The sequence below is a fragment of the Aurantiacibacter aquimixticola genome (genome assembly GCF_003605475.1).
GTDB classification, from domain to species: domain Bacteria; phylum Pseudomonadota; class Alphaproteobacteria; order Sphingomonadales; family Sphingomonadaceae; genus Alteraurantiacibacter; species Alteraurantiacibacter aquimixticola_B.
Genome location: NZ_RAHX01000001.1, coordinates 445135 through 559367 on the forward strand (window position 1 = coordinate 445135; position 114233 = coordinate 559367).

112 protein-coding genes and 4 tRNA genes (2 of these 116 only partly in view) are annotated in these 114233 nt (G+C 62.4%); 43 read left to right on the plus strand and 73 right to left on the minus strand.

Annotation, left to right across the window (positions count from 1 at the left end):
• The 3 genes from D6201_RS02310 to rpmE form a co-directional block, all read left to right on the plus strand.
• Positions 1-15 carry the 3' portion of an OmpH/Skp family outer membrane protein gene (locus tag D6201_RS02310; protein ID WP_120047233.1) on the plus strand. 660 nt of this gene lie to the left of the window's left edge, so 15 of the gene's 675 nt are visible here — the last part of the coding sequence; its start codon lies off the left edge, out of view; it ends in the stop codon at positions 13-15.
• A 23-nt stretch (positions 16-38) separates the two neighbouring features.
• Positions 39-482, plus strand: a complete 444-nt coding sequence (gene fabZ, locus D6201_RS02315; RefSeq protein ID WP_120047234.1) for a 3-hydroxyacyl-ACP dehydratase FabZ — start codon at positions 39-41, stop codon at positions 480-482.
• A gap of 131 nt (positions 483-613) precedes the next feature.
• Positions 614-844, plus strand: a complete 231-nt coding sequence (gene rpmE, locus D6201_RS02320; protein ID WP_120047235.1) for a 50S ribosomal protein L31 — start codon at positions 614-616, stop codon at positions 842-844.
• A gap of 59 nt (positions 845-903) precedes the next feature.
• Here rpmE and D6201_RS02325 read toward each other — a convergent pair whose 3' ends face one another.
• Positions 904-1548, minus strand: coding sequence for a prolyl hydroxylase family protein (locus D6201_RS02325; protein WP_120047236.1), 645 nt, complete (start codon positions 1546-1548; stop codon positions 904-906).
• 195 nt (positions 1549-1743) lie between these two features.
• Between D6201_RS02325 and D6201_RS02330 the strand changes: the two genes are divergently transcribed.
• Together D6201_RS02330 and D6201_RS02335 are read left to right on the plus strand one after the other, a co-directional pair.
• Positions 1744-1820, plus strand: a tRNA-His gene (locus D6201_RS02330).
• Positions 1821-1869: 49 nt separating this feature from the next.
• Positions 1870-2934, plus strand: coding sequence for a Leu/Phe/Val dehydrogenase (locus tag D6201_RS02335; RefSeq protein WP_120047237.1), 1065 nt, complete (start codon positions 1870-1872; stop codon positions 2932-2934).
• A 42-nt stretch (positions 2935-2976) separates the two neighbouring features.
• Here D6201_RS02335 and D6201_RS02340 read toward each other — a convergent pair whose 3' ends face one another.
• From D6201_RS02340 to D6201_RS02400, 13 genes are all read right to left on the minus strand, one after another.
• Positions 2977-4869 carry a potassium transporter Kup gene (locus D6201_RS02340; RefSeq protein WP_120047238.1) on the minus strand — a complete coding sequence of 631 codons (1893 nt, stop codon included), beginning with the start codon at positions 4867-4869 and terminating at the stop codon, positions 2977-2979.
• A gap of 97 nt (positions 4870-4966) precedes the next feature.
• The gene (locus tag D6201_RS02345) at positions 4967-5617 is read right to left on the minus strand and encodes a tetratricopeptide repeat protein (RefSeq protein ID WP_133303923.1); all 651 of its coding nucleotides are present in this window, start codon (positions 5615-5617) and stop codon (positions 4967-4969) included.
• Positions 5614-6030 (minus strand): cytochrome c-type biogenesis protein, encoded by a 417-nt coding sequence (locus D6201_RS02350; RefSeq protein WP_120047240.1) that lies wholly within the window; start codon positions 6028-6030, stop codon positions 5614-5616. The genes D6201_RS02345 and D6201_RS02350 overlap by 4 nt, the downstream gene beginning before the upstream one ends.
• The gene (locus tag D6201_RS02355; RefSeq protein ID WP_120047241.1) at positions 6027-6563 is read right to left on the minus strand and encodes a DsbE family thiol:disulfide interchange protein; all 537 of its coding nucleotides are present in this window, start codon (positions 6561-6563) and stop codon (positions 6027-6029) included. The genes D6201_RS02350 and D6201_RS02355 overlap by 4 nt, the downstream gene beginning before the upstream one ends.
• Positions 6560-8515 carry a heme lyase CcmF/NrfE family subunit gene (locus D6201_RS02360; protein WP_120047242.1) on the minus strand — a complete coding sequence of 652 codons (1956 nt, stop codon included), beginning with the start codon at positions 8513-8515 and terminating at the stop codon, positions 6560-6562. The genes D6201_RS02355 and D6201_RS02360 overlap by 4 nt, the downstream gene beginning before the upstream one ends.
• Positions 8512-8973, minus strand: a complete 462-nt coding sequence (ccmE, locus tag D6201_RS02365; RefSeq protein WP_120047243.1) for a cytochrome c maturation protein CcmE — start codon at positions 8971-8973, stop codon at positions 8512-8514. The genes D6201_RS02360 and ccmE overlap by 4 nt, the downstream gene beginning before the upstream one ends.
• Complete coding sequence (locus tag D6201_RS02370; RefSeq protein WP_340137521.1) at positions 8970-9113, minus strand: hypothetical protein; 144 nt, start codon at positions 9111-9113, stop codon at positions 8970-8972. The genes ccmE and D6201_RS02370 overlap by 4 nt, the downstream gene beginning before the upstream one ends.
• Positions 9110-9853, minus strand: a complete 744-nt coding sequence (gene ccmC / locus D6201_RS02375) for a heme ABC transporter permease CcmC (protein ID WP_120047244.1) — start codon at positions 9851-9853, stop codon at positions 9110-9112. Before ccmC ends, D6201_RS02370 begins: the two co-directional genes overlap by 4 nt.
• 85 nt (positions 9854-9938) lie before the next feature.
• Entirely contained in the window at positions 9939-10586 is a 648-nt protein-coding gene (locus D6201_RS02380; protein ID WP_120047245.1) for an inner membrane-spanning protein YciB, read from the minus strand.
• The gene (gene ftsY / locus D6201_RS02385; RefSeq protein ID WP_120047246.1) at positions 10586-11509 is read right to left on the minus strand and encodes a signal recognition particle-docking protein FtsY; all 924 of its coding nucleotides are present in this window, start codon (positions 11507-11509) and stop codon (positions 10586-10588) included. Before ftsY ends, D6201_RS02380 begins: the two co-directional genes overlap by 1 nt.
• Complete coding sequence (locus tag D6201_RS02390; RefSeq protein ID WP_120047247.1) at positions 11506-12675, minus strand: MiaB/RimO family radical SAM methylthiotransferase; 1170 nt, start codon at positions 12673-12675, stop codon at positions 11506-11508. Before D6201_RS02390 ends, ftsY begins: the two co-directional genes overlap by 4 nt.
• Entirely contained in the window at positions 12672-13484 is an 813-nt protein-coding gene (dapF, locus tag D6201_RS02395) for a diaminopimelate epimerase (protein ID WP_120047248.1), read from the minus strand. The genes D6201_RS02390 and dapF overlap by 4 nt, the downstream gene beginning before the upstream one ends.
• Before the next feature lie 49 nt (positions 13485-13533).
• A complete protein-coding gene (locus D6201_RS02400) occupies positions 13534-15192 on the minus strand; it encodes a putative bifunctional diguanylate cyclase/phosphodiesterase (protein ID WP_242447392.1) in 1659 nt (552 codons plus the stop codon).
• A 119-nt stretch (positions 15193-15311) separates the two neighbouring features.
• Between D6201_RS02400 and D6201_RS02405 the strand changes: the two genes are divergently transcribed.
• From D6201_RS02405 to D6201_RS02415, 3 genes are all read left to right on the plus strand, one after another.
• The gene (locus D6201_RS02405; RefSeq protein WP_120047249.1) at positions 15312-15722 is read left to right on the plus strand and encodes an EVE domain-containing protein; all 411 of its coding nucleotides are present in this window, start codon (positions 15312-15314) and stop codon (positions 15720-15722) included.
• An 81-nt stretch (positions 15723-15803) separates the two neighbouring features.
• Entirely contained in the window at positions 15804-15974 is a 171-nt protein-coding gene (locus D6201_RS02410) for a CsbD family protein (RefSeq protein ID WP_120047250.1), read from the plus strand.
• Between the two features lie 120 nt (positions 15975-16094).
• Complete coding sequence (locus D6201_RS02415) at positions 16095-16844, plus strand: SDR family oxidoreductase (RefSeq protein ID WP_120049147.1); 750 nt, start codon at positions 16095-16097, stop codon at positions 16842-16844.
• Between the two features lie 3 nt (positions 16845-16847).
• Here the strand turns inward: D6201_RS02415 and D6201_RS02420 are convergent, their stop codons facing one another.
• Complete coding sequence (locus tag D6201_RS02420; protein ID WP_120049148.1) at positions 16848-18506, minus strand: thiamine pyrophosphate-binding protein; 1659 nt, start codon at positions 18504-18506, stop codon at positions 16848-16850.
• Positions 18507-18705: 199 nt separating this feature from the next.
• On the opposite strand from D6201_RS02420, the gene D6201_RS13140 reads away from it, so the two are divergent.
• Entirely contained in the window at positions 18706-18837 is a 132-nt protein-coding gene (locus D6201_RS13140) for a hypothetical protein (protein ID WP_277949473.1), read from the plus strand.
• Here D6201_RS13140 and D6201_RS02430 read toward each other — a convergent pair.
• Positions 18834-20162: an MFS transporter gene (locus D6201_RS02430; protein WP_242447393.1), complete on the minus strand. Its 1329-nt coding sequence runs from the start codon at positions 20160-20162 to the stop codon at positions 18834-18836. The genes D6201_RS13140 and D6201_RS02430 overlap by 4 nt on opposite strands.
• 118 nt (positions 20163-20280) lie before the next feature.
• Here D6201_RS02430 and pgsA point away from each other — a divergent pair, with 118 nt between their 5' ends.
• Positions 20281-20895, plus strand: coding sequence for a CDP-diacylglycerol--glycerol-3-phosphate 3-phosphatidyltransferase (gene pgsA, locus D6201_RS02435; protein WP_120047253.1), 615 nt, complete (start codon positions 20281-20283; stop codon positions 20893-20895).
• Positions 20896-20899: 4 nt separating this feature from the next.
• Here the strand turns inward: pgsA and D6201_RS02440 are convergent, their stop codons facing one another.
• From D6201_RS02440 to rnd, 4 genes are all read right to left on the minus strand, one after another.
• Positions 20900-21958 carry an NAD(P)-dependent alcohol dehydrogenase gene (locus tag D6201_RS02440; protein WP_120047254.1) on the minus strand — a complete coding sequence of 353 codons (1059 nt, stop codon included), beginning with the start codon at positions 21956-21958 and terminating at the stop codon, positions 20900-20902.
• Between the two features lie 81 nt (positions 21959-22039).
• On the minus strand, positions 22040-23176 hold the full coding sequence (bla, locus tag D6201_RS02445) for a class A beta-lactamase (RefSeq protein ID WP_120047255.1): 1137 nt from the start codon (positions 23174-23176) through the stop codon (positions 22040-22042).
• 45 nt (positions 23177-23221) lie between these two features.
• The gene (locus D6201_RS02450) at positions 23222-24118 is read right to left on the minus strand and encodes a hydrogen peroxide-inducible genes activator (protein ID WP_120047256.1); all 897 of its coding nucleotides are present in this window, start codon (positions 24116-24118) and stop codon (positions 23222-23224) included.
• Between the two features lie 4 nt (positions 24119-24122).
• Positions 24123-25322 (minus strand): ribonuclease D, encoded by a 1200-nt coding sequence (gene rnd, locus D6201_RS02455; protein ID WP_120047257.1) that lies wholly within the window; start codon positions 25320-25322, stop codon positions 24123-24125.
• A 185-nt stretch (positions 25323-25507) separates the two neighbouring features.
• Between rnd and aspS the strand changes: the two genes are divergently transcribed.
• Entirely contained in the window at positions 25508-27367 is a 1860-nt protein-coding gene (gene aspS / locus D6201_RS02460; protein WP_120047258.1) for an aspartate--tRNA ligase, read from the plus strand.
• A 65-nt stretch (positions 27368-27432) separates the two neighbouring features.
• Here aspS and D6201_RS02465 read toward each other — a convergent pair whose 3' ends face one another.
• The gene (locus D6201_RS02465) at positions 27433-27867 is read right to left on the minus strand and encodes a ferritin-like domain-containing protein (protein WP_120047259.1); all 435 of its coding nucleotides are present in this window, start codon (positions 27865-27867) and stop codon (positions 27433-27435) included.
• A gap of 174 nt (positions 27868-28041) precedes the next feature.
• Here D6201_RS02465 and D6201_RS02470 point away from each other — a divergent pair, with 174 nt between their 5' ends.
• From D6201_RS02470 to D6201_RS02490, 5 genes are all read left to right on the plus strand, one after another.
• Positions 28042-28278: an acyl carrier protein gene (locus tag D6201_RS02470; protein WP_120047260.1), complete on the plus strand. Its 237-nt coding sequence runs from the start codon at positions 28042-28044 to the stop codon at positions 28276-28278.
• Between the two features lie 100 nt (positions 28279-28378).
• Positions 28379-29641: a beta-ketoacyl-ACP synthase II gene (fabF, locus tag D6201_RS02475; RefSeq protein WP_120047261.1), complete on the plus strand. Its 1263-nt coding sequence runs from the start codon at positions 28379-28381 to the stop codon at positions 29639-29641.
• Between the two features lies 1 nt (position 29642).
• Positions 29643-30614: an endolytic transglycosylase MltG gene (gene mltG, locus D6201_RS02480; RefSeq protein WP_120047262.1), complete on the plus strand. Its 972-nt coding sequence runs from the start codon at positions 29643-29645 to the stop codon at positions 30612-30614.
• Between the two features lie 66 nt (positions 30615-30680).
• Positions 30681-32123: a UdgX family uracil-DNA binding protein gene (locus D6201_RS02485; protein ID WP_120047263.1), complete on the plus strand. Its 1443-nt coding sequence runs from the start codon at positions 30681-30683 to the stop codon at positions 32121-32123.
• Positions 32120-32839 (plus strand): extensin-like domain-containing protein, encoded by a 720-nt coding sequence (locus tag D6201_RS02490; RefSeq protein WP_120047264.1) that lies wholly within the window; start codon positions 32120-32122, stop codon positions 32837-32839. Before D6201_RS02485 ends, D6201_RS02490 begins: the two co-directional genes overlap by 4 nt.
• Here the strand turns inward: D6201_RS02490 and phoB are convergent.
• The 11 genes from phoB to recJ form a co-directional block, all read right to left on the minus strand.
• Positions 32836-33525 carry a phosphate regulon transcriptional regulator PhoB gene (phoB, locus tag D6201_RS02495; RefSeq protein WP_120047265.1) on the minus strand — a complete coding sequence of 230 codons (690 nt, stop codon included), beginning with the start codon at positions 33523-33525 and terminating at the stop codon, positions 32836-32838. The two genes, D6201_RS02490 and phoB, sit on opposite strands and share 4 nt — an antisense overlap.
• An 83-nt stretch (positions 33526-33608) precedes the next feature.
• Positions 33609-34280, minus strand: a complete 672-nt coding sequence (gene phoU, locus D6201_RS02500) for a phosphate signaling complex protein PhoU (protein WP_120047266.1) — start codon at positions 34278-34280, stop codon at positions 33609-33611.
• The gene (gene pstB, locus D6201_RS02505) at positions 34277-35023 is read right to left on the minus strand and encodes a phosphate ABC transporter ATP-binding protein PstB (protein WP_242447553.1); all 747 of its coding nucleotides are present in this window, start codon (positions 35021-35023) and stop codon (positions 34277-34279) included. The genes phoU and pstB overlap by 4 nt, the downstream gene beginning before the upstream one ends.
• Before the next feature lie 89 nt (positions 35024-35112).
• A complete protein-coding gene (gene pstA / locus D6201_RS02510; RefSeq protein WP_120047267.1) occupies positions 35113-36390 on the minus strand; it encodes a phosphate ABC transporter permease PstA in 1278 nt (425 codons plus the stop codon).
• Positions 36383-37768: a phosphate ABC transporter permease subunit PstC gene (pstC, locus tag D6201_RS02515; RefSeq protein ID WP_120047268.1), complete on the minus strand. Its 1386-nt coding sequence runs from the start codon at positions 37766-37768 to the stop codon at positions 36383-36385. Before pstC ends, pstA begins: the two co-directional genes overlap by 8 nt.
• Positions 37769-37786: 18 nt before the next feature.
• On the minus strand, positions 37787-38836 hold the full coding sequence (locus tag D6201_RS02520) for a substrate-binding domain-containing protein (protein ID WP_120047269.1): 1050 nt from the start codon (positions 38834-38836) through the stop codon (positions 37787-37789).
• A gap of 109 nt (positions 38837-38945) precedes the next feature.
• Positions 38946-40301, minus strand: coding sequence for an OprO/OprP family phosphate-selective porin (locus D6201_RS02525; RefSeq protein WP_120047270.1), 1356 nt, complete (start codon positions 40299-40301; stop codon positions 38946-38948).
• Positions 40302-40395: 94 nt separating this feature from the next.
• Positions 40396-41580, minus strand: a complete 1185-nt coding sequence (locus D6201_RS02530) for a sensor histidine kinase (RefSeq protein ID WP_120047271.1) — start codon at positions 41578-41580, stop codon at positions 40396-40398.
• 66 nt (positions 41581-41646) lie between these two features.
• A tRNA-Glu gene (locus D6201_RS02535) sits at positions 41647-41721 on the minus strand.
• 46 nt (positions 41722-41767) lie between these two features.
• A tRNA-Glu gene (locus D6201_RS02540) sits at positions 41768-41842 on the minus strand.
• A gap of 83 nt (positions 41843-41925) precedes the next feature.
• Positions 41926-43707, minus strand: a complete 1782-nt coding sequence (gene recJ, locus D6201_RS02545; protein ID WP_120047272.1) for a single-stranded-DNA-specific exonuclease RecJ — start codon at positions 43705-43707, stop codon at positions 41926-41928.
• A gap of 207 nt (positions 43708-43914) precedes the next feature.
• On the opposite strand from recJ, the gene D6201_RS02550 reads away from it, so the two are divergent.
• Both D6201_RS02550 and D6201_RS13050 read left to right on the plus strand, forming a co-directional pair.
• Entirely contained in the window at positions 43915-44649 is a 735-nt protein-coding gene (locus D6201_RS02550) for a hypothetical protein (RefSeq protein WP_120047273.1), read from the plus strand.
• Between the two features lie 92 nt (positions 44650-44741).
• A complete protein-coding gene (locus D6201_RS13050) occupies positions 44742-45017 on the plus strand; it encodes an AHH domain-containing protein (protein WP_242447554.1) in 276 nt (91 codons plus the stop codon).
• Between the two features lie 165 nt (positions 45018-45182).
• Here the strand turns inward: D6201_RS13050 and D6201_RS02560 are convergent, their stop codons facing one another.
• The 7 genes from D6201_RS02560 to miaA form a co-directional block, all read right to left on the minus strand.
• Complete coding sequence (locus D6201_RS02560) at positions 45183-47150, minus strand: PAS domain-containing hybrid sensor histidine kinase/response regulator (protein ID WP_165853474.1); 1968 nt, start codon at positions 47148-47150, stop codon at positions 45183-45185.
• A gap of 82 nt (positions 47151-47232) precedes the next feature.
• The gene (leuA, locus tag D6201_RS02565) at positions 47233-48930 is read right to left on the minus strand and encodes a 2-isopropylmalate synthase (protein WP_120047275.1); all 1698 of its coding nucleotides are present in this window, start codon (positions 48928-48930) and stop codon (positions 47233-47235) included.
• Between the two features lie 368 nt (positions 48931-49298).
• Positions 49299-49946 (minus strand): YceI family protein, encoded by a 648-nt coding sequence (locus D6201_RS02570; protein ID WP_120047276.1) that lies wholly within the window; start codon positions 49944-49946, stop codon positions 49299-49301.
• Positions 49947-50007: 61 nt separating this feature from the next.
• A complete protein-coding gene (gene ilvC, locus D6201_RS02575; RefSeq protein WP_120047277.1) occupies positions 50008-51042 on the minus strand; it encodes a ketol-acid reductoisomerase in 1035 nt (344 codons plus the stop codon).
• A 37-nt stretch (positions 51043-51079) separates the two neighbouring features.
• Entirely contained in the window at positions 51080-51595 is a 516-nt protein-coding gene (gene ilvN / locus D6201_RS02580) for an acetolactate synthase small subunit (protein ID WP_120047278.1), read from the minus strand.
• Positions 51596-51599: 4 nt separating this feature from the next.
• The gene (gene ilvB, locus D6201_RS02585; RefSeq protein WP_120049150.1) at positions 51600-53342 is read right to left on the minus strand and encodes a biosynthetic-type acetolactate synthase large subunit; all 1743 of its coding nucleotides are present in this window, start codon (positions 53340-53342) and stop codon (positions 51600-51602) included.
• A 93-nt stretch (positions 53343-53435) separates the two neighbouring features.
• Complete coding sequence (gene miaA, locus D6201_RS02590) at positions 53436-54389, minus strand: tRNA (adenosine(37)-N6)-dimethylallyltransferase MiaA (protein ID WP_120047279.1); 954 nt, start codon at positions 54387-54389, stop codon at positions 53436-53438.
• Here miaA and serB point away from each other — a divergent pair.
• A complete protein-coding gene (gene serB / locus D6201_RS02595) occupies positions 54346-55266 on the plus strand; it encodes a phosphoserine phosphatase SerB (RefSeq protein ID WP_422664691.1) in 921 nt (306 codons plus the stop codon). The two genes, miaA and serB, sit on opposite strands and share 44 nt — an antisense overlap.
• Positions 55267-55294: 28 nt before the next feature.
• On the opposite strand, the gene D6201_RS02600 is transcribed toward serB, so the two are convergent.
• From D6201_RS02600 to D6201_RS02610, 3 genes are all read right to left on the minus strand, one after another.
• Complete coding sequence (locus D6201_RS02600; RefSeq protein WP_120047281.1) at positions 55295-55981, minus strand: nitroreductase family protein; 687 nt, start codon at positions 55979-55981, stop codon at positions 55295-55297.
• Positions 55982-55990: 9 nt separating this feature from the next.
• On the minus strand, positions 55991-58228 hold the full coding sequence (gene purL, locus D6201_RS02605) for a phosphoribosylformylglycinamidine synthase subunit PurL (RefSeq protein ID WP_120047282.1): 2238 nt from the start codon (positions 58226-58228) through the stop codon (positions 55991-55993).
• A 62-nt stretch (positions 58229-58290) separates the two neighbouring features.
• Entirely contained in the window at positions 58291-58692 is a 402-nt protein-coding gene (locus D6201_RS02610) for a DUF2177 family protein (RefSeq protein ID WP_120049151.1), read from the minus strand.
• A 58-nt stretch (positions 58693-58750) separates the two neighbouring features.
• Here D6201_RS02610 and D6201_RS02615 point away from each other — a divergent pair, with 58 nt between their 5' ends.
• From D6201_RS02615 to D6201_RS02665, 11 genes are all read left to right on the plus strand, one after another.
• The gene (locus D6201_RS02615; RefSeq protein ID WP_120047283.1) at positions 58751-58999 is read left to right on the plus strand and encodes an exodeoxyribonuclease VII small subunit; all 249 of its coding nucleotides are present in this window, start codon (positions 58751-58753) and stop codon (positions 58997-58999) included.
• Positions 59000-59011: 12 nt separating this feature from the next.
• Positions 59012-59923 carry a polyprenyl synthetase family protein gene (locus D6201_RS02620; protein WP_120047284.1) on the plus strand — a complete coding sequence of 304 codons (912 nt, stop codon included), beginning with the start codon at positions 59012-59014 and terminating at the stop codon, positions 59921-59923.
• Positions 59920-60447, plus strand: a complete 528-nt coding sequence (gene coaD / locus D6201_RS02625) for a pantetheine-phosphate adenylyltransferase (RefSeq protein ID WP_120047285.1) — start codon at positions 59920-59922, stop codon at positions 60445-60447. Before D6201_RS02620 ends, coaD begins: the two co-directional genes overlap by 4 nt.
• Positions 60448-60541: 94 nt before the next feature.
• A complete protein-coding gene (locus D6201_RS02630; RefSeq protein ID WP_120047286.1) occupies positions 60542-61240 on the plus strand; it encodes a peptidylprolyl isomerase in 699 nt (232 codons plus the stop codon).
• A 39-nt stretch (positions 61241-61279) separates the two neighbouring features.
• Positions 61280-62308, plus strand: a complete 1029-nt coding sequence (gene queA / locus D6201_RS02635; RefSeq protein WP_120049152.1) for a tRNA preQ1(34) S-adenosylmethionine ribosyltransferase-isomerase QueA — start codon at positions 61280-61282, stop codon at positions 62306-62308.
• A 40-nt stretch (positions 62309-62348) separates the two neighbouring features.
• Positions 62349-63296: an ABC transporter ATP-binding protein gene (locus tag D6201_RS02640; protein ID WP_120047287.1), complete on the plus strand. Its 948-nt coding sequence runs from the start codon at positions 62349-62351 to the stop codon at positions 63294-63296.
• Complete coding sequence (locus D6201_RS02645; RefSeq protein ID WP_120047288.1) at positions 63293-64060, plus strand: ABC transporter permease; 768 nt, start codon at positions 63293-63295, stop codon at positions 64058-64060. The genes D6201_RS02640 and D6201_RS02645 overlap by 4 nt, the downstream gene beginning before the upstream one ends.
• Positions 64061-64204: 144 nt before the next feature.
• The gene (locus D6201_RS02650) at positions 64205-64765 is read left to right on the plus strand and encodes an outer membrane beta-barrel protein (RefSeq protein WP_133303924.1); all 561 of its coding nucleotides are present in this window, start codon (positions 64205-64207) and stop codon (positions 64763-64765) included.
• Between the two features lie 101 nt (positions 64766-64866).
• A complete protein-coding gene (locus D6201_RS02655; RefSeq protein WP_120049153.1) occupies positions 64867-65817 on the plus strand; it encodes a DUF481 domain-containing protein in 951 nt (316 codons plus the stop codon).
• Positions 65807-66943: a tRNA guanosine(34) transglycosylase Tgt gene (gene tgt / locus D6201_RS02660; RefSeq protein WP_120047290.1), complete on the plus strand. Its 1137-nt coding sequence runs from the start codon at positions 65807-65809 to the stop codon at positions 66941-66943. Before D6201_RS02655 ends, tgt begins: the two co-directional genes overlap by 11 nt.
• Before the next feature lie 4 nt (positions 66944-66947).
• Entirely contained in the window at positions 66948-67250 is a 303-nt protein-coding gene (locus D6201_RS02665) for a chorismate mutase (RefSeq protein ID WP_120047291.1), read from the plus strand.
• On the opposite strand, the gene D6201_RS12900 is transcribed toward D6201_RS02665, so the two are convergent.
• The 13 genes from D6201_RS12900 to D6201_RS02725 all read right to left on the minus strand — a co-directional run bounded on the left by D6201_RS12900 (position 67247) and on the right by D6201_RS02725 (position 78324).
• A complete protein-coding gene (locus D6201_RS12900; protein ID WP_165853475.1) occupies positions 67247-67420 on the minus strand; it encodes a hypothetical protein in 174 nt (57 codons plus the stop codon). The two genes, D6201_RS02665 and D6201_RS12900, sit on opposite strands and share 4 nt — an antisense overlap.
• Positions 67421-67531: 111 nt before the next feature.
• Positions 67532-68146 carry a 30S ribosomal protein S4 gene (rpsD, locus tag D6201_RS02670; RefSeq protein WP_120047292.1) on the minus strand — a complete coding sequence of 205 codons (615 nt, stop codon included), beginning with the start codon at positions 68144-68146 and terminating at the stop codon, positions 67532-67534.
• A 238-nt stretch (positions 68147-68384) separates the two neighbouring features.
• Positions 68385-68675: a hypothetical protein gene (locus tag D6201_RS02675; protein WP_120047293.1), complete on the minus strand. Its 291-nt coding sequence runs from the start codon at positions 68673-68675 to the stop codon at positions 68385-68387.
• Between the two features lie 93 nt (positions 68676-68768).
• Positions 68769-69497 (minus strand): RNA methyltransferase, encoded by a 729-nt coding sequence (locus D6201_RS02680; RefSeq protein ID WP_120047294.1) that lies wholly within the window; start codon positions 69495-69497, stop codon positions 68769-68771.
• Positions 69490-69960, minus strand: coding sequence for a transcriptional regulator NrdR (gene nrdR, locus D6201_RS02685; protein WP_120047295.1), 471 nt, complete (start codon positions 69958-69960; stop codon positions 69490-69492). The genes D6201_RS02680 and nrdR overlap by 8 nt, the downstream gene beginning before the upstream one ends.
• A 3-nt stretch (positions 69961-69963) precedes the next feature.
• Positions 69964-70206: a hypothetical protein gene (locus D6201_RS02690; RefSeq protein WP_193725685.1), complete on the minus strand. Its 243-nt coding sequence runs from the start codon at positions 70204-70206 to the stop codon at positions 69964-69966.
• A gap of 3 nt (positions 70207-70209) precedes the next feature.
• Positions 70210-71517, minus strand: coding sequence for a serine hydroxymethyltransferase (gene glyA, locus D6201_RS02695; protein WP_120047296.1), 1308 nt, complete (start codon positions 71515-71517; stop codon positions 70210-70212).
• Position 71518: 1 nt separating this feature from the next.
• Positions 71519-71956 carry a ribose 5-phosphate isomerase B gene (rpiB, locus tag D6201_RS02700; RefSeq protein ID WP_120047297.1) on the minus strand — a complete coding sequence of 146 codons (438 nt, stop codon included), beginning with the start codon at positions 71954-71956 and terminating at the stop codon, positions 71519-71521.
• An 80-nt stretch (positions 71957-72036) separates the two neighbouring features.
• Positions 72037-73131, minus strand: coding sequence for a PAS domain-containing protein (locus tag D6201_RS02705; protein WP_165853476.1), 1095 nt, complete (start codon positions 73129-73131; stop codon positions 72037-72039).
• Between the two features lie 85 nt (positions 73132-73216).
• Positions 73217-75232, minus strand: coding sequence for an RNA polymerase sigma factor RpoD (gene rpoD / locus D6201_RS02710; RefSeq protein ID WP_120047299.1), 2016 nt, complete (start codon positions 75230-75232; stop codon positions 73217-73219).
• Positions 75233-75242: 10 nt separating this feature from the next.
• The gene (gene dnaG / locus D6201_RS02715) at positions 75243-77120 is read right to left on the minus strand and encodes a DNA primase (protein ID WP_120047300.1); all 1878 of its coding nucleotides are present in this window, start codon (positions 77118-77120) and stop codon (positions 75243-75245) included.
• Positions 77121-77152: 32 nt separating this feature from the next.
• Complete coding sequence (locus D6201_RS02720) at positions 77153-77875, minus strand: hypothetical protein (RefSeq protein WP_242447394.1); 723 nt, start codon at positions 77873-77875, stop codon at positions 77153-77155.
• Entirely contained in the window at positions 77872-78324 is a 453-nt protein-coding gene (locus tag D6201_RS02725; RefSeq protein WP_120047301.1) for a GatB/YqeY domain-containing protein, read from the minus strand. Before D6201_RS02725 ends, D6201_RS02720 begins: the two co-directional genes overlap by 4 nt.
• Positions 78325-78473: 149 nt before the next feature.
• Between D6201_RS02725 and carA the strand changes: the two genes are divergently transcribed.
• From carA to greA, 3 genes are all read left to right on the plus strand, one after another.
• Complete coding sequence (gene carA / locus D6201_RS02730) at positions 78474-79742, plus strand: glutamine-hydrolyzing carbamoyl-phosphate synthase small subunit (RefSeq protein WP_120047302.1); 1269 nt, start codon at positions 78474-78476, stop codon at positions 79740-79742.
• 631 nt (positions 79743-80373) lie between these two features.
• Positions 80374-83703 (plus strand): carbamoyl-phosphate synthase large subunit, encoded by a 3330-nt coding sequence (gene carB / locus D6201_RS02740; RefSeq protein WP_120047304.1) that lies wholly within the window; start codon positions 80374-80376, stop codon positions 83701-83703.
• Positions 83704-83800: 97 nt separating this feature from the next.
• Complete coding sequence (gene greA / locus D6201_RS02745) at positions 83801-84268, plus strand: transcription elongation factor GreA (protein ID WP_120047305.1); 468 nt, start codon at positions 83801-83803, stop codon at positions 84266-84268.
• Positions 84269-84332: 64 nt separating this feature from the next.
• Here greA and D6201_RS02750 read toward each other — a convergent pair whose 3' ends face one another.
• The 5 genes from D6201_RS02750 to D6201_RS02770 all read right to left on the minus strand — a co-directional run bounded on the left by D6201_RS02750 (position 84333) and on the right by D6201_RS02770 (position 86596).
• Entirely contained in the window at positions 84333-84566 is a 234-nt protein-coding gene (locus D6201_RS02750) for a DUF4170 domain-containing protein (protein WP_120047306.1), read from the minus strand.
• 94 nt (positions 84567-84660) lie between these two features.
• On the minus strand, positions 84661-85206 hold the full coding sequence (locus D6201_RS02755; protein WP_120047307.1) for a hypothetical protein: 546 nt from the start codon (positions 85204-85206) through the stop codon (positions 84661-84663).
• Positions 85203-85580 carry a hypothetical protein gene (locus tag D6201_RS02760; RefSeq protein ID WP_120047308.1) on the minus strand — a complete coding sequence of 126 codons (378 nt, stop codon included), beginning with the start codon at positions 85578-85580 and terminating at the stop codon, positions 85203-85205. Before D6201_RS02760 ends, D6201_RS02755 begins: the two co-directional genes overlap by 4 nt.
• On the minus strand, positions 85577-86005 hold the full coding sequence (locus D6201_RS02765; RefSeq protein ID WP_165853477.1) for a phage holin family protein: 429 nt from the start codon (positions 86003-86005) through the stop codon (positions 85577-85579). The genes D6201_RS02760 and D6201_RS02765 overlap by 4 nt, the downstream gene beginning before the upstream one ends.
• Before the next feature lie 33 nt (positions 86006-86038).
• Positions 86039-86596, minus strand: coding sequence for a hypothetical protein (locus D6201_RS02770; protein WP_120047311.1), 558 nt, complete (start codon positions 86594-86596; stop codon positions 86039-86041).
• 175 nt (positions 86597-86771) lie between these two features.
• Here D6201_RS02770 and eno point away from each other — a divergent pair, with 175 nt between their 5' ends.
• The gene (gene eno, locus D6201_RS02775) at positions 86772-88055 is read left to right on the plus strand and encodes a phosphopyruvate hydratase (protein WP_120047313.1); all 1284 of its coding nucleotides are present in this window, start codon (positions 86772-86774) and stop codon (positions 88053-88055) included.
• Positions 88056-88066: 11 nt separating this feature from the next.
• Here eno and D6201_RS02780 read toward each other — a convergent pair whose 3' ends face one another.
• The 3 genes from D6201_RS02780 to ribB form a co-directional block, all read right to left on the minus strand.
• Entirely contained in the window at positions 88067-88558 is a 492-nt protein-coding gene (locus D6201_RS02780; protein ID WP_120047315.1) for a thiol-disulfide oxidoreductase DCC family protein, read from the minus strand.
• A gap of 70 nt (positions 88559-88628) precedes the next feature.
• Positions 88629-89048: a 6,7-dimethyl-8-ribityllumazine synthase gene (gene ribH, locus D6201_RS02785; RefSeq protein WP_120047317.1), complete on the minus strand. Its 420-nt coding sequence runs from the start codon at positions 89046-89048 to the stop codon at positions 88629-88631.
• 4 nt (positions 89049-89052) lie between these two features.
• Positions 89053-90303: a 3,4-dihydroxy-2-butanone-4-phosphate synthase gene (gene ribB, locus D6201_RS02790; protein WP_120047318.1), complete on the minus strand. Its 1251-nt coding sequence runs from the start codon at positions 90301-90303 to the stop codon at positions 89053-89055.
• Positions 90304-90474: 171 nt separating this feature from the next.
• Between ribB and D6201_RS02795 the strand changes: the two genes are divergently transcribed.
• Positions 90475-90993 carry a flavin reductase family protein gene (locus D6201_RS02795; protein ID WP_120047319.1) on the plus strand — a complete coding sequence of 173 codons (519 nt, stop codon included), beginning with the start codon at positions 90475-90477 and terminating at the stop codon, positions 90991-90993.
• Here the strand turns inward: D6201_RS02795 and D6201_RS02800 are convergent.
• Complete coding sequence (locus tag D6201_RS02800; protein ID WP_120047321.1) at positions 90990-91919, minus strand: M48 family metallopeptidase; 930 nt, start codon at positions 91917-91919, stop codon at positions 90990-90992. The two genes, D6201_RS02795 and D6201_RS02800, sit on opposite strands and share 4 nt — an antisense overlap.
• A 353-nt stretch (positions 91920-92272) precedes the next feature.
• Between D6201_RS02800 and D6201_RS02805 the strand changes: the two genes are divergently transcribed.
• The 5 genes from D6201_RS02805 to D6201_RS02825 all read left to right on the plus strand — a co-directional run bounded on the left by D6201_RS02805 (position 92273) and on the right by D6201_RS02825 (position 102059).
• A complete protein-coding gene (locus tag D6201_RS02805) occupies positions 92273-93199 on the plus strand; it encodes a hypothetical protein (RefSeq protein WP_242447395.1) in 927 nt (308 codons plus the stop codon).
• A gap of 130 nt (positions 93200-93329) precedes the next feature.
• Positions 93330-93707: a hypothetical protein gene (locus D6201_RS02810; protein ID WP_242447396.1), complete on the plus strand. Its 378-nt coding sequence runs from the start codon at positions 93330-93332 to the stop codon at positions 93705-93707.
• A 140-nt stretch (positions 93708-93847) separates the two neighbouring features.
• Positions 93848-94825: a DUF11 domain-containing protein gene (locus D6201_RS02815; RefSeq protein WP_165853478.1), complete on the plus strand. Its 978-nt coding sequence runs from the start codon at positions 93848-93850 to the stop codon at positions 94823-94825.
• Between the two features lie 32 nt (positions 94826-94857).
• Positions 94858-99978 (plus strand): hypothetical protein, encoded by a 5121-nt coding sequence (locus D6201_RS02820; protein ID WP_242447397.1) that lies wholly within the window; start codon positions 94858-94860, stop codon positions 99976-99978.
• A 38-nt stretch (positions 99979-100016) separates the two neighbouring features.
• Positions 100017-102059: a DUF11 domain-containing protein gene (locus D6201_RS02825; protein WP_165853479.1), complete on the plus strand. Its 2043-nt coding sequence runs from the start codon at positions 100017-100019 to the stop codon at positions 102057-102059.
• Positions 102060-102271: 212 nt separating this feature from the next.
• Here D6201_RS02825 and D6201_RS02830 read toward each other — a convergent pair.
• The 6 genes from D6201_RS02830 to D6201_RS02855 form a co-directional block, all read right to left on the minus strand.
• Positions 102272-102347 (minus strand) — tRNA-Lys (locus tag D6201_RS02830).
• A 74-nt stretch (positions 102348-102421) separates the two neighbouring features.
• Positions 102422-103528 carry a rod shape-determining protein RodA gene (gene rodA / locus D6201_RS02835; RefSeq protein ID WP_242447556.1) on the minus strand — a complete coding sequence of 369 codons (1107 nt, stop codon included), beginning with the start codon at positions 103526-103528 and terminating at the stop codon, positions 102422-102424.
• A gap of 8 nt (positions 103529-103536) precedes the next feature.
• Positions 103537-105564, minus strand: coding sequence for a penicillin-binding protein 2 (gene mrdA / locus D6201_RS02840; RefSeq protein ID WP_120047331.1), 2028 nt, complete (start codon positions 105562-105564; stop codon positions 103537-103539).
• 3 nt (positions 105565-105567) lie between these two features.
• Positions 105568-106122 (minus strand): rod shape-determining protein MreD, encoded by a 555-nt coding sequence (locus tag D6201_RS02845; RefSeq protein WP_120047332.1) that lies wholly within the window; start codon positions 106120-106122, stop codon positions 105568-105570.
• A complete protein-coding gene (locus tag D6201_RS02850) occupies positions 106122-107045 on the minus strand; it encodes a rod shape-determining protein MreC (protein ID WP_120047334.1) in 924 nt (307 codons plus the stop codon). The genes D6201_RS02845 and D6201_RS02850 overlap by 1 nt, the downstream gene beginning before the upstream one ends.
• A 32-nt stretch (positions 107046-107077) precedes the next feature.
• Positions 107078-108121, minus strand: a complete 1044-nt coding sequence (locus D6201_RS02855) for a rod shape-determining protein (RefSeq protein WP_120047336.1) — start codon at positions 108119-108121, stop codon at positions 107078-107080.
• A gap of 185 nt (positions 108122-108306) precedes the next feature.
• Between D6201_RS02855 and mutL the strand changes: the two genes are divergently transcribed.
• Positions 108307-110124, plus strand: a complete 1818-nt coding sequence (gene mutL, locus D6201_RS02860) for a DNA mismatch repair endonuclease MutL (RefSeq protein ID WP_120047337.1) — start codon at positions 108307-108309, stop codon at positions 110122-110124.
• A complete protein-coding gene (locus D6201_RS02865; RefSeq protein WP_120047338.1) occupies positions 110124-110615 on the plus strand; it encodes a hypothetical protein in 492 nt (163 codons plus the stop codon). The genes mutL and D6201_RS02865 overlap by 1 nt, the downstream gene beginning before the upstream one ends.
• On the opposite strand, the gene D6201_RS02870 is transcribed toward D6201_RS02865, so the two are convergent.
• The 3 genes from D6201_RS02870 to D6201_RS02880 all read right to left on the minus strand — a co-directional run bounded on the left by D6201_RS02870 (position 110616) and on the right by D6201_RS02880 (position 113198).
• The gene (locus D6201_RS02870) at positions 110616-111395 is read right to left on the minus strand and encodes a glutaredoxin family protein (RefSeq protein ID WP_242447398.1); all 780 of its coding nucleotides are present in this window, start codon (positions 111393-111395) and stop codon (positions 110616-110618) included.
• The gene (locus D6201_RS02875) at positions 111392-112222 is read right to left on the minus strand and encodes a DUF1206 domain-containing protein (protein WP_120047340.1); all 831 of its coding nucleotides are present in this window, start codon (positions 112220-112222) and stop codon (positions 111392-111394) included. The genes D6201_RS02870 and D6201_RS02875 overlap by 4 nt, the downstream gene beginning before the upstream one ends.
• A gap of 235 nt (positions 112223-112457) precedes the next feature.
• The gene (locus D6201_RS02880; protein WP_120047342.1) at positions 112458-113198 is read right to left on the minus strand and encodes an NYN domain-containing protein; all 741 of its coding nucleotides are present in this window, start codon (positions 113196-113198) and stop codon (positions 112458-112460) included.
• Positions 113199-113307: 109 nt separating this feature from the next.
• Between D6201_RS02880 and D6201_RS02885 the strand changes: the two genes are divergently transcribed.
• On the plus strand, positions 113308-114233 hold the 5' portion of the coding sequence (locus D6201_RS02885) for an FAD-dependent monooxygenase (protein ID WP_120047344.1). 280 nt of this gene lie beyond the right edge of the window; 926 of the gene's 1206 nt are visible here — the first part of the coding sequence; it begins with the start codon at positions 113308-113310; the stop codon falls past the right edge of the window.

Consider the following 114233-nt stretch of genomic DNA (forward strand, 5'->3'; position numbering starts at 1 on the left):
ACCGGCGGTCGCTAAGCACGAGACGTGGGGGCAGGGCCATGAGCGAAACGTACGATATTCCGCGCATCCTCAAGGCCCTGCCGCATCGCTATCCCATGCTGCTGGTCGACCGTGTTACGGATCTGGCCAAGGGCGAAAGCATCAGCGCGATCAAGGCGGTGTCTTTCAACGAGGATTATTTCCAGGGCCATTTTCCAGGCCGACCGATCATGCCCGGCGTGCTTCAGATCGAAGCGCTGGCGCAGGCCGCCGGCATTCTCGGCATCGAGACGCTGGACCTCTCCGATAGCGGCCAGCTCGTCTATTTCATGGCGATCGAGAACGCCAAGTTCCGCGCCATGGTGGAGCCCGGGTGCCTGCTCAAGCTGGATGTGACGTTCACCCAGCAGCGCAAGCGTATCTGCAAGTTCCACGGCGAAGCGAGCGTAGACGGCAAGGTGACCTGCGACGTCGATTTTACCGCGATGGTGGCGGACAGTTAGTCCTGCGAAGTCGCATCCGCGGCTCCGCAAATCAGATATTGCAAAAACCCCGCGACGCCTCTATCCGCGCGCTTTCTTCCGAACATTGCAAGACCGGTCGGAACCGGTTCTACGCAGCAAAGGACTTTGCCATGAAGGCCGATACGCATCCCGAATATCACATGATCACGGTCAAGATGACCGATGGCACCGAATTCCAGACCCGCAGTACATGGGGCAAGGAAGGCGATACCATGAACCTGGAAATCGATCCGACCAGCCACCCGGCTTGGACTGGCGGCCCGCAGCGCCTGCAGGATGGCGGCCGCGTGGCCCAGTTCAACAAGCGTTTCGGCGGTCTGAGCCTCAAGAAGAAGGGCTGACACGCTCCTTCACGAAGACAGTAAAGGGCGGTCCTGCGGGGTCGCCCTTTTTCTTTTGGCTATCCCCAAACCCCTTCGCGATACCATTTCGTGATCACGTATTTCACGCCCTTGCGCACCTTCATGCCGTGATGGAGCGTGGCGGGGTTGAGTGAGCCGTCGTCCCGGCGATTGTCCCAGCACACCAGCTTGCCCGCCTCCGGCTGGAACGTCTTTTTCACCACCTTGAACCGCGTTGCGCCGCCCGCGTCGACTTCGTTGAGATAGATCATGAAGGTCCAGGTGCGGTTGCCCGCTGTCCCGCAATAGCGTTCGAAATCGGCGCCATTCGGCTCGAAGAAGTCGGTATGCGCCTTGAACTCCTGCCCTTCGGCATAGCGCTGGCCCTGCACCGGTTCGCCGTGTGCGGGATCGATAGCGTTCAATGCAATCAGAAGCCGCTCCAGCTCCTGAACGGCAGGCTCGTTCCCGTCGAGATCGCAGGTTTCGCTGGTGCGGAAATAGCTGTCGCCATTGGCGTCGGCGATGGTCGAGGGTCTGCGATCCTTGTCGATCAGCGCGATCAGTTCGGCGCACAGCTCCGCCGAGAGAAAATTCGCGCACGAAAGTAGCGTGACGCGCGGGCTGGGCACTTGCCGCATTCCGGCATGGCGCAGCAGGTATTCGGCGCTGGTGTCTCCGGATGGCGCAGGGAGATTCGACATGACGTCGGGGTAGCGCCCACGCTGCTCTGAGAAAAGAGGCGCGCAACAATCTTGCAAGGGGACCGCCGCTCGCCACTTTTTACTTTGCCTGCCGCGCCGATTGTGCAACAGGCCAGCGCCCGCGCCGCAAGCCGCTTGACCGGTGGGCGCAGGTCCGTAAATGCCGCGCATCTCATGATGCGTTGCGCATGTGTGGCGATCGTAGCTCAGTTGGTTAGAGCGCCGGTTTGTGGTACCGGAGGTCGGGGGTTCGAGACCCCTCGATCGCCCCATTTCTCCCGCATCGCAGTGAATTAGACCCGAACTGTACAGGGATCCGCGATGCCCGCTTTCTGGACCGAAGCCGATTGGGACGATCATGAAATGGTCGAGGTCGTGCACGATCGCGACTCCGGCCTGACGGCGATCATCGCGCTGCATTCCACCCATCTCGGCCCCGGCGCTGGCGGCACGCGGTTCTGGCACTATGCCACGCCCGAAAACGCCATGCGCGATGCGCTGCGCCTCTCGCGCGGGATGAGCTTCAAGAACGCGATGGCCGGCCTGCCCATGGGCGGTGGCAAGGCGGTTGTCCTGCTCGACGAAAACCGCCGCAAGACGCCGGACATGCTTGCGGCTTTCGGTGATGCGGTAGAGGCTCTTGGTGGCCAATATGTCACCGCAGAGGATGTCGGCGCGAGCGAGGCCGACATGGTCGCCATATCCAAGCGCACAACGCATGTGTGCGGCCTTCCCGCGGATGAGGGCGATGCTGGCGGCGATCCCGGCCCGTTCACGGCAATGGGCATCTTTCACGGCATCAAGGCGGCCGTCGCGCACAAGCTGGAGAAGGACAGCGTCGAGGGCGTCCGCGTCGCCCTGCAGGGTTGCGGCTCGGTCGGCGGCGGTGTTGCGCGCTTGCTTGCCAAGGAAGGCGCGCAGTTGGTCGTCTCCGATATCCATCACGACCGCGCAGAAGAGCTCGCCCGCGAAATCGGCGGCGAGGCCGTCTCCGCCGAGGCGATCATGGGCGTCGAGTGCGAAGTCTTCAGCCCCAACGCGCTGGGCGCGATTCTGGACGACGAGGGCATCGCCCGGCTCGATTGCCGGATCGTGGCGGGCGGGGCGAACAACCAGCTCGCACGTCCGGAACATGGGCGTCAGCTGCACGAGCGCGGCATTCTCTACGCGCCCGATTACGTCATCAATGCGGGCGGCATCATCAATGTCAGCATGGAATATCTGTGCCGCCAGCATGGCGAGCCCTGCGACATAAACGAAGTCCGCAAGCGCATCGCGCAGATCCCCGGACGGCTCGAGGCCGTGTGGCAGGAAAGCGATGCGGGCGGGCGCCCCTCGAACGAAGTCGCGGACGCAATGGCGATGGAACTGATCGGCCGCGGCTAAGCCCCTCGAGCACAGCGGCGCGATCTGGCACCGATTTGTGCCCTAGATCTCTACCTGGCTGCCCAGCTCGACCACGCGATTGGTCGGCAGCTGGAAGAATTCCATCGGCGTTGCCGCGTTGCGCATCATCCAGGCGAACAGTTTTTCCCGCCACACCGCCATGCCCGGCTTTTCCGCCGTGAGCAGGGTCTGCCGGCTTAGGAAGAAGCTGGTCTTCATCATGTCGAACGGGCCGCCGCACATTTCCTTGCGCTGCAGCGCTGCGGGGACGTCGGTTTCCTGCATGAAGCCATAATGCAGGATGACTCGGAAGAATCCGTCACCCAATTCCATGATCTCGCAGCGATTTTCCTCTTCGACATAGGGCACTTCGGCAATCTGCACCGTCAGAACGACGATCCGCTCGTGCAGCACTTTATTGTGCTTGATATTGTGGAGCAGCGCCGATGGCGTGCCGCTGCTTCCGGAATTCATGAAGATCGCGGTGCCGGGCACGCGGGCCGTGCTGGTGCGCGCCGACTTGGCAAAGATGTCGAGTGGAAGCCCCATCTCCGTCATACGGGCGCGCATGAGTTTGCGGCCCTTTGACCATGTGGTGAGGATGGTGAAAGCGACCGCCCCGACGAGCAGCGGGAACCAGCCGCCGTCGGGCACTTTGGTCAGGTTCGCCGCGAAATATGCCCCGTCGACGATCAGGAACACGAGTACCACCGGAATGGCGATCCATTTCGGCCATTTCCACACGCCGATGAACAGCACCGCCATTAGCAGCGTATCGATGGTGACGGCGCCCGTCACGGCGATGCCGTAGGCGCTGGCGAGGTTGGAGGAATTTTGGAAGGTCAGCACCAGCAGGATGACCGCCACCATAAGTGCCCAGTTCACCACCGGAATATAGATCTGGCCGGAATGCTCGTCCGACGTATGGCGGATGGAAAGACGCGGAACGAAGCCCAGCTGGATTGCCTGGTGCGTGATGCTGAACGCGCCGCTGATGACCGCCTGGCTGGCGATGAACGTGGCGCATGTGGCGAGGATCACGAGCGGCAGGCGATAAGTTTCGTCCGCCATGAAGAAGAACGGATTGAGGATTGCCTCTTCCGCCGCCGCATCGGGCAGGCCGAGGATCATCGCGCCCTGTCCGAAATAGTTGAGCAGCAGGCAGGGCATGACGAAGCCGAACCAGGAGAGTTTCATCGGACCGCGCCCGAAATGGCCCATGTCCGAATAGAGCGCCTCGGCCCCCGTCACCGCCAGCACGACCGAGCCAAGCGCGAGGAAGGCGAACCACTTGTCCGTGATGAAGAACTGCACCGCGTACCACGGGTTCAGCGCCCACAGGATTTCCGGCGTGCCGAAGATCTGAATGGCCCCCAGCACCGCGATTACCGAGAAATAGATCATCATGACCGGCGCGAACAGTGCGCCGACTTTCTCCGTACCGCGCTGCTGCAGCACGAAGAGGCACACCAGCAGGACGAGCGCGATCGGGATGACGTAGCCGTCCAGCGCCGGATCGACCACGGCCAAGCCTTCCACCGCGGACAGCACCGAGATGGCAGGCGTGATCATGCTGTCGCCGTAGAAAAGCGCCGTCGCGGCCACGCCCAGCAACACGACGAGCCAGCCGTAACTGGTCTTGCCGATATTGCGCGAAAGCAGCGCGACTAGGGCGAGGCTGCCGCCTTGCCCGTTATTGTCCGCCCGCATCAGGATGGTGACATACTGGATCGCCACCACCAGCGTCATCGACCAGAAGATCAGGCTGACAACGCCGAGAATGTGCAGATTGTCGATCGGCAGGCTGTGCGCACCGCGGAAGGTCTCGCGAAAAGCGTAGAGCGGGCTGGTGCCGATATCGCCGAAGACGATGCCGATGGCACCTGCCGCCAGCTTCAGCTTGGCAGAGTCCCGGTCCTTTTCGGCTGCGTTCATGCGGGTTTACGACTCATGTTTCCGCGCCACGAGGGCGAGCCGCGCGCGATAGCAGCGCGGCGAGGGCGGAGCAACATTGTGCGGCGCACAAGCAGATTCACTGAGATGCGGCTTCGGCTGGCGCTTGCGAGGCGGCGTCGAGCAGCGCGTCGAGCCGCCGGAGTCGAAATTCGAGCCCGTCGCGACCCACGGCATCCTCGGGCGCATTGCGGAGCGCTTCCGCCCACACGGCCTGCGCTTCCCGGAAACGTCCCTGTCGGATCATCGATGCGCCGATGAAATAGGCGGGCGCCGGATTTCCGGGCGCGATGGCGGCGGCCTGGCGATAGGCATAGAGCGCGGGCGGCGTGATCGCGCCATCGGCATGATCGACCAGCGCATTGCCGAGCGCGACCCACGCTTCGAAATCCCAAGGGTTCTGCTTGGTGATGCCGGTAAGCAAGGCGGCGGCTTCGGCGCTTCGCCCCCGGCGGGCCATTGCATCGGCGGGAAACATCAGGTCCGCGCGGCTCTGCAAGGGCTCGCCGATAAATTCGCGGCGCTGCGCCGCCACGTCGAGATCGCCCGCCGACACATCGCGCTGCGCGGATTTCGGCGCGGCGGGGATGTTCGGGCTGGCCTGCCAGGCATAGCCCGCAAGACCGAGCGCCAGCACCATCGCCATGCTGGTCCACATCCGCTTGTCGAGCCGCCATGCGGCAAGGGCAAATGCTGCGAGGGCGAGCGCGATCGCGGCGACCCAGGTCACGCGCGGCGCGCTCCGATACGTCGCCACAGCAGGGCGGCGGCCAGCAGAGCCAGCAACGCCGGAATGGCGAAAAGCGGCCATGTCGATGCGCTGACCTGCGGTTCGTAGCTGATATAGTCGCCATAACGGCTGACCAGCCACGCGCGCACTTCGTCCGGCGATTGCCCTGCGGCGATGCGCGTGCGGACCTGATGGCGCATGTCCCCCGCCATCGCCGCATCGCTATCGGCGATGGACTGGCTCTGGCAGGTGAGGCAGCGCAGCTCGTGCATCAATTCCCGCGCGGCCTGCTCCTGCGCTGGATCGTCGAGCTGCTGATAGGCGTAGGGCGCCGGCGGCAACGTGCCTTGCGCGGCCAGGGGCGTGCCGCTTAGGGCGAGAACGGCCGCCAATAATGGGGCGCAAAGCCTCATTCCCCGGCCTTTCGCAATTCTTCCAGCAGCATCGGAACATCGTCGGCGCGAATGTCGCCGATGTGCTGGTAGGTAATCGTCCCGTCGCCTGCGACCACGAAGGTTTCGGGCACGCCCGAGGATCCCAGCGCAAGCTGCACTTCGGAAATCTCGTCACTGCCGATGCGGGTGAAGGGGTTGCCATGCTGTTGGAGAAAGCGGTTCACATCCTCGGGCCGGTCGCGGATCGCCACCGCCACGATCTGCGCGCCCTGTTGCTCGAGCTGGTCGAGATAGGGCGCTTCGGCGGCGCAGGGGACGCACCAGCTGGCGAAGATATTGAGCAGCTTGGGCGTTCCGTCCGCGAGATTGGCGCTGGAGAGGCCGGGCCGCGCCTCGACGATGGGTGGAAGCGCGAATGTTGGCATTTGCTGGCCCACGAGCGCACTTTTCACGAAGTCGTTCTTCGGCTGCTGCAACTGATAGGCGAGCAGACCGAACAGTAGCCCGGCAAGAGCCACGGCGATCCACAGGATGATGCGAACCCGTTTCACAGCGCGTAGGCCCCCGCACCGTCCGTCATCCGGGTATGGGAGATCTTGCGACGGCGCTGGCGTGTGTCGCCGATCATGCGACCAAGGAGTGATATCGCGCCGCCCAGCGCTATCAGCAATCCGCCATACCAGATGAAGGTGACGAAGGGTTTCCACCACAGTCTGAGCTGCCAGCGCCCATCCTGCACCTCGTTCCCGATGGCGGCGTATAGCTGTCCGTTCCACCGTGTGACGAGCGCGACCTCCGACGTTTCCATCTGGGGGGTCCAGAAATTGCGCTGCTGGGGCTGTGCCGTTTCGGCAGGCCCGCCGCGATAAGCGAGTGTCAGATCGGCCTCCATCGCCGTCCAGTTCGGCCCGGCAATCGGGCGAATGGTGTCGAGCGTTCCGCTCCACGGGCCGACGCTCACCGCATCTCCGGGCGCGGCGGCGACGAGCCGTTCTTCCTGGAAAGCGCTGTCAGCCGCCATACCGAAAAGGGACACGGCGATGCCGAAATGGGCGATGCACATACCCCAGACGGTAAGCGGCACGCGGCGCACCTTTCTCCCGAAAAGCGGCAGGAAACTGGCGATGGCGACACCCGCAGCAAGCGCCATGCCGAGCAGCGGCAAAATGCCCGTGTCGCCTAGAATGGCAACGCGGATCAGGACGGTGATCACGATGGCCGCGATCAGCGCGACCGGTTTGATAAGGCGCGAGGGGTCATCGCCGCGCCATCGCAGCAGCGGGCCGACCATCAGCACGAGCAGCATCGGCAGGAAGAACACCGCGCTCACCGGGTCGAAATAGGGCGGACCGACCGACACGCGCACGCCGAAAGCCTCTGTGAAAAGCGGGTAGAGCGTGCCGAGCAGCACGATGCCGAGTATGGCGGAAAGGCCGATATTGTTGATAACCAGCGCGCCTTCGCGGCTCAGCGCCTTGAACCGCTTGCCCTCCGCAATCGTCCCGGCGCGCAGGGCGAACAGCATCAGCGCGCCGCCGATATAAAGGACGAGAAGCGCCAAAATGAAGCTGCCACGCTCCGGATCGACGGCAAATGCGTGAACGCTGGTGAGGATGCCCGAGCGCACGAGGAAGGTGCCGAGCATGCTCATCGAGAAGGCGACGACGCCGAGCATCACAGTCCAAGTCCGCAAGGCGTCGCGGGCGGCGAGCACGCTCACCGAGTGCAACAGCGCCGTCGCGGCAAGCCACGGCATGAGCGAGGCGTTCTCGACCGGATCCCAGAACCACCAGCCGCCCCAGCCAAGCTCGTAATAGGCCCAGTATGAACCAGCGACGATGCCGACGGTGAGAAATATCCACGCCGCCAGCACCCAGGGACGCATGACGCGCGCAAAGGCGGGCGTGACCTGCCGCGTCAGCAACGCTGCAACGACGAAGCTGAAAGCGACCGACAGGCCGACATAGCCGACGTAAAGCGTGGGCGGATGGAAGGCGAGGCCGATATCCTGCAGCAGCGGATTAAGACCATTGCCCTCCGCCGGGATTTGCAGCAGCCGCTCGAACGGATTGGAGCTGAGCAACAGGAAGGCATAGAAGCCGAGCGCGACGAAGGCCTGTGCGCCGAGTGTCGCCATCAATGTGCGTTCCGGCAGGCGTCGCTCGACCAGCGCGATCAGGCCACCTGCCAGCGCCATTACAGTGACCCAGAGCAGCATCGAGCCTTCGTGATTGCCCCATGCGCCCGACAGTTTGAAAATGAAGGGTTTTTCCGAATGCGAATTGGTCGCGACCAGTTTTACGGACAGATCCGTCACTGCGAAGAGGTATAGCAGCGCAATGAACGAGACGCAGGCCAAGAGCGCTTGCAGCCACGCTGCCGGGCGCGCGAGTTCGGCAAGCGGCGAACCGTCCGCTCTTGCAGCGCTGAAGCCGGCAACGAGTTGCAGCACGGCGAGCGCCGTCGCCAGCCAGAGGGCGGCCAGGCCGAGCTCGGCCATCATTCGACCGTTTCCTGCACTTCCTCACGCATTTCCGCGGTGCTCATGCCTTCTAACTCGCGCGGCATGTAGTTCTCGTCATGCTTGGCGAGTAGTGTGTCGGCGACGAACACGCCCTGCGCGCCCATGCGCCCTTCCGCCACCACGCCCGATCCTTCGACGAAGAGATCGGGCAGGATGCCGGTATAAGTGACGGGTACGCGCGCCTCCCCATCATGGACGACGAAGGAAACGGTTATTCCATCCTCCTGTGGCGCGAGGGAGCCTTGCTCCACCATGCCGCCGAGGCGGATCGCCTGGCCGGGCGCGGGCGGATCTGCGGCGATGTCGGCGGGCACGTAAAAATAGCTCGCCGTGCCGCGCAGGGCATAGATGGCGAGCAGGGTCGCCCCGATAAGCGCAACCAGCGCGAGGCTGAGCAGCACGAGCCGCTGATGCTTTGGTTTGAGCGATGTGCTCACCGGCGCTTGGCCTCGTCCCGCCGCTTTTCGGCGCGGCGCATGGCGAGCCAGCTTTGCGCCATCAGCGCCAGCGTGCCGAGCACGGTCACGCCGTAAGCCGCGTAAACGAAGACCATCTGGTCCAGCGCTTCCCTCATCATGCCACCTCCGCCGTGCGCAATTCGGCCTGTTGCGCCTTGCGGCGCAAACGGGCCTCCGCCTGCGTTTCGGCGAGGATGGCGCGCATCCGGGCGAGCACCACGCCACCAAAAAGCAGCGAGAAACCGAGTGTCGCAGCCAGCAGGGGATAGAGATAGACCGCGTCAATCGCGCTCTCGCCAACGGTGATGCTGGGCGGCTGGTGGAGCGAATTCCACCACACGACCGAGCGATTGATGATCGGGATATTGATCGCGCCCACCAATCCGAAGATCGCGGCGATGCGGCTCGACTGCCCTTCTCGGGCGAGCGCGCCACTGAGCGCGATATAGCCGAGATAGAGGAAGAGCAGCACCAGCATGGACGTCAGCCGCCCGTCCCATACCCACCAGGTACCCCAGGTCGGTCGGCCCCAGATCGAGCCCGTGGCGAGGCAGATGGCCGTGAACACGGCACCCGGCACGGCGGCCGCGCGCGCGGCGATGGCTGCAAGCGGATGACGCCAGACAAGTTCGACAAGGCTCGCAATGGCGATCGCCGCCCAGCCGCCCATTCCCAGCCATGCGGTGGGCACGTGCACGAAGAGGATGCGCACCGTATCGCCCATCAGCCTGTCGGGCGGAACCTGGGAATAGCCCCACGCCAATGCGGCCCCCGTCACGGCTATACCGGCGACGAGAAGCAGCGGCGTCATCCATGACGCGATCCGCAGGAATCGGGCGGGATTGGCGTAAATGTGCATGTGAGAAAGCCTACCGGGGACATAGGCGCGAGAGGCCGCGCTAGCAAGCCGGTCTGAAAGTCCTAATGCTCTCGCTTTCCCGCTGTCAGCCCGGCGGTGGCATATCCTCCGCAGCTTCCTCCGCCTTGCTGTCGTCCACGGCGAGCCCATGCCGCATAAGCATCGGCACCTGCGTGAAGGTGAAGAGGAAGGTAAGCGGCAGGAACAGCCAGAGCTTCATGCCGAGCCACGTCTCGAAACTGACGGCGTAGATCAGCACCGTGTTGAGCGCGCCGAGAATGATGAAGAATACGCCCCAATTGCGGGACAGCTTCAGCCAGCCGGTATCGTCCAGCCCTTCGAACGCGGTTTCGAGCAGCACTTTCAGCAGCGATTTGCCGCGTGCGTAGCCGATAAGCAATGCGACCGCGAAGATCGCGTAAACGATGGTTGGCTTCCACTGGATGAAGCGTTCGTCTCGGAAGTAGATCGTCAGCGCGCCGAAGCCGACGATGAGCGCGGTCGACAGCATCAGCATCGGGCTGATCTTGCCCAACCGCAATTTGCTCACGATCAGTGCCGCAATAGCCGCGACGATGAATGCGCCCGTGCCGCGGATCACCGCCATGATCTCGCCCGCGGTGTCCCCTGCTTCGTCCGGCGAGTAATATTTGTAGACGAGAAAAAAGACGAGCAGCGGCCCGTAATCCACGGCGACATTCAGCCAGCCGGATTTGGGTTTGTCCTGCGCCATCAGGCCACCCCTGCAATCACACGCGCGACCAGATCGGGATCGAAGGGGCGCAGATCGTCCAGTTTCTCGCCGACGCCGATGGCGTGGATCGGCAGGCCGTACTGCTCCGCCGCAGCCACCAGCACGCCGCCACGCGCGGTTCCGTCTAGCTTGGTCATGATGAGGCCGGTCACGCCCGCCACCTCCTTGAAAATCTCGATCTGGGAGAGCGCATTCTGACCATTCGTCGCATCGAGCACCAGCACCACGTCATGCGGCGCTTCGGGATTGAGACGGCCGAGAACTTTTCGGATCTTCGCCAGCTCGTCCATCAGCTCGCGCTTGTTCTGCAGCCGCCCGGCGGTGTCCACCACCAGCGCGTCCGTGCCGATACCTGTCGCCTGTTTTACTGCGTCGAACACGATGCTGGCGGGATCGCCGCCTTCCGGGCCGGTGACGATCGGCGCGCCGATCCGTTCGGCCCAGATCTTCAGCTGGCCGATGGCGGCTGCGCGAAAGGTGTCTCCGGCCGCCAGCATCACCTCGTAATCGTCTTCCATCAGCCAGTGGCCGAGCTTGGCAATGGTCGTCGTCTTGCCGCTGCCGTTCACGCCGATGACCAGGATCACCTGCGGGCGCGGGAATGCAGTGACTTCGAGCGGCACGGCGACCGGGCGCAGGATCGCGGCGATCTCCTCCGCCACGGCTTCCTTCAATTCCCGCTCCGTTATGGTCAGGCCGAAGCGCATTTCCGCCAATTTTTCGCGGATGCGGGATGCGGCTGCCGGGCCGAGGTCGGACATGATCAGCGCGTCTTCGACGTCGTCGAGCGTCGCCGCGTCGAGCTTCGCCGTCCCGACGACGCCTGTCAGATTGTCGGACAAGCGATCCGACGTCTTGCGAAAGCCGCCGAGCAGTTTTTCGGACCAGCCGGTTTCGCTCACGTGAGAAGACCTTCCTTGAGTGTCGCGGGGGTGATGGACAGCACCGTGCCGGGCGCGGTGTCGGCGGGCAAGGCGACCCTTGCGAAGTTTTCCGCATAACCTTCGCCGCCGCGCTCGGCGAGGACGGTTTGCGGTGTGCCTATCAACTCGGTGAGCCAAGCCTCTCTTTGGTCTGCAACCTTCGCGCGAAGCTCGGCTGCGCGTTGAAGGATGACAGGCTTTTCGACCTGCGGCATCCGTGCGGCTGGCGTGCCGGGGCGCGGCGAATAGGGGAAGATGTGGCCGTGAACGACGGGAAGCTCGGCAATGATTGAGAGGTTATCCGCGTGGTGCGCGTCTGTCTCGGTGGGGAAACCGGCAATGATATCCGCACCCACCGTCAGGTCCGGGCGGCGAGCTTTCAGATCGTGGACCAGGCGGGTGGCGTCGGCGCGCGAATGGCGGCGCTTCATGCGTTTCAGGATCAGATCGTTGCCATGCTGCAGGCTGAGATGGAGATGCGGCATGACCCGGGGCGCTTCGGCGAAAAGCTCGAACAGCAGCGGGTCCAGTTCGGCACCGTCGATGGAAGACATGCGCAGGCGTTGCAGCTGCGGAAAGGCGTCCAGAATTGCTCTTACAAGGTGCCCGAGAGGGACGGTAGGGGACAGGTCTTGCCCCCATGACGTCACATCGACGCCGGTCAGCACCACTTCGGGTGCGCCCGCTTCCAGATGGCGCTCGACCTCCGCCAGCACTTGCGGGATCGTGAGTGAACGGCTTGCCCCGCGTCCCTGGGGGATGACACAGAAGGTGCAGGCGTGATCGCAGCCATTTTGCACGGCGATGAAAGCGCGGGTGTGCGTTTTCGGCGCGGGTGCGACGGCTTCGGGCACGTTCCAGCTGCGCGCGTCGAGTTTGGCCTGGTTAGGGACGAGGCCATCGACCTCTGGCATGGCGGTGAGCTGGGCGCGCTCGATATCGGCGGCGCATCCGGTGACGAGCAGCCGCGCATCGGGCCGGGCGCGGCGTGCGCGGCGGATGGCCTGGCGCGTCTGGCGCACCGCTTCCATCGTCACCGCGCAGCTATTGACGACCACGATGTCCTCCTGCGCCACGAGCGCGGCGATGCGTTCGCTTTCGGCGATGTTGAGGCGGCAGCCCAGCGATATGACTTCGGCGCTCACGCGTAGTCGCTCCATTCAAAGGAGCCGCGAAAGCTTTCCGTCGCCGGGCCGGACATGGTGATGCGCTCGTCCTCATCCCAGAGGATGGTTAGCGGGCCGCCCGGCAAGTGAACGGTGACTTCGCGCTCCGTCAGTCCGCGCCGCATGGCTGCGACCGCGGTGGCGCAGGCGCCCGTGCCACAGGCGCGGGTGAGGCCGGCGCCGCGTTCCCAGACACGAAGCCGAATGGTGGAGCGATTTTCGACCGTGGCGACATTGACGTTCACCCGCTCCGGGAAAAGCTCATCCTGCTCGATGATCGGGCCGAGCGTATCGAGCCGGGTCGCGTCGTTATCCTCGACAAAGAAGACCACATGCGGATTGCCGACATTCACCGCAGCGGGCTGCTCCAGCTCTTCCCAGCCGAGCGGCATGGTGAGCGTATCCATCGCGTAGGCGAGGGGGATCGCATCCCAGCCGAAGCGAGGCACGCCCATGTCGACAGAGCAGGCATCGCCATCGGGCCGCGTTTCGATGATCCCACCGGCGGTGGCGATGCGGGCGGGTTTGCCCAGCAACAAGCCGACGGCGCGCGAGGCGTTGCCGCAGGCCTCCACCTCGCCGCCATCCTGGTTGAATATACGCATGCGGCAGTCTGCCGCTTCGTCCGATTCGAGCAGGATCAACTGATCGCAGCCGATCCCCTCGCGCCGGTCCGCCAGTGCGCGCACCGCCGCATTGTCGAGCACGCCGGGAAGGGCGGTCTCCCGCGCATCGAGCACGATGAAATCGTTGCCGAGCCCATGCATCTTGACGAAGGAAACGCGCATGCGCGCCACCTAGGGGCGCGGGGCGACAAGGGCAATGGCCGGAACGCCGCTAGCCGGCGCGGCGGAGTTCTTCGAGAGCGTCCTTCCCGTCGGCGATATCGACGACGGAATTGGCCAGCAGATCCAGCTTCTCGAGGCGCGCGCGGGTGGCATAGGCATCCTCGGGCTGTCCGTAGAGATAGCCTTGGCCCTTGATATCGCCGAGACCGCGCAGCTTTTCCAGCACCGTGCCGTTCTCGATACCCTCTGCCGTGACCGGCAGCGAGAGGCCCTTGCCGAGCGAGACGATGGCGCGAACCAACTCTCCGCTCGCATCCTCGCTGGCGATCTCGCTCACGAAGCTGCGATCGATCTTCAGGCGATCGAAGGGGAGGGAACGAAGCTGCGAGAGGCTGGAATAGCCGGTGCCGAAATCGTCGAGGCTGATGCTGATGCCCTGGTTCTTCAAGCTGGCGATGATCGAGCGAACGGCGGCGATATTCTGGTGCAGGCAGCTTTCGGTGATTTCGATCTCCAGGCGGCGCGCCGGGAAGCCGGTTTCGACGAGCATGTGCAGGATCTTCTGCGCGAACCACGGATCGCGAAGCTGCACGGGTGAAATGTTCACGGAGAGCGTGATCGATTCGTGCCATTCGAGCGCATCGAGAAGCGCACGGCGGATCAGCGTTTCGGAGAGTGTGCCGATGACATCGATCTCTTCGGCGATCGGGATGAAGATGTCCGGGCTGACGAGACCGTATTTGGCCGAGCGCCAGCGCGCGAGCATTTCGAAGCCGACGATCTTGCCCGTCTCGAGATCGATCTGCTGTTCGTAATACGGCACGAACTCGTCCGCGCTCAGGCCTTCGCGGATGGCGGTTTCGAGTTCGTTGCGGAAACGCAGCTCGTCCTCCATTTGCGATTCGAACCAGAAATAGCGGTTACGTCCGCGCTTTTTCGCGTGATACATGGCGATATCGGCGCGGTGGATCAGGCGATCCGCGGTCATCAGCTTTTCGCCATCGCTGCCCGGTTCGGTATGCGACAGGCCGACCGACATGGTCGTCTCGACGCGGGTCTCGGCAATCTCGATTGGCGCGGAGACGGCGGAAATGAGAGTTTCCGTCAGCGTGTCGACCCGATTTCGCTCGTGATAATCGAAGGCGACCGCGCAGGCGAATTCGTCCCCGCCGATGCGCACCAGCAGGCCTTCGCTCGGCAGGCGCTTCACGATGCGCTCCGCAAGGATGGTAAGCACGCCGTCCCCGACGAGATGGCCGTTGAGATCGTTGATCTGCTTGAAATTGTCGAGATCGATGACGAGCACCGCCACTTCCTGCGCACGGGAGCGGGCATCGGCGATCAGCTCATTGATTGCATTCGGGCCGCTGCGGCGATTGAGGCAGCCTGTCAGCGGATCACGCTCGGCCAGCTCGCGCGCACGTTTCTCGGCACGTCGGCGCTCGATCACTTCGGCGTGGAGATCGTTATAGCGTCGCCAGCCGAATATCAGCAGCGCGATGTTGAGGAGGACGGCATTGGTCAACAACAGGTCCGGCGCATCGCCGATACCCATCCACAAGCGCACGACTTTCGGGATCAGTGCGCCGCCCGTGCCCATGAACAGGATGATCGCCGCAATGGCGATGCCAAGTGCGATCAGGTCATGGTCTGCCGAGCTCAATCGCTTGAGCGCCGTATCCTCATCCTGGGAAGCCGTCTCAGCCAATCTTCGAAATCCCCCGTGCCGTATGACAGACCGGCTATCGCTCCAGATAGTCAACTTTCGGTTAATTTGCCCGGACGGTCACCTGCCGCTAGGCGACCAGCGCAATCACAGGAGACCTCATGGCAAATCACTGGCTGATGAAATCGGAGCCATTCAAATATTCGTGGGACGATCTCGTCCGCGATGGAGAGACGATCTGGGACGGCGTTCGCAATCACCGGGCGGCGAACAATCTGCGCGCGATGGAGAAGGGCGATCAGTGCTTCTTCTACCACTCGAACAAGGGGTTGGAGGTCGTCGGTATCGCCGAGGTGAGCGAAGCGGGGCTGATCGATCCCACCGATCCTGAAGGCAAATGGCCGACGGTGAAGATCAAGCCTGTCAGGCCGCTCGAGAGCTTCGTGACGCTGAAGGCGATCAAGGCGAACGAAACGCTCGACGGGATAGAACTGGTGCGACTTTCGCGGCTGTCCGTGGCCGAAATACGCCCGGACGAATGGACGGAAATTCTTCGAATGTCAGAGGGTTGATCCGGAACATCCACGTGACTGCTCCGTTGTTATGGCAAGAGGCGCGAACCTCGCGCTGCACGAGACTAGGAGCATGTTCCGATGGGTGAACTCACCGACAAGATCAAAGGCAATGTCAACGAAGCCGTTGGCGAAATGAAGCAGAAGTCCGACGATCCCGAAACGCGGGCCAAGGGCGACAAGCAGGAAGCCAAGGGCAAGGCCCAGCAATTCAAGGGCGAAGTCGAAGGCAAGCTCGGCAACGATATCTGATCCGCGCCAGCTACGGATCGAAAAAGGGGTCACCATCGGTGGCCCCTTTTTTGTGTGCGGAAGGAACGCGCCATCGCGGCGAGCCGTTGTTTCGGCAACCCCACAAATCAGGAGCACGACATGAACAGGTTCGACGGAAAGCGCATTCTCATCACCGGCGGCACGAGCGGTTTCGGGCTTGAGGCGGCGAAGATTATCGTCGAGGAAGGCGGCGAAGTCGCCGTGACCGGTATGAGCCAGGATCATCTCGACGAGGCCGGCAGGTCGCTACCGTCGGGTTCGCTCGTGCTGCGAAACGACGCGAGCGATCCCGAAGCGGCAAAGGAACTGGCCGAGAAGGTCAAGGACCAGATGGACGGCCTCGACGGGCTATGGCTGAACGCAGGCTACGGCAAATTTGTCGAACCGCAGAAAAACGATGCCGAAACCTTCGATGCCATGATGAACACCAATGTTCGCGGCCCCGTTTTGCAGATGGCGGCGCTGATGGACGAGGTGAAGGACGGCGGCGCCGTTCTCTTCACCAGCTCGGTCGCCCCGTATCTCGGCCAGGCGATGGGTGCGATCTATGCGGCGACCAAGGCTGCCGATCTCAGCCTGGCGCGCTCCTACGCGAATGCGCTTGCCGAGCGGAAGGTGCGCGTGAATTCCGTCGCTCCCGGCCCGATCGACACCAACTTCTTCGAAGGCATGGGACTGGAAGACGATCAGAAGGAAGACATGATCGAACAGATCAAAAGCCAGGTCCCGCTGGGCCGCATGGGCGATGCAAAGGAAGTCGCGCAGGTTGCGCTGTTCCTTCTCAGCGACCACGCCAGCTACGTCACCGGCTCCGAATACATGGTCGATGGCGGCATGACTATGCGGTGATGTCTATGCCTTCGCGCGCAATCCGCTGACGGTTGCGCCGGAGGCAGCAAGCTGTTCGATATCGGTGATGCAGTGGAGGAGGCGGATGCCTTTCCGCTGCATCGCTTCTTCAAGCGCGGCGTCGAATTCGGCATTGGTGGCAACGCGTTTGCCCCAGCCGCCGTAGCTTTCGGCCATCATCGCGAAGTCGGGATTGGCGAGGCCCGTGGCAGCTTCGCGGCCGGGATACTCGCGCTCCTGATGCATGCGGATCGTGCCGTAGCTCGAATTGTCGAACAGGATGACGAGCAGGTCGAGCCCGTATTGCGCGGCAGTCGCCAATTCCTGCCCGTTCATCAAGAAATCGCCGTCGCCCGCTGCTGCAATGGCAAGCCGGTCCGGATGACGCAGGGCAGCGGCAACGGCGGCTGGCACACCATAGCCCATCGCTCCGGCAGTCGGCGCAAGTTGCGATGGATATCCCTCATAGCGCCAGTAGCGATGCCACCAGCCCGAGAAATTGCCCGCGCCGTTGCAGACGATGGCGTCGTCCGGCAGCAGACGGCGCACGGTGCCCATAGCGACCGCCAGATCGAGATCGTATTCGGCTTCGTCGCGGGGAGTGTTCCACGCCTCCCACTCGGCATGCGCCTCTGCCCCGGCATCGAAATCGATCACCTCGCCATCGTCCCATAGCGCGGCGCTCTCGGCAAATTCGGGCATGTCGGCGCAGAGGGCGAGGTCGGTGCGGTAAACGCGCCCCAGTTCGTCAGGGTCGGGATGCACGTGGATCAGCGCTTGGTCCGGGTGGTCGGGCGTGACGAGGGCGTAACCGTCCGTAGTCGCCTCTCCCATGCGCGCGCCGACCACCAGCAGCAGATCGGCGGCCTTTACGCGCTCGACCAGCTTCGGGTTCGGGCCGTAGCCGAGATTGCCTGCATATACGCTGGACGAAGGCGGGATAGCATCCTGCCGCCGGAAGGCAGTGGCAACCGGCAGGCCAATACGCTCGGCAAACTGGGTGAAATAATGTCGCGCCCGCGCATTCCAGCCTGCACCGCCGACGATTGCCAGCGGTGACGCGGCGTCGCCGATCATCTGCATGATCGTCATCATCGTATCGGGGCAGGGCGCCTGCGCGGGCCGTGTGACGGCAGGGCGCACGATCGCTTCGATCCCATCCTCGTGCAGCATATCCTCCGGCAGGGCGAGCACGACGGGGCCGGGCCTCCCGGAGATCGCAACAGACCATGCGCGCGCGATATATTCCGGAATGCGCGATGCGTCGTCGATCTTCGCTGCCCATTTCGCGATGGGGCCGAAGAACGCGGGAAAGTCGACTTCCTGGAAACCTTCGCGATCTTTCATGCCGCGATCGACATCGCCGACGAACAGGATCATCGGCTGCGAATCCTGGTGCGCGACATGCGCGCCGATGCTGGCATTGGTCGCACCTGGGCCGCGGGTGACGAACGCCACGCCGGGCTTGCCCGTCATCGCCCCGTCCGCGCACGCCATGAAGGCCGCGCCGCCTTCCTGCCGGCAAGTCACGGTCTGTATTCCCTCCGCATCCGACAGGGCATCGAGCACGGGCAGGAAGCTCTCCCCCGGCACGGTGAAAACGCGGTCGCAGCCCTGCTCGGCAAGGCAATCGACAAGGAGGCGGGCAGCGGTTTTGCTCATGAAAGCCGCGTTAGCGAGGCCGAAACGCGGCGGCAACTCTTCCACAAATCAAAGCGATGCGTCCCGGATGTGGACAGGAACAACAGTGCGATACCCTGATTGGTTACCAAATAGTTAAGGTGGCATCATGAGACGCGCACTAGTCCTTACCGATGAATCGGCTCGCCACCCCTTCCGGGCTTCCCTCCCCCCACATGTGGTGCATCGCGCCAACGAGATCGAACGCACCGTGCCATGGCGCCAGCGCCTTTCGATCACGCGCAAGGAAGTTGAAACCGTGATGGCGACCTATACCGCCGCCTTCGTCGCGACGCTCGCCTTCATCGCCTAGACCGGCTGCTCCATGGGGGCGGCCGCTTCCGCCTTGCAGAGCATGCGCGCAAGCCATGCGGAGACGAGGCACATCGCAGCGCTGAGGAGCAACTGCTCCGCAAGTGGTACTCCGATATAGCCGAGGCCGAGTGCCACGAGCGCGCCCAGAACCATCGCGCCTGAATTGACGATGTTGTTGGCTGCCACCGCGCGGCTCGTCTGCGATGGCGGTACCTTCGTGGTCAGGAAGGCGTAGAGGGGCACCACGAACATGCCGCCGAAGATCGCTATCAGCAGCAGGCTGCCGAGAACGACATAGGCGAGCGGGTAGGACAGGAAGGTGGTCACATCCATCAGCGTGTCGTCTTGCAACCCCGCATTCCAGGCGCGGCAGACGAAGTAGAACACCGCCACCATCGCGCCCATCGCTAGCACGGATGCCGGGGCATAGCGGGCGGACACGCGGCCCTTCAACAGCATGTTGACGGCGACCGAGCCGATGGCGACGCCGATGGAGAAGAACACCAGAAACAGGCTCGCGACCTTGGGGTCGGCCAGCAGCACGTTCTTTGCGAGCGGCGGGAACTGGATGAAAAGCACCGACCCGACTGTCCAGAAAAAGCTGATGGCGATTATCGCAAACAGAACTTCGCGGTGATGAGAGACCCCCTTGATCAGCCGCCAGGACGACGTGAAGGGATTGAAATCGATCTTCTCCTTCTCGCCCATCGGCGGGGCGGGCGGCACTTGCCGGGCAACGGCGTAGCCGATTAGCGAGAAGAGGATGATGCCAGCTGCGGCAACCTCCACCATTTCCGACAGGACGCCAGCCAGGATCGTCCCGCCCATGATGGCAATGTAGGTTCCGGCTTCGACCAGGCCTGTTCCCGCAAGCACCTCGTCCTTTTCCAGATGCTGCGGCAGGATCGCGTATTTGATGGGCCCGAAGAAGGCCGACTGCGTTCCCGTCCCGAACAGCGTCAGCATCAGCAGCGGGATCGCGACCTCGTCGACCGCAATGCCGTTCCACGCCATGAAAAGCCCGGTCGCGCCCACGCACATCAGGCCGATTTCGGCGGCTTTGATCCGCCGGATCAGCTTCGCCTTGTCACGCATATCCGCCAGTTGCCCGGCGATGGCCGACAGCAGGAAGAAGGGCAGGATGAAAAGGGCGGACGCCGCGCTGGAAAAGAACAGCTCCGTATCGGCTGAATTGTAGACGGCATAGACGACGAACAGCACCATCGTCGTCTTGTAGAGATTGTCGTTGAAGGCGTTCAGCAGCTGGGTGACGAAAAGCGGCAGGAACCTGCGCACCTTCAGCAGATGTCGTGAATCGTACAAGTGGTTGCCTTTTCCCCGCCCGGGCACGCAGCCCGCTCTCCTGCACGGCGCTTTATAACCAATCGCGTGGGGTGGCCACGCTTTTTCCTGAAGCAATATCCGGCTAGGGAAAGGCGCCATGTGGACGCTTCCCAATATCCTTACGCTGTCGCGCATCCTCATGCTGCCGCTGCTCGGCTTCCTGCTTTGGTGGCCGGACTGGGCGCTCGGCTACTACGCGGCCTTCGTGCTCTATTCGATAATCGCCATCACCGACTATTTCGACGGCATGCTGGCGAGATCGAGCGGAGCGGTGAGCAAGCTCGGCACCTTTCTCGATCCCATTGCGGACAAGATCATGGTGGCGACCGTGATCCTGATCCTGACGGCACAGGGAATGTTGCGCGGACCCTACGTGGGCGATTTGCACGTGGTGGCCGGACTTATCATCCTGCTCCGCGAAATTGCCGTGTCGGGCCTCCGCGAATTTCTTGGTGGGCTGCAGGTGAGCGTGCCGGTCTCGAAACTCGCCAAATGGAAGACCACTTTCCAGCTTCTGGCTCTCGGCGCACTGATCCTCGGTGGCGCGGTCCACGGCCCGCCATGCGCCTCGCTCACCGATCCTGCCGGGTGCGGCACTTGGCAGGAACAGTGGATCAGAACAGTCGGCCTGATCAGTCTGTGGAGCGCTGCCGCCCTGACCGTCGTGACGGGCTGGGATTACCTGCGCGTTGGCCTCAAGCACATGGATTGATGCACTAGCCGGCTGGCATCTCCAGCGAGGACATGTCGATCACGAAGCGATACCGCACATCGGCCTTTTCGAGCCGTTCGAACGCTTCATTGATCTCTTCCATTCGGATCATTTCGATTTCGGGCACCACGCCCTTTTCGGCGCAGAATTCGAGCATTTCCTGCGTTTCGGGAATCCCACCGATGAAGGATCCGGAGACCTTTCGCCTGCCGAACATCAGCAGCGCCGCATTCGGGTCGTTCAGCGGCCCGACCTGGCCGACGATGGCAATCTCACCGCCGATGTCCAGCAGCGGGATATAGGGATCGATATCGTGGGCGACGGGAACGGTGTCGACGATGAGATCGAACCCGAATGCCTTGGCCTCCATCGCTTCTTCGTTCGATGACAGCAGGAATTCGTCCGCGCCGAGCGCGGCTGCGTCTTTTTCCTTGTCAGGAGTGCGCGAGAGCACCGTGACATGCGCGCCCATCGCGGATGCGATCTTCACGGCCATATGGCCCAGTCCGCCAAGGCCGATGACGGCCACGCGGCTTCCTTTATCGATACCGAAACGCTTCATCGGCGAGTAGGTGGTAATGCCCGCACACAATAGTGGCGCGGCTTTAGCCGGATCGATGGAACCCGGAACCTGAAGGACGAATTCCTCCCGCACGACGATGTGCTTGGAAAATCCGCCATGGGTCATGCCGTCCGAATGCTTGTCCTCCGAACCGTAGGTCATCACCATGCCCTCGCGGCAGAATTGCTCTTCCCCGGCGCGGCACTGGTCGCATCGTTGGCAGCTATCGACCATGCATCCGACAGCGACGGTATCGCCCGCGGCATGCCTTTCAACGTCGGAGCCGACAGCCATAACCTTCCCGACAATTTCATGTCCCGGCACGACGGGATAGGTCGTCATGCCCCAGTCATTGCGGGCGAAATGCAGGTCGGAATGGCAGATGCCGCAATGGGTGATTTCGATCACCACGTCGTTTGCATTCAGATTGTCCCGCCGCTCGAAATCGAAAGGCGTCATGTGGCCGCTGGTGTCGTGTGAAGCGTAGCCGATTGTTTGCATGGCATTTCCCCCAAGATACCGCGCCTGAAAGAGCGGTATTGGAAACTGGTTTACAGGAATTTGCAGGCTGTGGACAGCAAACTAGGTGCCGGATGACGCGTCCGCGTCGCTTTGCGCGTTCGAGATTGCATCGTGATATTCGGCGACGGCGCGTGTCGCTGCCTGCATCAGCGCCATCCGCTCCGGCGTTGGTTTGCGGGTCTCGCCGATCATCACTGCAATCGCGTAGCTGCTGCCATCGGGCGCGGTGATCAGTCCGACATCGTTGTACCCCGATTGGCGTCCTTCGAAGAACTGGCCGGTCCCTGTCTTGTGCGCCACGCGCCAGCCATCGGGGGCACCGGCCTTGATCCGGCGCGGGCCGCTTTTCGTGCGCTCCAGGGTCGTCAGGAAATAGGCGGTCGCGGTTTCAGACAGCAATTCGCCGCGCGTCAGTTTGGCGAGAGCGCGCGCAATGGCGAGTGGCGTCGCGCCATCGACGGGGTTGGACAGATATCGCTCGAAAGCCGCCCGGCGCACGGAATCGGGCACCTGGTCGCGGGCATCGAAGAAGCCCTTCTGCGTGTAGGCGTAGCTCTGGCGCCATTCGACGCCGGCAATCTGGCTTTGCATCGCGCGCTCACCGGGGCCGAACCGAATCTGACCGAGGCCCTTGTCGACTATCGTCTGGCGGACAGCGTCGGGACCGCCCACAATGTTGAGCAGCGCATCGTTGGCGGTGTTGTCGCTCTGCGTAATGGCGCGTTCGATCAGGTCGGCGACGTCGGTGGTCAATGATCCCGATCGCAGGATTTCCTTGCGGATCGGTTGGTAGAACACGGCAAGGTCGTCTCGGGTCAGTGTGACCTTGCGCGCAAGGTCGAGTTCGCCCTTGTCGATCTGGTCGAGCGCGGTCAGCGTCACCCAGGTCTTGCTGACGCTTTGCTGCGGGAAAAGCTGATCGGCTTCGTATCCGGTATGCCAGCCCGTCTGGACGTCGACGACGGCGAGCCCGACGGATCCACCGAAATCGAGCGCGAGCCGGTCGATCTCGGCTGCCAACGCATCGCGGGCTTCGGAGACGGCGGGGTCGGCCTGCGCTTCGGCCTCGGCTTCGACGACTTCGTCAGGGACGTCGTCAGCCTGTTCCGTCGTCTCCGGCGGAGGAGGGACTTCCCCGGTGTCGCAAGCTGCGAGGGTGAGGGCGGTGAAAGGGATGAATGCGCGGATCACATGCATTCAATGAGAGAGGGGCTGATATTATCCGAGAAATCGCGAGAAAATTCAGCCCGCTCGCAATTCCTCGGCCAGCAAGCGAAATTCTTCGCCTCGCGGAGAATTGGGTCGCCATACGAGCGCAATCTCGCGGCTCGTGTTGCGACCCTTGAGCGGGCGAGCGACCACGTCGGTGTCGTGCAGAATACCCGCATCGATGGCCATTTGCGGCAGCATGGTGAGGCCGAGGCCGTTATCGACCATTTGCACCAGCGTGTGCAGGCTGGTGCCGATCATCGTCGCGCTCGCACGCAATTCGGGCCTGTTGCAGGCAGCAAGAGCGTGATCCTTCAGACAGTGACCGTCCTCCAGCATCAACAGTCGGCCCTCGTCGATCGAGGCCGGTGCGATTTCGGCAGGCGGATCGCGCGGATCGTCCTTCGGGAAGGCCACGCACAGATCGTCCTTGGCGATCGTCTCCTTCTCCACATCGCCGGTAGCGAAGGGCAAAGCGAGCAGCACGCAATCTGCACGACCGTGATGAAGCGACTCTATCGCGTGGTCGGACGTCTCTTCCCGCAGGAAGAGTTTGAGTTGCGGCCGTTCCTTGCGCAGGCGCGGCAGGATGCGCGGTAGCATGAACGGCGCGATGGTGGGGATCACGCTCATGCGCAGCTCGCCCGACAGCGGCTTGCCAGCGGCCTGCACCAGTTCGGAAAGCTCCTCCGCCTCGCGCAGCAGACGATGCGCCTTGTCGACCACGCTGTTGCCGAGCGGGGTGAAGCGGACCACCCGGCGGCTGCGCTCCACCAGCGTGACGCCCAGCAGCGATTCCAGCTCCCGGATCCCGGCAGACAAAGTGCTCTGCGAGACGTAGCTCGCCTCCGCCGCCCGGCCGAAATGGCCATGCTCATGCAGCGCAACGAGATATTGCAACTGCTTAATGGTGGGGAGGTAGGTGGACATTGCGCTACTTGCCGTGCGCCTCCGCCATGTCGGCGCGCACTTCGTCGATATGCGCCATTTTCAGTCTGCCCTTCTCGACCGCAAAGGCGAGGCGGCCTTCGACCAGTTCGAGCGCGTCCTTGCCGAAGACTTCGTAGCGCCATCCTTCGAGCACGGGCAGCTTGCGCATGCCCGCCGCCAGCGCCTCCAACTCGTCGGAGCGCGTAAGCAGGCGGCTCGCCACGTCGATTTCGCGGGCGCGTATCTTGAGCAGCAGCTTGAGCAGGTCGGCGACCAGTGCGCCCTCCTTGCCGAGTGGCGCCCCGCGCTTCATCTTCTTCGGCATTTCGTCGTCGGGCAGAGGCTCTGCGTTCTTGAGGACACGCATCAGGCGCTTGCCGATATCGTTTTCCGCCCACGCCTTGGAAAGGCCTCGGACCTTGGCGAGATCGCCCTGCTTCTTGGGAGGACTGCTGGCGAGATCGGCGAGAGTCTCGTCCCGCATGATCCGGCCACGCGGAATGTCCTTGCCTTGCGCTTCCTGTTCACGCCACGCAGCCAGAGCCTTCAGCCGCCCCAGCACCGTGGGATTGCGGCCCGGCGCGCGGATGCGTTTCCAGGCCTCTTCCAGCGCATTCTCGTAATTCGATGGATCGGCCAGCTTGTCCATTTCGGCATTCAACCACGATCCACGCTCGGTCTTGATGAGCTTCTTCAGGATCTTCGGGAAGATCTTCGCCAGATATGTCACGTCGCCGATGGCATATTCGATCTGCCGGTCGGTCAACGGGCGGCGGCTCCAGTCGGTAAAGCGCGCGCCCTTGTCGATCGTCTTGTTGAGCCAGCTTTCGACCAGATTGGCGTAGCCGATCTGCTCCGACTGGCTGATGGCCATCATCGCGATCTGCGTGTCGAAGATGGGGTAGGGCGTCTTGCCGGTGAAATTGTACACGATCTCCACGTCCTGCCCACCGGCATGGAAGATCTTCAGGATCTCGTCATTCTCTGTCAGCAAGTCCCAGAGCGGGGTGAGGTCGATACCGTCCGCCAGCGGATCGATGGCGGCAGCCTCTTCCTCATTGCCCACCTGCACCAGGCAGAGCAGCGGATAGTAGGTGTTCTCACGCATGAACTCGGTGTCGACGCACACGAAATCGTGCTGGGCGAGCCGTTTGCACAATGCGGCGAGCTCTTCGGTATCTGTAATGAGGGGATGAATTTCCATCGTCTCTTCTTCATGTCCGTTTGGCCGGTTCACCGACCTGCGCACCTGCCTGCCAATCCTGACCCCGCCAATCTTGACAAAGCGCCATGCATACCCTGTTAGCGCGCGCGTAAGCGAAGTGACCTTGCGGACCGCACCGATGCGCGCCCCTAGAGCCTTAGCCCCCGAATTGGAAAGAGTCCCCCATGCATGCCTATCGTACCCACAATTGTGCTCAACTGACGAAAGAAGCCGTCGGTGAAAGCGTCCGCCTGTCCGGCTGGGTTCATCGCAAGCGCGACCATGGCGGGGTGCTGTTCGTCGATTTGCGGGACCATTACGGCATTACGCAGGTCGTCGCGGACGAGGATTCGCCCGCCTTGCAGACCCTCGATGCGCTGAAGCTGGAAAGCGTCATCACCATCGATGGCGAAGTGAAGGCGCGCGATGCCGAAGCGGTGAACCCGAACCTGCCGACCGGTGAGATCGAGGTGTTCGCCCGCGGCGTTACCGTCCAGAGCCATGCCGACGAGCTTCCGCTCATCGTCAACTCGGCCGAGGACTACCCTGAGGAAACGCGCCTGAAATACCGCTTCGTCGATCTGCGGCGCGAGCGTGTGCATGCCAACATCATGCTGCGCAACCGGGTCATCACCAGCCTGCGCCGCCGGATGACCGACCAGGGATTCTCCGAATTCCAGACGCCGATTCTTGGCGCGTCCAGCCCGGAGGGTGCGCGCGACTATCTCGTGCCCAGCCGCCTGCATCCCGGCACGTTCTACGCGCTTCCGCAGGCACCGCAGATGTTCAAGCAGCTGCTGATGGTCGCCGGTTTCGACCGCTATTTCCAGATCGCACCGTGCTTCCGCGACGAAGACTTGCGCGCCGATCGCAGCCCGGAATTCTACCAGCTCGATTTCGAGATGAGTTTCGTCACGCAAGAAGACGTGTTCAATGCCATCGAGCCGGTGCTGGCGGGCGTGTTCGAGGAGTTTGCCGACGGCAAGAGCGTCACCCCGGCGGGTGAATTCCCGCGCATCCCCTATGCCGAAACCATGCTGAAATACGGCACCGACAAGCCGGACCTGCGCAACCCGATCGTAATCGGGGACGTAACCGCGCATTTCGAAAAGTCCGGCTTCGGCATTTTCGAGAAGATCGTGGGCGGCGGCGGCGTGGTGCGCGCGATTCCCGCACCGAACACGAATGAGAAGAGCCGCAAGTTCTTTGACGAGATGAACGACTGGGCGCGCAAGGAAGGTTTCTCGGGCCTCGGCTACGTGACCCGCAAGCAGGGCGAGTTCGGCGGCCCGATCGCCAAGAACCACGGCCCGGAGAACATGCAGAAAATCTACGACGAGCTCGGCCTCGGCGAGAATGACGGCCTGTTCTTCGCAGCGGGCAAGGAAAAGGACGCGCTAAAGCTGGCGGGCGCCGCGCGCACCCGCGTCGGCGAGACCCTGCAGCTGATCGAGCAAGATTGCTTCAAGTTCTGCTGGATCGTCGATTTTCCGATGTTCGAATATGACGAGGAGCTGAAAAAGGTCGATTTCAGCCACAACCCCTTCTCCATGCCGCAGGGCGAGATGGAAGCGCTGGAGAGCCAGGATCCGCTGGAGATCAAGGCGTGGCAATACGACATCGTCTGCAACGGGTACGAGCTCAGCTCCGGCGCTATCCGAAATCACCGGCCGGATATCATGTACAAGGCGTTCGAGATCGCGGGCTATTCCAAGGAAGAGGTCGACGCGAATTTCTCGGGCATGATCGAGGCATTCAAGCTGGGCGCGCCGCCGCATGGCGGTTCCGCACCGGGCATCGATCGCATCGTGATGCTGCTCGCCGACGAGCCGAACATCCGCGAAGTCATCGCCTTTCCGCTAAACCAGCGCGCGCAGGACCTGATGATGGGGGCGCCGTCGCCTGTCTCCAACGCGCAGCTGCGCGACGTGAACATTCGCCTTTCCGGTGAGGCGCTGGAAGCGCACAAGGCGGCAAGCGATGCGGAAAAGGCGAACGTCAACACGAATGCCGCGAAGCGGGACGCGCCGCCTCAGGAAGGCTGACCGCAAGAAAAAGGGCGCGGCTCCCGAAAGAACCGCGCCCTCTATGCGACGATTGCGCTGGGCAATCAGTCGTATTGCTTGGAAATCATGTCGCCGAACTGTTCACCTTCGCTGATTTCGGCATAGCACTGCTGCACGACCGAGCGCGACTGCGGATCGAGATCGTCGTCTTCGAGCGCGCTTTCGAACTTGCCCTTGAGATAGTCTTCACCTTCCTCGACGCGCTCTGCGGCGGCTTCGTCGCCATTCTCGAACGCATCGGTAATGCTCATCCACATCTGATGCGCTTCGCCGGTCATCGTGCCTTTAGTGACGAGTTCGCCACCCTGGCGCGCGATTTCAGCGTTCATCTGCTGAACGGTTTGCTCACGCTGCTGCGCGCGTTGCTGGAGCGCCTGCTTGAGCTGCGGGCTTTCGGCTTTCTCGGCGGCCTTGCGATAGCCTTCGACAGAGTCGAACGCCGTGTCGGTGAGCGTCTTGAGAACGGTGTTGGCGGACATATGAAATCTCCTGTTTTCAGCATGTTACTCCACCAACGGCTGTGAACATGGTTATATCCCCAACCCGGCTCTCGCACGGCACGCATCGTCGATCCGGTGTCGCCACTTGCGCTGTGGCTCTGCGTTCATTAGGGCGAAAGGGAATTTGCAACACCCCAAGGAAAGAGGGATTACATGAGCGATACTGCCGCACGCGTGAAGAAGATCGTTGTCGAGCACCTCGGCGTCGAGGAAGACAAGGTCACGCCGGACGCCAGCTTCATCGACGATCTGGGCGCGGACAGCCTTGACATCGTTGAACTCGTCATGGCCTTCGAAGAAGAATTCGGCGTCGAAATCCCCGACGATGCGGCGGAAAAGATCAATACGGTCGGCGACGCCAATAAGTATATCGAAGAGCACACCTCTTAAAATCAGACCTGCCTCGTTCGCGAAGGTATCCCCCGACGCGGACGGGGTCACAAGGGCTCGGCCGGCAAGGCTGGGCCTTTTGTAATTGTGGAGAGAAGATATGCGGCGCGTTGTCGTAACCGGTCTCGGCCTCGTGACTCCCTTAGGCGGCGATGTCGAAACGAGCTGGAAGAATCTGATCGCGGGCGAAAGCGGTATCGGGTCCATCACCAGGTTCGATGCCTCGGACCAGAAATGCACGATCGCGGGCGAAGTGAAGCCTGCCGATCACGAATGGGGCTTCGATGCCGACAAACGCGTGGATCACAAGATCCAGCGGCAGGTGGACCCATTCATCGTCTACGGAATCGATGCAGCCGGGCAGGCGCTCGAGGATGCGGGCCTTACCGAAATGACCGAAGAGCAGAAGCTGCGCGCCGGTTGCTCCATCGGTTCCGGCATCGGCGGACTGCCGGGTATCGAGGAGGAGTCGCTCAATCTCGCCAATCGCGGGCCGGGCCGCGTGTCTCCGCATTTCGTCCACGGCCGCCTCATCAATCTGATCAGCGGGCAGGTCAGCATCAAATATGGTCTGATGGGCCCCAACCACGCGGTCGTCACCGCATGCTCTACAGGCGCGCATTCGATCGGCGACGCGGCGCGCATGATCAAGGACGACGATGCCGATATCATGCTGGCGGGTGGCGCGGAAGCGACCATCTGTCCGATCGGCATTGCCGGCTTCGCCCAGGCCCGCGCGCTCAACACCGGCTTCAACGACCGCCCGGCCGAGGCCAGCCGTCCCTACGACAAGGACCGCGAAGGCTTCGTCATGGGCGAAGGCGCGGGCGTCGTCGTGCTGGAAGAATACGAACACGCAAAGGCACGCGGCGCGACGATCTACGCAGAGGTGGTCGGCTATGGCCTTTCCGGCGATGCCTATCACGTCACAGCGCCGCATCCGGAGGGGAAGGGCGCGGAAAACGCGATGCGCATGGCGATCCGCAAAGCCGGGCTGGAACCGTCGGACATCGACTATGTCAACGCCCACGGCACCAGCACCATGGCCGACACCATCGAACTCGCCGCGGTGAAGCGCGTGCTCGGCGACGATCTGGGCGGCGCGAGCATGAGCAGCACCAAGTCCGCCATTGGCCATTTGCTCGGCGGGGCGGGCGCGGTGGAAAGTATCTTCTGCATCCTCGCCATGCGCGATCAGATCGTGCCGCCCACGCTCAACCTGCACAATCCGGACGAGGGCACCGAAGGCGTCGATCTCGTTCCGCTCACCGCGAAAGAGCGGAAAGTGAACGCAGTTCTCAACAACAGCTTCGGTTTCGGTGGCACCAATGCCTCGCTGGTGATGAAGCGGGTCGAGGACTGATATGAAAAGATTGCTCGCGGCTTTTGTCGCGCTGGGTGTCCTGGCCGTGGTGGCGGTCGGCGGCTGGTTCGCTGCGGGCTGGTATGGCAGTTCCGAAGTGGAGGAAGAAACCGCCTTCATCGTGCCGAGCGGCTCCTCACTGACTTCCGTTGCGAAGAAGCTGCAGGAAGAGGGCCATATCGTCTCCTCCGACGGTTTCCTGCTGCGGGCAAAGGTGCTTGGCGGCAGCGACCCGATCAAGGCGGGCGAATTTCTGCTGCCCAAGGGCGCGAGCCCGTCGAAAATCCTCGACACTTTCCAGCATGGCGACGTCATTCGCCGCTTCGTGACGATTCCGGAAGGCACGCCCTCGGTGATCGTGCACGATATCTTGATGGCGGAAGACCTGCTGGTCGGCGAAATTCCGGTGCCGGAGGAAGGCTCCGTCCTTCCCGAAAGCTACGATTTCGAACGCGGGGAGGAGCGCATTGCCGTGCTCGCCCGGATGCGCCGGGCAATGGATGAGACGCTGGCCGAACTCTGGCCGCAGCGAAGCCAGAATACCGTTGTCAGCAGCCCGGAAGAAGCCGTCGTGCTCGCCAGCATTGTCGAGAAGGAAACCGGCGTCCCCGAAGAGCGACGCATGGTCGCCGGCCTGTATTCCAATCGCGTGCGGCAAGGCATCATGCTGCAGGCCGATCCGACGATCATTTATCCGATCACTCGCGGTCGTCCGCTCGGCCGCCGCATTCGCCAGTCGGAGATCCAAGCCATCAACGACTACAACACCTACTCCATGGTCGGCCTGCCGCGCGGCCCGATAACCAATCCCGGTCGCGCGAGTATCGAGGCGGTGCTCAACCCGGCGGATACGGATGCGATCTACATGGTGGCGGACGGCAGTGGCGGCCATGAGTTCAACACCACGCTACAAGGCCACAACGAGGCGGTCGAGCGATGGTTCGCGCTGCGCCGAGAGCGCGGAGAGATGTGAAGCTTTTCGCTCCGCCAGAGCGCAATGGATTGAGAAATCACGGCGGCGGTCCTATTTTGTTCCGCTATGCCGCAACAACAAACTGACCGCACGGCGCGCTATGTCGTCGAAATGCCCGAGCCGGACGATTTCGCCTTTTGGCGCAATCGGGCGCGGGCGTTGGTGCAGTGCGGCGTCCCGCCGGAGCGGGTGAGCTGGAATGAGCCGGGCGGTAATGCTTCCCTCCTGAGCACGGGCGGGGCGGACCCGCCGAGACCTGTAAAGGATGCGCCGCAGGTCCGGGTCAGCAAACGCTTTTTCTCGCTCGCCAAGACCGCCATCCATCACAGCGATCCGCAGCGCTTCGCCTTGCTCTACGATCTGCTCTGGCGCCTGCAGGATAATCCGCGGTTGATGGAGGACAAGGCCGACACACAAGTCCGCAGGCTGGAGGAGCTCGACAAGAACGTCCGCCGCGATGCGCACAAGATGCACGCCTTCGTGCGCTTTCGCGTGGTGGAGGAAGACGGGCCCGATGGCGAAAAGGCCGAGCACTATGTCGCCTGGTTCGAGCCCGACCATCACATCGTGCGGCGCGAAGCCGGATTTTTCGTACGCCGTTTCGCCAATATGAACTGGTCCATCCTGACGCCGCGCGGGTCGATCCACTGGGACGGCGATACGCTGCGCGAAGGGCCGCCCGCGCAGAAATCCGATGCGCCCAGCGGCGATCCGGCCGAAGATCTCTGGCGCAAATATTATGCATCCATCTTCAATCCCGCGCGTTTGAAGATCGGGGCGATGCTGAGCGAAATGCCCCGCAAATACTGGAAGAATATGCCCGAGGCGGAGCTCATCCCCGAGCTGATTGCGGGCGCGCAGAAGCGGGAGTCGGAAATGGTTGCGGCAGGAGAACTGGAATTCGAGGAACGGCCTGAGACGCTCGCCGCCATCGAGACGGCTATTCATGGCTGCCGCAAATGCCCGATCGGCGATCTCGACAACCAGGCGGTGATGGGCGAGGGGCCGCGCGATGCCGACCTGATGATCGTGGGCGAACAGCCGGGCGATCAGGAGGATCAGGCCGGTCGTCCCTTCGTCGGTCCGGCCGGACAGGTGCTCGATGCCGGGCTGGAAGCGGCGGGGATTGCGCGCGACGGCGCCTATGTCACCAACACCGTCAAGCATTTCAAATATGTGCAGCGCGGAAAGCGGCGCATCCACCAGTCGCCCACCGCGAAAGAGATCGACACCTGTCGCTGGTGGCAGGAGGCCGAGCGCGAGATCGTTAAGCCGAAACTGGTGCTGGCGCTGGGCGCGAGCGCGGCGCGCGGTCTGCTCGGCAAGACAGTGAGCATTTCGAAGGCGCGCGGCGAGCCGATTCCGCTCGACGACGGAAGCGAGCTGTGGGTCACGGCTCACCCGTCTTATCTGCTACGCCTCGATGGCGAGGCCAAGGCCGAGCAGGAGCGATTGTTCGCAGCCGATTTGGCTGCGGTCAGGGAGCGACTGGCGGAACTGGCCGCGTGAAGCGCAAATGGCCGAAGGCCCGGCCCTTCGATACGCGCCTGGCCTGGTTGCTCGCGCTATTCGCGCTGGCGGTGGCAGGGCGCGCATGGCTTGCCGAGAATCCGCAGCACAATCCATGGGCTCCGCTCGACCTGCGCGAACCGCGTGGCTGGGCGACGGGCGCGAAGCTGGCGAGCCTGCGTGGCGATCCGCAGGAATGCCAGGCCGTGCTGGAGCGCAGCGAAGTGGGTTTCACCGCGCTACCCGCCACGGGAGAGGGTGAATGCCGCCGCGAGGATCGGCTGATCCCCGCGGACCTCTCGCTCGCTCCCGCCGATCCGCAAATGACGTGCAGCGTGGCAGCCGGGCTCGCCATCTGGCTCGATCAGGATGTGCAGCCTTTGGCGCGTGAATTGCTCGGTTCTCCAGTCGCGCGCATCGACCAGATCGGCACCTATAGCTGCAGGCGCATGTATGGCTCCGATAGTGGCAGGTGGAGCGAACATGCCACGGGCAATGCAATCGATATCGCGGGGTTCGTGCTGGAGGACGGCAGCCGGATCAGCCTGCTCGGCGACTGGGGCGGAGACGATGCCAAGGCGCAATTCCTGCGCGGTGTGCGCGATGCGGCGTGCGATAGCTTCGGCACTGTCCTTTCACCAGACTACAACGCCGCCCATGCCGATCATTTCCATTTCGACCAAGGCCGCGGCGTCATCGGCGGAGCCTGCCGTTAGACCGGCTCCAGCGCGTAACCTGCGGATCGCACGGTGCGGATCGGGTCGCGCACATTCTCTAACGCTATGGCCTTTCGCAGGCGGCGGATATGCACGTCGACCGTCCGCTCCTCGATCTCGCTACCCGTGCCCCAGACCGCATCGAGCAATTGTCCACGCGAAAATACGCGCCGGGGATGTTCCATGAAGAATTTGACGAGGCGATACTCGGTAGGGCCGACCTGCATTTCCTTGCCGCGCCGCTCCAGGCGGTGCGCCACGGGATCAAGCTTCATATCGCCGACTTCGATGGTCTCGCCGGCAAGGGCAGGGCGCACGCGGCGCAGAACGGCGGAAACGCGGGCAAGCAGTTCGCGCGGCGAGAAGGGCTTGGTGACATAGTCGTCCGCGCCGGTTTCAAGCCCGCGTACCCGGTCGTCCTCGGCCTCGCGCGCGGTGAGCATGATGATCGGCACATGCGCGGTCGATTTTTCGCGGCGAAGGCGGCGGCACACCTCGATGCCGCTCACGCCTTCGATCATCCAGTCGAGAATGACGAGATCGGGCGCGTCTTCCTGCGCCATCACCATCGCCTCTTCCCCGTCAGCGGTGATCCTCACATCGTATCCTTCGCTCTCGAAACGATATTCGAGAAGCTCGGCAAGTGCGGAATCGTCCTCGACGAGGAGCAGCTTGGGTGCGGACATGCCTATCGATCCTGTCTGGTTTCGCAGGCAGGATATGACATTTTCATGGCAGTTTTGTTGCAAGCCCCGCCACCCCGATCACCTCAGCGTTCGATATCGTCAGGATAGCTTCCGGTCGCGGAATAGTGAACCATCTCCGCAACATTGGTCGCATGATCGCCGATCCGCTCGATATTTCGAGCAACGAAGAGCAGCTGCGCCGCGCTCGAAATCGTCTTAGGGTTCTCGACCATGTGACTGACGACATTACGGAAAATGCTGTCGTAGAACGCGTCGACCTTTTCGTCCCGCTCGATGACTTCGCGCGCCAGCACGGGGTCGCGTGCGGCATAGGCCGTGAGCACGTCATGCACCATTTCGGCGGCCACTTCGCCCATTGCGGGAAGCAGCGTCAGCGGCTCGAATGTCGAGCGGCCCTCGATCTTGCCGATGCGCTTGGCGATGTTCTTCGCGTAATCGCCAATCCGCTCGACCACGCCCGAAATTTTCAGCGCGGCGACGATTTCACGAAGATCGTCCGCCATCGGTGCACGCAAGGCGAGGATGCGGACGGCCATCGCGTCCACTTCCGCCTCGAGCGCATCGAGACGACCGTCGCGCTCCACCACGGCCTTGCCAAGTTCCTCGTCGCCCGAGACGAGGGCGGACAGGGCCTCACTGATGGCAAGTTCCGCCAGACCGCCCATCTCCGCGATCAGGCCGCGAAGCCGGGTGATGTCCTCGTCAAAGGCTTTGACCGTGTGTTCCAAGCTTATCCATACCTTCCGGTGATATAGTCCTGCGTGCGCTGCTGCTGCGGATTAGTGAATATGTCCGACGTATGTCCATACTCGACCAGGTGGCCGAGGTGGAAAAACGCGGTCCGCTGGCTCACGCGCGCGGCCTGCTGCATCGAGTGCGTCACGATGACTATAGCATATCGTCCCCGCAGATCGTCGATCAGTTCCTCGATCTTGGCGGTGGCGATGGGGTCCAGTGCGGAGCAGGGCTCGTCCATCAGGATAACTTCGGGATCCACCGCAATCGCGCGCGCGATGCACAGGCGCTGCTGCTGGCCGCCCGACAGTGCTGTGCCCGAATCCTGCAGCCGGTCCTTCACCTCGTCCCAGAGGCCCGCTCGGCGCAAACTCTTCTCGACGATGGTGTCGAGTTCCGCCTTGCCTTCGGCCAGGCCATGGATCTTCGGGCCGTAGGCGATATTCTCGTAAATCGATTTGGGGAATGGATTGGGCTTCTGGAAAACCATCCCGACGCGGGCGCGCAATTGCACCACGTCCATGCCGCTGGCGTAAATGTCTTCGCCATCCAATTCGATCGTGCCGGTCACGCTGGCCGAGGGGATCGTGTCGTTCATGCGGTTGAGCGCGCGCAGGAAGGTCGATTTGCCGCAGCCCGACGGGCCGATGAACGCAGTGACGTGTTCTGTGAACACATCGACGGAAACCTCGTCGATTGCCTTCTTCTTGCCGTAGAAGACGGAGACGTCGCGCGCCTGCATCTTCACCTCGGACGTGGACTCGTCGACCACGTCTTCCGGCCGATCCTGAATCGCTTCGGCGAGCGAGGGGGGCTGGACAGTTTCGTTCATCACCATTTCTTCTCGAAGCGGTTGCGAAGATAAATGGCGAGGCCATTCATCAGCAGGAGGAATACCAATAGCACGATAATCGCCGCACTGGTGCGCTCAACGAAGCCACGGTCGATTTCATCGGACCACAGGAAGATCTGCATCGGCAGTACCGTGGCGTTGTCGGTGAACCCGCTAGGCGGTGAGGAGACGAAAGCCCGCATGCCGATCAGCAGCAGCGGGGCTGTTTCGCCCAGCGCGCGCGCCATGCCGATGATGGTGCCGGTCAGGATGCCGGGCAGGGCGAGTGGCAGGACGTGGTGGAACACCACCTGCACCGGCGAAGCGCCTACGGCGAGCGCGCCGTCCCGAATGCTCGGCGGCACCGCCTTGATCGCGTTGCGTCCGGAGATCACGATTACCGGCATGGTCATCAGCGCCAGCGTCATGCCGCCGATTAGCGGAGCGGAGCGATAGCTCGGGAAAATGGCCAGGAACACGGCGAGGCCGAGCAGGCCGAAAATGATCGAAGGGACGGCCGCCAGATTGTTGATCGATACCTCGATAAGGTCGGTCCACCGATTCTTCGGTGCATATTCCTCGAGATAAAGTGCAGCCAGTACGCCGATCGGAAAGGCGAGCAGCAGCGTGACGATCATCGTCAGGATCGACCCCTTGAGCGCCCCCCAGATGCCGACCAGCTGCGGATCGGTGGCGTCGGCCCGGCTCAGGAATCCGAAGTCGAATTTTTCTTCCAGAACGCCGCGCTCGGACAGTTCCTGCGCTAGCGGCTGCAACGCCGTCTGGCCATCTCCAGAATAGGCGCTAGCAAGATCTTCGTCGGTCGGCAGCCAGAACGTCGTTTCCTGACGCAGCAGCCCGGGGTTGGCTGCGACTTCCTGCGCGACGATGCGCCAGGCTTCCGCGTTGAGATGCTCGGCTGCGTCCGCGCCCAGCGCTTCGTCGGCAGAGAACTGCACCACTTCGACCAATCCCTGTCCCTGAAGGGCGCGCGCGATTTCGGTCTCTTCCTCCAGCGTCGGGCTGACGCTGAGGCCCATTTGCGGGAAATCGATCGGCACCTGCATTTCCGCCCGCTGAAAACCGCCGAGGCCGTTCAGCGTCATGGTGGCGAGCAGGAAGATCAGAACGCTGATGGAGAAGATAATGGCCGACAGGCCCAGCGCCTTGAACCGGCGCTCCGCGGCGTAGCGCTTCTTCAACCGCGCTTCGAACGCTGCGGTGCGCGTCGGCGCACTGGCGGGCGGCGTGGCATCGATGGTGGCTGCGTCACTCATAAGCTTCGCGGAACCTCTTCACGACGCGCAGGGCGATGAAATTCAGGGCAAGCGTGACCAGAAACAGGACGAAGCCGAGCGCGAAGGCGGCGAGCGTCGCCGGGTGATCGAAACTGCCTTCGCCCGTAAGCAAGGCAACGATCTGCACCGTCACCGTCGTCATGGATTCGAGCGGATTTGCGCTGAGATTGGCGGCCGTCGAGGCCGCCATCACCACGATCATGGTTTCCCCGATCGCTCGGCTGATCGCCAGCATCACACCGCCGACGATGCCGGGCAGGGCGGCGGGCACCAGCACGCGCCTGATCGTTTCGTTGGTGGTCGCGCCCATCGCCAGCGAGCCGTCACGCATGGCTTGCGGCACGGCGGCGATGGAATCGTCAGCCATGGAGGATACGAAGGGGATGATCATAACGCCCATGACGAGGCCTGCCGCCAGCGCGCTTTCCGAAGACGGATTGGTCGCGCCCAATGTGATGGCGAAGTCTCGGATGGCAGGAGCGATGGTGAGCGCGGCGAAGTAACCGTAAACCACGGTCGGCACACCCGCGAGAATCTCCAGCGCGGGTTTCACCCACTGCCGGACCTTCGGGTTGGCATATTGCGTGAGGTAGATCGCGCTCATCATGCCAAGCGGGATGGCGACGATCATGGCGATGATGGCGCCGATGAAGAGCGTTCCCCAGAAGAGCGGTATCGCGCCGTAGCGGTCTCCGTCCGGATTGGCGGCATTGCTCATCGGGTCCGGATTCCACTGTAGCCCGAACAGGAAATCAAGCGGGGAGACCATGCCGAAAAAGCGGATCGTCTCGAATACCAGCGTGACGAAGATGCCGAGCGTCGTCAGGATGGCCACCAGCGATGCCAGCAGCAGCGCGATGAGCACCAGCCGCTCGACCCGCGTGCGGGCGGTGAAATCCGGTTTCAGGCGGAGAAATGCATAGGCCGCGCCGGCCCCGGCAATGACCAGACCGATTACGATCCCGATAAGGTTGTAGCGCGAGATCGCTTCGCGGAAAGGCTCCGCCAGTGCGCGCGATTCCTCGTTCAGAACCCGCTGTGCGTCACCGGTGGCAAGCGCGTAAGCCTCGTTGAGAATGGTGCCGCGCCGCAGGCCGAATTCGGGAAGCGATTGCGCCTCCGGACTGGCCAGGACGTGGGCTACGATCAGCTGGCTGCAGACATAGTCCCACGCCAGAAAGAATAGCAGCATCGGCACCGCGATCCACAGCGCGGCATACCAGGCGTGGTAAGTGGGAAGCGAAGCGAGCCGCCCTTGCGGAGCGGCTCGCTTGAAGGTCCAGGCCCGTGCGCGTGCCACCAGCCAACCGGCAAGCCCGAGCCCAAGGGCCAGGAGGAGCGGTATGACTGGTGACATTGCGCGGAAACGAAGTCCCTACTGGAGTTGTTCGGCCGTGAGATTCGGCAGTTCGGTCGTGGCCGAAGTCATGGCCTCCATAACCTCGCCGCGATTTGTCACAAGGCCGATCTGCGACAGCGAGCCGCCTTCTCCCCAGTTCGCGACCCATGTGGCCAGGAATTCCTCGAGCCCGGGGATGATGCCGATATGCGCCTTCTTCACGTAGACATAGAGCGGACGCGCACCGGGATATTCGAAGCTGGCGATGTTGTCGTAGGTCGGCTCGACACCGTTGATGGTAAGACCCTGCACCTGGTCGGAATTCTCGTCCAGGTACGAGTAGCCGAACACGCCGACCGTATTCGGATTGCCGGCGATCTTCTGGACGATGAGATTGTCCTGCTCGCCCTGATCGACGAACTTTCCGTCGCTGCGGATTTCGGTGCAGGTGCGCTCGAACGCGTCCTCATCGGCCTCTTCGGTCGCAGCGAATTCTTCGTTGGATTCGCAACCGGCGAGCATGATCAGCTCGTTGAACGCATCACGCGTGCCCGACGTGGTCGGCGGTCCGTAAACGAGGATCGGCTCGTTCGGCAGCGAAGGATCGACATCGCTCCAGTTCTGCGCCGTCTGCTCTTCGCCATAGGGATTGGCGGCGAGCGCGCGGTAGATGATCTCCGGCGTCAGATCCATGTCGATGCCGCCCTGTGCGGAGGCGATGGCGATACCGTCCATGCCGACCTGAATTTCGGCAATCTCTTCCACGCCGTTTTCCTGACAGGTGGCGAATTCGCTGGCCTTCATGCGGCGCGAGGCATTGACGAAGTCGGGCGTGCTCGGGCCGACGCCGGCGCAGAACAGCGCGATGCCGCCGCCGCTGCCGGTCGATTCGATGCTGGGCGCGGGCAGGTCCGGATTCTCGCGCGAGAAGATTTCCGAAACGCGGCGCGCGAACGGAAACACGGTGGAGGAGCCGACGGCGTGGATCGAATCGCGGCTGTCGCCGCCACCGACCTTGTTATCACCGCAACCGGAGGTGAGAGCGGTCGCGGCCAGCGCGACGGCGGCAAGGGTAATCTTCTTCATTTCACATAGCCCCTTAGGTCCAAGAGTTGAGCTAGCGGCCCCCTATTACCGTCATGCGACAGATTTGCGTCACATGGCGGTCTTATTTATCAACAAGGGGCCGGTCTTATCAGAAATCGAATTCGGCGCGCAGGCCTACGACATCGGCGCTGTAATCGGTCTCGCCGGAAGGCAGGGCGTCCGGCGCGTCGTCATATTCCAGGCGGCCGTAATTGATCTGGAAACGCGTGTAGTCCGTGCTCGTCCAGATGAGCGATGCGAGATAGCCATTCTGCGTGCCGCCGACGATCGGACCATCGATAAGATCAAGATAATCGTAGCGGACATTGAGCTGGATCGCGCCGATGCCGCCTTCGCCCACCGGATTGGCGGGGCGTGTGCGATTGAAGCGACCGCCGCTGTAACCGCGACTGTCGCCCGGAGTGAGGAACACGCCTGCCTCGACGTATCCGCCGAAGAAGGTCGCGTCATCGAAGCCGTCACCGCGGCCGACCTCCTGGCGGTAGCCTTCGGCGGCGAAGTGCAGGGGCCCGCGAATGGCGGCAAGTTCGATGCCGGCACCGAGTTCGCTTTCGGCGTCGAAGCTGCCGGTGTTGACCAGCCGTTCCGATGTGAAGTGGACCAGCGGACGCTGGCGATAACGGACGCTCTCGTCCTCTCCTATATCGGCGAAGTGGAGGGAGCCGCCGAAGTGCAATTGGGTATCGCCGACTTCAGGGTAATAGACCGCACGGCCGTCGACGCTCACGCGGTCGCTGCCGGGAAGATCGCCGAGATTGTCGTGGAAAACGCCGCCCTGCAGTAGCACGGCGTCTCCGCCATATTCGACGGCAACACCGAGGCGACGGCTGAAGCCGAAGGCATCGGTGAACGCGGCGCGCTCGATGAAGGAGGTGAAGCGGCTGCTGGTCAATTCTTCCATCGACTGGAAATTGTTGAACTGGCCGACGGTGATGTCGATGTCGCCCGCGCCATATTCGATCAGCGCGTCGGTGATGTCGACTTCATTCCCAGCGAAATCCACCTCCATTTTGTAGGAGAAGCCGCCAGGAATATCGCCCTGCACGCCGAGCCGGGCGCGGCGGGCCTCGGCGCCGAAGCCATCATCCAAGCCCAAGCCATCGGGCAGGGCGGTCAAGCCGGCATCGAGCATCAGGCGACCGAACGGCTTGAAGCTGAAGCCGTCTTCGCTTTCGACTTCGGGCGCGGCGCCCATGCTGACCTGTGTCGGCGCTTCGGCCGTCACGGCAGGGAAACTCTGGGCGGTCTGCGAGGCGGGAACGGCGCCGACCGTTTCGCTCTCCATTTCGTCCAGCCTGTCCGTGACCTCGGCAAGCTGCGCGGTGAGCTGAGCCACGTGCGCGCGTAGGGCGGCGACTTCCGTATCCTGCGAATCGCTCTGCGCGTGAGCGGGAGCTGCGGCAAAAGCGAGCGCCGCAAGCGGCAATCCATAGATATTACGCATGAAAGACCCCGGTCTGTCCGATTTGTGACCGCGGCCTCTAGATTTGTGACATTACACTTATGTGACAGGCCGGAAGAAGGCTGTGGACAAGCGATCAGCCGCGGCGTGCCAGCGGAAGGCGCACGGTGACGGTCGTCCCTTCGCCGCGCTGGCTGGCGATGTCGAGACGACCGCGGTGCCGTTCGACGATGTGCTTCACGATGGCGAGGCCCAGTCCCGTTCCGCCAGCTGCGCGGCTACGCCCGGGGTCGGTGCGATAAAAGCGCCGGGTAAGGTGCGGCAGATGTTCAGCATCGATGCCATCGCCGTGATCGCGGATCTTGAGAACTGCCATGTCGCGCTCACCAGCGGCCAGAGTCACTTTCACCGGCTCATCAGCCGAACCGTATTTCATGGCATTGTCGACCAGATTGCGGACCAGCTGTTCCAGCTGCTTTTCGTCGCCGCGCACTTCGATGGCCTTGTCGGTTACGTCGAATTTCAGGCGCGCGGTCCGCTCCGGCCCCGCACCATCTCGTGCGGCCTGTTTCACGAGCAATGGTAGCGAGACGATGGAGCGGGGCTGATCGTGCTTTTCGGCCTCGACCCGGCTTAGCGACATGAGGTCGTCGATCAGCGATTTCAGCCGGCGCGCCTCTCGAAGAACCGTACCGTAAAACTTCTGTCGCTGCTCGGATGGGACCTGGTCGCCCTCGTCTTCGAGCGTTTCCACGAATCCGATGATCGATGCGAGCGGAGTGCGCAGCTCATGGCTGGCATTGGCGACGAAATCCGTATGCGCGCGGCTGATATCGGCCTCCGCGGTGCGGTTGACCAATTCAACGAGGCTGTAGCGCTCGTCGATGCGCTGATAGGTCATCTGCCAATTGCTTTTCGGGCCGGTCAGTCCCTGCACCGTGGCGCTGCCACCCTCCGATCGCGCCAGCAGATCGATTGCCGCAGGATGACGCAGTGCCACGCGGGCGTCTTGCCCGACGACATGCCTGCCGATCTCCTCGCGCGCCTGTGCATTGGCGACGATGATACGGTCGGAATCGAGCAGCAGCATCGGGAGACCGGAATGCTCGATCAGATCGCGCATGCCAGCCCGTGTGATTGTCAGACCTTCGACCTGAGCGGTCGCCTGCGGCACGGGCGGCGGCACGGCGATCCAGAAACTCGCAATCCAAAGCGTCAGGACGGCTGCCACGAGTATGCCGTCAACGCCCGCAAGCAGCATGCCACCGCCAGCAAAGACGGCGATGACCACGCCTGCGACCGGGATGAAGCGCCCCTCCATGGGAAGAACGCATAGACATAGATTTGTGACAGTTGCCAGCACGGATCGAGCGATTTTCGTGCCGCCTGGTGACCCCTACGGGAATCGAACCCGTGTTTCAGCCGTGAGAGGGCCGCGTCCTGACCGCTAGACGAAGGGGCCCTGTGGGGCAGTATGCCGGAGAGCGCTTCGCAAAGCGCGCCATCGCTGGTGACCCCTACGGGAATCGAACCCGTGTTTCAGCCGTGAAAGGGCCGCGTCCTAACCGCTAGACGAAGGGGCCACACGCGATGGAGCGGCGCACTTAGGGGCGCTGCGCTTTGCGGTCAAGTGCGCTTTCGCCGCTTTTGTCCGGGCAGGCGCAAATCAGTCCGCCCATGCCGCATCCTCGAGGTGCAATTCCGCGGCGGGTCGCGATCCCCAGTCGTCGATCTTGGCCCGACCGGCAAGCCAGAGCTTCCGGCCCTTTGCACCGTGCAACAGCGCCTGGCCCATCGGGCTTTCGGCGGCGCGGAAGGCGATCGCCTTGAATCGTCCGCCATCCTGCCCGGCAGCGATGACGCGCAGATGATCATTCCCGACGACATCAGCTTTCACCAGCGTCACTGGGCCGATCGCCACCCGTGGGCCGGGCCAGCCGACGCCGTAAGGCCCCGCCGTGTCGAGCGTCTGCACGAGTTCCGGTGTGAGACCGCTGGGTGCCAGTGCCAGATCGAGCAGCATCTGCTGTTCGGCCGATGCGCGTGAGACAGGCCCTTCCAGGCGCTCGACCAGCCAGTCGCCAAAGCCGGCGAGTTTGTCCGCCGCCACGGTCAGGCCTGCGGCCATCGCGTGCCCGCCGCCCTTGACGAGGTGTCCGGCATCGGTCGCCCCGATGATGGCCGCGCCAAGGTCCACGCCCGGGATCGATCGCCCCGATCCCTTGCCTTCGCCGTTTTCCACGTCGAGCGCGATGACGAGGGCGGGCTTGCCGGTCTTTTCCTTGATGCGCCCTGCGACGATGCCGATGACGCCGGGGTGCCATCCTTCGCCCGCGCAAATGATGACCGGGCGATTGTGCTGCGCATCCAGTTGCTGCTCGGCCGCTTCCTGCACGGCGGCTTCGATGGCCCGGCGCTCGTCGTTCAGAGTGGAAAGTTGTTCCGCGATCGCGCGGGCCTCGTCCGGATCTTCGGTGGTGAGCAATCGCACGCCGAGTGTCGCCTCTCCGATACGTCCCGCTGCGTTGATGCGCGGGCCGAGTGCGAAGCCGCAATCGCTGGCGGCGGGCGCGGCCTTCAATCGGCTAGCATCGATCAAAGCGGCCATGCCGACATTCGCCCGGCGCGCCATAACCTTGAGCCCCTGCGCGACAAAGGCGCGATTGAGTCCGCGAATGGCAGCGACATCCGCCACCGTGCCGAGCGCCACGAGATCGAGGAGCGAGAGCAGGTCCGGCTCGGCGCGGTCCTTGAAAAAGCCACGCTCCCGAAGCGTGCGCGTTACCGCGACGGCCAGGATGAAGGCGACGCCGACAGCGGCGAGATGGCCATGGGACGAGGCGAGATCGCCTTCGTCGAGCCGATTGGGGTTCACCAGAGCATAAGTGCGCGGCAAGTCCGGCGCGCATTTATGATGGTCCACCACGATAACGTCGATCCCCGCATCATGCGCCATGCCCAGCGCCTCATGCGCCATTGCACCGCAATCCACGGTCACGATCAGGCTTGATCCATCCTGCCCGATCTTGAGCAGCGCTTCGCCGCTCGGCCCATAACCTTCGAGCAGGCGATCGGGGATGTAATGGCGCGCATCGTGGCCGAGCATGCGGATCAGACGGATGAGAAGCGCCGAACTCGTCGCCCCATCGACATCGTAATCGCCATACACGGTCACCGTTTCGCGAGAGATAATCGCTTCGGCGATACGCTCTGCCGCGCGGTCCATATCGGCAAAGGCGGATGGATCCGGCAGGAAGGCGCGTAGCGAGGGCGCGCGGTGCATATCGAGCTCCTCACGTCTCACCCCGCGCGACAGCAGGAGCTGCGTCGCGATATCCTGTTCGAGCCCGCCAATACCGGACGCTATTTCCATGTTGCCACCGCGCCAGCGCCAGCTTTTGCCGCTGATTGAGGAGTCGATGCCGAAAACCGATACGCGCGTCGTCATGCCTGCACGAGTATCCCCGGCAGGCCGCCAAAGGAAGATTGCGCGGCCCGCTCTCGACAGTTTCGGGCAATCGCAGTCCCGTTTCAGGACGAAAACGGACCTTTCTGGGACTCGACGCAGCAAAGCTTTCGCGTCATCACTTTTCCGACCGGAACGGAAGGGTGATGTTCGATCGCGCTCGCGCAAGACCTTGAATCGAATAGACTGATGCCGGGTGTCTCGCTGCTCTTCGCGGCAGGAAGCCGGCCGACCGTCGCCGATCTGCAGCGTCTGGCGGATACGACGGGGCATTTCTCCATCAGTCTCGACCCCTCGGCAGGCAATACCGAAGGGCAGGGTTGGCTCGAACTTCTTATCACTGGCCTCACATTCGACCTCAAGGGTCTGCTGCCGTCCGAAGGTGCCCGGATTCCGAAGTTCGAGCACGCATATGGAGTGCCGCCGTCCGTCGATAGAAACGCCGCGGAAGCCGTAGAACTCGTGCCCGGCCCGCATCTTGCTGGCGGCGCGACGATGTTTCCGGTCGTGCGCAGTCTCGCCTTGTTGGCGGCCCGATTGTCCGGGCTCGACGGTGTGTCGGGTGTCGTGTGGCACGCGGCAGGGGCATGCAGCGCGCCCGATATATTCCAGCGCGGCGTGGTTGCATGGGTGGAGGGCGGTCCCTTTCCCGGGCTCGGCCTGACTTCACTGGAGACGGACGCGAATGGCGGGTTGCGAAGCAGGGGTCTTGCGCTGCTTACGGGCCAGGAACTTGCCCTGTCGGCAGACATGTGCGCGGACCGCGCGCGGGCGGCCAAGATCGCGCTGCGTTTGATCAACTGGGTTGTCGAGCACGGTCGCATCGACGCGCAGCTTGCTTTCAGTGGCCCTGGTGGAGAAGCACTGGTGCTGGAAGCTGTGGAAAACTCCACCATTGTACGGGTGGTGCAGGGGTCGCGATAGGGGAATACATGACGGGCCGTTCAGCGCAGCCGCGTCCGTACCTGTCGTTCCGCTCCGTCAATCGACGAGGAGCCCCTGAATTCCAGCCCAACATGCAACGGCATCACCTCCTGCCTTTGCAACTGCTTCGCACACCTTGCTTCGCATCTTTCTTTGAAAAACTTGGCGTTGGATCAGTCGGCTTCGATGACTTCCGCCGCAACGGCCTGTTGCTGCCGAGTACGGGAAAAGAGGCGCGGCGAACTCGGCTACCTCTCCATCGCGGACCGCATCGTAGATACAACGATCTCGTTGCTCAAAGGATCGGGCGGATCGATTGCAGCTGGCGGTCGGCTCACGCGAGAATGCCCAAAAAGCGCACGTTGTGATGCATTGATGCGCTTGCGATGGTTGCAGGGTGCCCTTCGCAAGCAGCTCATCAGTCTGAGACGCAGCACGTTCTTTCTCAATCGCAAGGATCCGTTTCGCCTGGATCTCGACTTCGCTGACCTCGATGCGATGGCCGACCAGCTGTGGGCCTCTACGGAGACGCGCTAAGCGGCTTTTTCGAAATGAGGCCATTCCCGCCGCAAGGCCAGCATGCGTTCCTCAGGGCCGGGCGTCATCTTGAGCCAGTTTTCAAGCCGCCGCGAAGCTTCTCCCAGCTCCGGCTCGCCGAAATTGGCAGCGACACCGGCGAGCTTGTGCAACTGCGAGGCAAGTTCCGCCCAATCCGTCTGCCCGGGTGATCGCTCCAACGATTGCTTCAGCTGGGCGAGAAGCTGGACCTTGCGATCGCGATAACGATCCACCAAGCCTCCGGTCATCGGGGCAAGATCGGCGCGCTCCGAAACGATTTCATCCTGCGCATCGTCATCGTCTCCATCGCCCAGCCACCGGGCCAGCTCGCGAGCCAGCGCGACGGTCGTCACCGGCTTGCCCAGGTGCGACTGCATTCCTGCTTCGCGGCACGCGGCCACGTCGTCTGGATAGCAATTGGCGGTAAGGGCGATGATAGGCAGGCTCTCTGCCGTAAATCCCATGGCCCGCAATTGCCGCGTCGCTTCGAGACCGTCGACATCGGGCATCTGCATGTCCATGAGAACGGCGGCAAATGGCCGCCCGGCATCGCGTGCGGCAATGACGGCCTCGACCGCCTGCTCGCCATTTTCGACCAGCTCGGCGTCTATTCCAAGAGCTTCCGCCATGGACATGATCAGTTCCTGATTGATGCCGTGATCCTCGGCGATCAGGACGTGGGTGTTCGAAAGCGAGGACACAGCGGCGTCTTCGGTCGATACGATCTCCACCGCGGGGATGGAAGGCAGCGACTCGGCCTTTCGCAGAGGCAGACGGATGGTGAACTGCGTTCCGACACCCTGCTTGGAATGCACGGTGATGCGTCCGTCCATCATTGTCACGAGCTGGCTTGAGATCGACAGGCCAAGCCCCGTCCCGCCATAGCGGCGTGCCGTAGTGCCGTCTTCCTGCCGGAAGGGCGAGAAGATAGCTTCCAGTTTCGCTTCCTCGATACCGATCCCGGTATCGATGACCGAGATCAGCAGATATTTGCCGTCATTGGATGTTTCGACGCGCGCTTCCACGTCGATTCCGCCGTTTTCCGTGAACTTCACAGCATTGCCGATCAGGTTCAGCAGGATCTGACGCAGCCGTAGAGGATCCAGCTCAACCAGCTCGGGCACGTCATCCTCGATCCAGACGCTCATCGAAAGGCCGCGCGCGCGTGCCATCGGCTCCATCAGCTTGACGGCATGATTGAGTTTATGACGCACATCGGTCGGCTCGGCCACGATCCGCAACTGGCCCGACTCGATTTTTGAGTGATCGAGAACATCGTTGAGTAGCTGCATCATCGCGCGGCCCGACTCCGCGATCAGTCGCACTTGGTCTCGCTGCGTCTCGTCCAGATCGCTTTCCATGAGGAGCTCGGTGAACCCCACGACACCGTTCATCGGCGTCCGGATTTCATGGCTCATATTGGCGAGGAAGGTGGATTTGGCTTGGGCCTCATCCAACGCCTTCTCCCGTGCGGTCATCAGTTCCGCTTCCAGATCCTTGGATCGCTGGATGTCGAAATTGATGCCGACATAGCCGACGACCTCGCCATCTTCGTCATATTCAGGCGCGCCGATGCCCTTGACCCACACCGTCGATCCATCGGGGCGAAGCCAGCGCCATTCGGTATCGATTCGCTCTTCGCGCGCGACCGCCGTCATCAGCGCGCTCATCACATCGTCGTAATCGTCCGGGTGAAGAGCGCGCGCCCATCTATCGCCTTCCCAGTCGGTCAGGCCGGCCGATTCCTCCCACGCCCGATTGACGTAGATGCACTGGCCGCGCGCGTCCGTGCGCCAGATCCCGGCAGGCGCCACATCGGCGAGAGTCGTGAAGCTTAGCGCGGCTTGCTCATCTTCTTCCCGCTCCGCCCGTTGACGGAAGTACAGCGTGGCAAAGGCAAACGCCGCAACGCTGCTTGCGACAAGAGCCAGAAGTTCGATCATCCCACCCACCATCGTTTCCCTCGATGGTGCGGCGGATAGACCGCGCTTGCCTACGCCGGCGCAATCGCAGCCCTATGGAATGTCACTTAGCCTTCGTGCCCGCTTTGCCCGCCTTGCTTGCACTGTTGGCAGCGCTGAGCAGCGCGCGCACGCCTGCGGTCGCGACGTCCTCGTCAAGCCCTACTCCCCAACCGGTGCGGCCATCGGGGGCTTCCCATTCGATATAGGCGGCCGCATTGGCATCGACGCCAGAGCCGATGGCGTGTTCGGAATAGTCTATAACTTCCATCGCAACGCCGAAACTGTCCCTCAGGGTCGCGAGCACGCTGGAGATCAGCCCCTTGCCGCGCCCGGACACGCTTTGCTCTTCGCCATCGACTTCGACCGTCCCTGCAAACATGCGTGTTCCATCGGAGGCGCGGCTCTCGGCGTAGTCGACCAGGCGGAAACGGCGCTTCTCGACGCCGAGGAAGTAAGCCTTGCGAAAGGCCTCCCAGATATCGTCGCCGTTGAGTTCGCGCCCCAGCTGGTCGGCCAGCTGCTGCACATGGCGAGAGAAGTCGATCTGCAATCGCTTGGGCAGTTTCAGCCCGTGGCGCTGTTCCAGCACCCAGGCGAAACCGCCTTTGCCGCTTTGCGAATTCACGCGGATGACCGCTTCGTAATTGCGACCCAGATCGGCGGGATCGATAGGCAGGTAAGGCACGCGCCAAAGATCGTCGTTTTGTTGGCCCTGCGCCTCGAACCCCTTCTTGATCGCGTCCTGGTGGCTGCCGGAGAAGGCGGTAAAGACCAGCTCGCCGCCATAAGGATGACGTTCGTGAACGGGCAAGGCGTTGCAATATTCGACCGTCTCGATCACGCGATCGATGTCTGAAAAGTCGAGGCCCGGGTCGATACCCTGCGTATACATATTGAGCGCCACGGTGACGATGCAGCAATTGCCGGTCCGCTCGCCATTGCCGAACAGGCAGCCCTCGATCCGATCGGCACCCGCCATCAGGCCGAGTTCGGCCGCCGCAACGCCCGTCCCGCGATCGTTATGTGTGTGGAGGGAGATCACCGCTGCTTCCCGGTTCGGCAGGTTGCGGCAGAAATACTCGATCTGGTCGGCATAGACATTCGGTGTCGCCGCTTCGACTGTGGCAGGCAGGTTGAGGATGATCGGCCAGTCCTCAGTAGGGCCGACGACCTTCATCACCGCCTCGCAGACCTCCAGGCTGAAATCGAGCTCGGCGGTCGAGAACGTCTCCGGCGAATACTGGAAATGCCACTTGGTGTCAGGCCGTTTTGCCGCCTCGTCGACCAGCAGCTGCGCGCCTTTCACGGCAATCTGGCGCACCTCCTGGCGGCTCATGCGGAACACGATATCGCGCCAGGCGGGGCTGAGCGCATTGTAGAGATGGACGGTGGCGGAACGCGCGCCTTCAAGGCTTTCGAAACTACGGCGGATCAGGTCTTCGCGCGCTTGGGTGAGCACCTGGACGGTCACGTCGTCCGGCACCTTGCCGGAGTTGACCAGCCAGTTGATGAAGTCGAATTCGGTCTGCCCGGCGGCGGGGAAGCCGACTTCGATTTCCTTCACGCCGATGTCCAGCAGCAGCTCGAAGAAGCGCGTTTTCTTCGCCCTGTCCATCGGGTCGATGATCGACTGGTTGCCATCGCGCAGGTCGGTCGACAGCCATCGCGGCGGTGTGGTGATGGTGCGCGTCGGCCACTGCCTGTCTGGCAGGTCGACTTGCGGGAAGGGGCGGTATTTGGCGCTCGGATCGCGGAGCATGGACTTGGCTTTCTTCGACTGGCCTGCTGGTCTGACGGGATGGCCCTTAGGCGGTTCGCCCGCGCGTGGCAGGGCGGATGGCGCGCCTAAGGGCGCGTAAGTCGAAGCAGCAGATCGAGATCGAAAGCCGTGCTCATCGCAAGCGAAGCTACCCAGCGGCGCGGGCCACGTCCAGTGCGAATGCGGTTTCAGGTGATACAGAGAACGGCAAATTTGTGAACTGCGCGACTTCACCGCCAAACCGCAGAAATGCGTGATATTGGGCACGATTTGCCGGTGCAGGGTGTAACCTTCGGGATCAGGGCCGGGCGGTGCGATCATGGCAGATCGCTAGCCGCCCGGCTCCTGTGTAGGACAGTCCGGTAAGGTCAGTTCTTTTCGAAGGCGACCGTGATATCGAGTTCCACCTCGTCACCGATTGCCGGCACGGCAAAATCCATGCCCCATTCGGAACGCTTGATGGTGGTTGTCCCATGAAAGCCCACGGTCTGTGCCTGGCTGCGCGGGTTTTCGCCCATGCCGGATAGCTCTGCCGCAATCGTCACAGGGCCGGTCTGACCGTTGAGCGTCAGTGCGCCAGTGATATTCGCCGTGGTCGGCCCCGTCTGCTCGACGCTGGAGGACACGAAGCGCGCATCGTCGGCATCGGGTCCGAAGAAATCGGGCGCGGCGCCGTCCTCCCCGGGACGCAGCATGTGCTCTCGCAAGCCTTCGCTGACGACGGCAAGCGAGCTGATCGGCAGCCGCACGTCGACGGAAGAATTGGCCATATCGGCAGTGTCGAGCACAAGCGTGCCCTCCGCATCGCCAAACAGGCCGAAATAGTCATTAAAGCCGAAATGGCTGACCCGCCACTCCACCAGTGTGTGCGCCGGATCGGTGCTGTAGGTGCCGGATTCGATGGCGCTCGTATCCATCGCATGTTGCCCGTGCTCATGCGTATCGGCGATGGCACCGGTGGCGGATAGCGCGGCGACGGAGCCGGCGGCAGTTAGGGCAATGATGGTTTTGCGCATGGTCAGTCTCCCGGATTGCGAACGTCGGATGTGGTGACGCAGCGGCGCAAGTCCAGCACCTTTAGTTCTTCGCCTTGTCCACCAGCTTGTTGTCGCCGATCCACGGCATCATGGCGCGCAGGCGTGTGCCGACCTCCTCGATCGGATGCGCCTCCTGCCGCTTGCGCGCTGCCTTCATCTCAGGATTGCCAACCGCGTTGTCCGTCATGAAGCGCTGCACGAATTTGCCGCGCTGGATGTCGTCGAGAACGCGCTTCATTTCGGCCTTCGTTTCATCCGTGATGACGCGTGGACCGGTGTGATAATCGCCATATTCGGCCGTGTTGCTGATCGAATAGCGCATATTCGCAATGCCGCCTTCGTACATCAGGTCGACGATCAGCTTGGTTTCGTGCAGGCATTCGAAATAGGCCATTTCCGGCTCGTATCCCGCCTCGACCAACGTCTCGAACCCGGCGAGGACGAGGTGGCTGATGCCGCCGCAAAGCACGGCCTGCTCGCCGAACAGATCGGTTTCGCATTCATCCTTGAAAGTCGTTTCGATAATCGCGGAGCGGCCCGCGCCCATTGCGCCCGCATAGGCGAGGGCGAGCTGCTGAGCGAAGCCGTTGCCTCCACTGCCGGAGCCTTCCTGGTGCACGGCGATCAGGGCAGGCACGCCGCGACCTTGCTCATACTCATTGCGGACGGTGTGACCCGGCCCCTTCGGCGCGATCATGATGACGTCGAGATCCTCGCGCGGCTCGATCAGCCCGAAATGCACATTCAGGCCATGCGCGAAGGCGAGGGCGGCTCCTTCCTTCATGTTGTCGCGCAGATCGTTGCGCCAGATTTCGGACTGATATTCGTCCGGGGCGAGCATCATGACGATATCAGCCCACTTCGCCGCGTCCGCATTGGACATGACAGTGAAGCCCGCGGCCTCCGCCTTCTTTGCCGTTACCGATCCTTCACGCAGTGCGACGCGCACTTCGCCTGCACCGCTATCGCGCAGATTCTGTGCGTGCGCGTGGCCCTGACTGCCATAGCCGATGATGGCGATGTTGCGGCTCTCGATCAGATTGCGATCGGTATCGGCGTCGTAATAGACTTTCACTGCGTGAATTCCCCGTATTCGTGGTTCGTATGTGTTTTCAGGCGCCTTCGCTGCCGCGCATCATGCCGACTATGCCGGAGCGGCCGACTTCGACAAGGCCCAACTGGCGCATCAGGACGATGAAGCTGTCCACTTTGCTGCTGGAGCCGGTGAGTTCGAAGACGAAGCTTTCGGGCGTGGTATCGACCACGCTGGCGCGGAAGACTTCGGCGGTGCGCAACGCCTCGACCCGCGTTTCACCCGTACCGCGCACCTTCACCAGCGCCAGCTCGCGTTCGACATGCGGACCTTCCTCGGTGAGATCGATGACCCGGTGCACCGGCACCAGCCGCTCCAGCTGCGCCATGATCTGGTCGATCACCTGCGGCGGACCGCCGGTGACGATGGTGATACGGCTGATCGCATGGTCCTCACTGATGTCGGCCACGGTCAGGCTGTCGATATTGTAGCCGCGCGCTGTGAACAGACCGGTGATCTTGGCAAGAATGCCCGGTTCGTTATCGACGGTGACGGTAAGGACGTGGCGTTCGGCCTCGCGGTGCTGGATTTTCATGAGCCTATACCAGCGCCTTGGCTTCGTCCGCCATGATGCCGCTGGTGCGATCGCCGTGGAGCAGCATGTCGGTATGCGCCGCGCCCGAGGGGATCATCGGGTAGCAATTCGCCTCTTTCGACACGTGGCAATCCACCATCACCGGGCCGTCATGGGCGAGCATCGCCTCGATCCCGCTGTCGAGCTGGCCGTCATCCTCTATCCGAATGCCCTTCCAGCCATAGGCTTCGGCGAGCTGCACGAAATCGGGCAGGCTGTCCGAGTAGCTGTTCGAGTAGCGGCTTTCATAGGTCAGTTCCTGCCATTGGCGGACCATGCCCATATACTCGTTGTTCAGGATGAAGACCTTGACCGGCAGGCGAAACTGGCTGGCCGTGCCAAGCTCCTGGATATTCATCTGGATGCTCGCTTCGCCCGCAATGTCGATGACGAGGCTGTCCGGATTGCCGAGCTGCGCGCCGATGGCGGCGGGGAGGCCATAGCCCATCGTGCCGAGACCGCCGCTCGTCAGCCATTTGTTCGGGCCCATGAACCCGAAATATTGCGCCGCCCACATCTGGTGCTGGCCAACTTCGGTGGTAATGATCGGATCGCGGTCCCTCGTCGCTTCGAACAGACTCTGTACCGCGCGCTGGGGCATGATCTCTCCGGAGCGGTCGGGATAGGCAAGGCTGTCGCGCGCGCGCCAACCGGCGATGCGCGCCTTCCATTCGCCGAGATCGCGGCCCCGGCGATCTCCCCAGCATTCGACAAGCTGATCGAGCACATGCGCACAATCGCCCACGATGCCGAGATCGACCGGCACGATCTTGTTGATGCTGGAGCGGTCGATGTCGATATGTATCTTCTTGGAATTCGGGGCAAAGGCGTCGAGTCGACCGGTCACCCGGTCATCGAAACGCGCGCCCACGCAGACCATGACGTCGCACTGGTTCATGGCCATGTTGGCTTCGAACGTGCCGTGCATGCCGAGCATGCCGAGCCAGTCGGGGTGATGCGCTGGAAATGCGCCTAGGCCCATCAGCGTCGAGGTTACGGGCGCGCCTGTCAGCTGCTGGAAGCGGCGCAGCAATTCGCTGGCGCGTGGGCCTGCATTGATGACGCCGCCGCCAGTATAGAGGATCGGGCGCTCGGCATTCGCGATCATCTCCACCGCTTCGGCGATTTCCTCCGGCGCACCGACCATTCTCGGCTCGTAACGCTTGCGCCGCTTCGCCTTGCCATCGGGCAGCATGGCGGTGGCGATCTGAACGTTCTTCGGAATGTCGACCACTACCGGGCCGGGCCTGCCGGTCGTGGCGATTTCGAAGGCTTCCTCGATAGTTGCGGCGAGGTTTTCGGGATCCTTCACAAGATAATTATGCTTCGAACAGTGGCGCGTCAGCCCCACCGTGTCGGCTTCCTGGAAAGCATCCGTGCCAATCAGATTGGTCGGCACCTGCCCGGTGATGACCACGAGCGGGATGGAATCGAGGAAGGCGTCGGCGATTCCCGTGATCGCGTTCGTCGCGCCCGGACCGCTGGTGACGAGCACCACGCCCGGCTTGCCGGTGGAGCGGGCATAGCCTTCCGCTGCGTGGGCAGCGCCGGCTTCGTGGCGTACGAGGATATGGCGCAGGCGTTCATCGCCGAACAACTCATCATAGATCGGCAGGACTGCACCGCCGGGATAGCCGAACACGAATTCGACACCTTGCCGCACCAGGCTCTCCACCAATATCGCTGCGCCGCTGCGCTCTTGAGACACGAATTCCTCCATCCCCCTAGAAAAACGACCCGGCGCAATCGCTTGCACCGGGTCAGATTGGGGGTTCTGCGACGTCCGGAATATAGAAATAAACTATCTTGTCAAGGGCAGATCACGAAATATAGTTGCAAACTGCGCCTGCTTGACAATATCTTTCGGGTCGCGTCGAGGCCACTCCAATGGAGGCTGGTGGCGCAGCCAGGTGTATTGCCGCTTCGCATAATTGCGCGTCGCCTGCTGCCCTTTCGCGATTGCCTCCTCCCGCGACCATTTACCGCGCAGATGGCCTGCGATTTCCGGAACACCGATGGCGCGCATCACGGGCAGGTCCGGTGAGAGACCTCGCGCGAGGAGCGCCTCGACTTCCTCTACCGCGTCGTTCTGCATCATCTGTTCGAACCGCGCATCGCAGCGCGCGTAGAGCGTTTCGCGGTCCGGCAGCAGGACAAGCGGAGCCAGCGCCACGCTGTCCGCGATCCCGCCTTCCTTGCGCGCCTGCCAATCGCCGAGCGTCCGGCCCGTTGAGCGCACGACTTCGAGCGCGCGTGCAATGCGCTGACGGTCCCCCGGGGCCAGGCGCTCGGCGCGATCCGGATCCTCGACCTTCAATGCGGCAAAGGCGTCGGCCACGGGCAGCGCGCGCACCGCATCGCGCACAGCCGCGTCGATTTCGGGAATCGGCGCAATGCCATCCAGCAGTGTGCGAATGTAAAGACCGGTTCCGCCGACCAGGATCGGCAGCACACTCGCCAGATGAGCATTCGCGATCTCTCGCTTCGCTGCCGCCGCCCATTCCGCCGCAGAGCATGCCTCCGCCGCGTCCCAAGTGCCGAACAGGCGATGCGGCACACCCTGCATTTCATCCTCGGTCGGCCGGGCAGAGAGCACTTGCAGATCGCTATAGACCTGCGCGCTGTCGGCATTGATGACGACGGCCTTGCCATCAACCGCCAGCGCCAGTTGCACGGCGAGATCGCTCTTGCCGCTTGCGGTCGGCCCTGCAATGAGCGCAAGCCTCTTGTCCGAAAGGTTCTCCCCCGTGGTCATCGCCCGCCTGATAGCAGACCCGGCCACACTGGAAAGCGCGCTCGACGCGATGACCGCGCAGCTGCGCGACACTCCAGTGCCGGTGGCGCGTGCGGCGATGCTCGATTTCTGCGGCGACGTGCTTCAAGTGGAAATCGCTGGCGACGACATGGCCACCCTGCGCGCTGCGATGGACGCCCACTTCCCGCACAGTGACGCGATCATCGCGCGGGACGCGATCCGAGTGCCCGATGTGTTCGTTTCTGACATGGATTCGACCATGATCGGGCAGGAATGCATCGACGAACTCGCCGACTTCGCTGGGCTGAAACCGCAGATCGCCGCCATCACCGAACGCGCCATGCAGGGCGAACTCGATTTCGAAAGCGCCTTGCGGGAGCGGGTGGGGCTGCTCGAGGGGCTGGAAGAGGACGCGATAGAACGCTGCCTCGCCGAGCGCATCCGACCGACCGAAGGCGCGCGGGCGCTGGTCGAGACGCTGAAATCGCGCGGTTGTCGCACCGTGCTGGTGACGGGCGGTTTCCACCATTTCGCCGATCCTGTGGCAGACCAGCTCGGTTTCGAACGCGTGGTCGGCAACCGGCTCGAAGTGTCCGGCGGCAAGCTGACCGGCGGTCTCGTCGGCGGCATCACGGACAGCGGGACCAAGCGCGCTGTTCTCGAAGAAGAAATGGGGAAACGCGCCGACACCGCCGTCAGCATGGCGGCGGGCGACGGCGCGAATGACATTCCGATGCTGGAGGCCTCGACTTACGGCATTGCCTACCGCGCAAAGCTCAAGGCGCGCGCAGCGGCCAATGGATGGGTCGAGCGGGGCGATCTGACGAGCCTGCTCAAGTTGCTCGAGATACCGGAAAAGGATTGGGTTACCGGGTAATTCTCCCCCTCCCCGTTCCGGGGAGGAACTATAGCCAGCTGGAAATCTGCTCCAGTGGCTTTTTCCTTATGGCATGTTCGGGCACCGTCGCGCCTTCTCCGGGCAGCCCGGCCACCACTATCATCAGCGGTTTTTCGTTCTTCGGCCTGCCACACAGAGCGCGCAAAAAGCCCATGGGTGAGGGCGTATGCGTCAGCGTAGCCAGCCCCGCCTCGTGCAGCGTAGAAATGAGCATGCCGCAGGCGATGCCGACGCTTTCATTGACGTAGTAATTCTGCGTTTCGCCATCCTCCGCAATCCCGCCGGTGCGCTGGGCGAAGCAGGCGATCAGCCACGGCGCGGTTTCGAGATAGGGCTTGCTGGCGTCGGTTCCGATCGGGGCGAGGGCATCGAGCCATTCCTCGCTCGCCTTGGGCTTGTCGCCCTCCTCGCCGTAGAAACGCCGCTCCTCGGCCTCTGCTGCCTCGCGCACGGCCCGCTTCTTTTCCGGCGACCCGATGACGGCAAAATGCCAGGGCTGGTGGTTCGCGCCATTGGGCGCGGTTCCGGCGGCGCGAATGGCGTATTCGATCACTTCGCGTGGCACCGGCGTATCGGCGAAATCGCGGCAGGAGTGGCGTGTCCTGAGCTGTTCGAACGCGGCGTGGGCGCGGGCCACGCGCTCCTCGTCTGTGAAGTCGGGCAAAGCGGGGAAGGGGTGGTGCTTCTCGCTCATCTGGGGAGACTAGCGCTCCATCCACTCTACGAAGAAGCTGCGATGCGCGTCCCGCATCTCGGCAACGCTTTTGCCGAACAGAATATCGCCGCCGGTCTTGCCGATGCGGGTGAAGCCCACCGCGGCCGTCTCGTCATTCTCGGTGCCCTTGGACAGCGCTTCGTTCAACGCTTCGGTATCGGGCACGGTGACGACATAGCGGCCCTGGTCCTCGCCGAACCACCACTGCGCGTCGGTGTAATTGGAATGGCCTTCTTCCAATTCCGCGCCAATTCCGCCCGCCATCGCCATTTCGGCCAGGGCGACGGCCATGCCGCCGTCGGAAATGTCGTGCACCGCGCTCACCAGCCCGTCTGCGATTAGTTCGCGGATGATGCCGCCGGCGGCTTTTTCGAGGATGAGATCGGTCGGCGGGGTGCGCCCCTCGTCGCGGCCATGCACGACTTGCAGCCAGAGCGATTTGCCCAGATGCGAGCGTTCGGGATCGGCGGTCGCCCAGGCCTCGGGGGCGATCAGGTAGATCGTCTCGCCCGCCGCCTTGAACGGCATGGTCATCATGCGATCGTAGTCGTCGATCAGGCCGACCCCGCCGATGGCGGGCGTGGGCAGGATGGCGGAGCCGCCGCCTGTCGCTTTACTCTCATTGTAGAGGCTGACATTGCCCGACACGATCGGGAAATCGAGCACTTTGCACGCGCGGCCCATGCCCTCGAGCGCGTGGACGAATTGCGCCATGATCTCGGGCCGCTGCGGGTTCGCGAAGTTGAGGCAATTGGTGACGGCGAGTGGCCGCGCGCCGACGGCGCAGAGGTTGCGATACGCCTCGGCAATTGCCTGCTTGCCGCCTTCATAGGGGTTCGCATGGACGTAGCGCGGCGTGCAGTCCGTGCTGATGGCGAGAGCCTTTTTCGTGCCATGTACGCGCACGACGCCCGCATCGCCGCCGGTCTGCAGCGTATCCGCACCGACCTGGCTGTCATATTGCTCGCTGATCCAGTTGCGGGAGGCGAGATTGGGGCTGGCGAGCAGCTTCAGAAGGTCGCCGCCGATATCGTCGGTATCGGGTCGCTCGGTCATGGGGGCGATGCCCGCCCAGTCGAGATAGTCGTCCATCGAAAGGTAAGGGCGATCATATTCCGGCGCGTCGGCGGCGAGCGGACCGAGCGGGATATCGCACACCACCTCGCCGTGGAATTCGAGCACCATGTGCCGCGTATCGGTGACTTCACCGATGACCGCGAAATCGAGCTCCCATTTCTCGAAGATGGCCTGCGCCATGGCTTCCTTGCCGGGCTTCAACACCATGAGCATGCGCTCCTGGCTTTCGCTCAGCATCATTTCGTATGGCGTCATGCCGTCTTCGCGGCAGGGCACCTTGTTCATGTCGAGCCGGATGCCCGCCTTGCCATTGGTCGCCATCTCGACGCTGGAGGAGGTCAGGCCCGCCGCGCCCATGTCTTGTATGGCGACGATGGCATCGGTCGCCATCAGTTCGAGACAGGCTTCGATCAGCAGCTTCTCGGTGAACGGATCGCCAACCTGCACCGTGGGGCGCTTCGCGTCGGCGTCTTCCTCGAAATCGGCACTGGCCATGGTCGCGCCGTGGATACCGTCGCGTCCGGTCTTGGAGCCGACATAGACGATGGGGTTTCCGACACCGGTCGCTGCGCTGTAGAAGATCTTGTCCGCATCGGCCACGCCCACCGTCATCGCGTTGACGAGGATGTTACCGTCATAGGCCGGGTGGAAATTGGTCTCGCCGCACACTGTCGGCACGCCCACGCAATTGCCGTATCCTCCAATGCCCGCAACCACGCCCTGCACGAGGTGTTTCATCTTCGGATGATCGGGCCGCCCGAAGCGCAGCGCATTGGCATTCGCCACCGGCCGCGCGCCCATGGTGAACACGTCGCGCAATATGCCGCCAACGCCCGTCGCCGCGCCCTGATAGGGTTCGATATAGGAGGGGTGGTTGTGGCTCTCCATCTTGAAAATGGCCGCCTGGCCGTCGCCGATATCGATGACGCCAGCATTTTCGCCCGGGCCGCAGATCACCCATGGTGCCTCGGTCGGCAGCTTCTTGAGGTGCAGGCGGCTCGACTTGTAGGAGCAATGCTCGCTCCACATGACCGAGAATATGCCGAGCTCGACAAGGTTCGGTTCCCGGCCCAGCGCGTGAAGCACGCGCTCATATTCGTCCTCGGAAAGCCCGTGCTGGGCGACCACTTCGGGGGTGATATCTGACATGCGCCGCGCTTTAGCGAGCAGGGTGGTGAGGCGCTAGCCCTGCGGGCGGCGATTTTCCCCGCTCAGGCGAGTCTGAGCGCGGCCCCGCATGCGATTGTGCTTGCGATGCTGGTGGCGAACGTGCCCCAGGCGATATCGGCAATGCTAATATGCCACGCCCACACCTTCATCACCGCCTGGCTGGTGAAGTCGAAGGTCGCGTAACACACGAACCCAAGGATCGCGCCGTTCAGCGCCGCGGTAAACACGTTGCCGGTTTCCAGCCCGGGGCGGATCGCGAACCACGTCATCCCGCCGATATAGATCAGATAGAAGGCGATTGCCGGACCCATGCGGAAGCTTTCCGCCATGATTTCCCCGATCACGGGGCGATAGAGATTGTCCGACGCCCAGCGCAGCCACACCGAATCCAGCGCGCCGAAGGCCACCGCAGCGGCGATATAGGCGATAATCCACTTCAACATGCGCAGGCTCCTTCGCGCCTGCTTGACCCTGCGGCCCGCCAGCGTCAATGGTCGCCATATGGGAGAACACGCTCCGAATATCGCCGACATGAGTTTCGAGCAGGCCTTGAAAGCTCTCGAAGACACTGTGCGCCGCCTCGAAGGCGGTGAAGTGCCGCTCGATGAAAGTATCGCGCTTTACGAACGTGGCGAGGCCCTGCGGCGGCATTGCCAGGCGCGGCTCGACGCGGCCCAGGCGCGGATCGAGAGGATCGTCGCCGGGCCGGATGGCAAGCCGACCGGCACACAACCCTTCGATGCCGAATAGGGCTGCGGGCTGATGGGGCTAGTGATCGCGGACGACGTGCTCGGCAGGGGACTTCAGCGCATCCAGCGCGAGGTGGACGACGCCTTCGATGGGCTGCTGCCCGTGCCAGAAGACAGCAGCGCGACACTTGTCGAGGCCATGCGCTATGCCGCCATCGGCGGCGGCAAGCGGGTGCGACCGCTGTTGCTGGTGTCCGTGGCGGAGATGTACGGGGCGAGCCGCGCGGCGGCGGTCTATGCAGGATGCGCGATTGAAGCGATCCACGTCTATTCGCTGATCCACGACGACTTGCCCTGCATGGACGATGACGATCTGCGCCACGGCAAGCCGACCCTGCACAGGAAATATGACGAGGCCATCGCAGTGCTGGCGGGCGATTCCCTCCACGCGCTGGCCTTCGAGATTTTAGGCGGAATGAAGGTCAGCGAAGATCCATTTATTCGCGCCGAGCTGGTCCACGCGCTCGCTTCCGCCAGCGGCCACAAGGGCATGGCGGGCGGCCAGGTGATGGACATCGCTGCTGAGAGCGCGAAGGGCGAGCTCGATCTGCACACCATCACACGGCTGCAGCAGCTGAAGACCGGCGCGCTGCTCGGCGCGGCAGTCGAAATGGGCGCGGTGCTCGGCAAGGTGCCCGAAGAGGGCAGAGCGCATCTGCGCGCCTATGCCCGCGATATCGGCCTCGCCTTCCAGATCGCCGACGATTTGCTGGATGAGGAAGGTGACGAAGAAGTGGCGGGCAAGGCGCTTCGCAAGGATGCCGATGCGGGCAAGGCGACTTTCGTTTCGCTGATGGGGATCGATGATGCCCGCGCACAGGCAAAAGCTCTGTCCGAGCAAGCCATCGGACATCTGTCCCAGCATGGCGAGGAAGCGGACCTGCTGCGCGCGCTCGCTCGCTTCATCGTGGAGCGGGATCGGTGAGCGCGAAGACGACACAGGGGCGCATCGGCATTTATCCCGGCACGTTCGATCCCGTCACGCTTGGCCATGCGGACATCATCCGGCGGGGCAGCAAGCTGGTCGACACGCTGATCGTCGGCGTCACGACCAATCCGAGCAAGAACCCGATGTTCACGCCCGACGAGCGGATCGCAATGATGCGCGCGGAGGTCGAGCGGCTCGCCCTCGACAATGTCGAGATACAAGGCTTCGACGCGCTGCTGATGAAATTCGCCGACCATGTGGGTGCGGGCGTCATCATTCGCGGCCTGCGCGCGGTCGCTGATTTCGAATACGAATATCAGATGGCCGGCATGAACCAGCAGATCGACGATTCGATCGAGACGGTCTTCCTGATGGCCGATATCTCGCTTCAACCCATTGCCAGCAAGCTGGTGAAGGAAATCGCGCTGTACGGCGGTGACATCACACCTTTCGTCGCGCCGCCGGTGAAAGCCCGCGTGGAAGAGCGTGTTGCCGAGATCGGCCGGAAGGGTGAATACTGATCCCCGGCGCTGCCCCGCATGTTCATTGAACTGTCAGCCCACCGCTCCTAGAGCATCGCGCAATCGTTAACGCCATTTTTGGACGGATTTTCTCATGTTTCGCACCCTCGCGCTTTCCGCCGCTGCGGCCATCGCCTTTTCGACGCCTGCCGCCGCACAGGACACGGCACTGACGCCGGCCGTAGACACGGTGGCCGAAACAAACACCACGGCGCGGCGCCTGCCTGTTACCGTCAACTTCGACATGGCGCAGGAGCAGGAGAATATTCTGCTTCTCGACCTATCGACAGGCGAGCGTGTGGCAATCCGCCTCGTCCCCGAATGGGCGCCCAACCATGTCGAGCGGATCAAGACGCTCACGCGTCAGGGTTTCTACAACGGCGTGATCTTCCACCGTGTGATCGACGGCTTCATGGCGCAAACCGGCGATCCGACCGGCACGGGCGGCGGCAATAGCGAGCTGCCCGACCTGGAGGAGGAGTTCAATTACCTGCCGCACGTGCGCGGCAGTGTTTCGATGGCGCGCGCCGATGATGAAGACAGCGCGAACAGCCAGTTCTTCATCGTGTTCTACCCGACCTTCGCGCTGGACCGGAATTACACCAATTTCGGCCGCGTGATCTCGAACATGCCCGCCGTGGATGCCATTGCGCGGGGTGAGCCGCCCATCAATCCCACGCGGGTCTTGCAGGCGAGCATCGCGGCAGACGGACTCCCGCAGGCGATGCCGCAAGCAGTGCAGGTGGAAGAGGAAATCACGCTCGACATGCTGAACGCGCCGGTCGGGGAGTAATCCTCGCCATCCGCGTTGCGCTGCGCTAGCGGCGCTTTCGTGAAAGTCGACCTTTTCGATTTCGAGCTACCGCAAGAGCTGATTGCGCTGCGCCCGGTGCGGCCGCGCGATGCGGCGCGCTTGCTGGTTGCGCGTGGCGATGCTTCGCTGGAAGATCGCGGCGTCCTGGACCTCCCCGGCCTGCTCGAACCAGGCGATCTGCTCGTTTTCAACGATACTCGGGTGATCCCCGCGCAGCTGGAAGGCAGGCGGGGAGAAGCGAAGATCGGTGCCACGCTGCACAAGCGGATCGATCTGAGGCGCTGGCAGGCGTTCATCCGCAATGCAAAGCGTTTGCGCGAAGGTGACACGATTGCATTCGGCGGCGATGTCGAGGCCGTGGCGGAGCAGCGGCATGCCGATGGCTCCTTCACGCTTGGCTTCGCGGGCGATGAGCCGGTCGAGGTGATGCTTGAGCGGGCGGGGCGCATGCCGCTGCCGCCCTATATCGCCGGCAAGCGCACCACGGACGAGCGGGACCGCGAGGATTATCAGACGATGTTCGCGCGGGAGGATGGTGCCGTTGCCGCGCCCACCGCTGCACTGCATTTCACGCCGCGGCTGATCGAGGCATTGGAAGCGCGAGGGGTGAAGCGCGAAACGCTCACGCTGCATGTCGGCGCGGGCACATTCCTGCCGGTAAAGGCCGAGGATACGGACGATCACGCCATGCACGCCGAGTTCGGGCGGATAGAGGCGGACACGGCGAAACGCCTGAACGCCGCGCGGGAGGCCGGTGGCAGGCTGATCGCGGTCGGCACGACGAGCCTGCGTCTGCTCGAAAGCGCCGCCGATGCAGATGGCGTGATCCAGCCGTTCGCGGCGGACACTGACATCTTCATCACGCCCGGTTACCGATTCCGTGCGGCGGATGGCCTCATGACCAACTTCCACCTGCCGAAATCGACGCTGATGATGCTGGTGAGCGCGCTGATGGGCCGCGAGCGAATGATGACGGTCTACGCCCACGCCATCGCCGAGCGATACCGGTTCTACAGCTATGGCGATTCCAGCCTGCTGATCCCCTGATCGCTTGCCAAGCGCGGCGTTCATGGCCACCTGTTCGCGCATGGACGAACCCATCCTCGACATTCGCGGCCTCGAAAAGACGTATCGCGGCGGCGTAAAGGCGCTCGACGGGGTCGATCTGGAAATCCGGCGCGGGGAGATCTTCGCGCTTCTGGGCCCCAATGGCGCAGGCAAGACGACGCTGATCGGCGCCGTCTGCGGCATGGTGCGACCCACCGGCGGCATGATCCGGGCGTTTGGCATGGACATGGAGCGTCACTGGAAGACGGCGCGCCGCAAGATCGGACTGGTGCCGCAGGAACTCAGCTTCGACATGTTTGACAAGGTGCAGCGCCAAGTGCGCTTTTCGCGCGGCATGTTCGGCTGCCCGCCGGACGAAGCGCGGATCGAGGAAGTGCTGCGCAGCCTGAGCCTGTGGGACAAGCGTGACGTGCAGATCCGTGAGCTTTCGGGCGGCATGAAGCGGCGGGTGATGATCGCCAAGGCGCTGTCACACGACCCCGAGCTTCTTTTCCTCGACGAGCCGACCGCCGGTGTTGATGTCGAGCTGCGGCGCGATATGTGGCGGCAGATCGACGCGCTGCGCGATCGCGGCGTCACCATCATCCTTACCACGCATTATATCGAGGAGGCCGAGGAGATGGCCGATCGCGTGGGCGTCATCAATAAGGGCAAGGTGCTGCTGGTGGACGACAAGAGCGCAATCATGTCCAAGCTCGGCCGCACGGAAGCGCATTTCACGCTGGCCGAGCCGATGGTCAATATTCCGGCGGCGCTCTCCGACTACCCGCTGACGCTGGAAGGCGAGGGCACATGCCTGATCTATCGCGGCGGCGACGGGACGGGGAAGGGTAAGCGCGAGGTCGCCGATCTCGCCCAGCGCCTTACGCGAGAAGGTGTGGCTTTCATCGGGCTCGACACGCGCGAGAGCACGCTGGAAGATATTTTCGTCGACCTGGTGGAAGACAAAGAGGAGCAGGCGGCGTGACTCTCAACCTTCGCGGCGCGTTCGCCATCTTCAAGAACGAGCTGATGCGGATGTTCCGCACCGCCTTCGGTTCGATCCTGTCGCCCGTGATCACGACGTCGCTTTATTTCATCGTCTTCGGCGCGGCGATCGGCGGGCGGATGCAGGAAGTGGACGGCATCCCCTACGGCGCATTCATTGTGCCGGGCCTCTTGATGCTCACCCTGCTGACCGAAAGCACCAGCAATGCGAGCTTCGGCATCTACATGCCCAAATTCACAGGTGCGATTTACGAGTTGCTCTCCGCGCCAGTAGGCGTGGTCGAGACGCTGATCGGCTTCGTCGGAGCGGCGGCGGTGAAGTCGCTGATCCTGGCGACGATAATCCTGACGACCGCGCTGCTTTTCGTCGATTACACGATTGCGCACCCATTCTTCGCTTTCGTCTTCATCCTACTGGTTTCCGCCAGTTTTTCCCTGTTCGGCTTCATCCTCGGACTTTGGGCGACGAGCTTCGAGAAGCTGCAGATCGTGCCGTTGCTGCTGCTGACGCCGCTCACCTTCCTTGGCGGCACCTTCTACTCGATCGACATGCTGGCGGAGCCGTGGCGCACCGTCGCGCTGTTCAATCCCATCGTCTACCTGGTGAACGGGCTGCGCTGGACGTTCTTCGGCCGCGCGGAAGTCGATATCGGTTTCAGCTTCGGCATGACGCTGCTCTTTCTCTTCATCTGCATCGCCATCATCGCATGGGTGTTCAAAACGGGCTGGCGCCTGCGCGAATAGCCCCGAACCTCGTCGTTGGTCGGATGCCAAATATCTTTCGTGGAAGTGTAATATTCGTTCAGAATCGAGAAAGCGGTGCGAGCGCAGATCGCTCACCGCCCGACTGTCTCGGGAACGAGAGAACATTTGCAGGATGAAAACATCATGAGGAAACTTTTTTTCGCGGCCACCGCTTCGGTCGCCGCTCTCGCCATTCCCTCGGTCGCGCACGCGCAGGCCGAAGTCTTCGGTGGCATTTCCGGTGGTTATCACGACTTGGGTGTAGAGAATGAAGTCGAGGACATCTTCGACGGCGTCACCATCGAAGATGGCAGCTTCATTTTCGGCGGCTTCGTCGGCGCGGACGTAATGGCCGGTGAAAGCCTGTTCGTCGGCGCGGAAGCGAACTTCCACCTCGGCACCGAAGCGCTCGATAGCGAATATGGCGCATCGGCGCGTATCGGTTTCGTCGATGCGGGCGGAGCGAAGTACTACCTGCGCGGCGGCTACCAGGAACTGAACCTCGACTATTCCAACATCATCTTCATCGATGGGGAAGAACTGACCGACGCCGATTTCGTCGGTCTCGACGACACTGCGGGCGACTACCTCGTCGGTGCGGGCGTCGAGTTTCCGCTCGGCGAAAGCAGCATGCTGCGCGTCAATGTCGACACCATCGGCTTCGACACCGCGCGTGCGACTGCGGGCGTCGGCTTCCGCTTCTAAGTACATTATTTGCAAATCGAAGAGCCGGTGTCGCAATCGCGGTGTCGGCTCTTTGCATGTGGGGCTGGCGAATGGCGCGGCGAGACGCTAGCGAGCGCGGCATGATGAGAGCTCTGATATTTGCCGCCCCGCTGGCATGCATCGCGGCCCCCGCCACAGCGCAGGAAGCGTTGCCCGATGCCGCCCGCGCGATGATCGATGCAGCGATCGAAACCGGCGATGCCGATGCCGTCGAAGCCGTGGTGAACACCGCGCGCACCGCTTTCCCGAACAGTTCAGAGGAAATCCAGGCGCGCTTCGATGCCTATAAGGCGGAGCAGGCGCGCCTTGCGCAAGCGCGGGCCGCCGCGCAGGAGCAGGAAATCCGGCAGGCGGGCCTGTTCGACAATTGGAGCGGCGAAGGCCAGATCGGCGCTTTCCAGTCATCCGGAAATTCAGACGAATTCGGCGTGACCGCGGCCCTGAAGCTGGAACGCGAAGGGATCGATTGGGAACACCGCCTGCGGCTTGCCGCCGATTATCGCGAAGTCGAAGGCACAACCTCGCGCGAGCAATTCCTCGCCCAGTACGAACCACGTTTCCAGATCAGCGAGCGCGTTTTCGCTTTTGGCCTGACCCAGTTCGAGCGCGATACAAGGCAACGCTTCTCCGCCCGCTACGTCGCCTCCGGCGGCATCGGCTATCGCGTCGTCGACAATGACAGGCTGGAGCTGTCGGTGAAGGCCGGCCCCGCCTATCGCGTGACCGAATTCGTGGACGGGGGCACCTCCAGCCGTCTGGCCGCGCTGGCAGGGCTCGATTTCGACTGGCGGATCAGCGACAGCCTGAAGCTGACGCAGGATGCCAATTCCACGGTTGAGACAGGAGGCGAGGCACTGCTGATCGTCGATGGCTCCAACACCAGCCTGACCGCGATTACCGGCCTCGAAGCCGGGATCAGCGACAATCTCTCCGCCCGGCTTTCCTACACGGTGGAATATGACAGCAATCCGCCGGAAGGCGCGGTGAGCACCGACACGCTGACCCGGTTCACGCTGGTCTATGGCTTCTGATCGCCCGCGCTTCGCCTTCAGTTTGAAGGCGAGAGATGGACGTGCGCGCACGGGCGAAATCGCCATGCGGCGCGGCACAATCCGCACGCCCGCCTTCATGCCGGTAGGCACGGCGGCCACAGTGAAGGCGATGAAGCCCGAAAGTGTGCGGGCGACGGGTGCGGACATCATCCTCGGCAACACCTATCACCTGATGCTGCGTCCTGGCGCGGAACGGATGGCAAGGCTGGGTGGGCTGCATGAATTCATGCGCTGGGACCGCCCGATCCTGACCGATAGCGGTGGCTACCAGGTGATGAGCCTTTCGGACCTGCGCAAGCTGACCGAAAAGGGCGTGGAGTTTCGCAGCCACATCGATGGCTCCAAGCACATGCTGACGCCGGAGCGCAGCATTGAAATCCAGCGGCTTCTCGGCTCCGACATCGTTATGGCCTTCGACGAATGTCCGCGTGCCGACCGGCCGATGGCGGAGATCGAGGCGAGCATGGAGCTTTCTATGCGCTGGGCGCAGCGGAGCCGGGACGCCTTCGACGCGGGCGGAGAGCATGCCGCAAACGCCGCTCTTTTCGGCATCCAGCAGGGCGCTCTGGACCGAGGCCTGCGGGCGCGATCAGCGGAAGCGCTGCGGGCGATCGACTTCGACGGCTATGCCGTTGGCGGGCTGGCCGTGGGCGAGGGTCAGGAAGCGATGTTCGGCGTGCTCGACTACGCCCCCGATATGCTGCCCGAAGAAGCGCCGCGATATCTGATGGGGGTGGGCAAACCGGACGATCTCGTCGGCGCGGTAGAGCGCGGCATAGACATGTTCGATTGCGTACTGCCCACGCGCTCGGGTCGAAACGGGCAGGGCTTTACCTGGAACGGCCCGATAAACCTGCGCAATGCGCGCCACGCAGAGGATACCGGCCCGCTTGATCCGCGCTGCACGTGCCCGACCTGCGGCAATTACTCGCGCGCTTATCTCCACCATCTGCACAAATCGGGCGAGATCCTCGGCGCCATGCTGCTGACCGAGCACAATTTGTCCTTCTATCAGCAGTTGATGCAGACGATGCGTGATGCCATTGGCGCTGGCACATTTGCCGCTTTCGCGGCCACGTTCCGCGCCGATTATCTGGAAGCCTGATCCGATGCCGAAAATGCCCGACGATTGCACCAGCATGACCGAGGTGCGCGAAGGCGTCGACGCGACGGACCGTGAGCTTGTCTCACTGCTGGCGCGGCGGTTCGGCTACATGCGCGCCGCTGCTCGCATAAAGCCGAACCGTGACACTGTCCGGGACGAAAAACGCAAGGCTTCCGTGATCGCCGCGGCCAAGGCCGAAGCGGAGCGTGTCGGCATTCCGGCAGATGTTATCGGCGATGTCTGGGAACGCTTGGTCGAAGGCTCCATCGCCTACGAATTCGACGTTTGGGACGAGACGCGCGCTTAGGCTGTGCGCGGCTTCTCGCGCATTTCCATGACCGTGCCGCGATAGGCAACGAAGCGACCGCGTGCATCGAGAAAGCCGGCGCCTATGCGCTGCGCGAAAGCCTGCGCATCGGCAAGCCTGTCGTACCACTTGCCCTTACGGGTTCTCGTGATGAAGCGATACTGTGTCATGATGAGCGCTAAACACCCGCAATCCTTGCAGAGTTCCAGCAAAAATCGACCAGTCGAAACGAAAAAGGGCGGCCCCGAAGGACCGCCCCGTTTTCGTTTCTGATCGCCGGATCAGCGCGAGTAGAACTCGACCACGAGGTTCGGTTCCATCTGTACCGGATAGGGCACTTCATCGAGAGAGGGCACCCGGCTGAAGGTCACCTTTTCGTTGCCATCGGTGGCTACGTAGTCGGGGATTTCACGCTCCGGCAGGCTCTGCGCCTCGATCACCAGCGCCATTTCCTTGGCCTTTTCGCCCAGCGAAATCACATCGCCCACATCGCAACGGCGCGAGGGGATGTTGCACTTCACGCCATTGACCTTGATGTGGCCGTGATTGACGATCTGGCGCGCGGCGAAGATCGTCGGTGCGAACTTGGCGCGATAGACGATCATGTCGAGACGACGCTCGAGCAGGCCGATCAGGTTCATACCCGTGTCGCCCTTCATGCGGCTCGCGTCCTTGTAGGTCGCCTTGAATTGCTTTTCGGTGACGTCGCCGTAATAGCCTTTAAGCTTCTGCTTGGCGCGCAGCTGCAGGCCGAAGTCGGACATCTTGCCCTTGCGACGCTGGCCGTGCTGGCCCGGGCCGTAGGAACGCTTGTTAACCGGAGAATTTGGACGACCCCAGATGTTTTCGCCCATCCGGCGGTCGAGTTTGTGCTTCGCACGCGTACGCTTCGACATAAGTCGAGTCCTTTCATCTGCTGGACTGCCCATACGGCAGCCATTCAACCCGGCATCGCACCGCCGCGGCGAAATCCACGACGCGGCCACCGCTTCACCGGGATGCGGGGCCAATTTCAGCGAAGGCGCGCATGTAGCTGCGCACGTGATGAAGTCAAGACTCAAGGCGCGTAGAATGAGCTCGTCATTCGCGGGTCTGGCGCATCAGCGCTGTCTCGGGCTTAGCGCGCGAAGGCGATCAAGGGGGCGCGGCATCCGGGCCAGGCTGATTGTCATTGTCCTCGACATAGGGTGCCCCGGCATAGCGGTGATCGTTGACGGTATCACGATGGTTCGTGCGCTGTTCGTCGAGCTCTCGCTGCGACATGCAGACTTCTTCGCGAAACCGTGTCCCGGTTATGCGGATCACGCGGCATCGGGTCCGATCCTCCTCAGCGATTTCGCCCGTCACGACGATCTCTTCTTGAGATTCCTGCGTTTCGGCGGCTTCTTCGGGCGCATCTTGCGCCATGGCGGACGTCGGTATCATGACCACCAGCGCCGCGCACGATAGGATCTTTCGCATAGGTCCTCCCTGTGTTTCTCAGAATAATATCACACCGCGACGGAGGACTCAAAGAAGTCAGTCGGCAGGGCGGTCCGGCCGTTGTAACGATGACAGCACTCCGCGCAGCGTGCGGACCTCCAGGTGGTTCCATCCCGGCTTCGTCAGCAACCCACGCAGATTGCGGCGGGTGGCCTCTGCACGGCTTTCGGGAAAGAAGTAGCCCCTCGGTTCCAGCATGCCCTCGAGCTGTTCGACGAGCCCTTCCAGCTCCTTCTGCGGAGCGGGCGGGAGGAGCTCCTCCTGTGTCGGCATGGCGAGATCGGCGTGTTTGGAAAGCTCGTAAGCGATCAGGATTACCGCCTGCGCGAGGTTAAGGGAGCCGAATTGCGGGTTGATCGGCGCGGTGACGATAGTGCGGGCGAGGGCGACATCGTCGGTTTCCAGGCCAGAGCGTTCTGGTCCGAACAGAAACGCGCTTCTCCCCGGCTGCGTTGGCACTTCCCGCGCCGCCGCTTCTGGCGTCATCACTGGCTTCGTCACCCCGCGCTTGCGCACTGTGGTCGCATAGACATGCGCGCAATCCGCAACCGCATCCGCCGTACTTTCAAACACTTGTGCCCGCTCCAATACGATGTCAGCGCCCGAAGCGGCAGGACCGGCGGAGGGATTGGGCCAACCGTCGCGCGGGGCGACCAGGCGCATCTCGGTCAGGCCGAAATTGAGCATGGCGCGCGCCGCCTTGCCGATGTTCTCTCCAAGCTGCGGACACACCAGCACGATGACGGGTTGCTGCGCTTCAGTCATCGCTGTCCGACGCGGCAGCCTGCACGGTGCTCGCGAATTCCTCGAAATCGCGCGCCTCGCTGAAATCGCGATAGACCGATGCGAAGCGAATATAGGCGACGGAATCGAGCTGGCGCAGGCCGTCCATCACCATCTCACCGATGCGGCTCGCGGGGATTTCGCTTTCGCCCGCGGTTTCGACCTGTCGCTGAATGCCCGAAACGAGCTGGTCAATCCGCTCCTGCTCGATCCCGCGCTTTCGGCAGGCGAGCGCGACCGACTGCTCGATCTTCGCGCGATCGAAGCTCTCCCGCCGATCGCCGGTCTTCACGATGCTGACATCGCGCAGCTGCACGCGCTCGAACGTGGTGAAGCGGGCGCCGCAGCCTTCGCACTGGCGGCGACGGCGGATTGCGGTGTTGTCTTCGGTGGGGCGCGAATCCTTTACCTGGCTGTCTTCATTCGCGCAGAAGGGGCATCTCATCGGTCAGGGGCGAATGCGCTTGTAGAGCATATAGCCCGCACCGGCGACGAGGCCGATCGGCAAGGTGACGACCGGCAGCACGCCGCCCACCAGCGCGCCTACCGCCGCACCTGTCAGCACCGGCTTGGTCGAGGGATGTTTCATGCCCTCGCGTCCGATCGCTTTCGCTTCATCGACGGCGTCCTTCAGGATGAAGCGGTCGATATCGTCATGGTCGCGGCGATCATTTCTGCGGTGTTCGGTCATGTCTTATCGTCCGGGATATACGGGAAAGGCATCGCACAGCTCGCCGACCTGGCGGCGAACACGCTCTTCGATAGCGGCATCGCCCTCGTCCCCCTTATCGCTCAAGCCCTGCACAACCTCGACGATCATCGCGCCGACCTTGCGGAATTCCGCCGGGCCGAAGCCGCGCGTGGTACCAGCGGGGGTGCCGAGACGGATGCCGCTGGTGACGAAGGGGCTGCGCATGTCGAAGGGAATACCGTTCTTGTTGCACGTGAGGTAGGCGCGATCGAGGCCCTTTTCCGCTGCCTTGCCGGTGACGTCCATCGGCGTCAGATCTACCAACATGGAATGATTGTCCGTCCCGCCGGAAACGACGCGCAGGCCGTTCTGTTCGATGCTGGCAGCAAGCGCGCGGGCGTTCTCGACCACGGCGCGGGCATAGGTCTTGAAATCGGGCCGCAGTGCTTCTGCAAAGGCGACGGCCTTGGCGGCGACGATGTGCATCAGCGGGCCGCCCTGCATGCCGGGGAATACCGCCATGTTGATAGGTTTGGTGTATTTTTCGTCATTCCACAGGATCACGCCGGAACGCGGTCCACGCAGAGACTTGTGCGTGGTGGAGGTGACGACATCGGCGTGCGGGAAGGGCGAGGGGTGCGCCCCGCCCGCCACAAGGCCTGAAATATGGCTCATATCGACCATCAGGATCGCCCCCACCTCGTCCGCGACGCGGCGGAACGCTTCCCAATCCCAGACGCGGCTGTATGCGGTGCCGCCCGCGATGATGAGCTTGGGCTTGTGTTCCTTGGCGGTCGCCATGACGGCGTCCATGTCGATCAGTTCGTCATCCTTGCGGACGCCGTAAGCGACCGGATTGAACCACTTCCCGGACATGTTGACCGGTGAGCCGTGAGTCAGGTGACCACCTGAATTCAGGTCGAGCCCCATGAAAGTGTCGCCCGGTTCCAGCAGCGCGAGGAAGACCGCCTGGTTCATCTGGCTGCCGCTATTGGGCTGCACGTTTGCGAATTCGCAACCGAACAGCTTTTTCGCCCGCTCGATCGCGAGATTTTCAACCACGTCGGCATAGTCGCAGCCGCCGTAGTAGCGCTTGCCCGGATAGCCCTCTGCATATTTGTTCGTGAACACGCTGCCCGCGGCTTCGAGTACGGCCGTCGAAGCAATGTTCTCGCTCGCAATCAATTCGATCTTGTCACGCTGGCGAGCCAGCTCCTTATCAACCGCTGCGGCGATTTCGGGATCGGCCTCGGCGAGCGTGTCGCTCCAGAAGCGGGACATGTCGGGAGTATAGTCGTGCTGGGTGGCCATATCAGTTTTCCAGAAAGGAGAGCTTGTCGACGCGGCGCTGGTGGCGGCCGCCGGCGAAATCGGTGGACAGGAAGGCTGTGACGCAGGCTTTCGCCATCTCGCCGCCGGTCAGCCGTGCGCCCATCGCGATAACGTTCGCGTCATTGTGCTCTCGGGCGAGGGCAGCGGAAAGCGGTTCGGAGACGAGCGCGCAGCGAATTTCGGGATTGCGATTGCAGGCCATCGAAATGCCGATACCGCTGCCGCACAGCGCGATACCGCGCTCCGCCGTGCCTTCCGAAACGACATCGGCCAGCTTGCGGCCGTAATCGGGGTAATCGACGCTCTCGCCAGGCTCAGGCCCAAGGTCGGCCACCTCGTGGCCTTCCTCGATGAGCCAGTCGCGAAGCTCGGCCTTGAGATCCGTGGCGGCATGGTCGGAAGCTATGGCGATGCGCATGGCCCATCACATAAAGCCGCAAACGCGCGATTGCGAGTCAGGCTTGGATGAAATTCACCGCTGTTGCGCCGCCGCCGGTGTCAGCTCGCCGTGGCAAGCGGGATGGTGATGGTCGCATTGAGGCCATCGTCCTTGAAACTCATCGAAATCGTCCCGCCAATTTGCGCAAGAACCCCTTTGACGATCCTCGAGCCGGTCCCCGACGCATCCCGCAAGAGCTTGTCTTCCGGCACAGGACCGCCTTTTTCGATCCAGCAGATGGTGAGCTCTTGGTCTTCCAGATCCCAATCGACGCACACCGTTCCTTCTGGCTTGCTGAGCGAGCCGTATTTGACAGCATTCGTCGCAAGCTCGTGCAGTGAAATGCCGAGTGGCGTGATGGCGCTGAGCGGGAGGATCACATCTCCGCCGGCCAGCGCAATGCGGTTTTGCCTATCTGTGCGATATGGTGCGAGCACCTGGTCGACCATTGCAGAGAGATCCCGGACCTGGGCATCGTCGGCGATGGACGTGCTGTGCGCGTGCTGCAGAGCCTTCAGTCGCCCGGTAATCTTGTCGGCCAAGGCCTGGGCGTCATCCGCGCCGCGCGCACTTAGCGCCACGATCGCATTGATGATCGCGAACAGATTGCCGGTGCGATGCCGCAATTCCTCGTTCACGGCTTCCTGCAGGCGCGATTCCTCACGATGATCGAGGATTTCCGTGATATCCCATTGGGAGCCGTAATAATATTGCAGCTTGCCATGCTCGTCGTGGATCGGGCCGATATGCAGCGCGTTCCAGAATGCCGTGCCGTCCTTGCGGTAGTTCAGGATGTCGACGACCACGACGGCCTCATCGGCGAGGCACTGACGTATTTTCTCCACCGAAGCAGGATCAGTATCCTCTCCCTGCAGGAACCGGCAATTGCGGCCGAGCACTTCCTCGCGGCTATACCCCGTGAGCCGAACGAAGGCCTCGTTGACATAGACGATTGGAGCATCCGGTGCATGCGGGTCGGACATGCACAGCGCCATGCGCGTCTGCTCGGTCGCCTGTGTGAAGAGCGCAGCGGTATCCAGACGGAACTCGCTCGGCGACATGTTGCCGCCATTGTCAAATGTCCGTGGATCGATCTCGCGATCTTCCTGCTCGGTGCTGGGATTCCTGTTCGGAATATCGCTGTCGTCGTTCACCGCCCCGTCCCTTTTCGTCTGGAAGCGAAGTGGTGAGCCACGCAACCTATCAATGGTGCGCCCGGAACGGGCCACACCGAACTCCTTATTGATCCAGGAATGAACGCATCTTTCGGCTGCGGCTCGGATGCTTGAGCTTCCTCAGGGCCTTGGCCTCGATCTGCCGGATGCGTTCGCGCGTCACGCTGAACTGCTGGCCCACTTCCTCGAGCGTGTGATCGGTGTTCATGCCGATGCCGAAACGCATGCGGAGCACACGCTCCTCACGCGGCGTCAGGCTCGCGAGTACGCGAGTGACCGTTTCCTTGAGGTTCGCCTGAATTGCGGCATCCACGGGGATGATCGCGTTCTTGTCCTCGATGAAGTCGCCGAGATGCGAATCTTCCTCGTCGCCGATGGGCGTTTCGAGGCTGATCGGTTCCTTGGCGATCTTCATCACCTTGCGGACCTTCTCGAGCGGCATGGAGAGGCGCTCTGCCATTTCCTCGGGCGTCGGCTCTCGGCCCTGCTCGTGCAGGAACTGGCGGCTTGTGCGCACGAGCTTGTTGATCGTCTCGATCATGTGGACCGGGATACGGATGGTGCGCGCCTGGTCTGCGATGGAGCGGGTGATCGCCTGCCGGATCCACCACGTGGCGTAGGTGCTGAACTTGTAGCCGCGGCGGTACTCGAATTTGTCCACCGCCTTCATCAGGCCGATATTGCCTTCCTGGATCAGGTCCAGGAATTGCAGGCCGCGATTGGTGTATTTCTTGGCGATGGAAATCACGAGACGCAGGTTGGCCTCGACCATTTCCTTCTTGGCAATACGCGCCTCGCGCTCGCCCTTCTGCACCATGTTCACGATGCGGCGAAATTCGACAAGGCTCATGCCGGTCTGGCTGGCGATGTCGGCGATTTCCGCGCGAATGCGCTCGACGGCGTCGGCTTCCTTGTCGGCGAAGGCAGCCCACTTCTTGTCCTTCTTCGCCTTGTCCTTCAGCCACGCATCGTCGAGTTCATTGCCGACATAGGACTGCAGGAAGTCGATGCGCTTGACCTTGTGACGCTCGGCAAGGCGCAGCATCTGGCCACCTAGCGCGGTCAGTCGGCGATTGAAGGCGTAGAGATTGTCGACCAGATATTCGATCTTGGTCGCATGGAACTGCACGCTCTCGACCTCGGCGGTAAGCTCTTCGCGCAGGTTCTCGTACTTGTTTTCCTTGGCCTTCGGGAAAGCCTCGCCATTGGCGAGCGTTTCGACGCGCTCGGCCTGCAGCTTTTCGAATTTCTTGAAGAGGCTGGTGATGCGCGCAAAGCGCTCCAGCGCGTCGGGCTTCAGCGCGGCTTCCATCTGCGCGAGGGACATGGTGTTGTCCTCGTCGTCATCGTCGTCGCTCTTCGAAGACGAACCTTCGCCGTCCTCATCGTCGCTATCGTCGTCCTCGTCCGAATCTTCGTCGTCGCGGATGGAAGGACCGGCGGTTTCCTCGGAAATTTCGCCGTCATCGTCGTCCTCGGCGCCTTCCTCCATCTTGTCGACGGGGGGCTCCTTGGAAAGCATGGCGTCGAGATCGAGAATCTCGCGCAGCTGCATCTCTTCGTTGTTGAGCGCTTCGGACCACATGATGATCGCGTGGAAGGTGATCGGGCTTTCGCAAAGCCCGATGATCATGGTGTCGCGCCCGGCTTCGATACGCTTGGCGATGGCGATTTCGCCCTCTCGACTGAGCAATTCCACCGCGCCCATTTCGCGCAGATACATCCGCACCGGATCGTCCGTGCGGCCTTCGCCAGCGGTCGACTTCTTCTTTTCGGGGACATTCTGCTTGGCTTCGCTGGCCTGCGATTCGGAGCCGGCCGGCGCGATTTCCTCGGGGCCGTCGTCATCCTCGGCCTCTTCCGCGCTTTCGACGATCTGCACGCCCATGTCACTGATCGCGGTCTGGATATCCTCGATCTGGTCGGCGGACATCTGGTCGCTGGGCAGAGCCTCGTTCAGCTCGTCATACGTGATGTAGCCCTTGCGCTTCGCCTTCGCGATCATCTTCTTGATAGACGATTCGTTGAGGTCGATCAGCGGCGCATCTTCGGCAGGCTTGGTCTTCGATTTCGAGGCCATGTTCAGCGTGTCAGTCCGTTTCCTGTTCGCACCCGGCGGCGGTCGCCAAGTCGAACGATGAATCCATCTCTGCCGCGGAGGCGGCGCGTTTTCTTGCCATTTGCCCGAGACGTTCGTCGATTTCCAGCTTTCGTTTGCGCAAGCGTTGCTGCTCGGCAAAAGCGCCTTCAGGATCGCTGTCGAAACGTGTCGTGGCCGTGGCAATAGCCGCCTCGAGAGCGGGTCTCTCGACCAGCAACGAAACGGCTTCGGCCAGATCCTCCCTCGCGGCGCCCGGATCATGGCCTTCCATCAGGAAGGAGAAACGGGATTTATCCGGCGCCGGCGGCAGGACGTCTTCAGGCGATATGGGCGGATTTTCGCCCGCTTCAAGCATTGCTGCATGTTCAAGCAGATATTCCACCGGCGCTGCGGCGCGCGGATCACTGTCGGCCAGGCTGAGAAGGCTGTCCGCGTGGCGATGCACCTCGCCAGGATGGCGGAGCAGGCCGTGCAGCACGGATTGCGTAAACGCATCGCGCACGGAGCCGGCCGTCGCGCGCTTCAATCGCGCCACGGTTTCAGGCGACGCGCGAAGCGGTTGCGGGTTGCCGAAAGTCGCGCGGCCGCGCTGGAAATCACGTTTGGGAAAAGCAAAGGCACTATAGCGATCGAGCAGTTCACGGCGGTAGAGCGACTTGATGTCCGGATGCTCGATCGCGTCGACATGATCCATCAGTCGCGCTTTCAGCCCCGCCTTGTCCTCGGGCGAGGTGAGGGGGAGGGCGTCGCGTTCGTGCTCCCAGATCAGGTCGAGCAGCGATTTCGACTCGGCGAGCAGCTTCTCCATCGCGTTGGGACCGCTCTGCTTGACCAGATCGTCCGGGTCCATGCCCGCTGGTAATTGCACGATCTGAAGCGAGTGGCCCGGGCGCAGCAGCGGCAATGTCCGCTCCGCTGCGCGCATCGCGGCGCGCCTGCCTGCGGCGTCGCCATCGAAACACAGTACCGGCTTGTCGGCCATCCGCCACAACAATTCGACCTGCTGCTCGGTGAGCGCGGTGCCCATTGGCGCGACGGCATCCTCGTACCCAGCCTGGGCGAGAGCGACGACGTCCATATAGCCCTCGACGGCGATCACGCGGTCCGTCTTTCGGCTCGCTTCGCTGGCGCGGTGGATATTGTAGAGCGTGCGCCCCTTGTCGAAGAGCGGCGTGTCGGGCGAATTGAGATATTTCGCGACGCCGTCCCGGTCCTCCAGAATACGACCCCCGAACGCGATCACGCGCTTGCGGCTGTCCTGGATCGGCAGCATCAACCTTCCGCGAAAGCGAGAGTAGGGCAGCTTGTCCTCGACGCAGATGAGCAGCCCTGCCTCGACCAGCATGGCTTCGTCGAACCGGCTGAGCGCCTGCTTGATCGCCATCTTGTCATCCGGCGCGTAGCCAAAACCGAATTTGTCGATCACATGCTGTGAAAGGCCGCGCCGCTCCAGATATTCGCGCGCGCCCACACCCTCGTCTGATCGCAGTCGCTGGACGAACCATTCCTGCGCCGCCGCCATGACGTCATGCAGGCTGGCGCGCTTCTCGGCCCGCTCCGCCGCGCGGGGATCGGGCGCGGGCATGTCCATCCCGGCTTCGGCGGCAAGCTCCTTCACCGCGTCCATGAATTCCAGCCCGCGCTGCTCGATCATCCAGTCGATCGCGCTGCCATGGGCCTGACAGCCGAAGCAGTGGTAGAAACCCTTCTGATCGTTGACGTAAAAGCTCGGCGTGGCTTCCTGGTGGAACGGGCAGCACGCCTTCCACTCTCGCCCGGCACGCTGCAGCTTGGTTGTGCGCATGATGAGCGCGGACAGCGTGGTCCGCGTCTTCAATTCGTCTAGCCATTGCGGGGAAAGCGCCATCGGCGAACCCTACTCCGGGACGCGATTCGCGCCTAGTCCTGCGCCGCCTCGTCCCCCGATTCCTCCGGCATTTCGGCGGGCGGGAACGGGCCGGTCGCCTCGGCGCGGCCTGCCGTGGTTTCGATCTCGTAGGCTTCGGCAGGGCCCTCGGGCGGCAATTCGCTCTGCCAGAAGAAGGTGATCTCCTCGCCTGCGTCCCAGCCATCGCCCTTTTCAATGCGCCAGACCAGCATGCCGTTGTCGATCTGCGTGCCGATGGAGTAACCCTCGCCGAGCGCCGCCTCGGCCTGCTCGCGATCGAAACCGATCGTGTTGGCGAAACCGGTGGCGGGGCGCGCAGTGCGGAACACGGTTACCGGGCTCTGCGCGGTCTGTGTCGGGGTGACGCGGTGGACATAGGTGTAGACCGTGCCCTCCGGCCACATGTCTGGGCGACATTCGGAAGCGAAGTCGGCGAGGTCTTCGCCCTCGGGCACGTCCTCTTCGGACAGGTCGAGCCCTTCGACAGGCGGGCACGCGACGTAGGAGATGATCTCAGCGATATCGCCCGCGTCCGAGGTGAAGATCGCCGACACTTCCGGCCCCTGCGGACCGACGATTTTCGGGCCGATCTCCTGATCATCGAAACCCGCTGCCACAAGCGTGCGAGGACCGACGGCGGTGGGCGTGGGTGTCGGCGTGGGTTCGGGCTCCGGTTCGGAGCCGCAGCCGCTCAGCACCAGCGCGAGGGGGAGGGCGAGCGCCAGCCGTTTCATGCCAGCGACTCCTTCACCCAGCCGCTGGCCCGGCCCATGTCGAGCTGCTGGCCGTGACGCGCCTTCATCTCGCCCATGACGCGGCCCATGTCCTTCATGCCGTCGGCGCCAAGATCGCTCTTCACCTGCTCGATGGCGGCCTTCGTTTCGGCCTCGTCCATCTGCTGCGGCAGGAACTCCTCGATCACGACGAGCTCGCCCTTTTCCTGCTCTGCCAGTTCGGTGCGCCCGCCATCCTCGTACATCTGGATCGATTCGCGGCGCTGTTTGGCCATTTTCTGCAAAACGTCGACCACCATCGCATCGTCATCGTCCGGCGCGCCCTTGGTCCGCAACTCGATATCGCGATCCTTCACCTTGGCGGCGATCAGGCGCAGCGCGGCGACGCGCGGCTTGTCGCCTGCCTTCATCGCGGTGACGGTTTCGGTCTTGATGGTGTCTCTCAGCATGGTGTCTCGCGCGCAATCTGTGGATGGTTCGGCCCTCATGTAGACCAGCGCGCCGATAAGCCAAGTGTTCCGCTTGACGGGAAGCCGCCGCGTCCTTAGCCGCTGGGTCTTAGCACACATCGCCGATCCACTGATTCACGGGAGCCACCATGGCCTTTCTCGCCTCTTCCTCTGCGCCCAAGGGAGCAACCGGCTGCATGGTCTTTGCCGACGGCACCGTAATCTGGGGCAAGGGCTTCGGCGCGAGCGGCGCGGCGGTGGGCGAAGTATGCTTCAACACCGCGATGACGGGCTATCAGGAGGTAATGACCGATCCCAGCTACGCGGCGCAGATCGTCACCTTCACCTTCCCCCATATCGGCAATGTCGGCACCAATGACGAGGACGTGGAAAGCGTCGTCGAAAGCGCGGTGGGCTGCGTGGTGCGCGAGGAAGTGACGAAGGAATCGAATTTCCGAAGCGAGCGCGATTTCGTCCAGTGGATGAAGGATTGCGGCAAGATCGGCCTGTCGGGCATAGACACACGCGCGCTCACTCGCCGCATCCGCATGAACGGCGCGCCCAATGCCGTGATCGCGCACGATCCTTCGGGCAAGTTCGATCTGGAGGCGCTGGCCCAGCGCGCGAGGGAATGGGCCGGGCTGGAAGGCATGGACCTTGCTAGCCGCGTGAGCCGGGAAGATCAGGAGAATTGGGGCGGCGGTTACTGGCGGCTGGGGCAGGGTTATGGGAACGCGCAGGATACTCCCCTCCCGCCTGCGGGAGGGGCCGGGGGTGGGCCCGAAACGGACGATCAGGCCTCGCCCACCCCTAACCCCTCCCGCAGGCGGGAGGGGAACAAGCCGCATGTCGTTGCCGTGGATTACGGGGCGAAGGACAACATCTTCCGCAATCTCGTGAAAGCGGGCGCGCGGGTGACGGTGGTCCCGGCGAGAACATCGCTGGAGGACATCCTCGCGCTCGAACCCGATGGCGTGTTCCTGTCGAACGGCCCCGGCGACCCGGCGGCGACGGGCGAATATGCGGTGCCGGTGATCAAGGCGCTGCTGGACAAGGACGTGCCGCTGTTCGGCATCTGCCTCGGCCACCAGATGCTGGCGCTGGCAGCGGGCGCGAAGACGGCCAAGATGCACCAGGGCCACCGCGGCGCGAACCACCCGGTGCAGCGCGTCGGCGAGGGGTGGGGCGAGAGCACCGGCCTCGTCGAGATCACCAGCATGAACCACGGCTTCGCGGTCGACGCGGAGACCTTGCCCGAGGGCGTGGAGCAAACGCATGTGTCGCTCTTCGACGGCTCGAATTGCGGCATCGCGATTAAGGGCAAGAGGGCGTTCGGCGTGCAGTATCACCCGGAAGCATCGCCCGGGCCGCAGGACAGCTTCTATTTGTTCGAGAAGTTCGTGGGGATTTTGAAATGACTCCTGCCCTTATTTCAATCGCCATGACCCTGTTGTCGCTCGACGCTGAAGCCGTGGGTTCAGAGATAACCCAAGAGGAGGTCGGCGCATTTGTGGTTGAGACGGAGCATTGGACGCGTGATGGGCCTCCCATCATGCATTCGGCAAACGAGACAAAGCATGTTCGACTGCTGTGGACGTCTAGCGACGGAAACGTCGAAGCGAAGCTCGAAGACGACGGTTACGGTGTAAGGATAAACTATATTCTCGAGTTCAGCGCGCAAGACGGGTGCGTCTCTCGAGGCGGGTTATTGGAAGTCATCGACGGTCCTTCGGACGGCATTTTCTGGGTCTATCAGATTGAGAGTTTCGACGAACTTGCAAAGAGGTGTAGCGAACTGAGTGACTCTGGAATCGCGAGATATCAAAGTGAGATGCTCGAAGCTCTGCCTGACGCACCTGCGGCGATTGAACTTTGGAAGGAGCGGTCTACCGAAATGTTTTCATCGCGGAGGCGCTGTCTGGCTGAAGAGATGACTGGAAATAGTCCTCCCGCTCCATTTTGGCGATGCACCCACTGGTCAGCTAGTCCTCCCGCTCCATTTTGGCGATGCACCCACTGGTCAGCTCCTCTTGCCCGATAGAAAAAACAATGCCCAAACGCACTGACATCTCCTCCATCCTCGTCATTGGCGCAGGCCCCATCATCATCGGGCAGGCGTGCGAGTTCGATTATTCGGGCACGCAGGCGATCAAGGCGCTAAGGGAGGACGGCTACCGGGTGGTGCTCGTCAATTCCAACCCCGCCACGATCATGACCGATCCGGACATGGCGGACGCGACCTATGTCGAGCCGATCACGCCCGATATCGTCGCCAAGATCATCGCCAAGGAGCGGCCCGACGCGCTGCTGCCCACCATGGGCGGGCAAACGGCGCTCAATTGCGCGCTGAAGCTGGAAGAGCAGGGCGTGCTCGAAAACTACGGTGTCGAGATGATCGGGGCCAAGGCTGACGCCATCGACAAGGCGGAAAACCGCCAGCGTTTCCGTGAGGCGATGGACAAGATCGGCCTGGAGAGCGCGCGCAGCGGCGTGGCGCACACTCTGGACGAGGCTCTGGAAGTGCTCGAGCGCACGGGTCTGCCCAGCATCATCCGCCCCAGCTTCACGCTCGGCGGGACAGGCGGCGGCGTCGCCTACAACAAGGCCGAGTTCGAGCGCATCGTGAAGAACGGCCTCGACGCCAGCCCCACCACTGAAGTCCTGATCGAGGAATCGCTGCTCGGCTGGAAGGAATACGAGATGGAGGTCGTCCGCGACAAGGCGGACAATGCGATCATCATCTGCGCGATCGAGAATGTCGATCCGATGGGCGTGCATACGGGCGACTCCATCACCGTCGCTCCGGCGCTGACGCTGACCGACAAGGAATACCAGATCATGCGGACCGCCAGCATCAATGTGCTGCGGGAAATCGGTGTGGAAACAGGCGGTTCGAACGTGCAGTTCGCAGTCAATCCGAAGGATGGCCGCCTGATCGTGATCGAGATGAATCCACGCGTCTCGCGCAGTTCCGCGCTCGCATCCAAGGCCACCGGCTTCCCCATCGCGCGCGTCGCGGCGAAGCTTGCGGTTGGTTACACGCTGGACGAGATCGAGAATGAGATCACCGGCGCGACCCCGGCATCGTTCGAGCCGACCATCGACTACGTAGTCACCAAGATCCCGCGCTTCGCGTTCGAGAAGTTCAAGGGGGCGGACAACCAGCTCTCCACCGCGATGAAGTCGGTCGGCGAAGTCATGGCTATCGGCCGGAACTTCAAGGAGTCGCTGCAAAAGGCGCTGCGCGGTCTCGAGACCGATCTGGACGGTTTTAACCGCATGCCGGAGCTGGAAAATGTCAGCCGGGACGTGGTGGTTGCCGCGCTGAGCAAGGCGACGCCAGATCGGCTGCTCAAGGTCGGCCAGGCCTTCCGCGAAGGTTTCACCGTCGATGAGATCCACGCGATCACGCATTACGACAAGTGGTTCCTGCGCCATATCGAGGAGATCATCTACGAAGAGCGGATGATCGGCGAGGATGGTTTGCCGAACGATGCCGATGGCCTGCGCCGCCTGAAGGCGATGGGTTTTTCCGACAAGCGTCTGGCGACGCTCGCCGTGCGGTCCGTCGGCGTGGCAGGCGGCATGGGCGAAACGCAGGCCAAGCGCTCCGGCCTGTTGCACGACGCGCTTCGGGCGATGGCGGGCGCAACCAGCGAGGACGAGGTTCGCAAGCTGCGCCAGAAGCTGGGCGTGCTGCCGGTCTACAAACGCATAGACAGCTGCGCCGCCGAGTTCGAGGCGATCACGCCTTACATGTACTCGACCTACGAGGCGCCGAGCTTCGGTGAGGCGGAGAACGAGGCGTGGCCTTCGGATCGCGAAAAGGTCGTGATCCTGGGTGGCGGGCCGAACCGGATCGGGCAGGGCATCGAGTTCGACTATTGCTGCGTCCACGCCTGCTTCGCACTGGCGGAGGCGGGCTACGAGACGATCATGGTCAACTGCAATCCCGAAACGGTTTCGACCGATTACGATACGTCCGACCGCCTCTATTTCGAGCCGCTGACGGCCGAGGACGTGCTCGAAATCCTGCGTGTCGAGCATCAGAAGGGCACGCTGAAAGGCGTGATCGTGCAATTCGGCGGGCAAACCCCGTTGAAACTTGCCGATGCGATCGAGAAGGCGGGCATCCCGATCCTCGGCACCAGTCCCGATGCGATCGATCTGGCGGAAGACCGGGAACGGTTCGCCAAGCTGGTCAACAAACTGAAATTGAAGCAGCCCGACAACGGCATCGCCTACAGCCGTGACGAGGCTTTGGCCCGGGCGCACTACATCGGTTACCCGGTGCTGCTGCGGCCCAGCTACGTGCTTGGCGGCCGGGCGATGGAGATCGTCGATTCCGATGCCCAGCTCGACGATTACATCGCCACTGCGGTGCAAGTGTCCGGCGACAGCCCTGTGCTGGTCGATCAGTATCTGCGCGATGCCATCGAATGCGATGTGGATGTGCTCTGCGATGGAGACGATGTCGTGGTCGCGGGCGTCATGCAGCATATCGAGGAAGCCGGCGTGCACTCCGGAGACAGCGCCTGCTCGCTGCCGCCCTACAGCCTCTCCGACGAGATTGTCGCCGAGCTTGAACGCCAGGCGGAAGCCCTGGCGCGCGCGCTCAAGGTGCGCGGCCTGATGAATGTGCAGTTCGCGATCAAGGATGACGAGGTCTATCTGATCGAGGTCAATCCGCGTGCCAGCCGCACTGTGCCCTTCGTCGCGAAGGCCACCGGATCGCAAATCGCCAAGATCGCCGCGCGTGTGATGGCGGGTGAGAAGCTGGTGGACCTTCCAAAGGTGCGCCGCCAGCTCGATTACACGGCGGTGAAGGAAGCGGTGTTCCCCTTCGCGCGTTTCCCTGGCTCCGACCCGGTGCTGACGCCGGAGATGAAGAGCACCGGCGAAGTCATGGGCATCGATGCCGATTTCGCCACCGCCTATGCCAAGGCGCAGATCGCGGAAGGCACCAACCTGCCGAGCGAGGGCACGCTCTTCGTGTCGGTAAAGGACGGCGACAAGCAGCATATCGTCGAGCCGGTCCGCCAGCTGATCGAGCATGGCTTTAAGGTCATCGCGACCGGCGGCACGCAGCGCTACCTCGACGAACAGGGGCTGGATGTCGAGCGGATCAACAAGGTTGCCGAAGGCCGCCCGCATGTGGTCGACCGGATGAGCGATGGCGATGTTGCGCTGGTGTTCAACACCACCGAGGGCTGGCAGAGCCACAAGGACAGCCAGCCTATCCGCGCCACCTCGCTCGAAATGAAGATCCCCTACTACACCACCGCAGCGGCTTCGGCGGCGGCGGCGCAGGCGATCGTATCGGTTTCGGCGGATGATCTTGCAGTCAAGAGCCTGCAGGACTATTATAGCGGCGAATAACAACCTCGCCTCCCCTCCACATTCGGTCCTGACGACCCGCGCAATGCGCGGGCAAGGGTCGTTTTGACGGGATGCCCAGACAGAGACGGGAAGACCAATGCAGAAAGTGCCGATGCTGGCGGAGGGCTACGAAAAGCTGACCGCGGACCTCAAGGCATTGCGCGCGGAGCGCCCGAAGATCGTCGATGCGATCGAGGAAGCGCGTGCGCATGGCGATCTCTCCGAGAATGCAGAATATCACGCCGCGAAGGAACGGCAGGGCCAGGTCGAAGCGCAGATTGCCGAGCTGGAAGACAAGACCAGCCGCGCGCAGATCATCGATCCCAAGACGCTATCTGGAGATCGCGTTGTCTTCGGCGCGACCGTCACCGTGCTGGACGAGGACGACAAGCCGTTGAAATACCAGATCGTCGGCCAGGCGGAGAGCGATGCCAAGCAGGGGCGTATTTCCTACGAAAGCCCGCTCGCACGAGCGCTGATCGGAAAGAGCGAAGGCGACGAGGTCGAAGTCACCGTGCCCAGCGGCGACAAGTTCTACCTTATCAAGAAGATCCAGTTCGTCTGATCGCAGACGAATGTCGGATACGAAAAGCCCCGCAGAAGCGGGGCTTTTTTGTATCTTTGCTGCGTTATTTGCCGGGCAGGCTCGGTTCGAGCAGCTTGTGCAGGTGGACAATCACATATTTCATTTCCGCATCGTCCACGGTGCGCTGCGCCCAGCCGCGCCATGCCTCTTCGGCCTCGGCGAAGTTGGGGAAGAAGCCGACCACGTGGATGTCCTTCAGATCCTGAAATTCGACGCTGCGCGGATCGGTGACCCGGCCGCCCATCACGAGGTGCAGCAGCTGTTGATCGTCGGACATCGGCAAATTCCCTCGGCGTGACTGGAAGCAATTGCGCGCCCTATCGGGAAAGCCGACAGGGCGCGCAAGTGGTTATCGGATCGAAAGGCGCCGCTTACTTGCGACCCAAGGCCCGTGCGATGGCCTTGCCCGTCTCGCGGCGCGCGATGCGGGCGGCATCCGCTGCATCTCCGCCAGTATGTTTCGCGCTGCGCTTGAGCGAGCGAGCACGATCTCCGGCGGTATCGGCGAGATCTTCAGCCTTGCGGGCACCCGAGCGCCCCAGATCCTGCGCGTCATCCATCAGTTGCGAGGCGAAACCGCTAGCGATTTCGGCACCCACGGCGGCCAGGCCGACGGCTTTCGTTCCGCCACGCACTGCGGCTTGGCGCGGACCCTTGAACATGCCGGCGATCAGTACGCCGAGAGCGACGCCGCCGACGGCCGATGCGATAGGGTGTTTCTTTACGAAATCGGTGAAAGCCTCGCCAGCATCGGAAGCGACCTCGGTCGCGCGCTCGGTGTAGGAGCGAGAGCGTGAAGCTTCGCGTTCCTGCGCCGCCGCGATGCGCGCCTTAATTTCCTCGCGCTTTTCCTCGGTGGTCGGTGTCGTCTTGGTGGTGGGGGTCAGATCTTCGGGTTTCGTTTTCGTATCGCTCATAGCGTATCTCCGGAATGCAATGTGTCTTTGATCGAACGGGCTTTCGCCCTGACTTGTTCCGCCAGGCCCTGCGGCTCCTCGCCATGCAGCACTCGGTCCAGCGCAGCTTCGATGCGATCGCGGAAAATCCAGGCTGTAACGCCCGCGATCGCGAGCGCGAATACGCTGCCTACCGCTCCCGAATTGTCGGAGACGAACTCGTTTGCTTCCTCCGCCAGTCCATCCGCGCCTTCGCGCATGCGAGACATGAGGCGGGAACCGACGCTCTCCTCTTCGACATCGCCCCGCAGATTGCGGACGTCATTCTCGACCAATCCCTTGGCAAGGTCGCGCATCGCACGATCCGCTTCCAGCTGCGCCTTCAAATCGGTCATGTCTCGTCGCTCTCATTCATGGCAGCCGATGCCTCACTGAAATTTCGTGCTGCGCGGCGCGCCAAAAGAAACGCAAAGAGCAGCCACGCTAAAACGACAATCGCGGTCGCACCCCACGCAGTCACCAGAGGGGTGAGTGCTATAATCAGGCCGACCGTCAGCCCTATGGTCGCGAGCACACCGCAGAAAACGGCAACCGCTCCGAACGCGATGCCTTTCTTAACGCGATCGGTCACAAAGCCCGCGCGCGTTTTCTGGTATGTCAGCTCGGCGGAGACGTAAGTGCGCGCATCGTCGATCAGAGCTTCGATATCGTCGAACAGCGAATGCCTGACCTCTGGGGCTACATCGTCTTCCGCGATAGTCGACGAAGCGTCGTCCGGAGGATCAGGCAAACTGACAGTGCCATCGTCCGGCGGCCTCACGGCTGCCGTGTCCTGTGGCGAAGCCACCTCGACTTAGCGAAAGAGGCGAGCGAAGAAGAAGCCGACAACCGCCGCCAGGCCGACAGCAGTCGCCGGGCTTTTACGGATAACTTCCCGGGAATCGTCGGCCAGTTCGTCCAGGCTCTTTTCATCGAGCTTGCGGGCGTTGTCCTGCAGGCTCTTCGAGGCGCTGCGGGCATAATCGCCATACTTTGCGCCCAACTTCTCATCGAGCGTCGGCGCGTTTTCGTCGATCACGCGCGACAGGCCGGAAAGCGCTTCGCTGGCCTTGTGCTTGCCTTCATCAGCGAGCTCACGGCCCTTGGTCTTGGCTTCTGCCGACCAGTCTTCGCCGCGATGCTTGGCTTCGTCGCGATACTGGCTCGCCCGCAGCTTGGCTTCATCACCCAGCGCAGCCGCGCCGGCCTTCGCTTCGTCCAGCGCGGCATTGAAGCGCGACTTGGCTTCCGCAGTGTTGGGGGAGGGGGGCGAAGCGTCTGTGGTGGCGACCGTCTCGGTCGCGCCGTCCGTCGCCGCGACTGTCGCGGTGGTCGGCTGTTTCGCTTTGGTGGTGGGCTTCTTGGCGGCCATATCGTTTTCCCTTCTTTGCGAGGGTCGTGTCCCCCGCCTCGTGTCTGTCCACGGTAATGTATTATAGACACAATACACCCGTCTTCAAGAAATCAACGCATGTTGCAGTGCAAGGTTCCGGCTTCTAGGACACGCGAAACAACGGCCAACACGACCCGACAGGAGCCTTCTTTCCATGACAGCAATCATCGACGTCCACGCCCGCGAAATCCTCGATTCCAGAGGCAATCCCACAGTGGAAGTCGACGTGCTGCTGGAAGATGGCAGCATGGGCCGCGCAGCGGTGCCGTCGGGTGCGTCCACCGGCGCTCACGAAGCGGTCGAATTGCGCGATGGCGATGGCGCGCGTTATCTTGGCAAAGGAGTGACGAAGGCAGTCGCCGCGGTGAATGGCCCGGTGGCCGATCTGCTGCTGGAAATGGACGCCGAGGATCAACGCGATATCGATCTCGCCATGATTGCGCTCGACGGCACGTCCAACAAGGGCAAGCTGGGTGCGAATGCCCTTCTCGGCGCGAGCATGGCGGTGGCCAAGGCCGCCGCCTCTGCGCGCGGCATGCCCCTCTATGCTTATATCGGCGGCGTTTCCGCCCATACGCTGCCGGTGCCGATGATGAACATCGTCAATGGCGGCGAGCATGCCGACAATCCCATCGATGTGCAGGAATTCATGGTGATGCCGGTCGGCGCCGACAGCCTGGCCGAGGCGGTGCGCTGGGGCAGCGAGATTTTCCATACGCTGAAGAAAGGCCTGGCGGACAAGGGGCTGTCCACTTCCGTCGGCGACGAAGGCGGTTTCGCGCCCGATCTCGCCAGCACGCGCGATGCGCTTGATTTCATCATGGCCTCTGTACAGAAGGCAGGCTTTACGCCGGGTAAGGATGTGGTGCTGGCGCTGGATTGCGCGGCAACCGAATTCTTCCGCGACGGCAAGTACGAGATTTCGGGCGAGAACCTCTCCCTATCCCCGCATGAAATGGCGGAATATCTCGCCAAACTGGCCAGCGATTATCCGATCAAGTCCATCGAGGACGGGATGGGCGAAGACGACTTCGAAGGCTGGAAAGCGCTTACCGACATGGTGGGGGATCGGGTGCAGCTCGTGGGCGACGACCTTTTCGTCACCAATCCCGACCGACTGCGGATGGGCATCGACAAAGGCCTCGCCAATTCTCTGCTCGTCAAGGTCAACCAGATCGGCACGCTGTCCGAAACGCTGCAGGCCGTCGATATCGCCCACCGCGCGGGCTACACGTCGGTGATGAGCCACCGCAGTGGAGAAACCGAGGACGCGACCATCGCCGATCTCGCCGTCGCCACCAATTGTGGACAGATCAAGACCGGCTCGCTCGCCCGTTCGGACAGGCTGGCGAAATACAACCAGTTGATCCGGATCGAGGAAGAACTGGGCGACAGCGCCTTTTACGCCGGGAAAGGCTGCTTCGGCCGCCTGGCCTGACGCAGCGGGCTTCAGAGCACGCGGCTGCGATATTCGGGAGGCGCCATCCAGCACATCTTCCGCTTGCCGAACCAGCGGTAGCGATTTCGCGCGACCAGCCGGTAGACCGGATCGCGAATAGCCCGCGGCACAATGCGGGCAAGGCCGGCCATCTTCCACGGCCAGCCGAGGCCGTACCAGATCGCCAGCACCGCGTCACTGTTCTTCAGCACGCGGTCGCCATCGACCAGCAGCAGGGTTTCCGGATCTTGCGGATCGATACCGTGACGCCGAAACAGCGCCGCGCCGACATCGCCCTGCATCGATGCGAGGTGGAACCGCTCGGCGCGGTCATGGGTCAGGATGAACTCGGCATTGGCGGAGCAGAGCACGCATTCGGCATCGAACAGAATGATCGGTCCGTCCGGCAGCGCGGACAGTCCGCTTGCGCCCACCGTTCTGCCTGCCGAATATGCGTCCTCGGCCCGTGCCTGTCCCTTACCTGTCCCTTGCCTACCCCTCATGGGACCATTTTTCCGCAGTGGGATGGCTGTGCTTCTCTACGCCATGCCATTTCGATGTGATCCGATGTGATCATGCGAACTGTTCGCGCAGTTCCAGCATCCGGATCGCCGCCTGCGCCGCTTCGCCGCCCTTGTTCTTCTGCGCGGGATCGGCGCGAACGAGTGCTTGGTCTTCGTTCTCCGTGGTGAGGATGCCGTTGCCAATCGCGATTCCGTCCATCGTCAGCGCCATGATCGCCCGCGCGCTTTCGCCGGCGACGATCTCGAAATGATAGGTTTCGCCCCGGATCACCACGCCGATGGCGACGAAGCCGTCATATTGACCATTTTCGGCAGCGAGCGCGATCGCTCCCGGGATCTCCAACGCGCCGGGCACTGTGACGACCTCGGCACTGTGTCCCGCCTTTTCGAGCGCCGCCTTGGCACCGTCGATCAGCATATCGTTCAAATGCGCGTAGAAGCGCGCTTCCACGATCAGGAAATGGGCCAAGTTCTTACTCCGGAATGGGATGGTGGCCGACGATGTTGAGGCCATAGCCCTCGATCGCGACGACATTGGGTTGGGAATTGGTGAGCAGGATCATGTCGTGCACGCCGAGATCGGCAAGGATTTGCGAACCGATGCCGACATTGCGCAACTCGTCATCGGCAGACCAGTTGCGGCTCGCGCCGACGCGGCCCGTCAGGATGACGATCACGCCTGAGCCGTAATCGCCCACCGCCTGCATGGCGCGTTGCAACGTGCGCTTGCGCGGGCCCGGCTCACCCAACACATCGTCGAAGACGGAGATCGGATGGACGCGGGCGAGGGTGGCCTCGCCTTCGGTCACGCGGCCTTTCTGAAGGACATAGGCCTCGTTGTCGGAGACCTTGTTTCGATAAGTCGTCAGCCGCCATTGGCCACCGTAATCGCTCTCGAAAGCGCGTTCCTCGCCGCGTTCGACCAGGTGATCGTGCCGCATGCGATAGGCGATCAGGTCGCGTATCGTGCCGATCTTCATGTCGTGCTTGCGCGCAAAAGCGATCAGATCGTCCAGGCGAGCCATCGACCCGTCATCGTTCATGATTTCGCAGATGACGCCGCTCGGATTGAGGCCAGCCAGCCGTGAGATATCGACCGCCGCCTCGGTATGCCCGGCGCGCACTAGCACGCCGCCCGGGCGCGCGGTCAGCGGGAAAACATGGCCGGGGGTCACGAGATCGTCCGAGCCTTTCGCGCTGTCGATGGCCACCGAGATGGTGCGCGCCCGGTCCGCGGCGGAAATACCGGTAGTCACGCCTTCCTTCGCCTCGATCGACGTGGTGAAAGCGGTCTGCATGCTTTCGCGATTGTTGCGGCTCATCGGCTGCAGGCCAAGCTGCTTCACGCGTTTCTGGTCGAGCGAGAGGCAGATCAGGCCGCGGCCATGCGTTGCCATGAAATTGACGGCAGCCGGGGTAGCCATCTGGGCCGGAATGATAAGGTCGCCCTCATTCTCCCGGTCCTCATCGTCGACCAGGATATACATGCGACCGTTGCGCGCTTCCTCGATGATCTCCTCGATCCCGACGAGGACGGGGGTATCGTCGTTCTCGGTCAGAAAGCGGTCGAGCTTGCTCAGCGTCTCGCTCGTCGGATTCCAGTTCGGCTCCGTGCAATCGCGTAGCGTGTTCGCATGAAGACCGGACGCGCGGGCGAGGCCGGCTTTGGTGAGCCTGCCCGAGTCAATAATTTCGCGCACCTTGTTAATTGTTGTATCGCTCATGCGGCTCACATATCACATCAAAATGTGATCGCAAGGCCATCATATCACACCAGTGTCGCAATAATCTCCTTGCCCTCACACCAATCCGACCCCATTGAGGAGAGGCAAGGGGCACCTGAGGGACACCTAAGGGGCGCTGACGGCCATCTAGAGCATTCGAAACACGCGTTCATGCACATGCCCCAATCCGCCAATCCTGCGCTCATCGAGGCCTTCCGCAATTCCATGCGCCACGTCGCGGCGACGGTCTATGCCGTCACCACGAGCCATGAGGGGCATCATTGGGGCATCCTTGCCACTGCGGTCAGCTCCCTCAGTTTTTCCCCGCCGTCGCTACTGGCCTGCATCAATCGCGACGCTTCGCTGCATGAGCCGATGGCGCAGGCCGAGAAATTTTGCGTGAACGTGCTGGGACTTGGCAATCGCGACGTCGCCGATCATTTCATGGCGTCCGCTGCCGACAGGTTCGCCGTCGGCGAATGGGAGGAGCATCAGGGCGTGCCCGTCCTCGCCTCTGCGCAGTCCAGCCTGATTTGCGAAGTCGCTGACCGGCATACTTTCGGCACACACACGATTTTCATCGGCGCCGTACTGGAAGCGAACCATCGGCAGGATGCGACACCGCTGACGTATTTCGATCGCAACTACATCGATATCAGCGAAGCTCCGCAGCGGGATCGGCGGGGCTAGTCCAGAGGGAGCTCGCGCAGCGCCAGCAAATGTCCGGGCCAGGTCGGGCCGGATGCCGTCGGCAGATATATTGCAATTTCGCGCTCGATAATTTCCGCGCGCCGCTCGCGGCGCGGATGATCGGACCGAAAGGGCAGGCCGCTGGCGAAAGGTTCGCTCGCTCCCGAACGCCAGAATTGCGCGGCTGCCATCGGATCGAGTCCTGCATTCGCCAGAAGATGGACGGACAGGCGGTCGGCCTCCACTTCCGCCGCGCGAGCAGCGGTTGTGGTTTCGCCTAACTCGGCTTTTCGCCTGCGGTGGTCGAGAATGGAATGCGCCAGTTCGTGCGCGAAAACGGCGGCGAGTTCTGCATTTGTAAGCGACCTCGCGAAATCCATGCGTATCTGGATGACCTGCCCATCCGATCGCGCGCGCGGCGTATCGGCGGCGGTGATCTCGACCAGGGCGCGGCATCCCACCGCGGTGTCGAGACGATGATCCTGCATTTCCCCGTCGCGTCGTATCCTGAGAGCAAGTGCGGCATCGCCAGGTTGCCGCGCGATTAGATCGAAGGCGGTCTCCCTTAGGTGTTTACCCGATGCGGCGGTTTGCGGCACCGGCGTGTCGCCGATCGACACGATGGCATCGCCCGGTCGCAGATCGGCTTGGGCCGCTGGAGAGCCAGGTATCACGACGAGAATTTCGATTGGTCCATTGGCAAAGCCATCCGACCGTCCCTCGCCGCGATATTGGTCAACGCTGTGCAGGATGATGCCAGGAAGCGGCATGGTTCTAGCGCAAAGACCCGCATTCGCTTCAAGCATGCGGTCCGCCAAGACGGCCAAGCGAAGATCCTGTGTCGCCAACGCATCCTGCATCGGCGCGGCCTGGGCGAGCGACACTAAAGGCATGATCGCTACCAGTGTGTTCAGCAAGAACCCCATGCCAGAGGGATGCCGAGCATCAGCCCGCGGATCAAGCGAATGCAGCAGGTATGGTCTTGATCTGGACCTTGTCGGACAAGCCGACGCACCTCCTTGATCGTCGGGAGTGGAGCGGCTCTCGATCCCAAAAGCTTAACGGACGATCTCTGCCGCAGGCCGACACTATAATGAGCTCGCCTCGCGGCGCGCCCGCCTGTGGCTGGGGCAAAAGGTGGTAAACAGGACATATACGAGTGAGCCGTAAAGTGAGAAATCCGCGAAGCGTTGTTAACCTTTTTAAAAGTAGTTTTCCCTAATCCGCAGTTATGGAAAAACTATACAACCGCTTGGGTCTCGCCTCCGCTTCAGCGCTTGTGTCATTGATAGCGCTCCCCGCCGCCGCACAGAGCGTCGAGGCCGGGACGATCATCGAGAACACCGCGCGGGCGACTTATACTACCGATGACGGCGCAGCGACGGTAACTTCCAACACTGTCGAACTCGCCGTGGACGAGTTGCTCGATGTGACGTTGACGTCCCTCGACGGCGCTCCGATTGGAGCGACGCCGGGCAGCGCCACGCTGACATTCGATTTGACCAATACGGGCAATGGCCCGGAAGCCTTTCGTCTGACGGCAAACCCTTCGGTGGCAGGCAACGACTTCGACACCGTCGTGGATTTCATCGCGGTCGATCGGAACGGCAATGGCGTTTACGACGATGGCATCGATCAAATCCTGACGGGCCCGGAAACGACACAGATTCTGGCGCAGGATGAGTCTCTCACCGTCTTCGTCGTCGTCGATGTGCCGAATACGGTAACCGACGGCCAGCAAAGCGATGTCGAGCTTCGTGCGGATGCCGTGACCGGCACCGGCACACCGGGCACTGTGTTTGCAGGCCAGGGAGTCGACGGAGTCGATGCGGTCACGGGCAATACCAGCGCCGCGGCAACGGCCTTGGGCTCGCTCATTGCGGGCATAACCACCGTCGAACTCGTGAAGAGCCAGTCCGTCGCCGATCCGTTCGGTGGATCCACCGTCGTTCCTGGATCGACGATCACATACACGATTACGGCAACGGTATCGGGCAGCGGCACGGTCAGCGATCTGGCGATTACCGACGCGTTTCCCGCTGGCACGACCTACTCTCCCAGTACGATCACGCTCGAAGGCGCCCCGTTGACCGATACGGCGGGCGATGACGCGGGCGAAGTGACGGCGAGCGGGATTGTCGTTGAGCTCGGTACGCTTTCAGGCGGGACCACGCAGGTAACCACCTTCGATGTCGTGGTCGATTAATTCTCAAATATTAAAAAAGATGGGTCTGCAAGTCATGAACCTTTTTACGAAATTCGCATGTTGCGCTTTGCTCCTTTCCAGCGCTCCGGCAGCGATTGCACAGGATCAGCCAATCACATTGGAAGGCGACGTGAAGGCTGTCGTCGAAACAATCGACGATACCGGCGCCGTTCAGATCGAGCTGGTCGAGCCGGGCACGATTGTCCCCGGCGATCGCCTGGTCTTCGGCACCAATTATTCCAACACTGGCGGTGAGCCGGTGGAAACCTTCGTGATGACCAATCCGCTGCCGGCACCTGTTCGTCTGGCGCCCGATGCCGATCCTGCGCTCATCGTCTCCGTGGACGGCGGCGAGAGCTTCGGTCGGCTTGCCGATCTGACGGTAGCGGCGGACGACGGCTCGTCCCGCGCTGCCGAGCATCGCGATGTAACGCATATTCGCTGGACCCTGTCCGTGGTCGAACCCGGCCAATCGGGTCGGCTCGAATATCCCGCAATCATCCGCTGACCAGCGGCCGATAACCGCCGAGCCCTGCGGGCGGTCTGATTGCAGGGCACATTCCGAGGACCAGAACAATGAAAAGCAACAGGCAATTGCTTGGGGCGGCGAGTGCGATTGTGCTTGCTGGCCTCATAGCAACGCCGGCGATGGCTCAGGAGACCGCCGCCGGTTCCACGATTACCAACACAGTGACGGTCGACTTCCAGGTCGGCGGCGTCGCGCAGACGGCTGTCACCGATAGCGACACGTTTACGGTCGATCGCAAGATCGACGTGACCGTGGCGTCGGTCGGCGCATCACCGAACGTCTCCGCCGGGCAGACAGGCGTCGTTCGCCAGTTCACCGTTACGAACGACTCCAACGCCACTGTCGGCTTCGCGCTTACGGCGCAGGGTGCAGCAGGCGGCGGCTACATACCGCAAAACGTCGTCATCTTTGACGATATCGATGGCGACGGCGAATATGATGCCGGTGAAGAAATTACCTTCATCGACACGCTTGGCCAGGATGAGACCAGAAATGTCTGGGTCAAGTTCGACGTTCCGAACACGGCAACGAATGGGCAGGCGACCGACATCATCCTCGTAGCCAATGCACACGAGGCCGACACGGGTGCCATCGGCGCTGAGATCGAAGCGACCACCGGTCCGAACGATCCCGATGCGATCGACACCGTGCTCGCCGACGGCATCGGCGTTGCCGGCGTCGACGCAGCGAATGCTGGCGATCATGCTGACAGTCACACAGTTGCGGTCAATGCGGCCGATATGAGCGTGCAGAAATTCAGCACGGTCGTGTGGGACCCCGTCAATATGACGACCAATCCTAAAGCCATCCCGGGTGCCCGAGTGCAGTACTGCATCGCGGTCACCAACGCTTCGGGTGCGGCGACGGCCACGAACGTGGTCGTGGACGACGACCTGCCTGGTGAGGTGACGTTCTTCCCTGACGCCTACGGCACGACCGGCGATGTCATCGTCGACGGCACGCTCAGCGGTGGCCTTTGCACCGGTGGTAGCGAGGTCGACGGATACACCACGGCCGATACGAACGTGAACGAAAGCATGTCGGATATCGCCGGCGGCCAGACACGCACGCTCTATTTCACGGTCACGATCGATTGATCCGGGCTGGAACGGACTGACCGGATAACGACATGACCTTCATACGGTCCTCGATGCTTCAGGCGGCAGCAGCGCTACTCATAGCGCTGCTGTCGTTTGTTGTGCTCGAAGGATCGGCCAGCGCGCAGACAATCACCAATGTGGCTGAAGCGCGCTGGGACCATGAAGGTCGTTCGTTCACCGGCCGGTCCAATCTGGTCGAATTGCGGACTGATCGCACGACATCGCGAGTCCGGACCTATGTTCCGGGCACCGATACCCCTCTCACGTATTTCCCTTCTTTCTGCGCGGCGTCCGGCGGAACTGCCACGCCATCCGGCGGCGCCGCCGTCGGAGCAAATGCCGTGGAAACCGGCCTCCTGGTTGCAGGACAGGATCTGCTGTTTGCGGTCGAACTGCCTGCGGCAAATCTCGATGCATCGGCCGTCGAAACTGTCGATGTCGTCCTCTCCAGTAACAGCGGGGACCGCGAGGAACTCACCGTCTACGAAACATCGGCGAATTCCGGCGTATTTATGGGCAGCATCTCGACGCGGCGGATGCCGCCGGCCCCCGTTCGGGGCGACTGCCGTCTGAGCCTCGAAAACGGCAATGCGATCGTCATCGACGTGCTCGCGCGCGATGGAAGCTCTGTCATCCTCACGACGACGATGGATGTGCTCGCCGATCCTTTCGGTGTCGTTTTCGATAGCGAAAGCGGACAGCCGGTAGACGGCGCGACCGTAACTCTCGTCGACGCAATCACTGGTCAGCCAGCACGGGTTTTTGCGGCGGATGGCGTGACGCCATGGCCCTCCACCGTCATCTCCGGCGCACCAGTCACGGATGCTGCCGGAAACGTCACTCAAATGGACGCTGGCGAATTCTGGTTCCCCCTGACCAGCCTTGGCACATATCGCCTCGTGGTCACGCCTCCGGCGCCCTACACAGCGCCGTCCGCAGCGACGCCGGATCAGCTTTCACGCATAACTCGCCCGGACGGGCGCGCATTCGTGATCAGCGACGCCTCCTATGGCGACACGTTCAGGCTGGACAGCCCGATTCCCGTTCAGGTCGATATCCCGCTCGACCGGCCGGGCGTTTCGGTTTCGCTGGTCAAGACGGCGTCGCGCGATCAGGCGCAGCCGGGCGACGTGATTTTTTATTCGCTTACCGTTCGTAATCCAGACAGCGCAGCGAAGAACGGCGTCGTCCTGACTGACGTTGCGTCCCCCTATCTGCGATTGCGCCGCGATACGATCCGCATCGATGGAGAAGAGGCAGGAGGAGACGTCATCGACATTTCCGATGACGGCCGGACGATCGCGCTTAACCTTGGCGACCTCGCCGCAGGTGCGCAGCGCCGCGTGACATATGCCATGACGGTACTACCCGATGCACCCGCAGGTCACGCCGAAAACTTTGCTTTTGCTATCGATTCCATCGGCCGCCGCGTCGAAACCAGCGCATCGGTTGAAGTCTTGCGCGACACGATTGCGGGACGCATGACGATTATCGGCCGCGTAACAGCTGGTCCGTGCTCGCTGACCGACGATATGGACCGCATCGGTATTCCCGGCGTGCGCGTGATGATGGAGGACGGCAGCTTCGCCATCACCGATATCGATGGTCGCTACCACTTTGACGGCGTGGTTCCGGGAACACATGTCGTCCAGGCGTCGCGGATGACCTTGCCCGAAGGCGGCGAATTTACCGACTGCACGCGCTCGAGCCGTAGCCAGGGCAGCGCAATCACCCGGCTCGTGACCGGCCGGGGTGGCTCGCTGGCAGTCGTCGATTATCACGCAACCGTTCCGGCAGACACTCTTGGGACCCTTCGTGCCATCACGGCTCCGATTGTCACGATAGAAGATGCCGGTTTCGAAATCATCGAAGGAGAACAAACGGATAGCACTGCAGACTTGGCCGGGACCGTTGAGGCAGTAGAGCTTCAGGATGCCGATCGGTTCGATTGGCTCTCCTTCGGCGATGGCGAAATCGACTGGCTGGCTCCAGCCATCGATGCCAATCCCCGCGTTCCATCCATCAGGGTCGCCATCCGCCATCGCCGCGGACAGACGGTGACACTGTTCGTCGATGGTGAAGAAGTGAGCCCGCTTTCCTTCGAAGGCGTGATGCGCCCTGCCGAAGGACGCTGGGAAGTCAGCCACTGGCGCGGCATCTCCTTGGCGGGAGGACGAACCGAATTGACCGCTCACATCATGAGCGGAGCCGGCAAAGTCGTCGCGGAACTCGAACGCGAGGTATTCTTCACCACGATCCCGGCAAGAGTGGAGCTTGTGCCTGAGCAATCGGCCCTTGTCGCCGACGGGCGGACTGCACCGGTGGTCGCTGTTCGCGTGCTTGATGCCGCCGGGCGCCCCATTCGTGAAGGTGTTTCGGGGGAACTCAAAATCGGTGCACCGTACGAGAGTGCCGAGCAGGTCGCGCGCCAGCAGCTCGACCAGCTGACCCGTCGCGGACCGGCCTCGGCGCGCTGGACGGTTACCGGCGCAGACGGGATTGCCTTCATCGAGCTCGCCCCAACAATGGTAAGCGGTTCACTTAGTCTCGATTTCCGCTTCGACGACGGGGAAATCGTCCGCGAGCAGCAGCTCGAGGGTTGGATCGTGCCCGGCGATATCGAATGGACCGTAATCGGCCTTGCCGAAGGCACGATCGGTGCACGCTCGGTTGCCGACAACATGGAGCGAACCGGCAGTTTCGACAGCGACCTCGGTGACGATGCCCGCGTGGCCCTGTACGCCAAGGGCCGCATCCTCGGCCGCTACCTCGTCACCCTTGCTTACGATAGCGCTGCGCAGGAAGACGATGCTCGCCTGCTCGGCACGCTCGACCCGAATGCATATTACACCGTTTTCGCCGATGGTTCGAGCCGGCGTTTCGATGCCGCTTCACGCGAAAAGCTCTACGTTCGCATCGAAACTGCCAGCTTCAACGCGCTGTATGGCGATTTTGAAACGGGCTTCGATGATACGCGCCTGCTTCGCTACCAGCGGGTTGCCACCGGTATTTCTGCAGAAGCGCGTCAGGGTCAGGTAAGCCTGCGCGCTTTCGGTGCAGAAATCGGCACGCGCTTCCGCCGTGATGAGATACAGGGGCAGGGTATCTCCGGTCCCTATACGCTTTCCAGCCGCGCGATTATCCCGAATAGCGAGACCGTAACTCTCGAAGTCCGGGACCGCTTCCGCTCGGAAATCATCGTCGACAGCCGCACGCTGACGCGCTTTGCCGATTACGACATCGACTTGCTTTCCGGTACGATCAGGTTTCGTGAGCCTATGTTAAGTCGCGACTTCAATCTCAATCCACAATTCATTGTAATTGCTTATGAAGTTGATGAGCTGGGTGATGGTGAGATCAATGCAGGCATTCGTGCGGAATGGACAAGCCGGGACGGAGCCGTTCAGGTCGGCACTACGGCTGTCACCGACCGCGGGGACGGTGCGCGGACGCTGATGGGCGGCGTCGATCTTCAAGCACAACTCGATCCAAATACCGAACTGCGCGCCGAGCTGGCAGCCAGCCAGACCGATGGCGATACGGCAACGGGCTGGCTGATCGAGGCGCAGCATCAGACTGGCTCGCTCGACATCATCGCCTACGCTCGCGAAACAGAGGCCGATTATGGCGTCGGGCAACAGAATGGCGTAGAACTTGGCCGCCGGAAGCTCGGCGTCGATAGCCGCGTCCGCTTCGGCGACGATCTGACGGTGCTTGCCAGCCTTTGGCAGGATGACAGCCTCGCCGACGCCGCACGTCGCCGCGCCGCGCAGGTCGAACTCGGCTACACCACGCAAGCGACGGATTTCCGTCTCGGTCTCGGCCATTTCAATGATCGCCTTCCGGACGGAACGACGAATACGTCGACCGTAATCGAGGGCGGCGTTACGCAGCGCGCCATGGATAATCGCCTCGAGCTAAGTGCCAGCACCAGCATCGCGCTGGACGATGCGGAATCAGTAGATTTGCCGGCCCGCCATCGCCTTGGCGCTCGCTATGCCATCACCGATGATGTGCGCATCGTCGGTCAATATGAACTCGCCGATGGTGTGGATTTCACGAGTTCCTCGCTCCGCGGTGGGCTGGAATTCACACCATGGCTCGGCGGCCAATTCAATGCCAGCGTGGGCGAGCAGGACATCTCCGAGCTCGGCACGCGCAGCTTTGCTGCCTTCGGCCTCGCGCAGACACTGCAGGTCAATGCGGAACTGAGCGTCGATGCGACCTTCGACAGCAACTGGACGATCGACGGCGAACCGAGCGTCGCGGATGTGGTCAACACGCTCCAGCCGGTTGCCAGTGGTGGGCAGTTCGGTCCGGGCGGGAGCCTTTTTGAAGAATTCACCGCCGTTACCGCGGGCGCGGCATGGCGTCGCGAGCGCTGGAGCGCCACGGCTCGCGGCGAATATCGCGATGGCGAATTTGCCGATCGTACCGGCTTTACTGCCGGTCTTGTCCGACAATTGGGCGAAGGTCGCGTGCTTGGTTCCGGCCTGACGTGGACGCGCGCCAGCGGTGCCAATGGTACGGAAACCGAAATTTTGGATGCGGCGCTGGCCTGGGCGCATCGCCCCGCTGACTCCGAATTCGCTTTCCTCAGCAAGGTCGAATACCGCAGCGACGAGGTGCGTAATGCCAGTGCGGGCGAAGCCGGCCCCGTCGGTCGCACTGCGCTGACGGTGGAAGGCGATGCCCGTGCCAGCCGACTTATCGGCAGCGTTTCTGCAAATTGGTCGCCGCGTGCCGAGAAAGATCGGGACAACGATGAACAGGCGATGTTCACACGTCGCAGCGAGTTCGGAGCCTTCCTGGCGGTGCGTCACAATTTCGATCGCTTCGAAGGTTTCGATCTTTCCAGCACGTCCCTCCTCACCGGCCTCGATGCGCGTATCGGCCTTGGCGAACGCTTTGAAGTGGGTGCCAGCGCGACTCTTCGCACCGATCTCGAAGGTGGCTATACGAGCTACGCGTTTGGGCCGAATGTCGGCTTCGTGCCGGTCGAAGGCGTGCTGTTAACCGTGGGCTACAATGTTGCGGGCTTCGACGATCCGGACTTTTCTGCCATGCGCAATATCGATGAGGGTATTTTCGCTGCTGTGCGCATGAAGATCGATGCCGACACTTTCGGCTTCCTGGGGCTTGGCCGATGAGAGCTCATCGCATCTTCGTCGCTCTGCTGGCAATCGTCGTGCTCGGACTCATGCGTCCGGATCTAGCGACCGCTCAGAGCACTGCCACCGTTGACTGGACGACGCTTGGGGCTCCAAGCACTGGGGCGTTGCCCAACCCATCGACCGCCACCGCGAGCGATGGCACGACGACGGCAACCGTCCGCTATTCGACCGTCGCCAACGGCACTCCGTTCGTTCCGCTGCTCGACACATTCGTCAGCTATTACGATCCCAGTTTCGGTGGCTTTGCCGGCACCCTGCTGATGAATTTCGATAACTCCACCTACGATCCCGGTGATAAGCTGACCACTGAGATTACCCTGAATCGGTCCGTCACCGGACTGCAGTTCATCCTCACGGATATCGACACGTCCAGTTGGGTGGATGCTGTCGAGGTATTCTACGACAATGGGGACGGCACCTGGCGCAACGTGGCCGAGACGGCTTCGTTCTATACCGCAGGAAGCGCCGCGACGCGCACCAACAACGCCACCGTGAATGGCTGGCGCGGCACTGCAAATGTGGCGGCCAGTCAGACGACGGGCAATATAGCTTTCAGTTTCGGCACCACGCTCGTCAAGCGGGTGCGCATTGTCTATTTCAGCTACACAGGCACGGGCGATCCGGGGGGGCAGGTGTCCGGCATCAGCGACCTCACCTTCAACCGCGCTTTCGCCGATCTCTCTTTGACGAAGCTATTGCTCACGCCATCGCCGACGAACGGTAGCGCCGCGACGTTCCGCCTGACTTTGAACAATGCCGCAAGCTCCAGCCTGAGCGCGACAGGTGTCCGGGTGCGCGACACGCTTCCCGCAGGCTTTGCTTACACATCATCGACCGGCACGGGTACGTTCGATCCGGCCACCGGAATCTGGAACGTCGGCACATTGGCGCGAAACCAGAATGTGAGCATGGAGATCACGGGGACGGTGAATGCGACCTCGGGTGCAGTGCTGACCAACCGTGCGGAGGTTTCCGCCAGCGATCAGGCCGACCCAGATTCCACGCCGAACAATGGTGTCACCAGCGAAGACGATTTTGCCTCCGCAACGCTTGCAGTTGGCGGAACGAGAGCGGCTGGCACGCCCCCAGCGCTGTTCTGTCCCAACCAGTCGATCGTGTTCGATTGGGATAACGTGAATTGGATTCGTGGTTCGCTCAACAACACATACGCTCTGGGTAGCCTCGGCAACATTTCATTTTCGATCACCAATCAGGGCACGTTTGTGGCCAAAGCGGACTATGGCGGGGACATCCCCGGCCTATCCAGCACGATCAATGGCGGCTTGGCGGGAGGCGGTCGATCACTCGTGTACCACACCAATATGCCAGATCGCGCGAGTGAAGCCACCACTACAATCGCACTTCCGGACGTCATGCGGGGTGCACAGTTCCAAGTATTTGACATAGACTCTTCAGGTTCCTTTGCAGATCGCGTGCAAGTGGAAGGGAGATTGCAGGGCGCGACCGTGCAGCCCGTACTTACCAACGGCTCGGCAAACTATATCGTCGGCAATGAGGCGCGGGGTGATGGCTCGTCGAGCGATACGCAGGCCAATGGCAACATCACGGTGACGTTCTCGCAGCCTATCGATACGATTATCATTCGATATGGCAATCACGCGGCCGCTCCTGCCGATCCTGGCAATCAGGGCGTTGCACTGCACGACATTACTTTCTGCCGACCCACAACGACCTTGACAGTCGACAAGACCAGTCGCTTGCTTAGCGATCCGGTCGATATCGGCGATACCGATTTCCATATTCCCGGTGCGATCGTGGAATACTGTCTCGTCACTTCTAACACCGGCCAATCGCGCGCGACCGATATCCGCATGAATGACGTCATCCCTCCGCAAATGACCTACGTCCCCGGCTCTATCCGGTCTGGCGCCACTTGCTCCGGTGCGAAGACAGTTGAAGACGACGACGCGGCAGGTGCCGATGAAAGCGACCCGGTCGGCGCGCAGTTTCTTTCGAGCGGTGAAGTTCGCGCGAGTGCTGCTCAGCTATCACCCGGCGCAAGCATAGCGATCATTTTCCGGACGCAGATCAACTGAGGACATCGCATCTGCGAGATCGCTCAACAGCATAGATGTGGCAATGTCACAGGCATGCGCGTTCTTCCTCACGGATCGTAGCGATATCTTCTGCTAACTCCGCACCCCGCCAGTCGCGAGAAACGAACGATTAGCCCGACCTGGAGATTAAGTCAGTCCGCCATCGCTCTTCGCGCAGACAGTAAACCGCCTAGAGTAATCTTTAAAAGATATGGTGGACGCACTAGGGCTCGAACCTAGGACCCGCTGATTAAGAGTCAGCTGCTCTACCAACTGAGCTATGCGTCCATACCGGCGAATCGCGCGGAGGCGTCCATATAGCGAGTTCGGGCGCGGGTTAAAGAGCGCATGTGCGATGCGCGCTAAAAGTTGGCGCCGGCGGGCTGTCTATTCCACCGCTCCACCATCATGAGTCCCCCGACACACAGCATGTTGGTCATCATGGAGGAGCCCCCGTGGCTCATGAAGGGTAGCGGGATGCCGACGACCGGCGCCAGGCCCATCACCATCATCAGATTGATCGCGACGTAGAAGAAGATTGTCGCCGTCAGGCCACCCGCAAGAAGGCGGGAGAAGCGGTCCTGCGCATCGCGCGCGACTGTCAGCCCCCAGCGGAGCACAATGCCGAAGATCAGCAGAACGAGGATTCCGCCGATCAGGCCCCATTCCTCTGCCATAGTGGCGAAGACGAAGTCGGTTTCGGGCTCGGGAAGATAATCGAGCTGGCTCTGCGATCCTTCGCCGAAACCCTTGCCCGAAATTCCGCCCGAACCTATCGCGATCTTCGACTGCGTTATGTGATAGCCGGTGCCGAGTGGATCGCTCTCCGGGTCGAGGAAGGTGAGCACACGCTGCTGCTGGTAAGGCTTAAGGCCGAAGAAATAGGCGAGCGGCGCTGCGATGGCTGCGGCAACGCCGCCGGCGATGAACCATTTCTGCGGCAGACCGGCTAAGAACATCGTCACGATGCCGCCAAAGGCGATGGCAAGCGCAGTTCCAAGGTCAGGCTGAAGAAGAACCATGCCCATCGGCACTGCGATGAGGCCGAGCGGGACAAGAAGTGCTCGCCAGGTGTTGATCATTCCGACCGGGAGCACGTGGTAAAAAGCAGCGATGATGAGGACGATGCCGGGCTTCATGATCTCGGAGGGCTGCAGTCGCATGAAGCCGAGATCGAGCCAGCGCTGCGCGCCGCCGCCCAGCTGCCCCATCGCCTCGACCGCCATCAGCAACAGTAGAACCGCTATATAGCCCGGGATCGCTGCCAGGCGGGCCCATTCCTGTGGAAAGTAGGAGATGGCCAGCGCCATACCGAGAAAAACGGTATATCGGATCAAGTGCTTGTCCGCATAGGGACTCATGGACCCGCCTGCCGCGGAGTGCAGAACGGCCGCGCCAAATGCCACCAGCAGAGTGAGAGGAATAACCACTCGCCACGGAAACTGGGCGAGTGAGGCGGGCAGGGTGATCGCGCCTCTCACGTCAAGATCTCATCGGAGCGACCGGTAGGATCCTCACGCGGCGTAAATGCATCGGTGTCAGCCTCGTCCGGTTCGGCAAAGGCGGCGCGGGCTTCGGCATCGACTTGTCGCGCCAGGGTGATCGGTGGCGGCGCGGGCGGCAGATCGACACCGGCAGCGGTCGCATATGCCGTATACTGCTTATCAAGCCGTTCCTGCGCGGTGCCGCCCCATTGCTCTTCGAGCGGATAGAGCGCTTCCAGACCTTTGTTCGGATCGAGCAGATAGGTCATCACGTCCCGCGCGATCGGATAGGCCGCACCAGAACCGCCGCCGTGTTCGATGACGACCGCGCCTGCATATCGCGGATTGTCGAATGGCGCGAAGAAGATGAAAAGCCCGTGGTCGCGATACTTCCAGGGGCCGGTCTTGCCGTCCGAGAGGTTCAATCCGACGACCTGCGCGGTGCCTGTCTTGCCCGCCATGAGGACATCTTCGACCGGCAAGCGGGCGCGTCCAGCCGTGCCGGGGCCATTCACTACGTCGCTCATCGCCTGGCGGATATACGTCTTGTATTCGTCGGTGACGCCCATCGCATCGAAACGCGGCGCGTCGTCGGTCAGGAGAAGCCGCGGCTTGACGACATTCGAGGTCGCCAGGCGCGCTGCCATGACGGCAAGCTGCAGCGGGCTTGCGAGCATGTAGCCTTGCCCGATGGTCGCATTCACCGTGTCGAATGCCTGCCATTCGCGGCCGTATTTCTCCTGTTTCCACGCAGGGTCGGGCACCGTTCCGTAGAACTGGTTTTCTACCGGCAGCTTGAACTGTTCCTGCATGCCGTATCGGCGACAGGTTTCCGCGATGGGCCACATGCCGGTGCGCTGCGCCATGGCATAGAAGTAGACATCGCAGCTTTGGTAGATTGCCTTGCCGAGATCGGTGGAACCGTGCCCGCTGCGCTTCCAGCAACGGAACACCCGATTGCCAACGCGAAGGCCGCCACCGCAAAACACGGTCTCGTTCGGGTCGACGCCTTCGGCGAGGAGTGCCATTCCAACCGTCGGCTTGACGGTCGATCCGGGCGGGTAAAGGCCCTGGAGCACCTTGTTGCGGAGGGGAACACGCTCGTTTTCCCGCAACATCGAATATTCCAGTCGCCCGATACCGTCCGAAAAACTGTTCGGATCGAAGCTAGGCATGGAGGCCATGCACAGCAGGTCGCCAGTGATACAATCCATCACCACGACGGAACCGGACTCGAGGCCGAGGCGACGCGCAGCATAGTCTTGCAGCGGCCCATCGATCGTCAGGCGAATGGGATTGCCCTGCACGTCCTCGCGGGTGTCGAGATCCCGCAGGATGCGGCCCGAGGCAGCAACTTCGACTCTTCGCGCGCCCGGTTCACCGCGCAGGATCTGCTCGAACTGTTGCTCGACCCCGTCCTTGCCCATCTTGAAGCCCGGCGTGAGTAGAAGCGGCTGCGGCTCTTTGTCGTATTCCTCGCGGCTGGGCGCACCGACATAGCCGATAAGGTGTCCGACCGCCGCGCCGGTGGGATAGAAGCGGGAGAAGCCGCGCTGAGGCACCACACCGGGAAGTTCCGGCAGGCGCACGCTGACGGCAGCGAACTTGTCGAAATCGAGGCCGCTGGCAACCGGCACGGCGGAGAAGCCGCGCGACGTTTCGATGCGGCCAAGCAGGTCGACTTTCTCGACTTCGTTGAGCGCCAGCAATTCACCGAGCAACTCCACGGTGCGTTCTGCATCGTGAAGCCGTTCCGGAATGATGTCGACACGGAAATCGGCGCGGTTGGAGGCGAGGGGAGAGCCGTTGCGATCGAGAATCCAGCCACGGCGCGGCGGGATCAGGGTGAGGTTCACCCGATTGCTTTCCGCCTCCATCTCGTATTTCTCGTTCTCGGCGACGGCGATGTAGCCCATTCGCGCCGCGAGGATGCACCCGATCCCGCCCTGGATCGCCCCCACGACGAAGCTGCGCCTGTCGAAGGTCTGCTTGAGCGAATTGGATGTGAGGTTGCGGTCCATGATTTAGCCAAGTTTGCGCACGCGAGTGAGCCTGAACCGATCGAGCAGGGAAACGAGCTGGGCGACGAGCGGAAACAGGAGCACAGACAGCCCTAGCTGCGGCAAGATGATCGGAAGCTGAATCGGCGTGATACCTGCGCCGGAGAAAAACGCGGCGAGCACGAGATACCCGCTCAGGAAAAGCGATGCGACGGCCCAGTCCTGCCAAAAACCACGCCACGGAAAGCGCGCCTCGATCAAGTCGAGCGCGATCATCGTGACCGAGAACAGCAGGATGCCCGAACCCAGCGGTTGGCCGGAGAAGAGATCGTCGAACAGGCCTAGCGGCAAGCCAGCCCAGATCGGCAAGAGTCCGGGACGAAGCACGCGCCATGCGAGAAGGAAGATATATCCCAGCGGTGGAAGGATCGGGGCCGATGCGATGATGGGCAGCATCGGCGACATGGAGGCAAACAGAATGGCCAGCCACGGAACGCCATAAGCGAGAATGGGCGAGTGATCGCGATTGATCTTGCTGCCGAACTGGTCGCGTCGGGCGGCGGGGTTGAGCTGCTCCATCAGCTCTCTTCATCCTCGCTCTCGTCCATGCCTGGCACGGGACGGTCGGTCAGCAATGGCTGGGTCGCGGCTTCGATCGCTTCAGGCTCGAAAATGGGCTCGATCACGACGAAATCGGTGGCCGCCGGATTGCTGAGCAACGAAGCGATAGCGCCGTCATCAGTGGTCTCCCGCACCATCGCCACGGCAACGCCAGGTCGGAAGAGACCGCCCGCGCCGGACGTGACGAAAATGTCACCTTCCTCGAGCGGGTTGATGCCGAGATTGATGAGGCGAATGCGAAGGCTGCCATCCGCGCGCCCTTCCGCGAAAGCGACGACATCGTCGGTCGCGCGGCGTACCGGCACGATGCTTTCCGGATCGGTCAGCAGGAGAACGCGCGACGTGGATCGGCCGGCCTCGAGCACGCGACCGACCAGGCCCATTGGCGACGTCACCGGCATGCCGACCTCGACGCCGTCGCTTCGACCTGCCGACAGATATCCGAAGCGCCTTGTGCTGGCTGAACTTGAACCGATCAGGCGTCCTGTCGCAATCGGCTCCACATCGCCTTCTAGGAGACCCAGAACGCCCTTGAGCCGCGCATTTTCCTGTTCGAGCGCCCGCGCTTCGGCAAGCTTGACCCGAGCAATCTCGATTTCCTGTTCGAGCTCGGCATTCTTAGATCCGGCATTATAATAACCGGCAATGGCCTCGAAAAAACCGCGCGATCCACTGCGCCCGACCGCGCCGGCCTCTCCGACAGGTGATGCGGCATCGGTCGCCATTGAGCGCAGCCCGTAGAATGCCTCGGGACGCCACAGCGAAATGATAAGCAGCAGCGCGCCCAGGATCGCTCCGAGACTCGCAAGGACATAGCCGGTGAAGCGGCTGAATTGCGCCCTCTTGTTGGAGCCCGATGTCTGTGCCGAAGGCGGTGCCATCGCGGCCCGTCCCCTCTATTGGTGTTGCGTCGTCACGCCGTCATGAGGACGCCGCGATAGATCGGGTCCTCCATTGCCTTACCCGTGCCCACCGCAACGCAAGTAAGCGGATCTTCGGCGATGCTGACCGGCAGACCGGTTTCTTCTTTGATATGCTCGTCCAGCCCGCGGATCAGCGCGCCGCCGCCCGTAAGCACGATGCCCTGATCGACGATATCGGCGGCAAGTTCCGGCGCGGTGTTTTCAAGGGCGATACGCACGCCCTCGACGATGGCGCCGATCGGTTCGGAAAGCGCCTCGGCGACGTGCGCCTGGTTGATGTTGATCTCTTTAGGAACGCCGTTCACCAGATCTCGACCCTTGATGACGATGGTCTCGCCGACGCCATCGTCCGGCACGGTGGCGACACCGTAATCCTTCTTGATCCGCTCTGCCGTGGCATCGCCGATCAGCAGATTGTGGTGGCGACGCACGTAGGAGACGATGGCTTCGTCCATCTTGTCACCCCCGGTACGGACCGACGTGGTGTAGGCAAGACCGCGTAGTGACAGCACGGCGACCTCGGTCGTGCCGCCGCCGATATCGACGACCATGGACCCGACCGGCTCGGTCACCGGCATGTCGGCACCAATGGCGGCTGCCATTGGCTCGAGGATCAGGAAGACTTCGGAAGCGCCGGCATTGCTCGCCGCGTCGCGGATAGCGCGCCGCTCGACGCTGGTGGAACCCGACGGGACGCAGATCACGATTTCCGGATAGCGGAGCAGCGTGCGCTTACCATGCACTTTCCGAATGAAGTGCTTGATCATCTCTTCGGCAATCTCGATGTCGGCAATAACGCCGTCGCGCAACGGGCGGATCGCTTCGATGCTGTCGGGCGTCTTGCCCATCATCAACTTCGCATCGTCGCCGACGGCCTTGACACGCTTCACGCCATTGATCGTCTCGATGGCAACCACCGACGGCTCGTTCAGGACGATGCCACGATCCTGCACGTAGACGAGCGTATTGGCCGTGCCGAGGTCGATCGCCATGTTCTGCGATCCGAATTTGAAGAAATTGAAGAAGGAACTCATCGATTATCCCGTATCTGGAATGGCCTCCGCCGCCGCGAAAATCCGCGTGGAGAGGCCTCTACGTTGCGGAAAGTCCCGCCCCTTAACGCGCAAGGGGCCGAAAGGCCAAAATATTTGTCGAAAACGGCACACTTTTGCCCCGCTTCGGCTCGAAAACGGAGCAACTCGGCTTTAGGGTCCGACAAATGCCACAAATTCGCCGACTTCCCGAAACGCTCGTGAACCGCATCGCCGCGGGCGAGGTGGTGGAACGCCCGGCGTCGGCGTTGAAAGAGCTGGTCGAGAATGCGATCGATTCGGGGGCACGGCGGGTTGTCGTGAAGATCGTCGAGGGCGGCCTCGCTTCGATCGAAGTGACCGATGACGGATGCGGCATGTCACCGGACCAGATGGAGCTTGCCCTGGAACGGCATGCGACGTCAAAGCTGCCGGACGAAGCGATCGAACAGGTGGCGAGCCTTGGCTTTCGCGGAGAGGCGCTTCCATCCATCGGCAGCGTAGCGCGGCTCTCCATCGAGAGCAGGCCGGATGATGCCGACCAGGGATGGCGGCGGGTCGTGGATCACGGTGCCGTTGTCGACGAGGGACCGGCAGCACTTCCGGGAGGGACGCGGGTCCGTGTAGAGGAATTGTTTGCAAAGATACCCGCACGGCGCAAATTCCTGCGAACTGCGCGCAGTGAATACGCCGCGTGCCATGATGTTGTCCGCCGATTGGCGATGGCGCGCCCCGACATTGCCTTCACGTTCGAACACGGCGACAGGCGAATCTTCGCGGTTCAGGGCGATCAGGCGCCAGCGCAGCGCGTCGCACAGATTGTCGCGCGAGAACTCGCGGATAACAGTGTCCTGATCGACATGGATCGGCCTTCGGCAGAGGGCACGATGCGCCTGACGGGCGTGGCCGGCCTGCCGACCTACAATCGCGGCATCGCCGATCATCAATATCTCTTCGTCAACGGCAGGCCGGTAAAGGATCGCCTGCTTTCGGGCGCTGTGCGGGGTGCGTATGCCGACATGCTGGCAAGAGATCGCCATGCAGTCCTTGCTCTCTTTCTCGATATCCCCTTCGCCGATGTCGACGTGAACGTGCATCCTGCCAAAACCGAGGTGCGTTTTCGCGATGCCGCGGCCGTGCGCGGTTTCATCGTGTCGAGTTTGCGGCAGGCGCTTTCGACAGGCGACCGGCGCAGCGCCCAGGCGCCCGATAGCGGTGCAATGGGCCGCTGGCAGACCGAGCCGGTACGGGACGAGGTCTCGCCCGCCTTGCGTTCGATATTTTCCGGTCGCGACTGGAGCCGGGCGTCTTCCCCTCGCCGGGTCGCGGAAACGCCGATCGGCTGGGACGCTGGCGGCGAAACACTGGCAGCACCGCAGGGAAGGGCAGAAGCTGCCGAAGCGCTTCCTCAGGATGTCGAAGACTATCCACTCGGCATTGCGCGCGGACAGGTCGCGAACACATATATCGTTGCCGAAGCGGCCGACGGGCTCGTGCTGGTCGACCAGCATGCTGCGCATGAGCGGATCGTGCTCGAGCGGCTTCGCGCGGCGGGTGCGGGCGAAAAGGTCGCGGCGAGCCAGGCCTTGCTGATCCCCGAAGTGGTAGAGCTGGAAGAAGCGGATTGCGATCGGCTCGAAGAGCAGATCGAGCATTTTGCAAAGCTTGGCCTCAATATCGAACGCTTCGGTCCCGACGCCATGCTCGTTCGTGCCATCCCCGGCACGCTCAGAAAGGCGGATCCAGATGCCCTGTTGCGCGATCTTGCCGACGATATCGCCAAGCACGGCGCATCGTTGCTCCTCACCGAGAAGATCGAGCACGTCCTCGCGACCATGGCCTGCCACGGATCGGTGCGGGCCGGGCGCGTCCTCAACGTTGCCGAGATGAACGCCTTGCTGCGCGAGATGGAGTCGACACCGCGCTCAGGACAATGCAATCACGGCCGGCCCACCTGGGTGAAACTGTCCATGGACGACGTCGAAAAGCTCTTTGGGAGGCATTAATGGTGCGCTGCATCTTTCTGCTTGCGGCTTGTGGATTGCTGACATCGTGCGGCGAGGAGTTGTCGGAAGCCGAGCGGCTCGAGGAGAACGCTGCGGTCGCAGAGCGTGTGCGGCAAGCCAATGAGGCCGGGACGCCTCTGGTGGAGATCACGCCCGAAACGATCAGCGATGCCGATAGGGAGATCAACGATCTGCTCGGCGATGCGTGTTCCTACGCGCCGGGAACGAGCCGCGCCGTGCGCGCCATTGCGCGGGAAAGCGACGCTTATGTCAAGATCGACGGGCAAATGGTGCGCTTCGCAGCCGATCCGGGGTCGCGCGAACTGCCTGCCAATTCTCGCACGCTCTATAACGGTCGCGAGTATGTGCTGCGCTTCGCAATCGAGGATGCCGCCGCTGCGGACACGGTGAAGGAGGGTACGATGTGGCTCTACGACCGTTTCCAGCGCACCGTGTATACAGGCACGGGCCCGGTCATGTGCGAGAGCTGATCAGACCCCGGCGGGCTTTAAGAGCATCCAGACCGCCATCCCCATCATTGCCAGGTTTTCACTTAGCGAGATGAAGCCCAGCGGCACATTCCCGCTGCCACCGACGCAGGCGCATTTGATGTCCCGCTTCTGGATGTAGACCGCGTAGATGACGCTGGCCGCGCCTACTGTTCCGATGAAGGCGGCGACCGGTATGGAAAGCCAGGGCAGCAGCCGTCCTGCCATGAGGATCGCCGCCAGAGCCTCAAGATAGGGGTAAGTGTAAGCGTACGGCACCCAACGCTTCGCCAGCAGATCATAGCCGATGAACATCGAGCTGAATTGCTCGACATCCTGCAGTTTAAGCATGGCCAACATGCCCATCGAGAAAGCCACGAACCACTCCGCCGCGCGGACGGTCAACGGCGTGTCGAAGGCCCACCAGCTGAGCGATAATGCCAGCCCAAGTGCCACGGCGAACACGGCGAGTACGGGCCGATAGCTCTTCCCCTCCTTCTCGACCGGATTGCCAAAATGTGCGCGAAGACCGGTGTATCCGCCGATCCGCTCTGCGCCGATGAAGGTCTGCGGCGTCGTCTTGACGTCGTGCTTCGCCTTGAAGGCGTCGGTTTCCTCGCGCGTGGTGAGGTGATGATCCTCGACCTCGAAACCCCTCTTTTCGAGCAGCCATTTCGACTTCACGCCGTAGGGGCAGACGTGCTTGTCCATCACCATGCGATAGAGGCGCGCGGTCTTGTCACCGCGCGCCTCCATATCGCTTGTTTCGGACTGGTCGATCATGCCCGGAATTTGGGGATCCCTGCATCGGAATCCAATTCCGGAATGATGCGGTAGCGCGCAAGCACCAGACTGAAGAGACCGAAGAACAACAGACCCACGGCGGTCAGGGTGAATACGAAGCCCTCTCCAGCGAGCGAGGCAACGGCGTCACCAAGCGTCTTCACCTGCTCGGCGCCGCCCGACATGAAGCCCGCCTGGATAAGCGACCATGCGATCACGCCGTAAACAACCCCGCGCGCACAGAAGCCCGCTCCGCCGAGCCAGCGTGTCGCATCCGGCGCCTGGCCGGAGATGCGATGCATGAACTCGCCCGTCAGCCCCTTCTTGAACTGGAAGATCGACGCGACACCGAAAGCGATGCCGAGCAGGCCGAGGACGGTGCCGCCGAAGTCCACGGACAGCACGCCCGCAGCCGCTTCCTGCGCGCCGCCACCGCCGGAGCCACCACCGCCGGAGCCACCACTCGACCCGCTGCCGCTATTGTTGGCAAACTGAAAGGCCGACCACGCCAGCGCAAGGTGGCCGATGCCGCTGCCCGCATGGCCGAGGCGCTTGCCCCAGCCTTTGGCGTCGGAGCCGTTGTTCTCGATATCGAAGAAGGTCGAGCAGAAGCGGAAGAGCGCGTAGGCGGTCAGGCCGATCACCATGATCCAAAGGATTGCCGTACCTGCCGGATACTCTTCGATTGCCTTGAAGATACCGTTCGTGCCTTCGGCGATCTTGTCTGCGCTGGTCAGGGCGATGAGGCCCAGGACGGAATAGAGGATGGCGCGGCTGAAGTAGCCCACGCGCACCAGCCAGTTGAACTTCTCCGACTTGTCGACCATCGCACTGTAACTCCCTGCATGTTTGCCCACCAACGGGCCAGCGCACGATTGGTGCCGGGGAGGGGTGTGACAAGTGTGACAGTGTCCTGGAGCAAAAAGCCGATCTGTGACCCTTGCCCCGAAAAGTGTCACCTTGTGCCCAAAAAGTGTGACCATGGCAGGGAAGTTTGAGGCGACGGATGAAAGTCATGGGTCGTGCTTCACCATGCCGGCGATGCTGTAGGAAAGCGCGGCGTCAGCGCACGCGTTTGACGTAAAGCCCGTTTCCATCCCGATTTTCGACCTCGAACTGGTCGATGGAGTAGAAAAGGTCTGATAGTCGCTTGAAGCCGTAGTTTCGCACGTCGAAACTCGACCTGTTGCCAGCGATCTTTCCGACTTCGCTCAGCGATGCAAATCCGTTTTGGTCGCGCTTCGAGGCTTTGACGGCGGTAGCAAGCAGAGCGACCAAATCATCGTCGATATCGCTGTTCGCGTCCGCAGTCGTCATCCCGGGTTTTTCGCCATCATTTTCCAACGGCGCTTCTGCTTCTTTTATAAGCGCATCGATATCAATGAATCTCGTGCACGCACTCTTGAAGGCTGCTGGCGTTTTCTTCGTGCTGCCGAAACCGTAGACAACCAGCCCGTCCTGCCGCAGCCGTGTGACAAGCGGTGTGAAGTCACTGTCCGACGACATAATGCCAAATCCATCCACCTTTCCCTGATAGAGCAAGTCGATCGCATCGATGGTCATCGCCATGTCAGTGGCATTCTTGCCGGCTGTCAGATCGAACTGTTGTTGCGGACGGATGCCATATTGGTGGGTGATCTTATCCCAGTTGGCGAGGTTATTCTTTGCGAAATTGCCATAGGCGCGCTTGATATTGACCTGCCCAAGCTCTGCCATGACGGTCAGCACCGGATCGATGCCCCGAGGACTTGTATTGTCCGCGTCGATCAGAAGGGCGATGTTCTTGAGTTCAGCTTCGGGCATGGGCGGTAGATGACCGGATGCCGCAAGGGATGCAAGGCGACAAAGCTTGGAACTTCGCGCTTCTGCACACCGTTCAGATACCATCCAGTCATCAAGATAGGTAGCAGGCATGACGAAGAAGGTTCTTATTTCCGGCGCAAGCATATCTGGGCCGACCACCGCATACTGGCTCGCAAGGAATGGCTTCGATGTCACCGTGCTCGAAAGAGCTTCGGAGTTGCGTCTCGGCGGTCAGAACATCGATATTACGGACGCAGCGCGCGACATCGTGGAACTGATGGGCCTTCGAGACGCAATCGCTGACCGGCACACGGGCGAGAAGGGGCTGCGCTTCGTGGACGAGGACGGAGAAGTGCAAGGCTCATTCCCGGTCGATCAGGAAGTGACATGGACGCGCGAGGTGGAAATTCTGCGCGGCGACCTGGCCAAACTGATCGTCGATGCCTGCCCGGACAGCGTGGACTGGCGTTTCGGCGACCACATCACCGCCCTGGAAGAGGAGGGTGACAAGGTGCGCGTCGAATTCGCCGAAGGCGAAGCGGAAACTTTCGATATCGTCGTGGCCGCGGATGGGATGAATTCGGGCACGCGCGACCTTATCGTTGGTGACGATCAGACCGAGGATTATCTCGGCTGCTGGGCATCTTATTTCACGATCCCGCGATATGAGCGGGATAACGATTGGTGGAACTGGTACACCTCATCCAACGGAATCATCGTATTCCTGCGCCCGGACAATCAGGGCACGATCCGGGCGTCCGTCAATTTCCTGAGCGACGACAGCAACCCCGATCACATGTCGCTCGAGGACAAGAAGCGCATCCTGAAAGACAAGCTGCGTGGATCTGGCTGGGAAAGCGATCGTGTGGCACACGATCTTGACGGCGTCGACGATATCTTCCTTGGACCTTTGCACCAGGTGAAGGCGGATCGCTGGTCGAGCGGCCGCTGCGTCCTGACGGGCGATGCCGCCTATTGCCCGACGCCGTATACGGGTATGGGCACCACGCTGGCGATCATCGGATCGTATATCCT

Coding starts and splice junctions, on each gene's coding strand:
- fabZ (WP_120047234.1), top strand. CDS start 39: ATGAGCGAAACGTACGATATTCCGCGCATCCTCAAGGCCCTGCCGCAT.
- rpmE (WP_120047235.1), top strand. CDS start 614: ATGAAGGCCGATACGCATCCCGAATATCACATGATCACGGTCAAGATG.
- D6201_RS02325 (WP_120047236.1), bottom strand. CDS start 1,548: ATGTCGAATCTCCCTGCGCCATCCGGAGACACCAGCGCCGAATACCTG.
- D6201_RS02335 (WP_120047237.1), top strand. CDS start 1,870: ATGCCCGCTTTCTGGACCGAAGCCGATTGGGACGATCATGAAATGGTC.
- D6201_RS02340 (WP_120047238.1), bottom strand. CDS start 4,869: ATGAACGCAGCCGAAAAGGACCGGGACTCTGCCAAGCTGAAGCTGGCG.
- D6201_RS02350 (WP_120047240.1), bottom strand. CDS start 6,030: ATGAGGCTTTGCGCCCCATTATTGGCGGCCGTTCTCGCCCTAAGCGGC.
- D6201_RS02360 (WP_120047242.1), bottom strand. CDS start 8,515: ATGATGGCCGAGCTCGGCCTGGCCGCCCTCTGGCTGGCGACGGCGCTC.
- D6201_RS02370 (WP_340137521.1), bottom strand. CDS start 9,113: ATGATGAGGGAAGCGCTGGACCAGATGGTCTTCGTTTACGCGGCTTAC.
- ccmC (WP_120047244.1), bottom strand. CDS start 9,853: ATGCACATTTACGCCAATCCCGCCCGATTCCTGCGGATCGCGTCATGG.
- D6201_RS02380 (WP_120047245.1), bottom strand. CDS start 10,586: ATGGCGCAGGACAAACCCAAATCCGGCTGGCTGAATGTCGCCGTGGAT.
- dapF (WP_120047248.1), bottom strand. CDS start 13,484: ATGCGCGTTTCCTTCGTCAAGATGCATGGGCTCGGCAACGATTTCATC.
- D6201_RS02405 (WP_120047249.1), top strand. CDS start 15,312: ATGGCAAATCACTGGCTGATGAAATCGGAGCCATTCAAATATTCGTGG.
- D6201_RS02410 (WP_120047250.1), top strand. CDS start 15,804: ATGGGTGAACTCACCGACAAGATCAAAGGCAATGTCAACGAAGCCGTT.
- D6201_RS02415 (WP_120049147.1), top strand. CDS start 16,095: ATGAACAGGTTCGACGGAAAGCGCATTCTCATCACCGGCGGCACGAGC.
- D6201_RS02420 (WP_120049148.1), bottom strand. CDS start 18,506: ATGAGCAAAACCGCTGCCCGCCTCCTTGTCGATTGCCTTGCCGAGCAG.
- pgsA (WP_120047253.1), top strand. CDS start 20,281: ATGTGGACGCTTCCCAATATCCTTACGCTGTCGCGCATCCTCATGCTG.
- D6201_RS02440 (WP_120047254.1), bottom strand. CDS start 21,958: ATGCAAACAATCGGCTACGCTTCACACGACACCAGCGGCCACATGACG.
- bla (WP_120047255.1), bottom strand. CDS start 23,176: ATGCATGTGATCCGCGCATTCATCCCTTTCACCGCCCTCACCCTCGCA.
- D6201_RS02450 (WP_120047256.1), bottom strand. CDS start 24,118: ATGTCCACCTACCTCCCCACCATTAAGCAGTTGCAATATCTCGTTGCG.
- rnd (WP_120047257.1), bottom strand. CDS start 25,322: ATGGAAATTCATCCCCTCATTACAGATACCGAAGAGCTCGCCGCATTG.
- aspS (WP_120047258.1), top strand. CDS start 25,508: ATGCATGCCTATCGTACCCACAATTGTGCTCAACTGACGAAAGAAGCC.
- D6201_RS02465 (WP_120047259.1), bottom strand. CDS start 27,867: ATGTCCGCCAACACCGTTCTCAAGACGCTCACCGACACGGCGTTCGAC.
- D6201_RS02470 (WP_120047260.1), top strand. CDS start 28,042: ATGAGCGATACTGCCGCACGCGTGAAGAAGATCGTTGTCGAGCACCTC.
- fabF (WP_120047261.1), top strand. CDS start 28,379: ATGCGGCGCGTTGTCGTAACCGGTCTCGGCCTCGTGACTCCCTTAGGC.
- mltG (WP_120047262.1), top strand. CDS start 29,643: ATGAAAAGATTGCTCGCGGCTTTTGTCGCGCTGGGTGTCCTGGCCGTG.
- D6201_RS02485 (WP_120047263.1), top strand. CDS start 30,681: ATGCCGCAACAACAAACTGACCGCACGGCGCGCTATGTCGTCGAAATG.
- phoB (WP_120047265.1), bottom strand. CDS start 33,525: ATGTCCGCACCCAAGCTGCTCCTCGTCGAGGACGATTCCGCACTTGCC.
- pstB (WP_242447553.1), bottom strand. CDS start 35,023: ATGCAGGCGCGCGACGTCTCCGTCTTCTACGGCAAGAAGAAGGCAATC.
- pstA (WP_120047267.1), bottom strand. CDS start 36,390: ATGAGTGACGCAGCCACCATCGATGCCACGCCGCCCGCCAGTGCGCCG.
- pstC (WP_120047268.1), bottom strand. CDS start 37,768: ATGTCACCAGTCATACCGCTCCTCCTGGCCCTTGGGCTCGGGCTTGCC.
- D6201_RS02520 (WP_120047269.1), bottom strand. CDS start 38,836: ATGAAGAAGATTACCCTTGCCGCCGTCGCGCTGGCCGCGACCGCTCTC.
- D6201_RS02525 (WP_120047270.1), bottom strand. CDS start 40,301: ATGCGTAATATCTATGGATTGCCGCTTGCGGCGCTCGCTTTTGCCGCA.
- D6201_RS02530 (WP_120047271.1), bottom strand. CDS start 41,580: ATGGAGGGGCGCTTCATCCCGGTCGCAGGCGTGGTCATCGCCGTCTTT.
- recJ (WP_120047272.1), bottom strand. CDS start 43,707: ATGACGACGCGCGTATCGGTTTTCGGCATCGACTCCTCAATCAGCGGC.
- D6201_RS02550 (WP_120047273.1), top strand. CDS start 43,915: ATGCCGGGTGTCTCGCTGCTCTTCGCGGCAGGAAGCCGGCCGACCGTC.
- D6201_RS13050 (WP_242447554.1), top strand. CDS start 44,742: ATGCAACGGCATCACCTCCTGCCTTTGCAACTGCTTCGCACACCTTGC.
- D6201_RS02560 (WP_165853474.1), bottom strand. CDS start 47,150: ATGATCGAACTTCTGGCTCTTGTCGCAAGCAGCGTTGCGGCGTTTGCC.
- leuA (WP_120047275.1), bottom strand. CDS start 48,930: ATGCTCCGCGATCCGAGCGCCAAATACCGCCCCTTCCCGCAAGTCGAC.
- D6201_RS02570 (WP_120047276.1), bottom strand. CDS start 49,946: ATGCGCAAAACCATCATTGCCCTAACTGCCGCCGGCTCCGTCGCCGCG.
- ilvN (WP_120047278.1), bottom strand. CDS start 51,595: ATGAAAATCCAGCACCGCGAGGCCGAACGCCACGTCCTTACCGTCACC.
- serB (WP_422664691.1), top strand. CDS start 54,346: ATGAGCGCAAGCCTCTTGTCCGAAAGGTTCTCCCCCGTGGTCATCGCC.
- miaA (WP_120047279.1), bottom strand. CDS start 54,389: ATGACCACGGGGGAGAACCTTTCGGACAAGAGGCTTGCGCTCATTGCA.
- D6201_RS02600 (WP_120047281.1), bottom strand. CDS start 55,981: ATGAGCGAGAAGCACCACCCCTTCCCCGCTTTGCCCGACTTCACAGAC.
- purL (WP_120047282.1), bottom strand. CDS start 58,228: ATGTCAGATATCACCCCCGAAGTGGTCGCCCAGCACGGGCTTTCCGAG.
- D6201_RS02610 (WP_120049151.1), bottom strand. CDS start 58,692: ATGTTGAAGTGGATTATCGCCTATATCGCCGCTGCGGTGGCCTTCGGC.
- D6201_RS02615 (WP_120047283.1), top strand. CDS start 58,751: ATGGGAGAACACGCTCCGAATATCGCCGACATGAGTTTCGAGCAGGCC.
- D6201_RS02620 (WP_120047284.1), top strand. CDS start 59,012: ATGGGGCTAGTGATCGCGGACGACGTGCTCGGCAGGGGACTTCAGCGC.
- D6201_RS02630 (WP_120047286.1), top strand. CDS start 60,542: ATGTTTCGCACCCTCGCGCTTTCCGCCGCTGCGGCCATCGCCTTTTCG.
- D6201_RS02640 (WP_120047287.1), top strand. CDS start 62,349: ATGGACGAACCCATCCTCGACATTCGCGGCCTCGAAAAGACGTATCGC.
- D6201_RS02650 (WP_133303924.1), top strand. CDS start 64,205: ATGAGGAAACTTTTTTTCGCGGCCACCGCTTCGGTCGCCGCTCTCGCC.
- D6201_RS02655 (WP_120049153.1), top strand. CDS start 64,867: ATGATGAGAGCTCTGATATTTGCCGCCCCGCTGGCATGCATCGCGGCC.
- tgt (WP_120047290.1), top strand. CDS start 65,807: ATGGCTTCTGATCGCCCGCGCTTCGCCTTCAGTTTGAAGGCGAGAGAT.
- D6201_RS02665 (WP_120047291.1), top strand. CDS start 66,948: ATGCCGAAAATGCCCGACGATTGCACCAGCATGACCGAGGTGCGCGAA.
- D6201_RS12900 (WP_165853475.1), bottom strand. CDS start 67,420: ATGACACAGTATCGCTTCATCACGAGAACCCGTAAGGGCAAGTGGTAC.
- rpsD (WP_120047292.1), bottom strand. CDS start 68,146: ATGTCGAAGCGTACGCGTGCGAAGCACAAACTCGACCGCCGGATGGGC.
- D6201_RS02675 (WP_120047293.1), bottom strand. CDS start 68,675: ATGATACCGACGTCCGCCATGGCGCAAGATGCGCCCGAAGAAGCCGCC.
- D6201_RS02680 (WP_120047294.1), bottom strand. CDS start 69,497: ATGACTGAAGCGCAGCAACCCGTCATCGTGCTGGTGTGTCCGCAGCTT.
- nrdR (WP_120047295.1), bottom strand. CDS start 69,960: ATGAGATGCCCCTTCTGCGCGAATGAAGACAGCCAGGTAAAGGATTCG.
- D6201_RS02690 (WP_193725685.1), bottom strand. CDS start 70,206: ATGACCGAACACCGCAGAAATGATCGCCGCGACCATGACGATATCGAC.
- glyA (WP_120047296.1), bottom strand. CDS start 71,517: ATGGCCACCCAGCACGACTATACTCCCGACATGTCCCGCTTCTGGAGC.
- rpiB (WP_120047297.1), bottom strand. CDS start 71,956: ATGCGCATCGCCATAGCTTCCGACCATGCCGCCACGGATCTCAAGGCC.
- rpoD (WP_120047299.1), bottom strand. CDS start 75,232: ATGGCCTCGAAATCGAAGACCAAGCCTGCCGAAGATGCGCCGCTGATC.
- dnaG (WP_120047300.1), bottom strand. CDS start 77,120: ATGGCGCTTTCCCCGCAATGGCTAGACGAATTGAAGACGCGGACCACG.
- D6201_RS02720 (WP_242447394.1), bottom strand. CDS start 77,875: ATGAAACGGCTGGCGCTCGCCCTCCCCCTCGCGCTGGTGCTGAGCGGC.
- D6201_RS02725 (WP_120047301.1), bottom strand. CDS start 78,324: ATGCTGAGAGACACCATCAAGACCGAAACCGTCACCGCGATGAAGGCA.
- carA (WP_120047302.1), top strand. CDS start 78,474: ATGGCCTTTCTCGCCTCTTCCTCTGCGCCCAAGGGAGCAACCGGCTGC.
- carB (WP_120047304.1), top strand. CDS start 80,374: ATGCCCAAACGCACTGACATCTCCTCCATCCTCGTCATTGGCGCAGGC.
- greA (WP_120047305.1), top strand. CDS start 83,801: ATGCAGAAAGTGCCGATGCTGGCGGAGGGCTACGAAAAGCTGACCGCG.
- D6201_RS02750 (WP_120047306.1), bottom strand. CDS start 84,566: ATGTCCGACGATCAACAGCTGCTGCACCTCGTGATGGGCGGCCGGGTC.
- D6201_RS02755 (WP_120047307.1), bottom strand. CDS start 85,206: ATGAGCGATACGAAAACGAAACCCGAAGATCTGACCCCCACCACCAAG.
- D6201_RS02760 (WP_120047308.1), bottom strand. CDS start 85,580: ATGACCGATTTGAAGGCGCAGCTGGAAGCGGATCGTGCGATGCGCGAC.
- D6201_RS02770 (WP_120047311.1), bottom strand. CDS start 86,596: ATGGCCGCCAAGAAGCCCACCACCAAAGCGAAACAGCCGACCACCGCG.
- eno (WP_120047313.1), top strand. CDS start 86,772: ATGACAGCAATCATCGACGTCCACGCCCGCGAAATCCTCGATTCCAGA.
- D6201_RS02780 (WP_120047315.1), bottom strand. CDS start 88,558: ATGAGGGGTAGGCAAGGGACAGGTAAGGGACAGGCACGGGCCGAGGAC.
- ribB (WP_120047318.1), bottom strand. CDS start 90,303: ATGAGCGATACAACAATTAACAAGGTGCGCGAAATTATTGACTCGGGC.
- D6201_RS02795 (WP_120047319.1), top strand. CDS start 90,475: ATGCACATGCCCCAATCCGCCAATCCTGCGCTCATCGAGGCCTTCCGC.
- D6201_RS02800 (WP_120047321.1), bottom strand. CDS start 91,919: ATGGGGTTCTTGCTGAACACACTGGTAGCGATCATGCCTTTAGTGTCG.
- D6201_RS02815 (WP_165853478.1), top strand. CDS start 93,848: ATGGCTCAGGAGACCGCCGCCGGTTCCACGATTACCAACACAGTGACG.
- D6201_RS02820 (WP_242447397.1), top strand. CDS start 94,858: ATGACCTTCATACGGTCCTCGATGCTTCAGGCGGCAGCAGCGCTACTC.
- mrdA (WP_120047331.1), bottom strand. CDS start 105,564: ATGGACCGCAACCTCACATCCAATTCGCTCAAGCAGACCTTCGACAGG.
- D6201_RS02845 (WP_120047332.1), bottom strand. CDS start 106,122: ATGGAGCAGCTCAACCCCGCCGCCCGACGCGACCAGTTCGGCAGCAAG.
- D6201_RS02850 (WP_120047334.1), bottom strand. CDS start 107,045: ATGGCACCGCCTTCGGCACAGACATCGGGCTCCAACAAGAGGGCGCAA.
- D6201_RS02855 (WP_120047336.1), bottom strand. CDS start 108,121: ATGAGTTCCTTCTTCAATTTCTTCAAATTCGGATCGCAGAACATGGCG.
- mutL (WP_120047337.1), top strand. CDS start 108,307: ATGCCACAAATTCGCCGACTTCCCGAAACGCTCGTGAACCGCATCGCC.
- D6201_RS02865 (WP_120047338.1), top strand. CDS start 110,124: ATGGTGCGCTGCATCTTTCTGCTTGCGGCTTGTGGATTGCTGACATCG.
- D6201_RS02870 (WP_242447398.1), bottom strand. CDS start 111,395: ATGATCGACCAGTCCGAAACAAGCGATATGGAGGCGCGCGGTGACAAG.
- D6201_RS02875 (WP_120047340.1), bottom strand. CDS start 112,222: ATGGTCGACAAGTCGGAGAAGTTCAACTGGCTGGTGCGCGTGGGCTAC.
- D6201_RS02880 (WP_120047342.1), bottom strand. CDS start 113,198: ATGCCCGAAGCTGAACTCAAGAACATCGCCCTTCTGATCGACGCGGAC.